Below are 113889 nucleotides of genomic sequence, written 5' to 3'. Positions count from 1 at the left end.
CTGCCGCTGGAGCGCCCCGAGCCGGTGAACGCCGCCCTGCTCGACTTCCTGAGCTGACCGCGCGGCGCGGTGCTGTGCTTCTGCGGCGCTGACCGGCGGACCGTTTGTGTCACCAGAGCGGACGGACCGCGCCGACCGGGACGCCACCGCCGAAGAGCGGCACCTCGGCGTACTCGGTAAGCACCGGGGCGTCCACGCCGAGCCGGCGCAGCGCGGAGACCAGCACCGGCATCCGGGCGCGGTCGGCGCCGTCGTCGATCTTCAGTGCGACCGCGCCGACGCCCGGCAGGGCCACCGCGATCACACCCTCGGCACCGACCTTGGCCAGCAGGCCCGGGACACCACGCATGAGCCGGGTGTCGTCGGCCTGGGTGCCGCCGACGATCTCCGGGTACCCGCGCATGGCATCGGCCACGGCGCGGGGCACCGAGCCGGGCTCGGCGTCGACCAGCCGGAGGAACGCCCCGGCCAGACCGGTGAGCGACACGGCGAGCACCGGGGCGCCGCAGCCGTCCACGCCCACCGCCGCCGCCGGCTCACCCGTGAACTCCTCGATGGCCGCCCGCAGCCGCTGCTGCAACGGGTGCTCCGGCCGCCAGTAACCATCGCGCGGCCAACCGGCGGCCGCGCAGGTGAGCAGCATCCCGCTGTGCTTGCCGGAGCAGTTCATCTGCACCCTGCTCGGCCCGCCACCGGCGCGCAGCACCGCCTCCCGGGCCGCCACGCCCGCCGGCAGGTCGGGTGGGCAGTGCAACGCTTCCGCGTCCAACCCGGCCCGCTCCAGCAGCGCACCGACCCGGGCCAGGTGGAAATCCTCACCCGCGTGGCTCGCCGACACCAGAGCCAGGTCAGCCGGATCGTCGAGCGTCAGACCGGCGCGCAGCATCCCGATCGCCTGCATCGGTTTGCTCGCCGAACGGGGAAAGACCGGCGACGTCACGTCCCCGGCGGACGCCACCGGCAGCCCGGCGGCGTCGAGCACGACCACCGAGCCCCGGTGTACGCCCTCCACGAACCCGGACCGGACCACCTCGGCGAGTGGCGCGCCACCCTCGTACGTCTTCGTCACGCGCTGGACGGTACCGACGGTCCCGGGGTGCCCGTCGGCGGGGTGACCAGGTGGTACTCCGCGCGGGTGACAGGAGCGCTGGACCCGGCCGGCCTTACAACCCGAGCAACTCGCGAGCCTCGGTGGTGGTGAGCGGCGGGCGCTGCGCGAGCTGGGCGAAACCCACGGCGCGGGCGACCAGTTGCATGTTGGACTCCACCGGGCGACCCTTCGCGTACGTCACTGTGTCTTCCATGCCGACCCGCAGGTGCCCGCCCGTCGACAGCGCGGCAAGCAGCACCGGCAGGGTGCTGCGGCCGACGCCGGTGGCCGAGAAGGTGGTGCCCTCGGGCAGGTCGCGCAGCATCCGGTGGGCGGCGACGAGCGTCTCGGTGGTGCCCGGCATGCCGCCCGGCACGCCCATCACGAAGTCGACGTGCACGTGCCCGCCGGCCGGCAGCCCGTACTTGCCGAGCAGTCGCTGCAACGCGGACAGGTGGCCGAGGTCGAAGATCTCGTACTCCGGCACGATCCCGCGCTCCTGCATCCGGGTGTGCAGGTCGACGATGAACTCCCAGCGGTTGAGGAAGACGTCGTCGCCGAAGTTGACGGTGCCCATGGTGCAGGAGGCCATGTCCGGCCGGGCGTCGAGCACGGCGAGCCGGGCCGCCTCCGGGTCGGTCACCGCGCCGCCGGAGGAGAGCTGCACGATCAGGTCCGTGCTGTCCCGCAGCGCCGCCACAGTGTCGGCCAGCCGCACCGGGTCGAGGGTCGGCCGGGCCTCGTCGTCCCGGATGTGGACGTGGATCACGGCGGCGCCGAGCGCCTCGCACTCCTTGGCCGTGAGCAGCAACTCGTCGAGGGTCACCGGCAGCGCCGGTACCTCCGCCTTGGCCGACTCCGCGCCGGTCGGAGCCACCGTGATCAACGTCCCTGTCGTCATGCCGGCGATCCTAGACGCCATGCTCAGGACGGGTCGATCGCCGCCGCGGTCTCGCCGATCATCAGCGCGGCGTCGTCCGGGACGTTTCGCTTCAGCACGGCGAGCGCCACCTGACCCAGCTCGTGGTGCAGCACGGCGGTGCCGACGAAGCCCACCGCCCGGCCGTCGAGGGTCACCGGCGTACCGGCCGTCGGCGGTTGATCGGTGGTCACCCCGTCGAGGTGCAGCAGTACGAGGCGACGCGGCGGCCGACCCATGTTGTGCACCCGGGCCACCGTCTCCTGCCCCCGGTAACAACCCTTGTCGAGATGTACCGCCGGGCCGATCAGATCCACCTCGGCCGGAATGGTCCGGTGGTCGGTGTCCACCCCGACCCGCGGTTGCCGGGCGGCCACCCGGATCGCCTCGTACGCCCACAGGCCGGCGACCGGCACGCCCGCGCCGCGCAACTCGGCCACCACCTGCTCCATCGCGGAGCGGGGCACCAGCAGGTCCACCCCGAGCGGGCCGCGCCGCGCCCAGCCACCGATCGGCAGGGGTTTGACGTCGTACCGAACACTCGCCCGCTGTGGCACGGCACCGGCGGCGAACTTCGGACCGGGCACCGCGACCAGGTCCGGTGCGGCCAGCCCGGTCACGCCGAGCGTGGCCAGCGCCTCCGTCGCGGCCGGCCCGACAAGCGACAACAACGCCCGTTCGGCGGTCGCGTCGCGCGGGTCGACCCGGCTGAAGAACCGCATCTTCTCCAGGTACCCGAGCAGGCCCTCGGTCGCCCCCGGCTCGGTGTCCAGCCAGGCCGTCTCGCCATCCTCGGCCACCAGCGCGTGCTGCTCGACGTGCCCGTGCGGGGAGAGCACCAGCAGCTCGGTGCCCTCACCCGCGGACAGCGTCGTCAGGTGCTGCGAGGTGATCGTGTGCAACCAACTGGCGCGCTCCTCCCCGGGCACCGCGATGACCCCCCGGTGCGACCTGTCGACCAGGCCGACCTCGGTGTCGAGGGTGCGCTGCTCGCGCAGCGGGTCCCCGTAGTGCGCGGCCACCCCGCGTACCCCGGCCGCGACGTGCGCCGGGTCCGGCTGGTCGCGACTCGCCTCGTCGATGCTCTCGACGGCCACCGCACCCGCGATGTCGATCACTTGTCGTCCCCGTTCTCGCAGCGTACGCAGACGCCGAAAAGTGACACGTGCCCGATGTCCACCCGGAACCCCCGCTGCGCGGCCAACTCGTCGGCGAGCGGCCGGAGCAGCCCCGGATCGATCTCGTCGATCGCCCCGCACTCCCGGCAGACCAGGTGGACGTGTTGGTGCTCACCTGCCGCGTGATAGGTAGGTGAGCCGTGCGACAGGTGTGTGTGGGTGACCAGGCCGAGCCGTTCCAACAGCTCAAGCGTGCGATAGATGGTGGTGATGTTGACGCCGGCGGCGACCTCCCGGACGGCGGTGTGCACCTGCTCCGGGCTGGCGTGCCCCAGATCGAGCACCGCCTGCAGGACGAGCTGCCGCTGGGGCGTCAGCCGCAGCCCACGGGCCCGCAGCATTTCCGCGAGGGAGGTTTCGGACACCGTCCGATCATAGTTCGGCCGCCAGGTCGGTCCGCGCACCGCGATCGACCGCCACTAGGCTCGATGGTCATGGTGATGTCGCCCGCCGGGAAGGTCGGGGCCGATCCGACCGCGCGGATCGTCGTCCTCGGGCGCGGTCCGGTGCCGGCCGGTGACCCCGTGCTCCGCGGTGACGACCTGGGCGTACTCCGGGGTGACGGCCTCTTCGAGACCATGCACCTGCGGCAGGGCCGGCCGTGGCTGCGTGACGAACACCTGGCCCGGCTGGCCGCCGCGGCCGACGCCGTCGACCTGGCAGTGCCCCCCACCCCGGTGCTCGTCGACCTGCTCGACCAGACGTGCGCGGGCTGGCCAGTGGCTGTGGAGGGGGCGCTTCGGCTGGTCTGCACCCGGGGACCGGAGACCGGCGGGCCGCCGACGGTCTACGCCACGCTGGCCGAGGTGCCGGCGACCTCCCGGGCGGCCCGGCGGGCCGGGATCAGCGTGGCAACCCTGCCGCTGGGGGTGCCCGCCGCCGCCCGCAACGGGCTGAGCTGGCTGCCGGCCGGGATCAAGTCGACGTCGTACGCGGTGAACAGCGCCGCCCGTCGCTGGGCCGACCGGGCCGGCGTGGACGACGTGCTCTGGATCTCCTCCGACGGTTACGCGCTGGAGGGTCCCTGGGCCAACGTGGTGTGGCTCACCGACGACACGCTCTGCACGGTGCCGGCCGCCACCACCGGCATCCTTGCCGGCACGACAGTGGCCTGGCTGCTCGCCCACGCCGCCCAGTTGGGGCTACGCGCGGCCGAGCGGATGGTCACAGCGGCCGAACTGCACGCGGCGGACGGCGTCTGGTTCACCTCGTCGGTGCGTGGGGCCGTCGAGGTCCACACGCTGGACGGGGTGCGTCGCGCCCGCTGCCCCCGCACCCCCGCCCTCCAGGCACTGCTGGGTTTTCCCAGCTAGTCATCCGCCGACCCGGACGAGCCGGGCGGAGAGGTGTGGGCTGAGCCCGTGCCCCATCGCGGCCATCTCCTGGGCGTAGAGCAACGCGCCCTCGACGATGCCGAAGAGCCGCTTACCGCCCGTGACCTCCTTCGCGGTCGGTGTCCGCACCACCGCGTCGGTGGCGAACTCCACCTGGGTGCCGGTGCGCTTGCCCAGGTGCAGCTCCATCACCCCGGTCGGCGTGGTCAGCAGCACCTCCAGCTCGTCGGTCGCCCGCCCGTCCACCAGCACCGGCCGCCACCAGCCGACCTCGCGGCCGGCCGGCCGGACCGGCTTGCTCTGCTCGTCCAGGATCCAGGCGCGCGACTCGTAGTGCAGGAACGGTCGGCCGTCGTGGCTGATCCGGATCTCCTGCGCGTAGTCGAAATCCTCGATGGTGGGGAAACCACCCTTGCCCCGGCCACGCCAGAGGCCGATGTAGGGCAGCAGGCCATCGAGGGCGGGGTGCAACTTCGGCCCGACCCGCAGGTCGTGGCTCTCCGCGAACGGGTACTCCTCGACCGGCGGCGCGTTCAGCCACGGCGGTTGCAGCGGGTTCTCGCTCACCAACGTCCTCTCGAAATGCGAACCGCAAGGTAGACCAGGCCACCGGCGAGCCCGCCCAGGCCAGCGACCAACAGGCTGACAAACCCGATCTCGGTAACCATCCCGGCCATCCTATGCTGGGCCACATGACCCGCACTCTCGTCGTCAAGGCCACCGCTGGGGCGGACGCCCCGGAGCGGTGCGCGCAGGCATTCACTGTAGCCGCGACGGCGGTCGCGGCCGGGGTGGACGTGTCGCTCTGGCTCACCGGCGAGTCGACCTGGTTCGCCCTACCCGGTCGTGCCCAACAGTTCGACCTGCCGCACTCCGCGCCGCTCGCCGAGTTGCTGCACGTCATCCTGACAAGTGGTCGGGTGACCGCGTGCACCCAGTGCGCGGCCCGCCGCGAGATCGGCCCGGACGACGTGCTGCCCGGGGTCCGGATCGCGGGTGCCGCCGTCTTCGTCGAGGAGGCGATGGCCGAGGGCGCGCAGGCGCTCGTCTACTGACCACCCGACCCGGTTCGTCGGTTCGAGCGGAGTGCCGATACCGACCCGACATCCCGGACGGCTGCCTACGATTCGGATGTGACCGAGGCGACGGAGAGGTTCTTCGAAGCGCTGCCGTCCCGCGCCCCCGACATCCTCGGCGGCCTGGCCGACGGGACCCTCCAGATCGACCTCGGCGACGACCACCGGACCGAGCACTGGCTGGTCCGCATGCGACCCGGGTCGGTGCAGGTCACCCGCGGACGTGGGCCGGCCGACGCCCTCTGGTACAGCAGCGCCGCCCTCTTCGACAGACTGGTCACGGGTGAGGCCCAGGGGGTCGCGGCGGTGCTGCGCAACGAGAGCACGTTCAGCGGCAACGTGGTGCTCTTCCTCGCCTTCCGCCGGTTCTTCCCGGACCCGCCCGGCACCCGCGACCCCCGGGAGACGGCGCGTAGAGCAGCCGGACGACCGGCGTGAGGCAACTCGTCAGCATCCTGGACGGCAACACCTTCCTGGTAAGTGACAGGCGGGGCGACATCGAACCGTCCTACGACTTCCCCACCGGGCTGTTCTCCTTCGACACCCGATTCCTGTCCAAGTGGGTGCTCACCCTGGACGGTGAACGGCTGCACGCCCTCTCCGTCGACGACGCCGAGTCGTACCGCACCACGTTCTTCCTCGCCCCCGGGGAACCCACGCACTATCTGGACGCGAAGGCGTCGGTGATCCGCAGCCGGGAGATCGTGGGCAGCTTCGCGGAGGAACTGACAGTGCTCAACCACCTCGGCGCGGAGGTCGAGTGCGTCCTCCGGATCGAGATCGCTGCCGACTTCGCCGACCTGTTCGAGATCAAGGATTCGCGGCGCAAGCGGGGCCAGACCACGATCTCGGTCGCCGAGAACGAGCTGCGGCTGGCCTACCGGCGGGAGGCGTTCCACCGGGAGGCGGTGGTCAGCACCAGTACGCCGGCGGAGGTCGACGCCACCGGAATGACCTTCCGGATCCGGATCGCCCGCAACAGCAGGTGGACCACCCGGCTGCACGTGTCGAGCGTCGTCTACGGGGCCCGCGGCCAGGACATCCGGGCCACCCTGCCGTACGGGGGCAGCCGCAGCGCGGACGCCATCCGGGCCGAGCAGCAGGAGCTGATCGACCGGGCACCGAAGCTCGGCTGCGACTGCGAGCCACTGGCCGGGGCGTACCGGCGCAGCCTCAACGACCTGGCCGCCCTGCGCTACGAGTCGATCACCCTGGGCGTGCGGCTGATCGCCGCGGGACTGCCCTGGTTCATGACCCTGTTCGGCAGGGACAGCATCATCACCTCACTACAGGTGCTGCCGTTCCTGCCGGAACTCGTCCCACCGACCATCCTCATGCTGGCCGGGCTCCAGGGGCACCGGGTGGACGACTTCCGGGACGAGGAACCCGGCAAGATCCTGCACGAACTGCGGTACGGGGAGACCGCCGGCTTCGAGGAGCAGCCGCATTCGCCGTACTACGGGTCGGCCGACTCGACACCACTGTTCATCATCCTGATCGACGAGTACGAGCGCTGGACGGGCGACTCCGCGCTGGTCCGGCGGCTGGAGCCGCACGTCCGCGCGGCGGTGCAGTGGATCGACACGTACGGCGACCTGCTCGGCACCGGCTACCTCTGGTACCAGACCCGCAACCCGCAGACCGGTCTGCAGAACCAGTGCTGGAAGGACTCCTGGGACGCCATCTCGTACGCCGACGGCCGGTTTCCCGGCTTTCCCCGGGCGACCTGCGAACTGCAGGGTTACGCGTACGACGCGAAGATGCGCGCCGCCCGACTGGCCCGGACGTTCTGGAACGACCCGGCGTACGCCGACCGGCTGGAGCGGGAGGCCGCCGACCTCAAACGGCGGTTCGATCGTGACTTCTGGATCGCCGACCGCGGGTACTACGCTGTCGCGTTGGACGCCGACGGCCGGCAGGTGGACGCGTTGACCTCGAACATCGGGCACCTGCTGTGGAGCGGCATCGTGGACGAGTCCCGTGCCGGCAAGGTGGTCGAGCACCTGCTCGGGCCGCGACTGTTCTCCGGGTGGGGCGTGCGCACGCTCGCCGCGGACGAGGGACGGTACAACCCGATCGGCTACCACGTCGGCACGGTCTGGCCGTTCGACAACTCGATAATCGCCTGGGGGTTGTGGCGGTACGGCTTTCGGGACGAGGCGGGCACGCTCTGCGACACCCTGCTGGCGGCGTCCCGATACTTCGGGGGGCAGCTGCCGGAGGCGTTCGCCGGCTACGACCGGGACCTCACCGACTACCCGGTGGAGTACCCGACCGCGTGCAGCCCGCAGGCCTGGTCGACCGGCACCCCCCTGCTGCTGCTCCGGGTAATGCTGGGGTTGGAGCCGCAGGGCGAGCACCTGATCATCGACCCGGCCGTGCCACCGGGGATGGGTCGGGTCGAGCTGCTGGACATCCCCGGCCGGTGGGGCCTGGTCGACGCGCTGGGCCGCAGCCGGGAGCCATCGGACCAGCCGGGCGACGGCTGACCGGGCACCGGCCCGGCTCAGCTGGGGCAGCCGACGGTGGCGGCGAGCCGGGTGTCGTCCGCGGCGAGTTCGGCGAGCACAGTGACCGGGCCGGTGCGGTACGCGTACACCGGTGGCTGGTCCAGCAGTGGAGTGGTGTCGGTGAGCGGGGCGAGGGCGTCCGTCGACGCGGCTGGGCCGGGACCGCCGGCCGACCGCACGGTGCGGGCCGACCCGCCGCCCGGACAGGGCGCGGTGACCAGTTCGGGCGCGGCGTCACCGGGCCGGCCGAGCGCCACCAGGGCGGCGGTCAGGGCGGCGGCTTCCGGACCGGCGGCGGTCGGCTGGGCCGGCCGGTAGCCGGAGCCGACCGGTCGGCATCCGGTGTCGACGAGCAGCAGCACCCGGCCGTCCACCGTCGGCCGTCCCTCGACGGCCACGAACTCACCCGCGTCGGCGCGCAGTTCCGTGCCTTCCAGCCCGGTGCCGACCCCGGCCCGCCACCTCGTCGGCAGCCGATCGGCGATGCCAGCCAACACGGCCCGCTCGGTGCCGGCGGGGGCGAGCACGCCGACCTCGCGGCGCAGCCTTGCCCCCTCCTCGAACGGGGTGACCCGGCAGCCCGCCGCGATCCGCGGCGGGCTCAGCTCCAGCAGACCGGCAGCACCGGCCGCACGGGCGAGTTCGCCGACCGCCCGGTCGACTACCGGGCCGGCCTGGTCGAGGGAACGCTGCTCGCGAACGGTAGGCGGGTCGCTGCGGACCGACATCCAGGTGAGCGCGGCCAACAGCACGGCCCAGGCCACTGTCGCGGCCAGCAGCCAGCGCCGCCACGGCCGGGCCGGCACCGGCGTGGCGGGACTCTCCGAAGGGGCCCAACCCGACTGGACAACACCGCTCACCCGGCCATGGTGTCACGCGTGCGCCGCCGGGCCAGCGGCAGATCCGCCTGAATTGTGGCGCATACCGATCGGTGCAATGAATCGATCTCACCAACAAGTGACAGCAGAGGTGCATTCAGTGATATCCGGGCGCGACCAACCGGGTCCGCAGGCCTCCCCCGACTGTCATAGAGCCGACATCAGCGCACCCGAAGAGCCGGCGCCGTCGATAAACCATGGTTGTGGACAGTGACGCGGGGATCCAGGACGCGGTCCGCGCCGTCGGAGGGAGGCACTAGAGTGACGCCAACAGCGACGTCGTCGACGGCGAGAGGACCAGCAATGGGCACCGCCATCGTCAAGACCGCCGATCAGCTACGCGAGTGGCGCACCCGGCTCCTGGAGCGCGTCCACATGGACAAGGAGACGCTGTACGAGCTGGGGCGCAACTTCGAGCTTCGTCCCGAGGAACGCAGCGTCTACGAGATGGTCCGCTCCATCGACTACCTGCTCGGCGATGACAGCTGACGGGGCACCCGTCTCTCCCGACCTGATCGCCAAAGCCAGCGCCTTCGCCGATGACATCACCAGCCGGCTGCACCGTGTGGTGCGGACAGAGAAGCGACTGTCCGCGCTCCTGATGCCCGGCAGGAACGGCGGCCGCGTCATGGTCGGCATCGTCGAGGGGGACGATTTCGGCACCTTCCCGCTGTACATCGACAACAAGCACCGTCTTGACCTGCTGATCAAGTTCAACTGCTGCCTGGATTCGAGCGGTAGACACCTGGCCGTGGAGGCTTCCTGGCTCCATGTGACAGCCAAGGGCGACAAGGCGCCCTTGTTCCGCTACGAGTACGTCCGCGAGGCACAACCTGGCGTTCCCTCCGCGCACCTGCACGTACACGGTCATCGCGACGAGTTCGCCTTCGTGATGCAGGACGGGCCGAGCGGGCGCCCCAAAGCCAGACGACGGCGACACGAGGTGCCGAGGCTGGCAAAGTTCCACTTCCCGCTCGGCGGGCACCGATTCCGTCCCTGCGTCGAGGATGTCTTGCAGGCAGTGGTTGAGGAATTCTGCGTCGACACGGTCACGGGGTGGCGGAGCGCTGTCGGCGCGGGCCGGGAAGAGTGGCGCAGATCCAGTTGCTCGCCGCGGTGCGCGACGCCCCGGGAACTGCCGCTCAGGCACTTGAGGAGCTGGACTACAAGGTGGTGCCACCCGACTCCGCTCCTGCCGAGAATCACAGCAGGTTGCAGGCATACTGACGCCAACGACCGGGGCCGATCACCCACGGCGGGTGACCGGCCCCGGTCGATCAGAGCGGTGGGTCAGGCGACGGTGACGGCGACCTCGTTGACACCCCGGCCGGCGGTGACGGCGGTGTCGCCGTTGCCGTGCCGGGACAGGGCCCGCAGCGTCCAGGAGCCCGGTGCGGCGAAGAACCGGAACTGGCCGGCGGCCGAGGTCACCACCTCGGCGGTGAACTCACCCGTCGAGTCGAGCAGCCGGACGTACGCGCCCGGCACCGGCTCGTCGGCGGCGGAGCGGACGATGCCGGTGATGACTGTTTCCTTCTCCAGGTCCAGGCTGGCCGGCAGCGGCGCGGCCTGGTCGGGTGCGGCGCAACTCGCGGCGGTGGGAAGCGTCATGATCAGGCCTCCCCGGGTTCGTCACCGAGCGCGACAGGCACGCCGACGAGGGAGCCGTACTCGGTCCAGGAGCCGTCGTAGTTCTTGACGTTGCGGTGGCCCAGCAGCTCCTGGAGCACGAACCAGGTGTGCGACGAGCGCTCACCGATCCGGCAGTAGGCGATGGTCTCCTTGCCGTCGTCGAGGCCCGCGTCGCCGTAGATCCGGCGCAGCTCGTCGTCGGAGCGGAAGGTGCCGTCCTCGTTCGCCGCCTTGGACCACGGGACGCTGATCGCGGTGGGGATGTGACCGGCCCGCTGCGCCTGCTCCTGCGGCAGGTGGGCGGGGGCGAGCAGCCGGCCGGCGAACTCGTCGGGGCTGCGCACGTCGACAAGGTTCTTGGTGCCGATCGCAGCGACGACCTCGTCGCGGAACGCCCGGATGGAGGTGTCCGGCTCCTGCGCGACGTACTGGGTCGCCGGGCGGGACACCGCGTCGGTGACCAGCGGGCGGGCGTCCAGCTCCCACTTCTTGCGACCGCCGTCGAGCAGCTTGACGTCGCGGTGGCCGTAGAGCTTGAAGTACCAGTAGGCGTACGCGGCGAACCAGTTGTTGTTACCGCCGTAGAGGATGACGGTGTCGTCGTTGCTGATGCCCCGCTCGGAGAGCAACGCCTCGAACTGGGTCTTGTTGACGAAGTCCCGGCGGACCTGGTCCTGCAGGTCGGTCTTCCAGTCAATCTTGATGGCGCCGGCGATGTGGCCGGTGTCGTAGGCCGAGGTGTCCTCGTCGACCTCGACGAAGACGACGCCCGGGGCGTCGAGGTTCTTCTCGGCCCACTCGGCCGAAACGAGTGCGGTGTCGCGACTCATCGAATCACTCCCTGGTGAGGATGGATGGTGAGCCAACGCGCGAGTATCGATGTGTGTAACTGTCGCACCGCGCGGGACCCAGCGGAAGGACGGGATCACGGGTTCGTGCGACGGCGCCGCTGCCGGGCGTTCGGTGGGATTACCGGAGGGTACGAGAACCCTGTGCCGGTGACCGCCGTCAGGCGGCCGGAGACAGCCCCGCCGTCAGATGACGGGGCGACACAGGCAGGTGGCCACGCGACACAGGTCGACCGCGCGCCGTTTGGTGAGGTGGGTCCCCATGAGCAGGCAGCCTACCAGCCGGTGACCGTGCTGCCACTGAGCCGACCACCATCCGGGAACGCCCCGGGCCGCCGTCCGGCCCGGGTCGCACCTCAGCTGGCGGAATTGATCGGTACGTTCTTCGCGTCGGCGGTGACCGCCAGGCCTTCCGGCAGCGGACGGACCTCCCGGACGGCGAGCTGGAACGGCAGGTCGGGCAGGGGCACGTCGATGGAGATGCTCTTCGCGAAGTTGTTCAGGAAGGTACGGGCCAGCGGCAGGTTCGGCAGACCCGCGGCGTCCAGGTCGTTGAAACGCAGGGAGACCGCGCCGTTGTCGGCGACGACGACGTCGGCGGTGCCGCTGATCGTGATCTTCTGACCGAGGATGTCGGCCGGGCCGTTGACGGCGAGCTTGCCGTTCTGCTCGCCGAGGGTGAGCCCCGGGCGCTTCAGCAGCGCGGTCAGACTCTCGTAGCTGATCGTGCCGGCACCGTTGACGGTCTCCGCCACGACGTCACCCTGGCCGGAGCGCAGGGTGTCGAGCGAGGCTCGCACGTTGCGGGCTGTCACATCGAGCACCGGCAGTCGAACCGCGTCACCCTCGACCTGGGCCTGCACGTCCCGCAGGTTGATGGTGATCCGCTCGTAACGACCGTTCAGGACCTGGGTGAGGAACGGGGTTCCGCCCACCTCCACGTCGGGTGCTGCCGACTGCGCGCCCTGCTTGGCGATCTCCTGACGCACCCGGTCGGCGATGGTCCGCTCGGCGATCCCGACCGCCACCCGATCGGCGACCACCACCAGCCCGGCCAGCAGCAGGAGCAGAACGGCAAGCCCGATGAGCAGCTTGCGGCCACGCCGTCGGGGTCGCGCCTCGTCCACCGGATTGTCCTGCGCCACGCCGCCTCCTGTCTCCGCCCGTCGCGCCGCGACGGATCGTTCGTACCGACGCCGCAGGGCGGCGCACCCGTAGGTACCCGACCCGCTCCGCGCTCAACCGTTCCTCAGAGGAGGAGCATGCACATGGCGTACGCGGCCGGCGCCGCGAGGGCGAAGCCGCCGAGTGGACCCTGCATGTGCCGGGCCACCCACATCGTTGGCGTCTCGCCGGCCATCAGCCGACCCGCCTCCGCGTACCCCACGGCGAGATCGGAGAGGACGGCGGTGACCGCCGCGACCAGGCCGATCACGGCGGCCCGGGTCGGCGTGAAGGGAGCCACCAGGTAGCTGCCCAGGAGCCCACTGGTGAGCGTGCCGACCATCGCGCCGGCCACCACACCGGCGGCGCCCCGGGGCACCTGCGGAGCCAGCCGGGGCCAGGGCAGCACGGCGTCGGTGAGCCGGGCGACGGTTAGCGCGACGCCACTGGCGGACAGGCAGACGGTGATCGCCTGGGTGCCGGCCGGGATCCGACTGAGCACGATCAGGGTGCCGAACGCGACCACCCCGACCACGATGAGCAGCGTGGCGCCGAGTGAGTCGGTGACCCGGACCCGGTCGACCCGACGGAAGAGCTGGCCGAGCACGGCAGCGACGAACCCGCCGACAGCCAGGTAGCCCAGCGGCGCCAAGCCGGCGACGTCGGTCTGCACGGCGGCGATGTCGACCAGCGCCGCGACCGCGGCGCTGATCCCGGCCACCACGAGCAGCGCGGGCGGTCGCATGGCCATGGTCCAGGCCAGCACGAACAGCAACTGGACGCCGAAGATGATGAACGCGAACGGCAGGCGGTGGCCGGGGCCCGACGTCTGCGCGCCGAGCACCAGACCGACACCGAGCAGCGCGGCGAAGCCGGCGATGGTCACCGCCAGTTGGCGGCGCACCTCGACCGGGGGGATCACCTCCTCCTCCGGCTCGTCGACCTCGTCCTCGGCTCGGCGGGCCGGCTCACCGGCCCGTCGGGCCCGGCGGGGCCCACCCCGGTCGCGGCGATCGCCGTCGGTGGTGGCCGGGCCGGTACGCGGCGCGGGCGGTTGGCCGCGGGTCGGTGTGGCGGCCGGGCCCGGGTGGGGCCCGGCGGGCCACGATTCGCGGCCGGCCTCGGGCGACGTGGAGGGAAACACGACCCGATCGTGCCAGACCGGCGGCCCGACACGGCGGTCACGGGTTTCAACAACGTTAAAACCTGGGCCACGATCAGGGGCAAGGTAGACAAACAGGAAATGGCCTACCGGCGCGGCCGAGGCGATCGGTTACGCTCAACCCGTTACCCCGCCCGTCAGCGACGCCGGGACCACGCAATTTCTCAGCGCGCTCCCTCGTGAGTGTGTCTGGTCGCGTGCGGCCATGCGCCGCCGGGACGGAGGTGATCGTGGAGATCCTGCTGTTGGTGACCGCGCGGGCCGGCGAACCGTCGGCCGTGCTGCCGGCGCTCGACCTGCTACCGCACTCGGTGCGCACCGCACCGCGCGACGTTCGCACCCTGGTCGCGGGCCCCAGCCCGGACGCGGTGATGGTGGACGCCCGGTCGGAGTTGAGCGAGGCCCGCGCGACCTGCCGCATGTTGCACGCCACCGGGCTCGGCGTGCCGCTTGTCGCGGTGGTGACCGAAGCCGGTCTGATCGCGTTGAACGCGGACTGGGGCGTGGACGACGTCATCCTCGCCTCGGCCGGCCCCGCCGAGGTCGAGGCACGGCTGCGGCTGGCGGTGGGCCGGCTGAGCAACGCGACGGCTGGCGCGGGCGGCTCGATCCGGGCCGGCGAGTTGACCATCGACCCGGACACGTACGCGGCCAAGCTGAAGGGTCGACCGCTCGACCTCACCTACAAGGAGTTCGAGCTGTTGAAGTTCCTGGCCCAGCACCCGGGCCGGGTCTTCACCCGGGACCAGCTCCTGCGCGAGGTCTGGGGCTACGACTACTTCGGCGGCACCCGCACCGTGGACGTGCACGTCCGGCGGTTGCGCGCCAAGCTCGGCTCGGAGTACGAGTCGATGATCGGCACCGTCCGCCAGGTCGGCTACAAGTTCGTCGTTCCGCCGTCGCGATCGCTGGCGGAGGCAGAGCACGCGCCGCTGCCGGTCTGATCCTGGGGAAGCCCTGGGCGATTTCCCATATGCCCTTTTTGCACGGCTTGGCAGTCCTATTCTGACTGCCGGGTTTGTCGGAAAAGGGGGCGGCGGTGCGGGCAGTGACGACGGGGGCAACGGGCCGGACTGACCGGCCAGCCAGGCAGACGCCGTGACGCGGGGCAACTCGACCGCCAGGGCGGCCGGGATCGTGACCGTGGTGGTGGCGGCACTGCTCGGCTCGGCGTACGCGCTGGGCCGCAGTCTCGTCCCCGACCAGGTTCCGGGGCACTCCACCGGGGCCACGACGAGTGCCGACGGGCCGCACTACGCCGACCAGCCCAGCGGCGGCGAGCCCAGCGGCACCCCGAGTGCCCGCACCGGTCCGGCCGAGACCGGTCAGGACGGGTCGACCCCTGACGCGGGCACCGACAAGCTGTTCGGCGCGCACGCCACCTCGGGCTCCGCACGACTCGCGCTCACCTTCGACGACGGCCCCGACCCGCGCTACACCCCACAGGTCCTCGCCCTGCTACGCGAGTACCACGTGCACGCCACGTTCTGTGTGGTGGGCGAGAACGCGCAGGACCACCCCGACCTGATCCAGGCGATCGTCAACGAGGGGCACACCCTGTGCAACCACTCGTGGCACCACGACGTCAGCCTGGGTACCCGCTCGACCGACGCGATCCGCGCCGACCTGCTGCGCACCAACCAGGCGATCCGGGCGGCGGTACCGAACGCACCGATCGTCTGGTACCGCCAGCCGGGCGGCGCCTGGACGTACCCCGTGGTGTCGGTGGCTCGGCAACTCGGCATGACCCCGTTGCACTGGTCGGTGGACCCGTCGGATTGGGACCTACCCGGCGCCAACAAGATCACCGCGACCGTGTTGACGCAGGCCGAACCCGGTTCGGTGGTGCTGCTGCACGACGCCGGCGGCAACCGGCAGGGCACCGTGGACGCGCTGCGCCGGATCCTGCCCGACCTGACCGGCAGGTTCGAGCTGGAGGCGCTGCCCACCGACCCGACCTGAGGCACGGCTTTACTCGGCGACGCTCCGGGCGTCCGGACAGGCAGCGGATACGGTGGCGGAATGAGCAGCGCGGAGCCGACAAGCGACCAGGTGACCCGGACCGACCGCCCGACACCGGCGGAGATCGGCGAGATTCTGGCCCTCGCCAGCGCCGCGGGCGACACCGACGGCGCGAACCCGCTGGACGAGCACGTCCTGCTCCGCCTGCGTGACCCGGACGCCCCGGCCCTGCACCTGATCGCCCGCGCCGACGACGGCACCCTCACCGGGTACGCGCACCTGGACACCACCGACCCGGTCGGCGGGATCGGGGTCGAGCTGGTGGTGCACCCCGCGTACCGGCGGCGCGGCACCGGTCGCGCGTTGGCCCGGGGCGTACTCGCCTCGGCCACCGGGCCACTGCGGGCGTGGGCTCACGGCGACCACCCGTCGGCCGCGGCGCTCGCCGTCGATCTCGGGTTCACCCGGGCGCGGGTGCTCTGGCAGCTGCGCCGGCCGTTGACCGCCCCGCTGGGCGAGCCGCGCCTGCCCGACGGGGTGGCGCTGCGCCCGTTCCGGCCGGGGGTGGACGACGCGGCCTGGCTGACGCTCAACTCGCGCGCTTTCGCCGAGCACCCCGAGCAGGGGCGGTGGACCTCGGACGACCTGCGCGTCCGCCTCGCCGAACCGTGGTTCGACCCGGCCGGTTTCCTGCTCGCCGAGGAGACCGCCACCGGTCGACTGCTCGGCTTCCACTGGACCAAGGTGCACGAACGCCCGGGATCGGCGCGGATCGGCGAGGTGTACGTGCTGGGCGTGGAGCCGACCGCGCACGGCGGCGGGCTCGGCCGGGCCCTGACCACTGCCGGGCTGGCGTACCTGCGGGACAAGCGCGGCCTGGACCGGGTGATGCTCTACGTGGACGAGTCGAACGCCGGGGCGGTAGCGCTCTACGAGCGGTTGGGTTTCGCCCGCTGGTCCGCGCACATCAACTACCACCTGGGCTGACCGCCGGCCGGCGCGCCGACCGGGTCACCGGCGGGTAACGGCCGGGCGTCGGCGGCATAACGCCGAACCGGAAATATAGCCATACTTCCGACAGGTGTATCCCGGTTCACTTACCGGACAACTCACCCTCAGCAAGCGGTCACCTCGGGGGCCGTACGTGTTCACCTCGCGTTCACTTGCGACCGGCGAACCGGCTACCTGGCACTTCTAACTTTCGTGTCAGCCGGTCAAAGCCGGTCCTCGGGCCCCGGGATCGGGGCGCCAAGTCAGACGCGAAGGGAAACCCCTCAGGTGAAGCTCCAGCGGTACGGCGCTATTGCCGGCCTCGCTCTTGCCGCGACGCTCGGTCTCAGCGCATGCGGCTCGGACAACAACGAGCCCGCCTCCGGCGCAACTGCCGCGGGCTCGGCCGCCGCGGTCGACTGCGCTACCGGCACGCTGAACGCCCAGGGCTCGTCGGCGCAGAAGAACGCCATGGCCGAGTGGATCAAGGCGTACCAGCAGAAGTGCCAGGGCACCACGATCAACTACGAGTCCTCCGGATCGGGTGCCGGCGTCCAGGCGTTCATCGCCGGGACCGCCGACTTCGCCGGCTCCGACTCCGCGCTCAAGCCGGAGGAGCAGCCGCAGGCCGACGCCAAGTGCGCCGGCGGCAAGGCCATCCACCTGCCGATGGTGATCGGCCCGGTCGCGGTCGTATACAACGCCGGCGGCGACGTGAAGGACCTCCAGTTCAAGCCGGCCACCCTGGCGAAGATCTTCGCCGGCACGGTGACCAAGTGGGACGACCCGGCGATCAAGGCCGACAACCCGGACGCCAAGCTCCCGTCCGCCACCATCCAGACCGTTCACCGCTCGGACGAGTCGGGCACCACCGACAACTTCACCAAGTACCTGTCGAAGACCGCCGAGGCGGACTGGACCTTCGGCAACGCCAAGGCGTGGAAGGCCCCGGGTGGCGTCGGTGCCGCCAAGTCCGACGGTGTCGCCAGCAAGGTCAAGAGCACCGTCGGCACCATCAGCTACGTCGAGTGGTCGTACGCCGAGAACTCCGGGCTGAACAAGGCCAAGGTGCAGAACGGCGCCGGCGAGTGGGCGGCGCTGACCGCCGAGTCCGCCGGCAAGACCATCGCCGGGGCCAAGGTCGAGGGCCAGGGCGACGACCTCAAGCTGTCGATCGACTACAACACCAAGGAGGCCGGGGCGTACCCGATCGTCCTGGCGACGTACGAGATCGTCTGCAGCAAGGGCCTCGCGGCCGACAAGCTGCCGCTGGTCAAGGGCCTGCTGACCCACGCCGCCAGCACCGAGGGCCAGAACTCGCTGACCGAGCTGGGCTACGCCCCGCTGCCGGAGACCGTCCGGACCAAGGTCGAGACCGCGGTCAAGAACCTCTCCTGACCCGAATCCACCACCTCCGCAACCGAATCGAGCGAGCAGATGGGTGAAACCCCTCACCGCTCGGCCGACGCCGGCACCGGCGGGACGCGCGTGACCCAGAGTCACGAGTGGCCCGCCGGTGCCTCGGCGCGTGTGGCCGAGGCACCAGTCAGCACCCGTTCCCCGGGCGGCGCCGGGTTCGGCGGCGGCGGCGCGCTGCCCCGAAACCGGAAGTTCGGCGCCGAGCGGGCCTTCCGTGGCCTCACCCTGGCTGCCGGAACGACGGTGTTGGTCATCATCGTGGCCATCGCGGTCTTCCTGATCGCCAAGGCGATCCCGGCCCTATGTGCCAACTCCGCGAACTTCTGGACCTTCGAGGGCTGGTTCCCGAACGACAGCCCGCCCACGTTCGGCATCGGCGCGCTCGCCTTCGGCACCGTTCTCACCGCCGCCCTGGCGCTGCTGATGGCGGTGCCGGTGGCCATGGGCATCGCGCTCTACCTGTCCCACTACGCCCCCCGCAGGCTCGGCAACAGCCTCGGCTTTCTGATCGACCTGCTGGCCGCCGTACCAAGCGTGGTGTTCGGTCTCTGGGGCCGCGACTACCTCATCGGCCCGGTGTCGGACCTCTCGGTGTGGCTCAACAAGTACTTCAGCTGGATCCCGATCTTCGGCGGCGACGGCCCCTACGGCAACTCGATCCTGCTCGGCTCCCTGGTACTGGCGATCATGATCCTGCCGATCGTCACCTCGCTCACCCGCGAGGTGTTCCTCCAGACGCCGACGGCCAACGAGGAGGCCGCCATCGCCCTGGGCGCAACCCGCTGGGAGATGCTGCGTACCGCGGTGCTGCCGTACGGCCGCCCCGGCATCATCGCCGCGGTCATGCTCGGCCTGGGTCGCGCGCTGGGTGAGACCATCGCGCTGGCGTTGACCCTCGGTTCCACCTACGCCATCTCGTTCAACCTGCTCGAATCCGGTGGCAACACCATCGCGGCCAACATCGCCAACCGGTTCGCCGAGGCGAACGAGACCGGGCGGGGCGCCCTGATCGCCTCCGGCCTGGTGCTGTTCGCGATCACCTTGATCGTCAACATCATCGCGCGGGCGATCATCTACCGCCGCCGGGAGTTCACGGAGTCCGCCGCATGAGCACAACCGTCACCTCCCACCGCAACCGGCCACCGGCCCCGCCAGCGTCACTGCGGGCCCGGCGGCTGCCCTGGTACGCCGCACCTGTCATCGCCGTGGCGGCTTTCGCGCTCTCCGCCGTGATCGTCTACGGCGCGGGCATCGGCGGCCCGGTCCTGGTGATCGTCCTGGGCGCGGTCCTCTACCTGGCCGGGCTCTTCGCCGCGGCCAACGCGGTCGAGGGGCGCCGCTCCGCCCGCAACCGCACCTGGAGCGCGCTGATCCACTCCGCGTTCGTGCTCGCGGTGCTGCCGCTCGCCTCGGTCGTCTGGACGCTCGTCAGCAAGGGCACCGAGCGCCTGGACGGCGACTTCTTCAACAGCTCGATGAACAACATCGGGGCCCGCGACCCCAACGGCGGCGCGTACCACGCGATCATCGGCACGTTGGAGCAGGTGGGCATCGCCACCCTGATCACCGTGCCGCTCGGCATCCTCTGCGCCATCTACATCGTCGAGTACGGCCGCGGCCGCTTCGCCTTCGCGATCCGGTTCTTCGTGGACGTAATGACGGGTATCCCGTCGATCGTCACAGGCCTCTTCGTGCTGGCGTTCTGGGTGCTGATCGTCTCGCCGTGGTTCAACGACGGCCGGCCGAGCTTCTCCGGCTTCGCCGCCGCGCTGGCCCTCGCCGTCCTGATGCTGCCCACCATCGTCCGGTCCACCGAGGAGATGCTCCGCCTCGTACCGGCCCCGCTGCGCGAGGGCGCCTACGCGCTCGGCGTACCCAAGTGGAAGACCATCCTGCGGGTGGTGGTGCCGACGGCACTGCCCGGCATCGTCACCGGCGTCATGCTCGCGATCGCCCGCGCGGCAGGCGAGACCGCGCCGGTGCTCCTGGTCGCCGGCGGTGGCGCGGCGATCAACTTCAACCCCTTCGAGAACAACCAGTCGTCGCTGGCCCTCTTCGTCTACCAGCAGGCCGGCGAGGCGTCCAAGTATTCGCCGGCACGGGCGTGGACCGCGGCACTCACCCTGGTCGCCCTCGTGCTCATCCTGACGATCGCGGCGAAGTTGCTGGCCCGTCGCAACAGGCTCAGCCGATGAACCCCGGAGGTACCACAATGGCCAAGCGCGTCGAAGCCTCGAACGTCACCGCGTACTACGGCGGGTTCAAGGCGATCGAGAACATCAACCTGACCATCGAGCCGAAGACCGTCACCGCCCTGATCGGGCCATCCGGTTGCGGCAAGTCGACCTTCCTGCGGTCGATCAACCGGATGCACGAGGTGCTGCCGGGCGCCCGCGTCGAGGGCAGCCTGACAATCGACGACCAGGACATCTACGACCGGGACGTGGACGTCACGGCGGTCCGGCGCACCATCGGCATGGTCTTCCAGCGGCCGAACCCGTTCCCCACCATGAGCATCTTCGAGAACGTGGTGGCCGGGCTGAAGCTCAACGGGGTCCGCAAGAAGTCGATCCTGGAGGACGCGGCCGAGAAGGCGCTGCGCGCCGCGAACCTGTGGGGCGAGGTCAAGGACCGGCTGGGCAAGCCCGGCGCGGGCCTCTCCGGCGGTCAGCAGCAGCGGCTCTGCATCGCCCGGACCATCGCAGTCGAGCCGCAGGTCGTCCTGATGGACGAGCCGTGCTCGGCCCTGGACCCGATCTCCACGCTGGCGATCGAGGACCTGATGTTCCAGCTCAAGGACAAGTTCACGATCATCATCGTGACGCACAACATGCAGCAGGCCGCCCGGGTGTCGGACCGGACCGCCTTCTTCTCGATCGAGAAGACCGGCGACCCGGGCCGACTGATCGAGTACGACAACACCCAGAAGATCTTCAGCAACCCGAGCGTGAAGAAGACCGAGGACTACATCACCGGCCGCTTCGGCTGAGCCGACAGCGACCGGTCACCGGCGCCCCGCCCTCCCGGCGTGGGCGCCGGTGCCGTTTCCCACGCCATCCCCCCGCCACCACCACCAACCACGCCCGCCCGCTGCCCCACCGCCACCGCCGCCCCGGCACCGCCGCCCGGCGCCCGGCGCCCGGCGCCCGCGCCCGCGCCCGCGCCCGCGCAAGATCGTGCTGGAACATGGAAGTAGTGGCCTCCCCCGCACGACGATGCCACTACTTCAAGGATCGAGCACGATCTTGCAGACGGGCAGCGGGCGACGCGCGACGGGGCAGCGAGCGGCTCAATCGAGGACGAAGCGGGGTTCGCCGTTCGGGGGCAGGTCCAGACGCGGGGTGACCGGGGTGGCGGCGTCCCGGTCGGCCGCCGCACGGGCCACGCCGGCCAGGTCGCCGGCCGCCGCCACCTGGGCCAGCGTGACCAGGGTCGGCGGCAGCATCGTCAGCTCGCCGGCCTCAGCCCGGGCCAGCGCGTCCGCCGGCCGGATCCACAGCGTGTGGTCGGCCTCGCCGGAGACGTCGCGGGTCCGCTGTCCCGCCGGCAGCAGGGCGACGAAGAAGTACGTGTCGAAGCGGCGCGGCTCGAACTCGGGAGTGATCCACCGGCTCCAGGGCAGCAGCAGGTCCGACCGCAGGGTGAGCTGACGGTCGGCGAGCAGCGCCGCGAAGCCCAGCCGACGCCCCTCCAGGTCCTGCCGGGCCGCCTCCCAGTCGTCGCCGCTGACGTCGCCGACCACTGTCCCCCGGTCCGGGCCGGCGAGCAGTACGCCAGCCTCCTCGAAGACCTCCCGCGCGGCGGCGCAGACCACCGCCTGGGCGGCGTCCGGGGCCACCCCGAGCCGGTCCGCCCACTCGTCCGGTGCCGGCCCCGCCCAGTCCAGATGTGCCTCGGAGTCGGAGCGGTCCACCCCGCCGCCGGGGAAGGCGTACATCCCGCCGAAGGTCATCGCGGCGACCCGGCGGATGACGTACACCTCGAAGTCGGTGTCGGTCGGACGCAGCAGCAAGACGGTTGCCGCGACCCGCGGCGTGGCCGGAGTGCCACCCTCGGCCTGGAACCGGCGGGCGTGCTCGACCAGGGCGGCGGGCGCGACGAAGCCGGCACTGTCGATCGTCATGCCGCGAGCCTAGTTCGCCGCCACACCGCACTGCCGGGGCGCCGCGAACCCATGCTCAGCCCCTTTGCTCTGCTTCAGCGGAGGCAACAGAATTGCTCTGCTTCAGCGGAGGCAACAGAAACGGCTCGTCGGTGTTGCCTGGGCTGAAGCAGAGCAAAGGGGGAACCGAGGGGTGGCCGGGCGGCGAGGGGCGGCGTTCGCCCCGCAGGCACAGGGGTTAGCGTTCCGGCATGACTCGTTGGGGCATCCTGGCCACCGGCCACATCGCCAGCCGTTTCGCCGAAGACCTCCGGTTAGTGCCGGACGCCGAACTGGTCGCGGTCGGCTCGCGCGCCGTCGAGAGCGCGCGGCGCTTCGCCGACACGTACGGCGCGAAGCGCGCGTACGGCTCCTGGGTGGAGCTGGCCGCCGACCCGGAGGTGGACGCGATCTACGTGGCGACGCCGCACTCCGCGCACCACGAGGCCGCGATGACCTGCCTGACCGCCGGTCGCGCGGTGCTGTTGGAGAAGCCGTTCACCCTCGACCTGGCCACCAGCACCGAACTGGTGGACACCGCCCGCGCCGCCGGGGTCTTCCTGATGGAGGCCATGTGGATGCGGCTGAACCCGATGATCCTGCGGGTGGTCGAGCTGATCTCGCAGGGGGCGATCGGCACGGTGACCGGTGTCCGGGCCGACTTCGGGGTGTCCGGGCCGTTCCCGCCGGAGCACCGGATGCGCAACGCGGCGCTGGGCGGCGGCGCGCTGCTCGACCTGGGTATCTACCCGATCAGCCTGGCCCACCTGTTGCTCGGGGTGCCGCAGCACATCAGGTCCTGGGCGCAGCTCGGCCCGGAGGGGACGGACGAGAACACCGGCCTGCTGTTCGGCTACGACAGCGGAGCGCTGGCAACCCTGAGCTGCGGCATTGTCGGGTTGAGCGGGCAGACCGCCTCGATCACGGGCACCGAGGGACGGATCGACCTGCCGGAGCCGTTCTTCCGGCCGGGGTCGGTGACGGTGCACCGGGCCGGCGCGGAGCCGGAGACGATCGCCGCCGACGGGGCCGGCAACGGCTACCAGTACGAGGCGATCGAGGTGCAGCGCTGCCTGGCGGCCGGGCTGACCGAGAGCCCTGTCGTGCCGCACACCACGACCCTTGAGGTGATGGCGCTGCTGGACACGGTGCGGGAGCAGATCGGCGTGCGCTACGAGTGAGACGAACGGCCCCGGTCGCGGTGACCGGGGCCGTCGTGGTGCCGGGTCCGGTCAGCCGAAGAGCGGCCGGACCAGCAGGTAGGTGACGCAGGCGATGAGTGCGGCGGCCGGGAACGTGATGATCCAGGCGAGCACGATGTTGCCTGCGACGTTCCAGCGGACCGCGGAGAGCCGCTTGGTCGCGCCCACGCCCATGATCGCCGAGGTGATGGTGTGGGTGGTGGAGATCGGTGCCTTCAACACCAGGGCGTTGAAGTAGAGCACCGCGCTGGCGACCGTCTCGGCGGCGAAGCCCTCCGGCGGCCCCAGGTCGATGATCTTACGACCGAGGGTGCGGATGATCCGCCAGCCGCCGGCGTACGTGCCAAGCGCCAGCATCGTCGCCGAGGTCCAGAACACCCAGCCCGGGATGTGCGTCTTGCTCTCCTGGAAACCACCCGTGTAGAGCGCCAGCACCACGATGCCCATGGTCTTGGCGGCGTCCTGCATGCCGTGGCCCACCGACATGGCCGCCGCGGAGACGGTCTGCGCCCAGCGGAAGCCCCGGTTGAGCTTGCCCGGCTGCCCCTTGCGGAACAGCCAGAGGATGGCCAGCATCAGCACGTAACCGAGGGTGAGGCCGACGATCGGCGAGAGCACCATCGGCAGCAGCACCTTCTCGCCGATGTTGCCCCACTGCACGATGCCCCCGGTGGACAGCAGGGTCGCGCCGACCAGGCCGCCGAAGAGCGCGTGCGAGGACGACGAGGGCAGCCCGAAGTACCAGGTGATCAGGTTCCAGGCGATCGCCCCGAGCACCCCGGCGAAGACCACGCCGAGGCTGTTCACCCCGGTCGGCAGGGTGACCAGGCCGTCGCCGACCGTCTTGGCCACGCCGGCACCGAAGTGTGCGCCGACGAAGTTGCCGACGGCGGCGAGGCCGAGGGCGATCCGGGGGGTCAACGCCCGGGTGGAGACGCTTGTCGCGATCGCGTTGGCGGCGTCGTGGAAGCCGTTGGTGTAGTCGAACGCCAGGGCTACCCCGATCACCGCCAACACGGCGATGAGTTCGGGTGTCACAGTCACCGGCTCAGGACTCCTTGACCGCGATGGTCTCGACAGTGTTGGCCACGTGCTCGAAGGCGTCGCAGGCCGCCTCCAGCTCGTCGGCGACCTCCTTCATCTTCAGCACCGTCAACGCGTCGTACTCACCGGAGAAGAGCCGGACGAGCAACTGCCGGTTGATCCGGTCGCCCTCGTTCTCCAGCCGGTTGCACTCGATCCAGTAGTCCTCAAGATCCTTCATCGACTTCAGCCGGGGCATCGCGTCGGCGGTCAGCTTGGCCTGCTGGTCGAGCACGTTGACCATCTCGTGCAGCTCGCGGGGCAGCGCCGGCAGCTCGGTCAGCCCGTACAGGTAGAGCAGGTCGCCCACCGCCTCCAGGTGGTCCATCACGTCGTCGAGCAGCGAGCCGAGCCGGTAGATGTCCTCCCTGTCGAACGGCGTGATGAAGGTTGAGTTGATCTTCTTGTACAGGTCGTGGGTGATCTGGTCGCTGTCGTGCTCGACCTCGGTCAGCCGCTCACTCACGGACTGCACATCCACGCCCGGCAGGGCCAGCTCGTTGAGCAGCGTGGTGCCCCGGACCAGGTTCTGCGCGGCCCTGGTGAAGAGCTCGTAGAAGGCGCCCTCGGTGGGGCGGAAGGAAAACTTCACAGCACAGACCTCGTCGCGTCGGTGGAAGGGTGGCGGCACCCGTCGGGCACCCGCTCGGTGAATGCTAGGAAACGACAGAACCGCGAATTCGACGGCCCACCCCTGGTCAGACGTCATTCACCGGTCGTTCATCTGCTGTTCATCTCGGCAGTCCCACCCGCACCCGCTCCCCCAGCGACCAACCGTTCGCGCTCACTGTCGACGTCGAAATCGGCAGCCGGATACCCCAGGTCGAGCGTGCCGAACGTCTCACGCAGCAGATGGGCCACCGCCCAGTCCCGGTACCACTTACGGTCCGCCGGCACCACGAACCAGGGCGCGGCGTCCGTGCCGCACCGGCTGAGGGCCTCGGCGTACGCGGCCTGGTAGTCGTCCCAGTGCGATCGGGAGTCGACGTCGGAGGGGTTGTACTTCCAGTGCTTGCGCGGGTCGGTGAGCCGTTCCAGCAGGCGCTTGCCCTGCTCGGCGTACGAGATGTGCAGCATCACCTTGAGCACTGTCAGCCGACCCTCGGTCAACTCCCGCTCGAACGAGTTGATCTCGTCGTAGCGGGCCCGCCAGGTCGCCTCCGGCACCAGCGCGGCGACCCGGGCGATCAACACGTCCTCGTAGTGCGAACGGTTGAACATCCCCACGTACCCCGGTGGCGGCAACTCCCGCCGGATCCGCCACAGGAAGTCGTGCCGCAACTCCTGGCGAGTCGGCGGCCCGAACGAGCGGATGTGCAGGCCCAGCGGATTCATCGCGCCGGCCACCCTCTTGATCGTGCCGTCCTTGCCGCCGCAGTCCATCGCCTGGAGCACCAGCAGCACCCGGCGGGCCGGCCGGTCCAAACCGGCCTTGGCCATCGCGTAGAGCATCTCCTGCTGCCGGGCCAGCTCGCCGCCGACCAGCTCCACCTGCTCCCGCGCCCAGGCCTTGCGCTGCTCGCCGCGTCCTGCCGTGTCCGGCACGCCGGGCGTGGACCGGGGGTCCACCGCGCCCAGGTCCACCGGTGCGGTGACCCGCAACAACTCCCGCACCGAACCGCCGGCCGGTGCCACGATCTGCCCTTGTCGGGGTGCGCTCATCCACGGATCATCGCCCAATCGCAGTCGATCCGCCCGCCGAGGCCCACCCACCGCCGGTCGGCGCGGTCCGCGTACGACCCCGACAGGAGGGTGGTGGTGGGCCGTGCGGTGGTGAACCGGCCGCGCGTGGCGGCGTCAGACCACCAGGGCCAACCACTTCCGGTACGCGCTGGCGAACGGCTCGGTGCCGTCGCCGAGCGCTCCGAAGAGTCGCTGGGCGGCGGCCTCGGCCTCGGCCACCACGTCGTCCGGGTAGCCGAACCGGGCCCGGTGCTCGGCGAACTCGTCCTCGTCCAGCAGTTCCACCAGGCCGGTGGCCCGCCGCCGGACGACGTCCAGGTCCAGATCGATCAGGTGGACCGTGTCGTCGGATTCCCAGCGGGCCGGGGTGGCGATGTCGCAGTAGACCTCGCTGGTGCGGGGCGGAGGGTTGAACATGGCCGTCCACCAGGCACGGTGGGGAACCAGCAGCACGAACGGAATCTTCTCCACCGACGGCCGACCGTGGTAGACCGACTCGGTGCCCTGCGGCACGCCGAGCCAGATACCGAGGTCGTCCTCCGTCAGCCGGCGGGCCGGGTAGTCGCGGTGGGCGCTGCCGTCGTACTTGCGGTAGATCACTCGGACCATGTCGCTCGGCATGATTCGCACCCTAACCGATACCGCCCACCCGTCGTAGCGCGGCGGTAACCGGGTGACGCGACAGCGACGACGGGCGGGGTCGGCAGCGCGCCACGCGGCGGAGGGGCACGGCCGGTGTCGGCGGCGACGGGTACCGTCGCACGGTGACTCCGTCCCGCACCACCACCGGTTCCGCCACCCCGTCGGCCCGCGCCAAGGGCCGGCGGCGGGGTGCCCGGCCCAGCGGCAGCGAGCTGCTGGCGGCGGCGGTCGGCGCGGTGCCCGGCGGAGCGGAACGCCCCGGCCAACAGCAGATGACCACCGCGATCGAGGAGTGCGTGGCCGGCGGCGAGCATCTGCTGGTGCAGGCGGGCACCGGCACCGGCAAGTCGCTCGCCTACCTCGCACCGGCGCTCACCGTGGACGGCCCGGTGGTGGTCTCCACCGCCACCCTGGCGTTGCAGTCGCAGCTTGTCGACCACGACCTGCCCCGGCTGGCCGACGCGGTCGAACCGCTGCTCGGCCGTCGGCCCACGTTCGCGGTGCTCAAGGGCCGCCACCACTACCTCTGCCTCGCCCGGCTCGACAACTCCACCGAGGAAGAGCCGGAGGACACGCTCTTCGACGCCCCGGCGGCCCGCCCCGGGGGCGGGACGAAGTGGCTCGGTGAGGCGGGCCGGTTGGGCAAGCAGGTCGAGCGGCTGCGCGACTGGGCCGAGCGGACCGCCACCGGCGACCGGGATGAGCTGGACCCGGGCGTCGACGATCAGGCCTGGCGGCTGGTGTCGATGCCGGCCCGGGAGTGCGTCGGGGCGGCCCGCTGCCCGTTCGGGCAGGAGTGCTTCGCCGAGGCGTCCCGGGCGCGCGCCCGGGAGGCCGACATCGTCGTGACAAACCACAGCCTGCTCGCTGTCGACATGCTCGCCGACCGGCACATCGTGCCGCCGCACAAGCTGCTCATCGTCGACGAGGCGCACGAGCTGGCCGACCGGGTCTCCTCCGCCGCCCAGGCGGAGCTGGTGCCGGAGCAGATCGACCGCACCACCCGGCGGGCCCGGACGCTGCTACGGCCGGAGACCGCCGAGGCGCTCACCGCGGCCGGCGACGCCCTCGCGGTCGGGCTGGCCGAGGCGCCGGCCGGGCGACTCACCGCCGGGCTGCCCACACCGTTGCGGGAGGCGTGCACGCTGCTCGACGCGGCGACCCGGGCCGCCCTGGACGCCATCGGCGACATCAAGTCCGACGATCCCGACCCGGTCCGCAAGCAGCAGGCCAAGGCCGCACTTGACGAACTCTCCGGCACCGCGCAGCGACTGCTGGAGGAGGCCGACCACGACGTGGCCTGGGTGGAGAAGAACGACAGCGGCAGCCGCCGAGCCCTGGTGGTCGCGCCGCTGTCGGTGGCCGGCACCCTCGCCACCCACCTGTACGACGAACGCACAGTCGTCGCCACCTCGGCGACCCTGGCGTTGGGCGGCCGGTTCGACACGGTGGCCCGCGCCCTCGGGTTGGACGCACCGCCGCCCGCCCCGCCATCCCCCGCCGCGGCCGCGCTGGCCGCCCGCACCGGCCCGGGCCGCCCGGCCGCCGAGACGCCAGTTCGTCGGCTGGCCGGCGACGCCGCCCCGAACGCCGTCGTACCGAACGCCGTAGTGCCAGCGACCGAAGGCCCCGGCTGGCGGTCCCTCGACGTCGGTTCGCCGTTCGACTACGCCCGGCAGGGCATCCTGTACGTCGCCGCGCACCTGCCCCGCCCCAGCGTCTCCGGGCTGCCCGACGCCGCCGGGGAAGAGCTGCTCGCGCTGGTCGAGGCGCTCGGTGGTCGTACCCTCGGGCTCTTCTCCTCCCGGCGGGCCGCGCAGCAGGCCGCGGAGCTGGTGCGCGCCCGCACCGACCTGCCGGTGCTGTTGCAGGGTGAGGAGGCGCTGCCACTGCTGGTCCGCCGGTTCCGGGAGGAGCGGGCGAGCTGCCTGTTCGGCGTGATGTCGCTCTGGCAGGGCGTGGACGTGCCGGGTGACGCGTGCCAGCTCGTCGTCATCGACCGGCTGCCCTTCCCGCGCCCGGACGAGCCGTTGGCGGCAGCCCGTGCCGCGGCAGTGGACGCGGGCGGTGGTTCCGGCTTCTCCGCGGTCAGCGTGCCGATCGCGGCGGTGCGGCTGGCGCAGGGCGTGGGCCGGCTGATCCGGGCGACCGGCGACCGGGGGGTGGTCGCGGTGCTCGACTCCCGGCTGGAGACGGCTCGTGGCTACGGGCCGTTCCTGCGCCGTTCGCTGCCGCCTTTCTGGTACACGACCCGCCCCGAGGTGGCCCGCGGCGCTCTGCAACGCCTCGCCAAGTCCTGACGCCGCCGGGGCCGGCCGTGCCCGGTCCCGCCCCACTCCGCCCCAGGCGCCCCGCGCACCCAGGCGCCCCGCGCACCCGCGCGCCCCGCGCGCCCCGCGCGCCCCGCGTGCCCGCCCGCCCCGCGCGCCCCGCGTGCCCGCCCGCCCCGCGCGCCCCGGCCGCCCCGCGCGGCGTTTTCCCCGGCCGGCGCCTGCGCTGCGTCGCCAGCCCGCTTGGTCACGCACGAACATGGAAAGAGTGGCCTCCCCGTTACGGGAGGCCACTCTTTCCATGTTGTTGCGCGATCTTGGGGCGCGCGGGGGCGCGCGGGGGCGCGCGGGGGCGCGCGGGGGCGCGCGGGGGCGCGCGGGGGCGCGCGGGCCGGTCAGGGTGCCTGGGAGGCGACGACCACTGCGTCGGGTGGGGTGTCCGGGACCCTGCGGGCGGCGAGCCGGCGGACCGCGGTGTTCAGCACCGCGATCAGCGGCACGGAGACCAGCGCACCGGTGATGCCGGCGAGTACCACCCCGGCGGCGATGCCGATGATCACCGCGAGCGGGTGGAGGGCGACCGCCCGGCCCATGATCAGCGGCTGGAGCACGTGCCCCTCCACCTGCTGCACCCCGATCACCACACCCAGGATGATCAACGCGGTGACCGGGCCGCTGTCGACCAGGGCCACCAGCACCGCCACGCCGCCGGAGAGCGCCGCACCGACGATCGGGATGAACGCCCCGAGGAAGACCAGCGCGGCCAGCGGGAAGGCGAACGGGATGTCGAAGATGACCAGGAAGATGCCGATGCCGACCGCGTCGATGAAGGCCACCAGGACTGTCGCGCGTACGTAGGCGACGAGCGTCTGCCAGGAGGCCCGGCCCGCGTCGTCGACCTTCCACCGGGCGGCCACCGGCAACAGCCGGACCAGGAAGCGCCAGATCCGGTTGCCGTCGCGCAGGAAGAAGAACGTCGCGAAGAGCACAAGCAGCGTGCCGGTCAGCACCTCGGCAAGCGTGGCGGCGGTGCTCAGGGCACCGCTTGTGAAGCGGGAGGTGTTGTTGTTGATCCAGCTCTGCGCCTCGTCGATGTAGCGGTCGAGCTGGGTGTCGGAGAGGTGCAGCGGCCCTGTCTTCAGCCAGTTCTGGATCTGCCGGACGCCCTCCGAGGACTTCTCGCTCAGCTCCGGCACGCCCCGGATGAACTCGTTCACCACGAGCGTCAACGTGCCGATCACCGCGACGAGACCGCCGACAAGCACCACCGCCGTCGCCAGCGACCGGGGCAGGCGAGCCCGCAACAACCAGCCCACCGCCGGCGCGAGCAACGCGGAGAGCAGCAGCGCGATGGCCAGCGGAATGATCACGATCTTGACGGTGCTGACGATCCTGAGCAGCGCCCAGGCCACCACACCGATCACGATCAGCCGCCAGCACCACGCGGCGGCGATCCGCAGCCCGTGCGGGACGTCGGCGTCGTCGCGGCTGGAGGTCGAGCTGTGCAGGTCCACCGGCGGTTCCGCGCCGTAGACCGAGGCGGTCGGCGGCGCGGTCGGCCCCGGCACGGCCGGAGACGCCACCCGGGCCTCGTCCGACACCTCACTCAACTCGTCGCTCGGGGTGCCCTCGTCGACCCACGCCGACTCCTTTCGCGACCGGTAGGCGCGACGGAGTCGGCCGCGTACCCGCTCGAAGCGGCTCAAGCGCACCTCCTGGCAGAAGAAGCCGGCCCGCCCACGGCGGCAGGTCGGACAGCATACGTCCGTTGCCGACACCGTAGGGCAGTTCCGCCACACAATGCCCTCGGCACCACCCGCCTAACCACCGACGGTCCGCCGTCGGCCACACGGTAGCGTCTGCGACGTGACCGCCGACAACGATCTCGACGCCGGCCTGCCGATCCGGCTGCTGCACGACCGTGTGCTGGTGCGCATGGAGGGCGGCGAGGGCGAGCGCCGTTCCACAGCTGGCATCGTCATCCCGGCGACCGCCCAGGTCGGCAAACGCCTCGCCTGGGCCACCGCCGTCGGGGTCGGGCCGAACGTGCGCGCCATCGTCTCCGGCGACCGGGTGCTGTTCGACCCGGACGACCGCTCCGAGGTCGAGCTGCACGGCCGCGGGTACGTGCTGCTGCGGGAGCGCGACGTGCACGCGGTGGCCGCCGAGCGGATCGAGAACGACTCCACCGGCCTCTACCTCTGACGCACCTCCCCCGGCCAACGGGCCGCACCGCGCATCGTTTGCCAGGCCGCACGACGGGAAGCCATCCGGCGACCGTGGCCCTGGGGAGGGACGATGCCGGTATTCGTGAAGAAGCTGTTGACCTGGGGCAGTGTCGCGTTCCTGATCTACTTCATGGCCTTCCGGCCGGACGGTGCGGCGCAGATCTTCAAAGCCATCGGTGGTGCGCTGATGGCGATGTTCCAGGGCTTCGGTGACTTCCTCACCTCGCTGATGACCTGAGGCCGCCGGCCGGGGCAACCCGTCAGGGGCGACCCGGCGGCCACGGCTGCGCCGAGTGCAGGCCGGGCCAGCCGGGCGGGGCGTAGCCCGCCGGCGGCGCCGGGGCCAGCACCACCGGGATCGGCACCACCGGCTCATCCGGGGCGTCCACCGGGCGCTGCGTACCGTCTGGAAAACGCAGGTGGTAGCGGGTGCCGTCCCAGACTCCCGTCGGGGCCTGCGGGTCCCGGCCGGCGAAGAACGACCGGTACCCGCATATCGCGTCAAGCAACTCCCGCTCCTCCCGCGCGGTCCGCTCCTGGTCGGCGGGCTTGCGGTCCAGGCCGCGGAGCGAGCCGTCGCGCAGCAGGGCCAGGCGGGTGGCGGCGGACTGGTAGCCGCGCATCGCCCGCACCCCGGCGTCGCCGGCCACCCGCCGCGCCCAACTGCGGGCCGCGTGCCGCCGGCCGAGGCTGCTCAACGCCGCCACCTCGGGTGGGCTCAGCCAGCCGGCCCGGACGTAGTCGGGCAGGGTCCGCTCGGTGAGCCGCCCCTCCCAGGCGCGCAGCCACACCGCGAAACCCACCATGCCGAAGAAGACAGGCACCATCAGGCCCAGGAAGCCGTACAGCATGATCAACGCCTGGCCGGTGGCCTGGGTGAGCGTGGGCAGCAGGTTCCAGGTGCCGTGCAACATCATCGCCAGCAGCAGGCCGGCGATCGGGGCGAGCACCCGGACCCGACGGTCCGCCGTCCGCGCCGCGATGCCCAACCCCACACCGGTCATCGAGGTGAAAAGCGGATGGGCGAACCCGAACAGCAGGATCCGCAGGATGAAGATCGAGATGACCTGGTTGATGCCGGTCACCGGACCGTACCGGTCGGCGCCGGCCGCGTAGCCCAACCCACCCAGGTAGAGGATGTTCTCCACCATGGCGAAGCCGACCGCGGACAGGCCGCAGTAGACCAGGCCGTCGGTGATCCCGGACCACTGACGCCGACGGAACACCAGCAGCAGGATCGGGCCCAGTGCCTTGGTCAACTCCTCGATGAACGGCGCCACCAGCACGCCGGTGAGCGCGTCGGGCAGCCCCCAGTCGGCGAACCGATTGGCGGCGAAGTCGTTTACCGTGAGCGAGGCGGCGGTGGAGACGAACGCGCCCCAGGCGAAGCAGAAGATGAGGTATTTCAGCGGCTCCGGCTCGTACCGGTCCAGCCAGAGGAAGCAGCCGACAAGCACCGGCACCGGCAGGACGGCGGCGGCAACGCCGATCAGCAGGGCCTGCGCGCCGAGCGACTGGCCGAGCGTGAAGACCATGAACACCGCGCAGGCGGCGATGAGCAGCACCACCCCGGCCAACGCCAGGAACCGCCGCCAGCCCAGCCGACGTCGCGGCATCCGGGGCGCCTCGCCGACGGACGGGGCCGCGGGTGCGGGCGACGACGGCAGGGGCGTACCGGGCGGGATGTCGGCCATGCCGTCAGCGTAGCCATCGGCCGCCGGCTGGTCCGGTCGCATCGGTTGCCGCTATGCTGCCGGCAGGTCACGAGTGCCAGCGTTCAGCCCCGGCTTGCTGGCCGGCAACCCTCGTCGAGTTCGCGGTGGGGTGCCCCGGGTGATGACCGGGCCCAGCCCGATCGGTGTGCTGGGCAAGCGCGGACCCCGTCCCGATGCCGCACCCGGGGTCCCTGACCCCGGAGGTTCCGGCATGCCCGTCACCCTCGTTCCCTCGCTGCCCGCCCTGCCCACTGTCGCGCCCGCGCCGTCAGCGCCGCTGGACGTCCTCGGCGTGCCAGGTGAGATCAACCTGGACTACGCGGCCAGCGCGCCGTGCGCGCGGGCCGCCGCCGACGCGGTGGCCGAGCTACTGCCCTGGTACGCAAGCGTGCATCGCGGCGCGGGCGCGCTGTCGCGGCGCTGCACCCTCGCCTACGAGCGGGCCCGGCAGACGGTCGGCGACTTCTTCGGCGCCCGCGCCGACGATCACGTGATCTTCACCCGCAACACCACAGACGCGCTCAACCTGCTGGCCCGGTCCCTGCCGACCGGCACCACGGTGGTCACCTTCGCCGGCGAGCACCACGCCAACCTGCTGCCCTGGCCGCGCGGCTCGGTACGGCTGCCGGTGCCCGCCGATCCCGCCGGGGCGGTACGCGCCCTCGCCGCCGCCCTCAGCGAGCTGCGCCGGGGCAGCAACCCGGCGCTGCCGGTGCTGGTGGCGGTGACCGGTGCGAGCAACGTGACAGGTGAGCGGTGGCCGGTCGCCGAGCTGGCCCGGGTGGCGCACCGGCACGGTGCCCGGATCGTGCTCGATGCCGCGCAACTCGCCCCGCACGCCCCGGTCGACCTGCTCGCGCTGGACGTCGACTACCTGGCCGTGTCCGGCCACAAGCTGTACGCGCCGTTCGGCACGGGCGTGCTGATCGGCCGGGCGGACTGGCTGGACGCCGCCCCGCCGTACCTGGCGGGTGGGGGTGCCACCAGCCACGTCGGCCCGGCCACCCACGACGTGACCTGGGCGACCGGTCCGGCCCGGCACGAGGGTGGCACCCCGAACCTGCTCGGCGCGGTCGCGCTGGCGGCGGTGTGCGCGGCGCTCGGCGCGGCAGACCGGGTCGCCCTGGCCGACCGGGAGCAGGCGCTGCTGGCACGGCTGCGGACCGGCATCGAGGCCCTGCCACACGTGGTGGAGCTGCGCACCTTCGGCTCGGACGCACCCCGGGTCGGCATCGTCTCGTTCGTGGTCGCCGGCCGGGACTCCGCAGACGTGGCCGCGCGGCTGGCCAGCGGGCACCGGATCGGCGTACGCGACGGGTTGTTCTGCGCCCACCCGCTGGCCCGGCGGCTGCTCGCCGAGGCGGCGGGGCGTACCGGCCGTCGGGACCTGCCGCCCACCGCGCTGCGCGCCAGCATCGGCCTGGGCAGCACGGCGGCGCACGTCGACCGGCTGCTCGCCGCGCTTGCCGAACTGGGCTGAGGGGTCATCCGACGGGCGGGGCGGTAGGGGGTTTCGGCGCCTCGCCCGGCTCGGCCGCCTCACCGATCGGCCGCTCCTGCTCCCCGAAGGCGGTGCGGATCCACCGGTTCGCCTCCTCCTGCTCGATCCCGGAGGCCACCAGCAGGTCGCTGGCGGTGGTCCGGATCTGGGCGACGACCACGCTGCCGGAGAAGCCGACGCCGTCGCCGTACGCCCGACCGGCCTCGCTCACCGCCCGCAGCGACAGTTCCCGGGCCTTCTCCGGCTCCTCGCCGGCGGCGAACTCGTGCTTGAGCAGCCGGACCGACTCTGCGAGGTGGCCGATCGCGGCGGGCATCGGATCCGGCACCGGCTCCTCGTCCTCGATCAGCGTGACGGACCTGCGGATCAGCGTGCCGGTGTTGCGCATCGCCCGGTCGACCGGGTCGGCCGCCTCCGCGTAGTGGATCAGCTCGCTGCGGCGGTGCCAGCGAGCCGGGGAGAGGGTGGCGGTCTCCTTCGCCCCCTCGATCGCCTCGGCCAACGTGGCCAGTTCCTCCTTGTTGTTACGCAGCCGATCCAGGGCACGCTGGACGCTGGCGCGGTCCCGACTGCGTAACCCGTCAGCTGTGGCGTCGAGCTGGGCGGCGAGCAGGTCCAGCGCCGGCCGGGCGGCCCGGTTGATCACCCGGAGCGGGTTCAGCGGCAGCAGCACTGCGGTCACCAGGAGCGCGACACCGCCACCGAGGAAGGCGTCCACGAAGCGCGGGATCTCCAGATTCTGGGTGGACGGGCTCAACGTCACGATCAGCACCGCCGTGGCCGCCGCCTGGATGACGATGGCGACGCTCGCCCCGGCGAAGATCGTGAACAGGATCGCGACAGTGACCACCAGGCCGAGCTGCCAGGCCCCGGTGCCGAGCAGGTAGATCAGGAAGTCACCGATGGCCACTCCGATCCCCACCCCGGCGATCAGCTCGACGGTCCGGCGGAACCGCTGGCCGACCGACGCGGCGAGGGTGCCGACCGCGGAGATCGGCGCGAAGACCGGCTGCGGGTTGCCGAGCACCTTGTGCGAGATCAGGTACGCCAGTCCGGCGGCCAGACCCGCCTGCACGGCCAGTCCACCGGCCATCCGCACCCGGTGCAGCCGGTCGTGCAGGGTGGCCCGGGTGCGATGGCGCAGTTGCTCGGTGGCCTCGGCGATCCGGGCGCCGTCGACGTCCACCAGCCCATCGCGCAGCGCGGCACGTCGCACCACAGGTGGTCGCTTGTCCCGGGCCACGGCCATGGGCGCGACTACCCGGGACAGGCCCGCTGAATCCTTCCGCGTCGCGCGCCGTGGCCGGGATGCGGCAGACTCGGCCGGTGGTCGATCTGCTTGAGCGGTGGCGGGCGGCAGCCCGGGGTGCTGGTGCGAAGCCGGGCACGGGGTGGAGCCGGGCCGGGGAGCGGCTGCTCGACAGGTGGCGGGAGCCGCACCGGCACTACCACACGGTGGCCCACCTGACGGCGGTGCTCGACGTGGTGGACGAGCACGCCGGGCTGGCCGACCGGGCCGATCTGGTCCGGCTGGCGGCCTGGTGGCACGACGCGGTCTACGACCCGCGGACCACGGGGGACGCCAACGAACGGGACAGCGCCGCGCTGGCCGAGAGCGTGCTCACCGGGCTCGGGGTGCCGGTGCCGACGGCGGCCGAGGTGCGCCGGCTGGTGCTGCTCACCGCCGGGCACGTCGTGGATCCGGACGACCGGGACGGCGCCCTGCTCTGCGACGCGGACCTCGCCGTGCTTGCCGCACCCCCGGCGGCGTACGACAGGTACGCGGCGGCGGTCCGACGGGAGTACGCGCACGTGCCGGAGCCGGCCTTCCGGGCGGGACGGGCGGCGGTGCTCGAAGCTCTGCTGGCCCAGCCCGCGCTGTTCCGGCTGCCGCCGTTGGCGGCCCGCTGGGCGGAGTCGGCCCGGGGCAACGTGCGCCGGGAACTGGCCGCGCTCACCGCAGCGGAGCCGCCGACGGAAGCGGGCTGACCAGGTGTTTCGGGCGGCGTAGATCGGCGGCGCGGAGCAACCGGACCAGCTCCCGGCTCGGCACCACCTGAGCGCCGAGCCAGACCGCCGCCGCGAACCGGTCGGCGGGAATGTCGTAGTGGTCCCGGTCGAAGCCGCGCCGGGGTGCGCCGAGTGCCTCGGCGAAGGCGTGCAGCTCGGCGTAGGAGACGTCGCTGATCAGGTGTGACCAGAGCCGGCCGCGCCACGGCCAGGCCGGCCGGTCCAGGTAGAGCATGACGTCCAAGCTATCCCGCGTAGTTGATCATGTTGATGATCGTCGGCCGGCGACCTAGCCTCGGCAGCATGGCCCCCACCACACTCCTGGACGACCTCCGCGCCGCGCTCGGTGCCGCCGCCGTGCTCACCGACCCGGACCTGCTGCGGATGCACCAACGGGACGAGGCCGACCTGTGCGCGGCCGGCACCCCGCTCGTGGTGACCCGCCCGCGCAGCACCGCACAGGTGGTCGCGGTGGTCCGGGCGGCAGCCCGACACGGCGTACCGGTGGTGCCGCAGGGCGCGCGGACCGGGCTGGCCGGCGCGGCGAACGCGGTGGACGGCGCTGTGGTGTTGAGCACCGTGGCGATGGACGAGATCCGGGAGATCGACCCGGTGAGCCGGATCGCGGTGGTCCAGCCGGGGGTGGTCAACGCGACGCTGGCCGGCGCGGTGGCCAAGCAGGGGCTCTGGTACCCACCGGACCCCGGCTCCTGGCAGTCGTCCACGATCGGCGGCAACGTGGCCACCAACGCCGGCGGCATGTGCTGCGTGAAGTACGGGGTGACCACCGAGTACGTGCTCGGTCTGGAGGTGGTGCTCGCCTCCGGTGAGGTGCTGCGTACCGGGCGGCGGACGGCCAAGGGGGTGGCCGGCTACGACCTGACCCGGCTGTTCGTCGGCTCGGAGGGCACCCTCGGGGTGATCACCGAGGTGACCGTGGCGCTGCGGCCCGCCCCGGCCGAGTCACTGACCATGGTGGCGGTCTTCGGATCGACAGCGGCGGCCGGCGCGGCGGTAGCCGAGATCGCGGCCCGCGGGCTCACCCCCAGCCTGTTGGAGTTGTTGGACCAGACCCACCTGCGGGCGATCGAGGCGTACCAGCCGATGGGGTTGCGGACCGACGCGCAGGCCCTGCTGCTGGCCGCCGCGGACACCGGCACCCGGGCCGCCGACGACCTGGCCAGCCTGGCCGAGGTGTGCACGGCGGCCGGTGCCGACGAGGTCTACGCGGCCACCGACGCGGTGGAGGCCGCGGCCCTGTTGCAGGCCCGCCGGCTGGCCCACCCGGCGATGGAGAAGTACGCCGCCGACGCGTACCCGGGTGGCAACGGCGGTCTGGTGATCGACGACGTGGCGGTGCCGCGCGGTTCGCTCGCCGCGCTGCTGGACGGGGTGGCCCGGATCGCCGTGGAGTGTGAGGTGCCGATCGGTGTGGTGGGGCACGCCGGGGACGGCAACATGCACCCGAACATCGTTGTCGACCGGGCCGACCCGGCGAGCGTGCGGCGCGGCCGGCGAGCCTTCGACGAGATCATGCGTCTCGGGCTGGACCTGGGCGGCACGTGCACCGGAGAGCACGGGGTGGGGCTGCTCAAGCGGGACTGGCTGGCCCGGGAGATCGGCCCGGTCGGCGTGCGGGTGCACCAGGCGATCAAGTCGGCACTGGACCCGGCCGGTCTACTCAACCCGGGCAAGGTGCTCTGAGCTGACCCGTCAGCCCTTGACCTCGGCCGGGGTGGCCTGGGTGAGCAGCAGCAGGATCTCCCCGGCGACCGGCGTGCGCTCCTCGCCGGGGCAGTCCTGTGAGGTGATCAGCCCGGTCGAGGTGAGCAGGCTGGACGTGAGCGCGTCGATGCAGGTGGTGCGGTACCGCCGGGCCTGATCGGTCTCGTTTGCCAGCGCCGGGTCGGCGAGCAGCACCTGAAGCCGTTCGGTCAGCTCCGGGGCGAGGGTGCCCCGGGAGGTGACCCCGTCACCGGCGCAGTCGGCGCACTGCCACGCGCCGTCGCGTTCGACGCTCAGGGTGCGCAGCGGGCCGTCGGCGCCGAGCCGCTGGAGCAGGCTGACCTCGCCGGCGGCGACAGTGGTGGGGATCTCCAGTTGCGCGCCGGCGCCCGCCGGCGCGGGCGCCTGGGTCGCCGGAGTGCCCCGTGGCTCCCGGTCGAACAGCGAGCACCCGGCCACCGCACCGATGAGGACGATGGCGAGGACCGGCAATAGCAGACGAGGGTGCGCGCGGCGAAGCACGCGCGGAAACCTACCTCACCGTAGGTAGCGACCGAAACCACCATCCGGGCTGGTATCGATGGTTACCCATTGGTAACGTTACAATTCATCACCTAGCGGACGGGCGTAGCTCAGCCTGATCGTCGCCGCTACCCCGATCGGCCGCGAAACCCCGGACGTCCCGGATGCCGAGCCGGGCCGCGTCCGCCGCGGCGTCGTCCGGCATCAACTGCGACTGTCGCTCCGCCTCCACCCGGGCGCGGTAGTGCTCCACCTCCCGGACCCGGGTGGCCGCGTCCCAGCCGAGCACCGCGCCCATCAACTCGGCGGCGTGCTCCGCCGACTCCAACCCCCGGTGGCTGGTCTCGAACGAGATCCGGGTCCGCCGGGTCAGCACGTCCTCCAGGTGCAACGCACCCTCGGCCCGGGCCGCGTAGGCCACCTCCGCCGCCAGGTATTCCGGCGCACCGGCCAGCGGCGACGCGAGCAACGGATCGGCGTCGATGAGCGCCAACAGGTCCAGGGTGAGGGTGCCGTACCGCTCCAGCAGATGCTCCACCACGCCCACCGGCACACCGTGCCGGCGGGCCAGATCGGCCCGGTCCCGCCACATCGCCGGGTAACCGTCCGCCCCCAGCAGCGGCAGATCGGCCGTCCGCGACGGGCGGGTGCCGCCGAGCCGGCGGGCGGCCCGGTCGACCACGTCGGAGGCCATCACCCGGTACGTCGTGTACTTGCCACCGGCCACCAGCAGCAGCCCGAGCATCGGCTCGAAGACCGCGTGCTCACGGGAGAGCTTCGAGGTCGAGTCGGCCTCGCCGGCCAGCAGCGGTCGCAGCCCGGCGTACACCCCCTCGATGTCGGCGGTGGTCAACGGCCGGTCCAGCACCGTGTTCACCTGCTCCAGCAGGTAGTCGATGTCGCGAGCCGAGGCGGCCGGGTGGGACCGGTCCAGTCGCCAGTCGGTGTCCGTCGTGCCGATGATCCAGTGCCCGCCCCACGGGATGACGAAGAGCACCGACTTCGCCGTACGCAGGATGAGCCCGGTCTCGCCGGTGATCGCCGAGCGGGGCACCACCAGGTGCACCCCCTTGGAGGCGCGCACCCGGATGCCGGGCCGCAGGCCCACGTCGTTGAGCATCCGCGACATGTCGTCGCTCCACACCCCGGTCGCGGCGATGACGGTACGGGCATGCACCTCGAACTCCGCGTCCGGTGAGCCCTCCGGCGCCTCCAGGTCGCGCACGCGCACCCCGGTCACCTCACGCGCCTGCCGGATCAGCCCGACCGCACGCGCACTGCTCACCACAGTGGCACCGAGGCTGGCCGCGGTCCGGGCCAGGGTGACGACCAGTCGGGCGTCGTCGACCTGACCGTCGTAGTAGCGGATCGCCCCAGCCAGGGCGTCGGCCCGCAGGCTCGGAAAGATCCGCCGGGCGCCCTCCCGGGTCAGGTGCCGGTGCAGCGGCATGCCCCGGCCGGGACCGAAGACGCCGGCGAAGGCGTCGTAGGCGGCCACGCCGGCGCCGTAGTACGAGCGGCGGAGGAGCCGGGCCGGCAGATCCCGCAGGCCCCGCCCGGCCGGCAGCGGCACCAGGAACGGCACCGGACGCACCAGGTGCGGCGCGAGTCGGGTGGCCAGCAGCCCTCGCTCGGTGAGCGCCTCGTGGACCAGGTGGAACTCCAACTGCTCCAGGTAGCGCAGGCCACCGTGGATCAGCTTGCTGGACCGGCTGGAGGTGCCCGCGGCGAGATCACGTGCCTCGACCAGGGCGACCTTCAGGCCTCGGGACGCCGCGTCCAGGGCGGCCCCCGCACCGGTCACCCCGCCCCCGATGACCAGTACGTCGAAGCGCTCGGCGCGCAGTCGGCGCAGGTCGGACGCGCGGCGGACCGGCGACAGTTGGCCGGCGACGGAACGGGAGACATTGGGGTCACGCACCCGTCCACGGTAACCCCGCGCCCGCCTGTCGACATTCGTCGCCGCCCCGGGCCGGCACCTACCGCGTTCGCCGCCGCCCCGGCCGGACCAGCCCAGCCACCCCCTTCGATCACCAGTTGCCGGTCCGGATCTGTCCCCCGTGGTCGTAAGGTTCTCGGATGCACAGTCAGCCTGCGCACCCCCCGGTCAGCGACGGTGGTTCCCCGTGGCCGGTGGTCGCGGCCGTGCTTGTCGGCTGCTGGACGGTGGCGGTCACGGTGGCTACCCAGGCCGGCGGCTGGGTGGCCGATCAGGTGCTGTTGGGTTTCGGACGGGACCGGGCCGGCTGGCTCTGGCCCGTGCTCGGGCTGGCCACCGTAGTGCTTGTGGGCACACCCGCGCTGCTGCTGGCCGTGCTGCCCCGGTCGGCGGCGGTCCGGGCCACCGGGCGGGTCTGGCTGCTCGGGGCCCTCGCCCTCGGGGCGCTCACCCTGCTGCGGGTCGTGCCACCTGTGCACCACGAGGCGTACCTCGCCGCGTTGGCCGGCGCGGCGTTGCTCACCGCGCTCGCCGTGCGCCTGTCGGCGCGACGCTCGGCCGCCCAGGACCAGCAGCCCCTCGGACGCCGGCGGGGCGTGCGCCGACCCCGCCCGGTGCCGCTGCTCGCGGTCGCCGCCGGGCTGGCGCTGCTGCTGCCGTGGGCCTGGCTGGGCGCGCTCGGCGGGCTCCTGGAGACCGCGCTCGCAGTGCTGGCGGCCGCGGCGCTCGGGGTGCTGGCCGCGACGCTGCTGGATGCGGCCTTCTGGTCGCGGTTCGCGGTCGGCCGGCCACCCCGGCCGGCTCGGCTGGTGCTGGTCGGTGGCCTGGTCGCCGGGGTGGTGCTGCTGCTGCTCGCGGCCGGCACCGGCCAGTCCGGCGCGCAGTTGCCCGCGCTGCTGACCCTGCCACCTGTGGGCTTCGCCCTGGCCTCGCTCTGGGCGGGGACGTGGCGACCCACCGCCGACCCGGCCGACGCCGGACCCGCCGGGCGAACGGCCACCGGCTGGCTGGTGGGCCTGGCCGCACTCGGCCCGCTGGCCTTCACCGACCCGGAAGAGATCACTCTGCTGCTTGTCGGCACCCGCGACATCCCGTTCTGGGTGGCGGCCGCCGCCGCTGCCGGGCTCGCCGTCGCCGCCCTGGTCGCCATCGGGTACGCGGTGCTGCTCGCCCGGCCGACCGCACGCACCCCGAGCCGCCGGGTCGCGGCGGTGGCAGCCGTGGTGCTGCTTGTGGCGTTCGGCGTGGTCGACCTCGGCCCCGGCCAGCCAGGTCTGTACGGCGAGCGACTGCTCGTGGTGCTGCGCGCCCAGGCCGACCTGTCCGGTCTGCCCGCCGGCCAGCCAGGTCGGGCCGGACGGGACGCCCGCGCGGCGAAGGTCTACAAGCGATTGGTGACGACCGCCGAGCGGAGCCAGGCCGACCTGCTCGCGACGCTTACCCGGTTACGCCTCGACCCGGTGTCGTACTACCTGGTGAACGCGGTCGAGGTGGACGGCGGCCCGGCGGTGCGGGCCTGGCTCGCCCGCCGACCGGAGGTGGCCCGGGTGCTGGTCAGCCAACGCCTGCGACCGCTGCCGGCCCCGGCCGGGCAGACCCGGGGCACGGTGCCCAAGCCCACCGGCCCGGAGTGGAACATCAGCCGGATCGGCGCCGACCGGGTGTGGTCGCAGCTCGGGGTGACCGGCGCCGGCATCGTGGTAGGCAGTTCGGATTCGGGCGTGGACGGCACCCATCCGGCGCTGCGCGCCGGATTCCGTGGCGGAGACGACTCCTGGTACGACCCGTGGGACGGCACCCGCAGCCCGACCGACCAGGGCGGGCACGGCACCCACACGGTGGGCAGCGCGGTCGGGCGGGACGGCATCGGGGTGGCGCCGGACGCGCAGTGGGTGGGCTGCGTCAACCTGGACCGCAACCTCGGCAGCCCCGCGCTCTACCTGGACTGTCTGCAGTTCATGCTGGCGCCCTTCCCGGTTGGTGGTGACCCGTTCACCGACGGTCGTCCGGAGCGGGCCCCGCAGGTGCTCACCAACTCGTGGGGCTGCCCGCCGATCGAAGGCTGCGACCGGGGCATACTCCGACCGGCCACCGCCGCGCTGGAAGCCGCCGGGATCTTCGTGGTCGCCGCCGCCGGTAACACCGGGCCGTGGTGCGCGTCGATCGACGACCCACCGGCGCCGTACCCGGACGTGTTGACAGTGGGCGCGGTGGACGCGCAGGGCCGGGTCGCGGAGTTCTCCTCGCGCGGCCCGGCGCCGGGTGGCCCGGGTAAGCCGGACGTGCTGGCCCCGGGCGTGGGGGTGGTCTCGGCGATGCCGGGCGGCACGTACGCGGCGCTCGACGGCACCTCGATGGCGACCCCACAGGTGGCGGGGGTGGTGGCGCTGATGTGGTCGGCGAACCCGACGCTTGTCGGCGACGTGGACCGCACCCGGCAGATCCTGCGGGACACCGCCACGGCGGCCACCCCGACCTACCGCTCCAGCAACCCGTCCGACGCCTGCGGCGCTCCGTCGAACATCACCGGCGCCGGCCAGGTCGACGCCTACGCCGCCGTTCGCGCCGCCCAGCGTTAGACAAGGGCACGTTGCTGACGCCTCGCGTACCGGAAGGACCCTTTACCGACACCACGGGCGGGAGCGCGGATCAGCAGACGGTGATCTAGGGTCGGCGACCATGGACGCCGAGATCACCGTCACTGAACTGACTCCCGACCTGGCCCCCACCGTGGCGCGACTCTGCGAACAGGCTCTCGACCTGCCCGAGGACGCCGCCGAGGCGGCCCCCATCGTGGACGTGCTCTGGCCCCGGGCTGCCGCTGCGGGCCGGCCGGCGGTGGGGCTTGGCGCGTACCGGGGTGCGGACCTGGTCGGGGTGCTGCTCTGCTCGGTGTCGTCGACCGAACCGGGGATCGGGCACGTGGACCTGGTCGCGGTCCTGCCGGCGCACCGCCGCCGGGGCGTCGGCCGGGCGCTGGTGCGGCGGGCCGAACAGGTGCTGGCCGAGCGCGGGGTGACCGAGGTGCTGCTGGTCGGCAACCCGCCGTACTACGCGTGGCCGGGCATCGACGTTCGCTACACGCCGGCGGTCTGCGCCGCCCGCAGTCTGGGCTACCAGCAGGACCGGACGGCCTGGAACATGACAGCCGACCTGTCCTACGACGGGTCGCCGGCACTGCGGTCCACCGAGGCGGCCGAGCGGCGGCTGGCCGATCAGGGCGTCACCGTACGCCGGGCGGAGCTGGCGGACCTGCCGGCGTTGACCGCGTTCGCCCGGTCCACCTTCGGTGGCACCTGGGACGGCGAGCTGGCCGGGTCGGTGGGGCGGGACACTGCCGGCTGTCACCTGGCGGAGCGGGACGGCGAGGTGCTGGGTTTCGCCGCGTACGGGTCGTCCCGGCCGAGCTGGTTCGGGCCGATGGGCACCGCCCCGGCCGCCGAGGGGTCGGGCATCGGTGGCGTCCTGTTGCGGCGCTGCCTGCGGGACCTGCAGGCGGCGGGGCTGACCCGGGCGGAGATCGGCTGGGTGGGGCCGGTGCCGTTCTACTCCGGCAGCGCGGGTGCCCGGATCGAGCGGGTCTTCTTCCTGTACCGGAAAACGCTGACGCAGGGCTAACCAGGGCAAAAAGGGCATTGATTCATTCGCCCGCGTCGGCCATCGATGCCCCCTACCGTCTTGGTAGAGGAGGCAGCCATGACCACGGATGACGACCAGACCGAGGACGGCCCGCCGATCACCTGGAAACCGGTCGGCGAACTCCCCGGCCAACTGCCGTTCGACAGGCTCGACTACGGCGACGCCGAGCAACTGGCGGAGATGACCACCGACGACGAGTCGGTGGCCGCCGAGGAGCCACGGGAGATGGTGGACGCGCCGATCCAACTGCTTCCGCCGTACAGCCGGGCGCAGAAGCGGCGCAACCAGCGACCACTGCCCACCTGACGACGAACGGGGCGGACCGCGTCAGCGGCCCGCCCCGTTCGGTGTCGGAACTGGACTCAGAAGTCCATGTCCCCGCCACCCGGGCCAGCCGGGGCAGCCGGGGTCTTCTCCGGCTTGTCCGCGACGACGGCCTCGGTGGTGAGGAACAGCGCCGCGATGGACGCGGCGTTCTGCAGCGCCGAGCGCGTCACCTTGGCCGGGTCGATGATGCCCGCAGCCAGCAGGTCGACGTACTCGCCGTTGGCGGCGTTGAGGCCGTGACCCGCTTCGAGGTTACGGACCTTCTCCACCACGACGCCGCCCTCGAGGCCGGCGTTGACGGCGATCTGCCGCAGCGGGGCGTCCAGCGCGACCTTGACGATGTTCGCACCGGTCGCCTCGTCGCCGACCAGGTCGAGCTTGTCGAAGGCGGTCTTGCCGGCCTGGACCAGCGCGACGCCACCACCCGGGACGATGCCCTCCTCGACGGCGGCCTTCGCGTTGCGAACGGCGTCCTCGATGCGGTGCTTGCGCTCCTTGAGCTCGACCTCGGTGGCCGCGCCGACCTTGATGACCGCAACGCCGCCGGCCAGCTTGGCCAACCGCTCCTGCAGCTTCTCCCGGTCGTAGTCGGAGTCGCTCTTGTCGATCTCGGCCCGGATCTGGTTGACCCGGCCCTGGATCTGCTCGGCGTCACCGGCACCGTCGACGATGGTGGTCTCGTCCTTGGTCACCACGACCTTGCGGGCGCGGCCCAGCATGTCGAGGCTGGCGGCGTCGAGCTTGAGGCCGACCTCCTCGCTGATGACCTGGCCACCGGCGAGGATGGCGATGTCGGTCAGCATGGCCTTGCGGCGGTCACCGAAGCCCGGCGCCTTGACGGCGACCGACTTGAAGGTGCCACGGACCTTGTTGACCACCAGGGTGGCGAGAGCCTCGCCCTCCAGGTCCTCGGCGATGATCAGCAGCGGCTTGCCCGACTGCATGACCTTCTCCAGGATCGGGAGCAGGTCCTTCACCGACGAGATCTTGCTGTTGGCGATCAGGATGTACGGGTCGTCGAAGACGGCCTCCATACGCTCCGGGTCGGTCATGAAGTAGGCCGAGATGTAGCCCTTGTCGAAGCGCATACCCTCGGTGAGCTCCAGCTCCAGCCCGAAGGTGTTGCTCTCCTCGACGGTGATGACGCCTTCCTTGCCGACCTTGTCCATCGCCTCGGCGATGATCTCGCCGACGGTGCTGTCGCCAGCGGAGATGGAGGCGGTGGAGGCGATCTGCTCCTTGGTCTCGACGTCCTTGGCGAGCTTGGACAGCTCCTCCGAGACGCTCGCGACAGCGGCCTCGATGCCCCGCTTCAGGGCCATCGGGTTGGCGCCGGCGGCCACGTTGCGCAGGCCCTCGCGAACCAGGGCCTGGGCCAGGACGGTCGCCGTCGTCGTGCCGTCACCGGCAACGTCGTCGGTCTTCTTGGCGACCTCCTTGACCAGCTCAGCGCCGATCTTCTCGTACGGGTCCTCGAGCTCGATCTCCTTGGCGATGCTCACACCATCGTTGGTGATGGTGGGGGCACCCCACTTCTTCTCGAGCACGACGTTGCGGCCCTTGGGGCCGAGGGTCACCTTTACGGCGTCGGCGAGCTGGTTCATGCCCCGCTCGAGGCCGCGGCGCGCCTCTTCGTCGAACGCGATCATCTTGGCCATACGGCGTTGTCCTCCTGGACACTCACGGGCCACCCGAGATGTGTGCCTCGAATGGGCCGCCTGGTGTACGCACCTTGGGACGTCGCCACCTGGCGACGACGACGTCCTTCGGCCGGGCCGGATAGCCCGCGACGACCGGCCATGTGCCGCCCCGGCGTCTCCACGCCGGTGCAACCTGGCCCCACCGTCCCGACCATTGGCACTCACGGTATGCGAGTGCCAATGACTTGTTTAGCACTCTCCCCTGCCGAGTGCAAGCACGATGGGGCCGCTCAGCCGAGTTCGGCGGCCAGTCCGGCGCTGTTCACCGGCGCCTCATGGGCGCGCTGCTCGACGTACGTCACAAGCAGACCGAGCAGCTGGGCCAGGTGGGCCGGCAGGGCCAGCGTGGCGGTGACCGCGATCACCGCCACCACCCCGATCGCGGAGCCGGGCGACGCGAAGGGTTCGTCGCCGAACGCCGCGGTGCCCACCCCCTCCAGGCCGCCGGAGATCACGTTGACGATGATGATCGCCAGGCCCACCAGGGCCACCCGACCCAACATGAGGCCGAGCCGGTCGTGGAACATCCGGAACGACCTGCCGATCGGGTCCTGGCGTTCGAAGAGATAGACCGGGCCCGCCATGCTCAGCGCGAACGTCAGGTAGATGCCCGGCAGCACGCAGCAGCAGAACCCGATGCCGACGAGCACGCTGATCAGCAGGGTCCACCCCCACAGCCCGAGGGCCCGACGCAGGCCGTAGCGCAGTGCGGAGTCCAGGCTGCCCGGCTGACCGGACGCCTGCTGCGTGATCACCCAACTGCCCGCGGCCCACCCGACCGCCTGCACCAGCCCGACAAGCAGACTGCCGCCGATCAGCGCCCCGAGAAGGCCCGCCAGATCGACTGCGAAATTGTCAGGCAGTGCGGGAGCCGACGCCGACCCGGACGGGACGGCCCAATCGGCCGGCGGTTCGAGGCCCAGGGAGATCACCGAGAGCACGGCCGCCGGTAGCACCTGGGTGAGCAGCATGATGGGCACCAACTGCCGCCAACCCCGGCGCAGCGCTCCCGCACACCTGCTGAACCAGCCCGCCAGGCCGGCGCCGGGCGGAGTGACAAGGGGATCGTTCGGGTCGAGCCCGTAACCCGGCGGATACCAGCCGACCGGCGCCGCCGGGTACCACTGCTGGGCGGCGTAGGGACCCGCCCCGGGCGGGTAGCCGCCGGTGGGCGGGAACGTCCAACCCTGCGGCGCCGGGTCCCAGCCGGGCGGCGGGCCAGTCGGTGGTACGCCCGGCTGCGACGGGGCCGGTGGCTCCCCGGCCGAGCCGGAACCGCCGAACGGGACGGTCGGATCGGACGAGCCCGGCTCCCCCGGCCCAGAGGGTGGGGTGGGCGGGGGCGGCTGGTCGGTCATGAACGCTCCTCAGCATCGGCTGGAACGGCCACGATCTTCCCGGTTGTCCGCCGATGCCGCAGCCCCGCCGCGCGGGGCCGATCGAGGAGGAGAGCTCAGGCGACGACGCGTACGTGCTCGGCCTGCGGGCCCTTCTGACCCTGGCCGATCTCAAACTCCACCCGCTGACCGTCGTCAAGCGCCTTGTAGCCGTCCATCTCGATCGCGGAGAAGTGAACGAACACGTCCTGACCGCCGTCGACGGCGATGAAGCCATAGCCCTTTTCGGAGTTGAACCACTTCACGGTGCCCTGTGCCACGGTGTACTTCCCCCACTCTGCGCGGTGTCGCCTGACCTGGCGCACGGCACTGCCGGACGCCCACCGGCCACCACCTCAGCGATCGATGACGACCATTGAAAAAGGTGACCGAAATCGCACGCTACACGAGGAGTGAGCGCCGCGCACGGCCACAAATCGGGCGCATTCCGGGGTACGCCGACCGCGCTTGTCGGTCCGGTTTTTCGACGCGCCGGATCCAGGCCGACGCGCTTCCCGGGCACCGGGCCGACCGGCCGACGGGGCCGGCGCTGCCGTAACGGCCACCGCCCCTGTGGTAGGCATGCGGGCATGACCACCGATACGGGCGCGACAGCCCTGCGGCAGGCGGAGATCCGCCGGGTCCGGCCGGAGGACGCCGCCCGAATGCGGGCCCTGCGCCTGGAGATGCTCGCCGACGCACCGTTGGCCTTCCTGGAGACCCTGGCGGACGCGGCGGCCCGGCCGCACACCGAATTCGCCGCCCGGGTCGCGTACACCTCGGCCGGCCCCGGCAACGCGCAGTTCATCGCCGACCCGGGCGGCCGGCTCGTCGGACACGCCGGTGGCACTGTCTCCCCGCACGAACCCGGGCTCACGGTGATCTACGCGGTCTACATCACGCCGGCCTGGCGGGGGCGCGGCCTGCTCGGTGAACTGATCGACGGGGTGGCCGCCTGGTCACGCGCCTGCGGCCGACCGGACCTGCTGCTTGAGGTGGTGGTCGGCAACGACCGCGCCTACCGCGCCTACAAACGGCTGGGCTTCACCGACACCGGCGTGCGCGTCCCCCACCCCACCATCCCGGCCCTGACCGAGCTGCAGATGCGCCGATCGGCCTGACCCGAGGGATCCCCGGGGCGCGACACGGGACGCGTTTCCGGGGGCAACGAGGAACGGTGCTGCCCCCGGAAATCCGCCAGAGATCAGGCGTGGCGTCGAGACTGGACGATGCGGAAGCGGTTGGCCACGTACGCCCCGTCGGTGAGCGCGGCGTTGGCCGCCGCGTTGGCGCCACTGCCGTGGAAGTCGGAGAACGCCGCCGACTGGTTCACGAAGACCCCGCCGGTGAGGTTGCCGGACAGGTGCACCCCGACCTCGACCGCCACCGCCTCGGTGGCGTCCAGCACCGCCTCGTCGGTCGAGTAGACCCCGGCGGTGAGCGCACCCTTCTCGCCGACCGTGCGGCGCAGCAACTCCAGGCTGTGCGCTGTGGAGTCGGTCGCGATGGCGAACGAGATCGGCCCGAACCACTCCCGGCCGTACGTCTCCTCGTCGTCAGCGGTCAGCTTCACGATCGTCGGGGTACGCACCACAGCGTCGGCGTACACCGGGTGGGTCACCGCCCGCGACTCCAGCACCGGCTCGCCGACCTTGGTGACCTCGGCCAGCCGCTCCAGCACCCCGTCGTTGACGATGGCGCCGGTCAGCTCGACGCCCCGGGCCGGGTCGGCGGTGAGCTTGCCGACCGCGGCGGCGATCCCGCCGGCCACCTCGTCGAAGCTCTTGTGCCCCTGGTCGGTTTCGATGCCACCGGCCGGGATGAGGATGTTCTGCGAGGTGGTGCACATCTGACCGCTGTACAGGGTGAGCGTGAAGCCGAGATTGCGGCACATGCCGGCGAAGTCGTCGGTGGAGTCGATGACGACGGTGTTCAGGCCGGCCTTCTCGGTGTAGACCGACGCCTGCCGGGCGTGCGTCTCCAGCCAGTCGCCGTACTCGGTGGAGCCGGTGAAGTCGACGATCTTCACCGAGCGGTGCAGGGCCAGGTCGCTGGCGAGCTTCTCACCGGGGGCCTCGGCCGCCAGCATGATCAGGTTCGGGTCGAAGCCAGCCTCGGCCAGCACCTCCCGGGCGTACTTCACGGTGATCGCCAGCGGGAGCACGGCTCGCGGGTGCGGCTTGACGAGCACCGGGTTGCCGGTGACCAGCGAGGCGAACAACCCCGGGTAGGAGTTCCAGGTCGGGAAGGTGTTGCAACCGATCACCAACGCCACCCCGCGCGGCACCACGTGGAACGTCTTGGTCATCCGCAGCGGGTCACCCTTGCCGGCGGCCTTCTCCCAACTGGCAGTGCCCGGATGCCGGGTCATCTCGGCGTACGCGTACGCCAACGCCTCGAGCGCCCGGTCCAGTGCGTGCGCGCCGCCGGCCTGGAAGGCCATCACGAACGCCTGCCCGCTGGTGAACTGCACAGCGTTCGCCAACTCGAAGATGTGCTTGTGCAGCCGGTCCAGAATCTCCAGGCAGACCCCCACCCTCGCCTGCGGGCCGGCGTCACGCCAGGCCGGCAGCGCGGCGGAGGCGGCGTCGACAAGCTCGCCGGGGCCGGCATGCGGGTACCGCACCGCCAGCTCCACCCCGAACGGGCTCGTCTCGGTGGCGACCCGTGCGCCGGTGCCCGGCTGGTCGAGCGGGAAATCACCACCGAGGTACGCCTCGAAGGCGGCCTTACCGTCGGCGGCGGCGGTCTCGCCGTACACCCGGGGGCTGGGAGATTCGGGATAGGCGGACCAGTAGCCCCGCTCCGTGATCGCGGTCAGCGCACGGTTGAGGGTGTCGGCGTGCCTCTCGTACAGGGGATGCGGGGTCTCCGTCATGCCCGCCATCATGCCTGAGTCACCTCGGCGAGCAGTAGCGCCGATACCCGTCAGAGGGTGAGCTGCCAGTCGGTCCAGGCGTCCACCGGGCGGAAGCCGAGCTGCTCGTTGATCGCCACCATGTAGGTGTTGCTTGCCGCGTTCCAGGTGTCGATGACGCGTACCGCCGGTTCGTGGGTGAGCAGGTGGTGCAGGTTCTCGGCCTTGGCGATGAGGCCGAGCCGGTGCCCCCGGTGAGCCGGGTCGACGATGGTGATCTGCTGGTACGCGTGCCAGTCGGCGGAGGCGCTGACGTCCAGCAGCGTCCAGGCGACGATCCGGCCGGACGCCTCGTGTCGCATCCCGAGGTGGTAGCGCCGCCGACCCCTGGCCTCCAGGGCGCGCTCGGTGCCGCGGATGCGTTCGGCGTCCACCTGCTCCGGCTCCCACTGCACGTCACCCATCGGCGCGTCCATCATCAACCGGCCGTCCAGGTAGGCGATGTCCGCGATGTACTCCTGCGGCGTGGCGCCCTGCCAGCAGACCGACCGGTAGCCCTCGGCTCGCGGCCGGGCCTCGGCGAGCGCCGTCCGCAGCGCGACCCGGTCGATGTCGGCGACCACGAGACGGCGGCGCACCTCGGCGAGTGCGGGCTGGGCTCCGGTCGTCGCGGCGAACGCGTCGCCCGCCGCGCTTCGCGCCGGACCGTCGGGCAGCGCGGAGACGGCCATCGCCACGACCCGCTTGCGTCCGTGCTCGCGGAGCAGGCGTACGCCGTACTCGTGCAGTGCCCGACCGACGCCCCGACGCCGCAGCTCCGGATGCACTGTCAGCTCGACCGTGGCGTTGTCGGTGTTGTCGAGCTGCGGCAGGTCCAGCTGGAGGAAACCGGCCGGCGCGCCGTCGAGCCGGGCCAGCGCCCAGAGCGACCGGGTGCCGGGCATCGGCGTGTGGAACAGCGCGTCGAAGCGTCGCCTGCAGAACGGCGGGAAGTCCGGCAGGTCGACCTCGTTGGCCGCCGCGCCGATCCGGTACGCCTCGTCGACCGACGTCCGGTCGGCGCCGTCGAACGACGCGATGGTGATGGTCATGCCGCTGAGCGTGCATCCGGAAAAGCGATCGGGCCAGCGAATTACTCGCTGGCCCGATCGAACGTGGTCGGGAGGGACACTCGCACAACGCCTCCGGCGTTGGGTCGCAAGAACTTCAAAAGTCTTCGGCGAAATGCCCTCCCGCACGGAGCATCTTGCGCCGTCCGGTTCCTGCCGTCAAGTCCGCAGCGGCGGGTTTTCCACACTCACAGCGAAACCTCAGTTACCCGACTGATCCACTCGACCTTTCGGACAACCCCGCCCATCCATCACGCCAACCCGCCCAGCAGACCGTCACCCCGCACGGCGCCATGCGCACCGCCCTTGATCCACTCGGGTTTCATGACAACGGGCGGTCCGGGCCGGGCGGACACCGCGGTTTCCAGGAACCCGAGTGGATCAAACGGGTCAGCCGAGGAGGCCGGCGTCGCGGGCGGCGCGCAGCGAGGGCTTGATGTGGTGGGTCGGTCCGACCTGGCCGGCCACCGCGTCAACGGTCTTCAGACCTTCACCCGTGTTGAACACGACGGTCTCCGCGGTCGGGTCGAGGCGACCTGATTCGACAAGCTTGCGGAGCACCGCCACTGTCACCCCGCCTGCGGTTTCGGCGAAGACGCCCGTGGTGCGGGCCAGATCGCGGATGCCGGCGCGGATCTCGTCGTCGTCGGCGTACTCCATCCAACCGCCGGTGCGGCGGACCGCCTCCAGCGCGTAGACGCCGGCGGCCGGGTCGCCGATGTTCAGCGACTTGGCGATGCCGGTGGGCTTGACCGGGATGATCGTGTCGGTGTCGGCGTGCAGCGCGGTGGCGATGGGGCTACAGCCGGCGGACTGGGCTCCGAAGACCTTCCAACCGCCGGCCGGCGCCTCGACCAGGCCGATCTCCACAAGCTCGGAAAACGCCTTGTCGATCTTGGTGAGCAGCTCGCCGCTGGCCATCGGGATGACCACCTGCGCCGGGATGCGCCAGCCGAGCTGCTCGGCCACCTCGTAGCCGAGGGTCTTGGAACCCTCCGCGTAGTACGGCCGGACGTTCACGTTGACGAACGCGGTGTCCTCGAATTCGTCGGTCTCCACCAGCTCGCCGCAGAGCCGGTTGACGTCGTCGTACGAGCCGTCGATGGCGACCAGCTCACCGCCGTAGACGGCGGTGGTGACGACCTTGCCCTGCTCCAGGTCACTGGGGATGAAGACGACTGAAGGTGCCCCGACACGGGCGGCGTGCGCGGCCACCGAGTTGGCCAGGTTGCCGGTCGACGCGCAGGCGAACCTCGTGAAACCGAGCGACTTCGCGGCGGTGAGCGCCACCGAGACGACCCGGTCCTTGAACGAGTGGGTCGGGTTGGCGCTGTCGTCCTTGACCCACAGCGGTGCGGTGATGCCCAGCTCGGCAGCGAGGTGCGGGGCCGCCACCAGCGGGGTCAGCCCCGGGTCGAGGGTGACCCGACTGGCCGGGTCCTGACCGGCGGGGAGCAGTGCGGCGTAGCGCCAGATGTTGTCCGGGCCGGCCTCGATCTGTTCGCGGGTGACGGCGGCCAGGGCGGTGGAGTCGTAGTCGACCTCCAGCGGGCCGAAACACTCGTAGCAGGCGTGCTGGGCGACCAGCGGGTAACGGGCCGAGCAGGCACGGCAGACCAGGGCGCGGGCGGGGCTGGCGGCGGTGGCGATGCCGGAGGCGGCGAGCGTCGACGTCATGTCGAGGTTCCTCTCATCTTTCCCCACATCGCACCGTGCGGCGGGGACGGAATTGGCACCTGCCCCGCGGGTCGCTCAGCGGTGAGCGCGCGGGGTGGTTGCCGGGGCGTCGTCGGGCCGTATCCCTCAGCCCCTCTGGATGAGGTATGCAGTTGTGTTGTCGAGTCTAGGCAACGATGGCCGCCGCCTCTACCGCGGATCCCACGCTGTGAGCCGAACGACTCAGCCAGTTACCGGCGGCGGCGCTTCCCGAGACAGATCGCCACGGCACCGAACGCGGCCAGTAGAGCTGCCATGATCCAGCCCGCGGCCAGGATGTCGTCGCCGGTGGGCCGTCCGCCCCCGGCGACCAGCCAGACCGCACCGCCCGCGAAGAGGATCCCGACCAGAGCGGACACCATGGTGACCAGGGCGCGCTGCTCGGGGTTCATCGGTCAATCTCGATCGATGTCACAACGATGTCCCTCGCTGGGCGGCCATCCGCAGGATCGATGGCGGGGTCGGTGGCAGGCGGCTCATCGTGCCACGAATCCGCTGCAACTTTCGTCCCCGCGCTGCCGGGCCCAGCGACGGCAGGCGGGTCAGCGGCGGCTGACCGCGACGGGGTCGACCACCGCGAGCTGGTCGGTGATCGCGGTGGACTGCGGCGGCGACGAGGGCCGGGGCCGCACCCTGGTGGCGAGGTTCGCCGCGACCAGCGCCCCGATCGTGATGGCGGCCCCGATCAGCTCGATCGGCTCCGGGCGGTAGCCGCGGACGATCTGCACCGCGAAGGTGGTGACCGGGACCAGGTTCATGAACAGCGCGGCGTTGGCGGCACCGAGCCGCTGCACACCGGTGTTCCAGGCCAGGACCGCGACCACCGCGCCGACGAGCACGGCGTACCCCAGTTGCGGGGTGACCGCCGCGAGGTCGGCGGCGGCCGGCGCGTGCTGCCACCCGACGGCGTCCGCGCCGATGCTCGCGGCCAGCATGGCCACCGTGCCGGCGAGCGCCGTCAGGGTGGTGAAGCGCAGCGGGGACCAGGCGCCGAACCGGCTCGCACCGTGGGTGTAGATACCCCAGCCGAGCACCGCACCGATCATCATCAGCCCACCCAGACCGAACTGGCCGAGCCCGGCCAGGCTCCCGCGGGTGATCACCAGGCCGACTCCGAGGAGCGCCACCAGGGAGAGGGCCAGCAGGAGCGGCTTCGGCCGTACGCCGTCCCGGGCCCAGCGGACCAACTGGGTGATCAGCGGGGTGGTGGCCACGAAGAGGGCGATCTGCTGCGGGGCGGCGTGTTCGAGGGCCAGGTTGGTGAGCACGTTGAAGCCGGCGAAGCCGACCACGCCGAGCAGCACGATCTCGCCGGTCCGGCCGCCGTGCCGCAGCGCGCCGGCACCTTCGCGGAGCAGCAGAATGGCGACCAGGACGACGCTTGCGAGCAGGTAACGGGCGGTGGTCAGGTTGAGTGGGTCAACCCGGGTCAGGGCACTGGCCAGGACCGGGAACATCACGCCCCAACCGAGTGCGGCGAGCAGCGGATAGGCGGCGGCGCGAGGTCGCATCGTCAGCTCCAATGTTCGAGAATCGTCGAACCAACGGAACCGACCATAGGGTGTTGTTCGAAAGTTGTCGAACAAGGGTTACACTGGTCACATGGAGCCGCACGAACCCGACCTGGCCGACGTACCGGTCACCGCAGTGCTTGCCGCCCTCGCCGACGACGTGCGGCTACAGATCGTGCGGGCGCTTGTCGATGGCGGCGAGGCAGCCTGCGGCAGCTTCGACTTCGGCGTCTCCAAGGCGACCCGCAGCCACCACCTCAAGGTGCTCCGCGAGGCCGGCCTGACCCGCACCCGGGCCGCCGGCACCAGCCGCCTGGTCCGACTGCGCCGCGACGAGTTGGACCACCGCTACCCGGGCCTCCTGGACGCGGTCCTCGGCACCGGCACGCCGGCCTGACGCCCAGCTTCGCCGGCCCGCGCGCGTCTATCGCTCGACACTCGGGCCTTGTCGCCGACGGGCGCTGCCGCGCGGTGGGTAAGACCTGCCACTCGGGCCCTGTCGCCGCCGGGCGCTGCCGCGCGGCGGGTAACACCTGCCACTCGCGCGCTTTGGAGCTGAATCGTTTGCGATATCAGCGCAAGGACTGAGTGCCGATCGCGCCCTCTCTCGCCGAGCACTGCGGGGGCGATCCCTGACCGGGCGCGTCGCCGGAGCCGCCTCGTCGAGGCCCCGGCGACGCGCGGCACGGGTGCGGTCAGACGACCATCGAGCTGCGCTCGGGCATCGGTGCCTCGGGCGTGGATGGCACGTCACGGCGACGGGAGAGCAGCGTGTCGAGCGCCCAGGAACCCGGGCCGAGGGCCGCGATCAGCAGGAAAGACCAGCAGAAGAGCGCCGACAGTTCGCCACCGTTGCGCAGTGGCAGCAGATCATCCGGCTGGTGCACGACGAAGTAGGCGTACGCCATCGAGCCGGATGCGAGTAGGGCGGCGGGTCGGGTGAAGAGCCCGGCCAGCACGAGGGTGCCGCAGACCAACTGGATCAGCGCGGCCCACCAGCCTGGCCAGGTGCCGAGCGCTATCGCCCGGCCGGTCACGGGGTTGCCGCCGAACAACCCGAAGACCGAGGCCAGGCCGTGTAGTGCGAACAGCAGGCCGATCACGATGCGGAACAGGGACAGGGTCGGCCCGCCGAGCCGAGGAACGTTCATCGGTACCTCCATCGAAGGAATCGGATCACTTCAATGTGAGGCATGAAAGTATCGAAGGTTATAAATTCCTTGCTGGTGGGAAAGTCCCCGGTCGGAATGTACCGGTGTCCGCGGCCCCACGTCGAGCATCAGCGCCGGCAAAGACCCGCGCGCACGCTTCTGAGCTGCGGTTACGCGAGAATTTAGGCCGAGCCGTCCGCCGTGGGCACGCTCCCACAGTGTGGGTACGGCCCATCGAGTTGCCCCGGGCAGCGGCAGGCCGACGAGCAGGCTCACCGGACGGCGGCGGATCGCGCCGATTTGCAGAGCCGAGATCTGGGGGCCGGGCGGTGGCGGCACGCCCACGTGGGCGAGGATCGCTTGATGATCTCCCGCAACAGCCCGGCCTGGCGACGGATCAGCGCAGTGGTCGCGGTGCCCCTCGCGCTCGGCGCCTGCGCCGCTGGCGACCATCGGGGCCAGGGCGGGGACGCTCCACCCCGGCAGCCGACCGCACCGAGCCCGTCGGCAAGTGTCGACGCGCCGCCGTCGTGCCCGGCCAGCGGCGTACGGATCCGGTCGACCGGCGGGGACGCCGCGATGGGACTGCGCGCCCTCGGCCTGGAACTGGTCAACTGCGGCGACCGCCCCTACCAGCTCAACGGGTACCCCGTGCTGCACGTGTTCGACGAGCAACACGAGCCGGTCATGTTGCGCGTCGTCAACGGCGCGAAGGAGATCACCTCGGGCTTCGACCAACCACCCCGACAGGTCACCCTCGCCGCCGGGGAGCGGGCCACCGCCGTGGTGCTCTGGCGCAACCTGGTCACCGACTCGACGGTGGTGGCCACCAACGGTGAGTTCCTGACGGTTGCGCCCGCGGCCGGCCAGCCGGGCGAAGAGGTGGACCCGGACGGCCCGATCGACCTGGGCAACACCGGCCGGATCGGGGTCAGCGCCTGGAAGAAGGCCGACCCGTCCGCGCCGGTGCCGTCGCGCCCCACCCCGCCACCGGTGCCGAGCGCGGTGCCGTCGTCGGTCAGCCCACCCGACGGTCGGCTGTGAGCCCCGACCCTAGGAGGTGATGTCCTTGCGGGTGAAGCGCCAGAAGGCCAGCCCCCAGAACAGCGTCGCGTAGCTGATCGCCGAGATGCAGCCGCGTACCACGTCGTCGGTCTGCACCGGGGTGGAGAGCAGGCCCAACCAGGCGGTGCTGAAGTGGGTGGGTAGGAAGTCCCGCAGCGCGCCCAGGGCGGTGATCTGGTCCAGGATGCTGGACAGGATCCAGAGCAGCACCGCACCGCCGACCGCGCCGAGCGCGGCGTCAGTGGTCACCGACAGCAGGAACGCCAGCCCGGCCACCACAAGCAGGACGACCGCCAAATAGCCGAGCACGGCAAGCAACCGGAGCAACCCCTCGGTGGGTTCCAGCTCGGCGGCGACAGTGCTGCGCAGCGGCGACCAGCCGTAGCGCAGGGTGCCGGCCAGCAGGGCGGTGCCGGCCAACAGCACCAGAGCCAGTCCCGAGTACGCCAGCGCGACCACCAGCTTCACCGTCAACAACCGGGCCCGGGGCACCGGGATCGCCAGCAGGTACCGCAGGCTGCCCCAGCTCGCCTCACTGGCCACCGTGTCGCCGCAGAACAGCGCGACGACCACCACGAGCAGGAACGACGCCGACACGAAGATCGAGAAGAGGGTGAAGTTGAGGCCGCCGGAGGTGGCCAGGTCCACAAGGCTGGCGAACTCGTTGTTGCCGTTGTCGTCATCGCCACCGGAATTGAACTGGAAGGCGATCAGGATGATCAGTGGCAGCAGCACCATGAACCCGAGCGCCAGCTGGGTCCGCCGCCGGGACGCCTGCCGACGGAACTCCGCCGCGAACGGCATGGTGGCCGACGGCCGGTAGCCCCGGGCCTCACCCGCGTCGACAACAGCCATCACCGGTCACCGCTTCCCCGAGAGTTGTCGCCCACCAGGGCGAGGAACGCGTCCTCCAGGCGGCGCCGCGGCACCACCCGGTCCACCCCGATGCCGGCGCGCACCAGCTCGGCCACCACCTCGCTGCGGGCCGTGCCGTTGGTGTCCACCACCAACTGGCCGTCGCTCTCCGGCAACACGCGGACCCCGTGCAGCCGGTCCAGTACGGCCCGCGCCGCCACCGGGTCGGTGACGTCGAACAGCACGCTCGGCGACTCGCCGACGATCTCCTCCACCGGCCCGGACGCCACGATCCGGCCCTTGTTGACCACCACCGCGTGGGTGCACGTCTGCTCCACCTCGGCCAACAGGTGGCTGGAGACCAGCACCGCCCGACCGTCAGTGGCGTAGCGCTGGAGCACGCGGCGCATCTCGGCGATCTGCGGCGGGTCGAGCCCGTCGGTCGGCTCGTCCAACACGAGCAGCTCGGGCAGGCCGAGCATGGCCTGGGCGATGGCGAGGCGCTGACGCATGCCGTGGCTGTAGTTCTTGATCTTCCGCTGCACGGAGTCGCCCAGCCCGGCGATCTCCAGGGCCGCGTCGAACCGGGCGTCCTCCCACGGTCGGCCGGTGGCCCGCCAGTACGCCTTCAGGTTCTCCAGCCCGGACAGGTGCGGCAGGAAGCCGGGTCCTTCGACAAGCGCGCCGATCCGGGACAGCACCGGCGAGCCGGGCACCAGCCGGCGACCGAAGACGTAGATCTCCCCGGCGGTCGGCTGGGTCAGCCCCATCAGCACGCGCAGGGTGGTGGTCTTACCGGCGCCGTTGGGTCCGAGCAGACCCACCACCTGACCGGGCTGCACCTCGAAGTCGACGTTCGACACCGCCACGAAGCCGTCCGCGTACTCCTTGCGCAGCGCGCGCACGGCCAACGGCGTGTCCGCGTACTCCGGATGCACCGAGCGGTCCTGGCGGCGGTGCCGGCGGCGCAGGACGGCGACGACCACGACGAGGCCGATCGCGATGGCGGCGAGCAGGCCGGCGAGCACCCAGCGCCAGATCGTCGCGGCGGTGGGGATCGGCTCACCGTCGACAGTGGGCAGGCTGACCGCGCCGTCGGCCGCCACCGTGTAGACGGTCGGTTCGGCGGGAGTGGTGTACGCCTGGTCGGAGGTCGCCACCACCAGGCGCAGCCGGTGGCCGGCCTCCACCCGGCGGACGATCCCGGGCAACGTCACGGTGACCGGGCGGGCGTCCTGCACCCGCTGCGGCAGGCCGGTGAGCCGGATCGGGGCGACCAGCCCGTTCGGCAGGGTCGCCGCGCCGTCCTTGTCGACGTCGTAGAGCTTGACGAAGAGCACCGCCGTGCCGGTCGGCGAAGCGGCCCGCAGGGTGACGGTGGGCGCACCGGCCACGTCCACCGCCTCGGTGAGCGGGGTCGACTCGAACCGGGCGTGTTGGCCCGGCACGTCGCCGGCCACCCCGTCCAGCAGGGAGGTGAGCCCACCGGCGAACGGGATCGAGGAGATGGCGGCCGGGTTGCCGTTCGGCGGGTTCGCGATCGGCTGGGCCGGTCCGGCGACGGTGATCTCCCGGCGGGCGTTTCCGGTGAGGCCCGGATAGTCCGCGCGGCGGAAGCCGGTGGCGACCAGACCCCTGTCGAGCGCGTCGAAGCCGGCGATCCGCGACCAGGTGAAGCCGTCGCCGGGCGCGTCGCCCTCGCCCTTGACGTAGTGGTCGAGCCACTGAACGGTCAGGAACTTCACCCGGTCGGAGTCCGAGCGGGGTCCACTGCCCCCGTCGTGACCGCCGGTGAACCAGGCGACCCGCACCGGGGTGCCGGCGGCGGCGATGCCCTTCGCGTTCGCGTCCGCCTCGCCGAGCGGGAAGAGGGTGTCCGCCTCGCCCTGCACCAGCAGGGTGGGTGCCTTGATCCGGTCCAGTACGCCGGCCGGGCTGGAGCGGCGCAGCAGGTCCACGGCCGCCTGGTCGGCCTGCCCGGCGGTGGCGATCCGCAGGTACGCGGCGCACACGTCGGCCGCGAACCGTCCGCAGGACGGGTCGGCCGCACCGGCCGGGGCACCACCGGGACCGCTGCCCGGACCGGCACCCGGCCCCGGGCTGGGCGGGCCGGCCGACGCCGGTGCGCCCTGCGGCTGGGCCGCGGTCCCGCCGGAGAGCCCCGCCGGGCCGGAACCCACGTTGCCGCCGCCGCCGAAGAAGAGACCGGCCCATCCCTTCTTGAACACACCCTCGGTCGGGGCCGCGCCGGTGCTCTCCGGCAGGAAGGCACGGGACAGGTCGTTCCAGGTGATCATGGGGACGATCGCGTCGACCCGCTGGTCCTGGGCGGCCAGCAGCAGCGCCAACCCGCCGCCGTACGAGCCGCCGACCACACCGACCTTCGGGTCACCGGCGGCGTCGGTGCGGACCTCGGGTCGGGCGGCCAGCCAGTCCAGCAACCGCTGAGCGTCGCGCACCTCGTAGTCCGGGTTGTCCAGATGGATCTCGCCGCCACTTTTGCCGAAACCCCGTGCGGTCCAGGTGAGCACCGCGTAGCCGCGCCCGGCGAACTCCTCCGCGTCGGAGCGCACCGACTCCTTCGTGCCGCCGAACCCGTGTGCCAACAGCACCGCCGGGACCTTCCGACCGGACGAGGCGTCGTCGGGCAGGTAGAAGGTGGTGTCGAGGTCGACCGGCTGGTCGCCGGACGGTCCGGAGCGGACGGTGAGCATCGCGCTCTCGGTGCGTACGCCCGGCCCCTTCGGCCACACCGCCCAGGTCACGGCGGCGGCCAGCAGCACGACGACAGCCGCGGCGGCGATCGCGCGACGGCGGGTGGGCAGGGCACGCCGGAACCACGCGGCCGGCGACGGCGATGTCATGCGGCACACGGTACGGCGCGCAGGCTGAGCATTAGCTGAGATCCGCCGTACGTCCGTCCGGTTGCCCCGATCGGTGTGCGGAGGTCAGCGAGCGCGCCGTGTCGGGCGCGGCCCAGTGAGTTGAATTCGGATCCCGTGAATTCCGATCTTTCACAGATATCAACCTGGATCCCTCCATGTCACACCCATCGACGAAACAGAGCGTGTCGGGAACGCGGGCGAATGGTGACATTGCTCGAACTGACGCGAACCTGACTCGTCCAGGAAGGCCTGACCAGCAGGGGGGTCGGTTAGTTTTCCGGTCCGGTGCACGGGACTTGTCGGGCCACCCGACGCCGCGCCGATCCGCGCCCCATGCCGGAGGAGACACAACCATGACAGTCCCCGCGCCGCGGGCCCGTCGACGTCCGTCCACCCTGGGCCGACTGCTGCCGCTGCTGCTCATCGGGGCGCTACTGGCACCGGTGGGGCTGCTCGTCACGTCCGCCTGGCGGCAGACCACCGACGACCGGGCCCTGGCCGTCCGGGAACGACTCGGCGTGCAGTACCTCACCGCGCTGGGCTCGGTCACCGACGCCCTGGTGGAGGCCCAGTCCGCCGCGGTCAGCGGTCGACCGGTGACCGGCGACGCGCTGAACCGGGCGGTCGAGGAGGCCGCCGCGGTGGACGCCCGCATCGGCGCCGAACTGCTCAGCCAGGAACGCTGGGCCGGGGTGCGAGCCAAGCTGGAGGCACTGCGCGGGCGCAGCCCCGCCGACCCGGAGTCCGCCTACACGGCGTACGGCGAGGCCTCGGACCTGCTGCTGGCCCTGCACCGCAAGGTTCGGGAGAGTTCCGGGCTGGTCCGCGACCCCGTCGCCGACTCCTTCTTCCTCCAGGACAGCGCCGGCCAGGAACTACCCGAGGCGGTGGTGGCCGCCGGCCGGCTCGCCGACCTGGGCACGCTTGTCTCCCGGCGGCCAGCCGCCGAGCAACCCCGCGGCCTGATGGAGCTGACCGGTCTGCGGGTGACCGCCCTGGCACCCGCCGGTGACCTCGTCGACAACCTGCGCTCCGCCGTGGACGGCTCGGAGAGCACCGACCTCGGTGCCAACGTGCTGACCCCACTTGACACCTATCAGCGCTCGGTGGAGGCCCTTGCCGCGTCCTCCACCCCGACCACTGGCACAACTGTGTTGGACCCCGGTCAGCTGAGAACCGCCGCACTCAACACGCACCGCGCGGCCCGTCAACTTCAGCCGGTCATCCTCGCCGAGCTGGACGCCCTGCTCGTCGAGCGCATCGACGGGTTCGACCGGGACCGCTGGCTGATCGGCGCGGCCGGGGCGCTCGCCGTGCTCCTGCTGGGCTGGCTCGCCGCGCTGCTTGTCGCCGCCCGTGGCCGGGCCCGACGCCGGGCGGCGATGGCGGCGACCCACGCGGAGAGCGGCGACATCCCGTCACCTGCCGAATCGTGGCAACCGGTGCCAGGCGACCCGCTCGGGCTGCAACCGGCCGGCGCGGCCCGCGACGCGGAGCCCGCGCAGTGGGGGGCCTTCGATGCTGCTCGGTAGGCTCCGGATCCGCGGCAAGCTCGCGCTGCTCGTGGTGATCCCACTGCTCAGCATGATCGGCCTGGCCGTGCCCGTGATGCTCGACCGGGTGAACGCGGCGCAGCGGGCCGGCGACACCGCCGAGCGGGTACGACTCGCCAGTCGGGTCGGCAGCCTGGTCCAGGACCTTCAGCAGGAGCGCATCCTCTCCGTCGGTTTCCTGCTCGGCCGGGTCGAGGGCAGTGAGCTGGTCCGTAAGTCCGCCGACGTGGACGACCGGGTGGCGGACCTTCGGGCGGAGCGCGGCGACGCGTTCACCGATCGGGTCGACCGCGCCCTCAACGCGGTGTCCAACCTCGTCGACCTGCGGACGGCAGTGCTGGCCCGGACCGCCAACCCGGGTCAGGTGATGGATGCTTTCGGCCCGGTCAACAAGGGGATCATCGAGTCGTTGCAGCTCGTCATCGGAGTGGACACCGACACGTTGGCGGGCCGGCAGGTGCTCGCCCTCGACGGGCTGCTCCGCGCCGACGAGGGCCTGGGCACCTGCGCCACCCTGAGCCTGCTGGTCAAGGCGATCGGCAACCCGGACACCACCGCCGGATATGTGGCGTGCATCGCCGCGCTGATGGTCGACAACCAACGCTACCGAAGCCTGATCACGCCCGAGCAGCTCACGGTGGCCCAGCTCAACGACGCGGCCGTGGCCGCGCGTACCAGCCCCGACTTCCTGCTCAGGAGTGCCCGGGACCCGGCCGCCGCGGTCCGCCCGGTGCCGATGGAGGCGCTCTTCCCGGCCGTCCGCACGATGATCCGACTCGGTCAGTTCGTGGAGAAGAAGCTGGTCGCCGACGTGCTCACCGAGGTCACCGCAGAGCAGCGGCGGGCGCTCACCGCCGCGTACCTGGTCGGGGCCGCCGCGGCGCTGATCCTGGCGCTTGTGGTGCTGCTCAGCGTGGCGGTGGCGCGGACGGTGGCCCGACCGCTTACCCGACTCACCCGCTCGGCCGACCGGGTCGCCCGGGTCGCCGAGGCGGAGCTGGTCCGGGTCACCGACGACGAGGGGGAGAGCCCGCAACCGGTCCGGCTGGAACCCGTCGACATCCGGGCCAACGACGAGATCGGTGACCTGGCGCGGGCCTTCGACCGGGTGCAGAACACCGCCGCCCGGCTGGTCGAACGGCAGGTCGCCGGCCGACGCAACGTGGCGCAGATGTTCGGCCACGTCGGGCGGCGAACCCAGAACCTGGTGGGCCGGCAACTCGCGCTGATCGACCGGTTGGAGCAGCAGGAGGCCGACCCGGGCCGACTGGAACACCTGTACCGGCTCGACCACATCTCCAGCCGGTTGCGGCGCAACGCCGGCAGCCTTGTGGTGCTCTCCGGTTCGGCCGGCGCCGACGCCCACACCGCGCCGGTGCCGCTTGCCGACGTGGTCCGGTTGGCGCTCGGCGAGATCGAGGACTACACCCGGGTCGAGGTGCGGGTGCCGGCGGGCATCTCGGCCGCGCCGGCGGTGGTCGGCGACCTCATCCTGGCGCTTGCCGAACTCATGGAGAACGCCACAGCCTTCTCCCCACCGCACACCCGCGTACTGGTGGCCGCCGACGCCTCCGGCCTCGGCGCCCGGATCACCGTGGTGGACCACGGCATCGGCATGGCTGAGCAACGGCTGGCCGAGGAGAACGCCCGGCTCACCCGCCGGGAACGACTCGACCTGGCACCGACCGAGGTGCTCGGTCTCTTCGTGGTGGGCCGGTTGGCCCGCCGCCACGGCTGGGAGGTGGGCCTGGCCGCCACCGGCGGCGGCGGGGTGACCGCACACCTGGAGATCCCATCGACGTCGCTGGTGCTTCGCCGCGCCGACCCGGCCGGGAGCGCAGTCGCCCGAGCCTCGGTGCCGGAGCGGGACCGGCGTACGGCAGCCGCATCCCAGCGCGCCGCGCGGGCCATCACAGCGGCCGTCGACGAAGCGGCCCGCTTCGACTCGGACCTGCTCAGCCGGGCCACCCGCAGCCTGGAGACCAGCCCGTCCTGGAACGCGTTCGGCGGCCAGCAACAGCAGACCACCCCCGTCGTCGAGGAGTCGGAACCGGCTGGCACACCGACCACGCCGCGGGTCCGGCAGCGGGTGCCGGGAGCAAGCCTGCACGCCACCGCCAACCCGACCCGGCCGGTGGACGCGACCGACGCGGACCCCGCTGCCGCCCAGGCGCTTGTCGAGGCGTTCCAGGCCGGGGTACGCCGGGCCGAATTGAACACTGTCGACCTGCCGAGCGCACCGGGGGGCGCCGGCCCTACGGTGACCGGTGGTGCCGGTCCGTCCGACACCGTCCCGGGTCGGTCCCTACTGAACCGACGGGTGCCGGGGGCGAACCTCACTGTCGTCCCGGCCTGTCAGCCACCCAGCACGCACCTCGGTGACCCGGCCGAGGTCCGCAAGCGCATCAACGAGTTCGAGGAGGGCGTTGCCCGTGCCCTCCTCGAAGTCGGCCCCGACCGCCGGAACGAAGAAGGATCATCACGGTGACCAGTCCCTTCCTGCACGACAACGTCGACCAGAGCCAGACCGGCGCCAGCGGGGACCTCAGCCCGGAGGCCCGTACGTTCAACTGGCTGCTGGACTCCTTCACCTCCGGCACGGCCGGGGTGCTGGAGGCGATCGCGGTCTCCTCGGACGGCCTGCTGATGGCCATGTCGGCGATCAAGGACCGGTCCAACGCGGAGCGGTTGGCCGCTGTGGTCTCCGGGATGACGAGTCTCGCCGGTGGGGCGGCCAGTTGGTACGCGCTCGGTGGCTTGAACCGGGTGATCGTCGACATGGCCGACGGCTACCTGCTGATCAGCGCGATCAGCAGCGGTTCCGTGCTCGGGGTGGTCGCCGACCGGTCGGCCAACCTGGGCACCGTCGCGTACGAGATGACGCTCTTCGCCGGGCGGGCCGGTGGTGCCCTGACCCCGCGGCTGATCGTCGAGTTGAAGAACGCCGTTCAGCAGTGACAGCCGACGTCGCCGGTGAGGATCCGGACCCGGAACCGAGGGCCCGGGTCCGCCCGTACCTGCACACGCCGCCCCCCACCGACGCGGGCGAGGTGGTGGTGCCGGCGTTCACGGAGCCGGAGCCGGAGGAGTGTCGGCCCGCCGGTCCCCGGCCGTTCGTGCTCACCTCCGGACGGGTGGCGGGTGCCGACCCGGCGATCGGGCTGGAGACGCAGGTGACCGCCCGGATGGACGGCGGCTGGCCGACGGGCCCGCCCGGCGCCCTGCTGGCACCGGAATCCCAGGCGATCATCGCGCTCTGCGCCGCACCGATCTCGGTCGCCGAGATCTCGGCCCGCGCCCGGCTGCACCTGGGCGTGACGCGGGTCCTGGTCGGCGACCTACGGGCGGCCGGACACCTGGACGTGCACGTCACCGACACCAACGACGCCGCCGACCCCGACCTCATCCTGCGAGTGATTGATGGACTTCGTGCGATCTCCTGAATGGCCGGTCGCCCCGCTCGGCGGGGTCGCCGCAAACAGCGCCGCCGCCCGGTACGCCGTGCCCGCTGGGCCGGCAGTCGGACGGGCCGGACTGCCGCCTCCGCCGTACCAGCCGCCGTCCGGCGCGGGGGCGTCCGTGCCGCCGGTCGGTAGGCCGGCGGCACCGCCGATCCCGGTCAAGATCCTGGTGGCCGGTGGCTTCGGGGTGGGTAAGACCACCACAGTGGGTGCGATCTCCGAGATCGCTCCCCTGACCACCGAGGCCGAGATGACAAGCGCCGGGATCGGCGTGGACGATCCGGGTATCCGTTCCAACAAGACCACCACGACTGTGGCGATGGACTTCGGCTGCGTGACCATCGACCGCAGTCTGAAGCTCTACCTGTTCGGCACGCCCGGGCAGGCCCGGTTCGGCTTCATGTGGGAGGACCTCGCCCGCGGGGCACTCGGTGCGCTGGTGGTGGTGGACAGCGCCCGACTCGACGACTGCTTCCCCGCCATCGACTTCTTCGAACGGGCCGGCCTGCCGTTCGTGGTCGGGGTCAACGCCTTCGACGGACGGTTGGCCCTGGAACTCGGTGAGATCCGCTGGGCCCTGGCCATCGGTGACCACGTGCCACTTGTGCAGTTCGACGCCCGGGACCGGCTCTCGGTACGGGACGCCCTGCTTGTCGTCCTGGACCGCGCGCTGGAACGTGCCACCCGGGACAGACAGGCCTGAGCCGACCGGCTCCGAGCGTGCGGGAAGGGGTGATCTGGTGAGGGGCGACCTGGACGAGACGCTGGCCCGACTGGCCCGGCGCGAGGAGGCGCGGCGCCGGCTGGCCAACGAGCGTGACGTCAGCGCGTCACCGCCGGGGCCGTCCGGTCCCGGTCCGGACGACGTCCGCAGCGCCGGGTCGGGGCGCCACGATCCCCGGCACGCGGGGGCGGACTCGCCGGGCGAGGTGGCCGGATGGGGGCCGGTCGAGGAGGTGGCCGAGGCGGTCCGCCAGGTCGTCGGCAGCCATCCCGGGCTGGCGGTGACAGTGCAGGTGCAGCATGAGGGGCGGACGTACCCGATGCGGGTCTGCTGGGACGGGCCGGCCGTCACGGTCGGGCCGGTGCCCCCGGCGGCGCCGGTGGAACCCCCGCCGGCCTGGCCGCTGTCCGGCCGGACGGTCCCCGAGTGGGCGCCCGGCCCGGACGCGTTGACCCCGGACCCGGCGGCCCGGTTGGCCGAGCTGATCCGGCAGGACCCGTCGTTGTTGGACGAGTTGGATCCGCGGCGCTGACCGGTGGGGCTGGCCGGCGGCGGCTACGGTCGGGCGGTGGCACAACCCGACCTGACCTTGACGGCGAGCCTACGACCGGCCGCGCTGGACGCCCGACGGGGCATCGTACGGCTGCATCCGGAGGCGCTCACCGCGCTGGGACTGCGGCCCGGCGACCCGGTCCGGCTCGCCGGCCGCCGGGAGACGGCGGGGATCGTGGCGACCGCCGCACCGGGCGCGAGCAGCGCCCTGCTGTACGCGGACGACCTGACCCTGGGAAACCTGGGCGTACGCGACGGCGCCCAGGTGCGGGTCGGCCCGGTGCCGCTGGTGCCGGCGACCCGGGTCATCCTGGCCGGGCCGGTGGAGGTGGTCGCGGCGGTGAGTCCGGAGATGCTCCGGCTGGCTCTGCTGGGCAAGGTGCTCACCGCCGGAGACGACGTGTCGCTGCTGCCCCAGGACGTGCTGCCGGACGCCTCGGTGCGCAGCCTGGTCGAGGCGGCTCGGCGCAGCCTCGCCAACACCGTCGGTGTCGCCTGGACCAGCACTCTGCTGACCGTTCGGACCGTCGAGCCGGCCGTCGGCGCGCTTGTCACGATGGACACGGTGGTCGGCTGGGAGCACGGCCCGGTCACCCACGGCGGACCTGCCCCGGTCGACGCCGGGTGGACGCGGCCGTCCCGGACGGACGACGCGGCCCCGGCGGTGGACCAGCCCGACGACCCACCGGACGTGGACGAGCTGCCCGGATTGCGGCCCCAGGCCGAGGAGTTGACCGAACTGCTCGACCTCGGCTTCCACCACCGGGAGGTGTTGGGCCGGTTGGGCACCGCCGTCTCGCTGGGGGTGCTGCTCGTCGGTCCGGCCGGCTCCGGCAAGTCGGCGCTGGTCCGGGCCGTTGCCGCTCGGGTGGGAGCCCGCGTCCACCCGCTGTGGGCACCCGAGGTGGCCGCGTCGACGAACCAGGCCGCCGCCGACCGGTTGCGGGCCGCGGCGACGGCGGCCCGAGCCGGCGGGCCGGCGGTGCTGCTGGTCAGCGACGTCGAAGCGCTCGCACCGGCGGAGCACCCCGGTCCGGTGGCGACTGTGTTCCGCCAGGTGCTCGCCGAGTGTGTCCGGGCCGGTGTCGCGGTGGTCTGCGCAACCGGCCGACCGGAGGCGGTCGACCCCGGGCTGCGCGCACCCGATCTGCTGTCGCTGCGGATCAGCATTCCGCTTCCCGACCAGGCGTTACGCCGCGAACAGCTCACAGTGCTGACCCGGCAGGTGCCGCTCGCCGAAGACGTCCGGTTGGACGAGGTGGCCGCGCGTACCCCCGGGTTCGTCGCGGCGGACCTGGCCGCGCTGGTCCGGGAGGCCGGGGTACGCGCGGCGTTGCGGCAGAAGTCCGCCGAGACGCCGACGGTGTCGATGGCGGACTTCACCGCCGCCCGGGAGGTGGTCCGGCCGACCACGATGGCGGCCTCGACCCTGGATCTGGCGTCGGTGACCCTTGACGACGTGGGTGGCCTGGACGAGGTCAAGCAGACGCTCACCGAGTCGGTGCTGTGGCCGTTGACCTACCCGGACACCTTCGCCCGGCTCGGGGTGCAGCCGCCCCGCGGTGTGCTGCTCTACGGGCCACCGGGCTGCGGCAAGACCTATCTGGTCACCGCGCTCGCCGGGTCCGGGCGGGCCAACGTGCTGTCGGTGAAGGGCGCGGAACTGCTCTCCAAGTGGGTCGGCGAGAGCGAACGGGCGGTCCGCGAACTGTTCCGTCGGGCCCGGGAGGCGGCCCCCACCCTGATCTTCCTGGACGAGGTGGACGCCCTGGCGCCGGTGCGCGGCCAGGCCACCGACGGGGGCACCACGGACCGGGTGGTCGCCGCGCTGCTCACCGAGTTGGACGGGGTGGAGACGCTGCGCAACGTGGTGGTGGTCGGTGCCACCAACCGCCCCGACCTGGTCGACCCGGCGCTGCTGCGGCCGGGCCGGTTGGAGCGGCTGGTCTACGTGCCACCGCCGGACGGACCCGCCCGCGCGGAGATCCTGCGAGCCGCGTCCCGGCAGGTGCCGCTGGCGCCGGACGTCGACCTCACGGCCCTCGGCGACGAGCTGACCGGCTTCTCCGCGGCGGACTGCGCGGCGCTGGTCCGGGAGGCGGCGCTGGCCGCGATGCGGGAGTCACTTGCCGCCGCCACTGTCACCGCCGGGCACGTGGCGACGGCACGGGCCCGGGTGCGCCCGTCGTTGGACCCGGCCCAGGTCGCCGCGCTCGCCGGGTACGCCGCCCGCCGGGGCTGAACACCGTTCCCAACCTTTTGGCGGTCTCGGAGTGTTATTAGGGCGTCACATTCCTCTGTGGAGTCCTCCACCTGGACGTCAGGCGGTGTCCGTTGCGCAAACTGCTGTCCCTCCTCCTCACCCCGCTGGTCGCGGCGGCGACACTGGCCACTGTCGGTGCGTCGGCGGCCGCCCAACCGGCGAAGCCGTTCCCGGCCCGGATCGCCCTGCCCGACGGTTTCACCCCGGAAGGGCTGACGATCGGTCGGGGGACGACCGTGTACGTCGGGTCCGTCCTGGACGGCGCGGTGTGGCGCGGTGACCTACGCACCGGGCGCGGCTCGGTGCTGATCCCCGGCACGCCCGGCACCGCCAAGGCAGGGCTCAAGATCGACCCGAGGGGCCGGCTCTGGACCGCCGACTTCACCGGCGGTGGAGCCAGCGTGTACGACCCGGGCAGCGGCGCCAGGCTGGCCCACTACCAGTTCACCACCGACCCCAACAGCCTGGTCAACGACCTGGTGATCACCGACCGGGCGGTCTACTTCACCGACTCCACCCGACCCGTGCTGTACGTGGTGCCGCTCGGCCAGGGTGGCCACCTGCCTGCCCCGGCCGCCGTCCGGGTGCTGCCCCTCACCGGTCCGGGGGCGACACCTGACGCGTTCAACAACGGAATCGCGGCGCTTCCGGACGGCGACCTGCTTGTCGCGCAGATGCTCATCGGGCAACTCGTCCGCGTCGACCCGCGCACCGGTGCCAGCCGCGTCTTCGACCTGGGCGGCTACTCGGTGGACCGGGCCGACGGGCTGGTGCTACGCGGTCGCACCCTGTACGTGATCCGGAACCTGACGAACGTCATAGCTGTGGTCCGACTCAACGCCGGTTACACCTCCGGGACGGTGCAGCGGGAGATCACCGGTCCGCAGCTGCGCTCACCGGCCACCGGCGACCTGCTCGGTTCGGCGCTGTACGTGGTGAACGGCAGGTTCGACGTGGAGTCGACGCCGAGCACCGACTACGACATCGTCCGCGTACCGGCCTAAGTCGAGAGCGGTCGGCGGTGACCCTGCGGTCGCCGCCGACCGGACCGGGGCAGACCGGGACACCTCAGAGTGTGGGCAGTGTCGAGTCGAGACAGATCTCGGCGCGCACCTTGCCGTCGGCCTCGTACAATTTCGCGCCACACTTCTGCAATACGGCGACCGCGCCGAAGTTGTCCGGCGTCGTTTCGGCGACCACCACCCGCATGCCGGCCCGAGCGGCGGCGTTCAGCAACTCCCGCAGCGCCGCCGCCCCGATCCCCTGCCCGCGCGCTGAGCGTCCGAGCCACAGGCCGGTCTCCACAGTGCCGGGCTCGTCACAGCGCGTCATCCTGACCATACCCAGCACCTCGCCGCCGACGAGGATCGCGTACATCTGCGAACGGGTCGGGCCGTCCAGCCCGCCGAAGCTGGCCCGATGGAACTCCCGAAACGCCTCTCGGCGGGCGAGCGACCAGCCGGCGGGGGCCTCGACCGGAGGCATCACATCGCTAGGCTCCGCCTCGGCAGCCGCTACGGAGAGCAACGGCTCCAGGTTCTGCTCGTCCACCGGCTCCAGCCGGACCGCACCCGCCACGTGCCGCAGTCTGCCGCGCTCATCGGCCGAAGTCCACCCTATCGGCCATCCACTGGCGGTCCGGACAGCGGTACCGGCCGGTCGGGCGGGCGGGGTGTTCCGCATCACGCTCTGTTGTCACCCGACCGGGTGTAAGAGGCTCAAACCGCCGGCCCGAACTCGCAGAACACCACAGACGCGTCGTCGGTGGGCTTGTGCCTGCGCAACCGGTCGGGGTGGTCACGCTCGGCGGCCCGGACCCGGTCGAGCAACGCGCCCGGCCCGTCCGCGCTCAGCAGGTCCAGCAGGCCGGGCCAGTCGGTCAACCCGAACTGCTCCACAGCGCTTGACGCGCCGTCGCTGAGCAGCGCCGCCCGGCGCAGCGCCGTCGCCCCGTGCCGGGGCAGGGTGCCGGTCACCGCGTGGAAGGCCGCGTCCGGATCGGCCGCCGCGACCCAGTAGCCGTGGGTACGGTTCATCCGCTCCCGCTGGACGCTCACGGCGTGCCGGAAACGGGTGACCGGGTCCACGGCCCCGCCCGGCACCATGGCGACCGTCTCCCGCAGCTCCGCGATCGAGGCGTCCAACCGGTCGTCGGTCACCACGCTGACCTGACCGCCGCAGTCCAGCACCAGCGGGCTGTCGCAGAGCACCAGGTAGTCGACCTGATCGCCGCAGTCGCGCAGGAGGCACACGGTGCTGGACGGGGTGCCGGGATGGTCGAGGTCGCACTGCTCACCGTGGTCGGCGCGGACCGCGAGGATCGCGGCGGCCAGGTTGCTGGTCAGCCGGGCCGCCGGACGGACCGCCTCCGCCACGGCGAGCCGGGCGGCGAGGTGCCGGACGTACCACTCCGGCCCGTGCACGCAGCCGGTGTCGAAACCCTCCGGCACCGTCGCACCGTCGAGGACACCGACAAGCGGCCCGATCTGGAACACCAGGTCCTCGTTGACCGGCCGACCCGGGGCCGGCGCGGACGCGGATCGCACCCGCATCACCGGCGCCGACCCCGCCGCGCCGACCGGGTCAGCGCTGCCGGAGATCATCAGCCGCCGCATGGGTTTCCCCCTGCACCTGACCGGCGGCCGAGCGGCCCTGGTCGCGTACCGCTGACACTCCCTGCTGGGCGCTTGACCGCACCGACTGTGCCGCCTGCTGCGCGGGCCCGCGCAGGTTGTCCTGCATCTGGTGGCCGACCTGGCTCGCCTGTTGGCGAAGCTGGTCGGAGTGCTCACTGACCATGCCGCGGGCCCGGCCGGCGAGTTGCCGCTCCCGCCCGCTCGGCGGGATCAGCGAGGCGGCCAGCAGACCGACACCGAACGCGACCAGACCGGCGGCCAGTGGGTTGCCCTGGGCCTGCTCGCGGGACTGTTGCCCGAGCGACCGGGTCTCGTCACGTACCGCGCCGGCCGCGTGCGACATCCGCTGGCTGGCCTCCTGCCCCATGTGACTCGAGCTGCCCATCATCTTCTCCTTCGCTCGGGTGAGCGCGCCGCGCGCCTGCCCGACGCTGTCACCGGCGATCCGACGCGGGTTGACCTTGTCGGTCAGGGCGTCGACGTCACTGCTCAACTCGTTGCGGGTGGTCTCGATCTCCCGCCGGATCCGGTCCGGATCACTGGACATGAGTTGTCTCCTCCCGACTGGTTCACCGACCCCGCAGGGCGTCCGGCAAGTCCCGGGCGGTCTGCTTCGTCCGGGGCAGTACGGCACGCGCGCGCTTCAGCTGGGTCCGCGCGTTGAGGAAGAGACCGCCGGCGACGGCCGCCCAGAGAATCGCGACGATCAGCGCCGCCCATCCCTGGTCCATCGCGTTGGACAGCCCCCACCACACCGCGTACGACACGAACAGCACGGCCAGGAACCCGGCGAGCCCCGCACCGCCGAACATGCCGCCGGCCTTGCCCGCCTGGCTGACCTCCTCGCGCAGCTCGGCCTTGGCCAGCTCGACCTCCTTGCGCACCAGCGTCGACATGTCCCGGGTCACGTCACCGAGCAGTTCGCCGACCGACGCCTGGGTGCGTTCCTTCTCCGGGGCGCTCACGGTGCCACCCCACCGGGCAGGTCCGACTCGGGACGACCGGCCGGCGAAACGTTCTGCGCCCGCGCCGTCCCGACGTACGGCTGCTCGCCGGCATCCATTGGTGCGCCCTGCGGTGCCGGCGGGGCGCCGCCCGCGCTCCCACTCGCACCGTTGCCGGATGCCGGCGCGGTCAGGCCACGGGTGAGTCGCCCGACCAGCAGCCCGGCGACAGCCGCACCCGCCAGGAACGTCCCCGGGTGTTGGCGCGCGTAGCTGCGCACCTCGTCGAGCACCTCACCGGGTTCGCGTTCGTCGAGCCACCCCGCGGCCTGCTGGGCGGCGTCGCCGGCTCGGCGTACCACCTGACCGGCCAGTCCGGAATCGCCGTCCCGGTCGGCCATCGAAGTGAGGTTCTGACCCAGATCGCGCAGACCGTCGGCCGCACGCCGCTGCTGCGTCTGCGCCTGGTCACGTAGCTGGCCGGTGGCTTGACCGGTCAACTGCTGGGCTTGTCGTCGCGCCTCGGCGGCCACCTGACCGCCCTGTTCGGCGGCGGTGTGGGCGACCTGACCGCCCGCCTGGCTGGCCTGGTGGCCCACTCGGGAGGCCTCCTGCCGGGCCTGCTGCGCACGCCCGCTCTGATTCGTTGCCGTCATGCTCCGCTCCCCTCCTGGGTGCTCGGTCGCCTGGCGACCCCGGAACATCTCCCGCCTACCCACCTGGCCAACAGCCATGCGGTGTGCCGGCTGGCCAGGCGGCCGGACCCGGCAGCCAGGGAGACACCGGGACGAACCGGCGAGGTCGGTCGCGAAGGGCACGACCGGCGCGAGCGCGTTCAGCGGCGACGGTTCCGGGCCCGCGACGAACGCAGCCGCCGAAGCCGACCGATCAGCACGGGATCGGCGGCGAGTGCGGCCGGATTGTCCAGCAGCCCGTTGAGCAGTTGGTAGTAGCGGGTCGAGGAGACCCCGAAGGTGTCCCGGACGGCCTGCTCCTTCGCGCCGGCGTGTCGCCACCACTGCTGCTCGAAGGCGAGGATGGCGCGCTCCCGCTCGGTCAACGCCGCCGCCGGGTCGACCGGCTGGACATCCACCGGTTCGACCGGCAGCGCCGAATCGTCGGCGGTTCCGATCGGCTCGACCGGCAGCGCCGGCTCGTCGGCGGTCTCGATTGACGGAGCGGGCCGGGGAGCCGGCACGGACTGGCCGACGCCGCCCGGACGAGCGTCGGTGGACGGCTCCGGGGTGGTGGCGTCGGCGGACATCTGCTCAGCCTAGCCAGCGAGGACCCCTGTCGCAGCAGCCGGCGCGGCGGTGCCCGGACACCCGAAGGCCCCCGACTCGCGCCGGGGGCCTTCGCAGCCGAACGTCAGAAGCAGCCGAACGTCGGAAGCAGCCGAACGTCAGGAGATGTCGCGGCGACGCATCGCCCAGAGCGCCGCCCCGAGGATCACCACCAACCCGACCGAGAACAGCGCCGACGACTGCTGCCAGGTGATGTCCAGCGTGGCTGGTTCACACTCCCCGTAGTAGGTCGCGTTACAGGAGTTCCAGTCCTTCAACGTCACCGTCTTCGTCATCCAGGCCAGCGCATACGTGGGCAGCAACCACGCCTCGGCGAACTTGACGTTCGCCATCGACAGCAGGATGCCGAGGCCGAACTGGCCGACCACCATGAGCGCCACGACACCGCCGAGGGCCATCGCGGTGTGCCGGCCCAGCGAGGCCAGCGCGAAGCCGATGGTGGTGATCACCAGCACCAGCGCCACGCCGCGCAAGCCGGTGAGGACGAACGACTGCCAGGCCCCTGAGGTCATCTTCTCGGTGCTACCCCGGAAGCTGGCGACCGCCCAGAAGCCGGCGAACCACAGCACCGCGGCGGGCAGCGTCACCGCCAGGATGCCGGTGAGCAGCGCGGCCAGCTTGGTGAGCAGTACGGTGAGCCGCTTCGGCCGCCAGAGCAGCAGGTTCATCATGCCGCCGGTGCTCCACTCGGCCCCGACGAAGGACGCGCCGATCACGAACCCGACAAGCGCGAGAATCGCCGCGAACGGCACCAGCGTCTCGTCGAACGTCTTCCGGAAGTCGAACGTCGACGGCAGGAACCACTCCGCCTCGATCTGGTCCCGCGGCGGTGGAGTGATCACCGAGCAGTCGTCGGGGTAGCGGCCGTCGTTCGGCGCGCCGGAAGCCTTGGCCTGCGTACAGGCGGCCCGCTCCTGCTCGCTCCAGCGCACCTGCTCCTGGTACTGCTGTTCGGCCTGGCGCTCGGCCTTGGCGAGCTGACCGGCGTCGATCTTCTGGTTGGTGAAGAACACGCCGACCACCACCGCGGCCAGCACCAGCAGGCCGAGCAGCGTCATGTAGCGGGTGAAGCGCCGCTTGGCGAGTCGGCGCAGCTCGGTACGAAAGAGGCTCACGCGCCCCACCCTCCCGCGGCGGCACCGGGCTGACCCGCCCCGCCGACCTTCATGGACTCGTCGACCTGCCGGTTCTGACCGGGGACCGGTGCGGTGGCGGTCAATTCGAGGAAGACGCTCTCCAGATCGACGGCGATCGGTGCCAACTCGCTGACGTAGAGGTTCTGCTCGGCGAGCAGCCGCGTCACCGACGCCGGCTTGTCGATGCCGGCCAGCATCAGGTGGTCGGGGTGACCGGTCACCCGGATCCCCGCCCGGGTGAGCGTCTCGGTGGCCGCCGGCAGGTCGCTGACCGCCTCCAACCGGATCCGGACCGCACCCGACGAGTGCTGCGCGAGCACCTCGTCGACCGGGCCGAACGCGACCCGTCGACCGAGCGAGATGATGGTGACCGAGTCACAGATCAGCTGGATCTCGCCGAGGATGTGGCTGGACAGCACCACTGTCATCCCCGATTCGGCGAGGTTGCGCATCAGCGTGCGCATCTCCCGGATGCCGCCCGGGTCGAGGCCGTTTGCCGGCTCGTCGAGGATGAGCAGCTTCGGTTCCTTCAGCAGGGCCGAGGCCACCGCGAGGCGTTGCTTCATGCCCAGCGAGTACGTCTTGACCCGCTCACCGGCCCGATCGCGCAAACCGACGAGTTCCAATACCTCGTCGACCCGGGTGGCCGGCACCTCGCCCGCCCCGGCCAGCAGGGACAGCGTGTCCCGTGCGGTGAAGTGCGGGAAGAACTGCGGGCTCTCCACGATCGCGCCGACCTGGCCGGCGACCGCGGGCAGCGCGTCGGGCACCTCGTGCCCGAGCAGCGCCATCCGGCCGCCGTCGGGTCGGATCAGGCCGAGCAGGGTACGCAGCGTGGTGGTCTTGCCGGACCCGTTGGGACCCAGGAAGCCGTGCACCTGCCCCGCGTCGACCCGCATGTCGAAGCCGTCGAGCGCGTTGCGGGTGCCGCGTCGACGACTCTTGTACGTCTTACGTAGACCTTCGATCTCCAGGACAGCTGGCAAGCTGCACCTCCCCCGATGGGTGGGCGTGACAGCCGACACCATACGCGGTATGCAGGCGCACACAATGCCCGGCATGCATCGACGCGCCGCAGGGGTTAATTCATTGACGTAGCGTGACCACTCAGGCGCAAATGACCTGTACGCCGGCGGCGCGGAACGACTCCACCACCTCCGGCGCGGCACCGGAATCGGTCACCAGCGTCTCGACCCGCTCGACCGGACAGATCCGCGCGAAGGCGTGAGCCCCCAGCTTGGACGAGTCCGCGATGATCACCACGCGTTTGGCGCGGGCCACCATCAGGTTGTTCATCGCGGCCTCCCCCTCGTGGTGGGCGGCGGCACCGAGCTGCGGATCGATGGCGTCCACGCCGAGCAGCGCGACGTCCAGAGTGACCTCGCGCAGCAGCGCCCCACCCAGCGGGCCGACGAGTTCGAACGACTTCGGGCGCACCACCCCGCCGGCCACCACCACCTTCATCCGCGACCGGACCAGCAGCTCGTTGGCGATGTTGAGCGCGTTTGTCACCACGGTGAGCTGGGCGCCCTCGGCGTTGGTGTTCAGGTCCGGCCGGACGGCGAGCGCCCTGGCCACCTCGGTGCTCGTGGTGCCGCCGTTGAGACCGACCACGGTGCCCGGCGCGACGAGCGCGGCGGCCGCCGCGCCGATCCGCTGCTTCTCCGCCGAGTGCTTGGCTGTCTTGTAGCGCAGCGGCAGGTCGTACGACACGCCGTTCGCAACCGCACCGCCCCGGGTCCTGGTGATCATCTGCTGCTGGGCGAGCTGGTCGAAGTCACGCCGGATGGTGGCCTGGGAGACGTCCAGCCGCTCGGCTGCCGCCTCGACGCTTACCCGGCCGTTGTCGGTGAGCATCTCGAGCAGGGCGTTCCATCTGGCGTACCGGTCCACCGCGGGGGCCCTTCCAGTGACTGCACGGACGGTGATTGATTGCGTGCACACTAGTGCGCGAAACTAGGCTGGCGCAAAAGGCTGGCCTGCGCGATCGGTAGGCCAGTTGCCACGGCCACCGGCGTTCGCGCAGAATAACGCGCGAAATGCGTGCCTAACGAGCCGTATTGCGCACCGGTCGCCCCTGCGAGGAGTTTCCCATGGCGTACGTGGACGCGGAGATAGCGAGCCAGCCCGACTGCTGGCGGGAGGCAGCCGCACTGGCCGGAGTCGTCCACGGTGACCTGCCCCGCCCCGGCGAGCGGGTGGCAGTCGTCGGTTGCGGCACGTCGTGGTTCATGGCGATGGCGTACGCGGGCCGCCGCGAGCAGGCCGGCCAGGGCGAGACCGACGCGTTCCAGGCGTCCGAGTTTCCCGCCGGCCGCCGCTACGACCGGTTGATCGCGATCACCCGCTCCGGCACCACGACAGAGGTGCTGGACCTGCTCGCCGCGCTGCGCGGGCGGACCCCCACCACAGTCATCGTCGGCGACCCGGCGGCACCGGCGGCCGAGCTGGCCACCGCCGCGGTGACCATGCCCTTCGCCGACGAGCGGTCGGTGGTGCAGACCCGCTTCGCGACGACCGCCCTGGCCCTGCTCCGGGCCCACCTCGGCGACCCGGTGACCGCGCTCGCCGCCGACGCCGAGGTCGCGGTGCGATCCCCGCTGCCGATCGACCCGGCCACCATCGGGCAGGCCACCTTCCTCGGTCGAGGGTGGACGATCGGGCTGGCCCAGGAGGCAGCGCTCAAGTGCCGCGAGGCGGCCACCTTCTGGGCCGAGGCGTACCCGGCGATGGACTACCGGCACGGCCCCATCTCGGTCTCCGCGCCCGGCAGACTGGTCTGGGCGTTCGGCGAGCTACCCGACGGGCTACCCGAGGATGTGGCCGCCACCGGGGCTGCGTTCGTGCACAGCCGCACGCACGGTTGGCGCACGGTGCTTGGCAGTTGGTCGGCCGGTCGTACCCCTGTCGACCCGATGGCCGACCTGATCCTGGCGCAACGCTTCGCGGTCGCGCTGGCGACCAGCCGTGGCCTCGACCCGGACGCACCCCGACACCTGTCACGGTCGGTGGTGTTGACGTGACAAGCGGCGACGCCGGGGCCACCGGCCAGGTCGTCGTCGCGCTGGATGTGGGCGGCACCGGCATGAAGTGCGCCCTGGTCCGACCCGACGGCGTCGCGGTGACAACCGAGCGGCACCCCACGAACGCCGCACGCGGCCCGGCGGCCGTGATCGGCACGATCCTGGACGTGGCCGCCGGGCTGGCCGACAAGGCCCGCGCCGACGGGCTCAACCCGATCGCGGTCGGCCTCGCCGTGCCCGGCGTGGTGGACGAGGCGCGTGGCGTGGCGGTCTGGTCGGCGAACGTGGGCTTCCGGGACGTACCCCTGCGGGACCTGGCGGTGACGCGGCTCGGCCTGCCCACGGCGCTCGGCCACGACGTGCGTGCCGGTGGCCTCGCGGAGGCGCGGCTCGGTGCCGGGCGCGGTGCGGGGCACGTGCTGTTCGTGGCGATCGGCACCGGCATCGCCGCCGCGCACGTGGTGGACGGCTCGGCCTCGGTGGGCGCGCACGGCGCCGCCGGGGAGATCGGCCACATCCTGGTCCGGCCCGACGGGCCGCGCTGCGGCTGCGGTCGACCCGGCTGCCTGGAGACGATCGCCTCGGCCGCCGCCATCGGCCGCCGCTACGCCGAGCTGGCTGGCACTCCGGGCACGGCGGCCGATGTCGCCGAACGGGCCGCGGCCGGGGAACCCCTCGCCGGCCAGGTCTGGCAGGAGGCGATCGAGGCGCTCGCGGATGGCCTCGCCTCCGGGCAGGCCCTGTTCGACGTGGCGACGATCGTGCTCGGCGGCGGCCTGGCCCAGGCCGGGGATCAACTGCTGACCCCGCTGCGGGCGGCGTTGCACGAACGGATGACCTTCCACCGGGAGCCGCGGCTGGTCGCGGCGGCCCTCGGCGACGAGGCCGGCTGCCTCGGCGCCGCCCTGCTCGCCCTGGACGCGGTACGCGTCCGTGACCATGACGCCAAGCGCGTCAGTGACCATCAGGAGAAGCGATGACCGTGCGGGTGGACGGCCGAGTGGTGACCCCGACCGGTGTCATCCGACAGGGCTGCGTCGAGTGGGACGGCGATCGGATCACCGCGGTCGCCGAATATCCGTCGGTCCGCGACGGCAACTGGATCCTGCCCGGCTTCGTCGACATGCACACCCACGGCGGTGGTGGGCACACCTTCACCACCGGGGACGCCGACGAGGCCCGGGCGGCGGCCGACTTCCACCTCGCACACGGCACGACCACCCTGCTGGCCAGTCTGGTAAGTGCGCCCTTCCCGCTGATGCGCGCGGCCACCGAGGCGTTCGCTCCGCTCGTCGACGAGGGCGTGCTGGCGGGAGTCCACTTCGAAGGTCCCTACCTCTCCGCGGCCCGTTGCGGGGCGCAGAACCCGGAGTACCTGCGCGACCCGTCGACCGACGAGTTGACCGAGCTGATCGAGCTGGGCCGGGGCGCGATCCGGATGGTCACCCTCGCTCCGGAACGCGACGGCGCGTTGGAGGCGATCAAGCTGCTCACCGCACACCGGGTGGTGGCTGCGGTGGGCCACACCGACGCGACCTACGAGCAGACCCGTGCCGCTGTCGCCGCCGGCGCGAGTGTCGGCACCCATCTGTTCAACGGCATGCGCCCGGTGCACCACCGCGAGCCCGGGCCGGTGGTGGCTCTGCTCGACGCGCCCACAGTCATCTGCGAGCTGGTCGCCGACGGGGTGCACCTGCACGACGGCATGCTGACCTTCGCCACCGCGACCGCCGGCCCGGACCGGGCGGCGCTGATCACCGACGCGATGGCCGCCGCCGGAATGCCCGACGGCGAGTACGAGCTGGGTGGCCAGGCCGTCGCCGTGACCGACGGGGTGGCCCGACTCGCCCGCGACGGCTCCATCGCCGGCAGCACCCTGACCATGGACGCCGCGCTGCGGCACGCGGTGAATGCCGGAATCCCGATCGCCGACGCGGCGCGGATGGTGGCCACCACCCCGGCGCGCGCCATCGGCCTGGGCAACCGGGTGGGCTCCGTCCAGGTTGGCCTGCGCGCCGACCTGGTCGTGCTCGACGACGACCTCAATGTGGTACGGGTGCTGCGCGGCGGTTCCTGGCTGGAGTGACGCACCCCCCGCTGCGCGATCGGTCGTGGCGCAATGCCACCCCGCGCCACTCCGACCCGCCTACTGCCATCCGGACGCTCTGGAGCTGAACCGTTTACGACATCGGCCGCCCAGCCTACGACTGGACGCGGCACAGTCGGCAGCATTGGCCACGACGAGCCGATTCGTTTACGACATCAGCTCCAAAGGATGCGGCCACCAATACCGCAGTCGGGCGACTACGCGGTGGCGCGACAACCCCACCAGTACCGCAGTCGGGCGACTACGCGGTGGCGCGACAACCCCACCAGTACCGCAGTGGGGCGACGGGGGCACGGACCAGCCAGGTCCGGGCATCCCGTGGGATCAGCCGGTCCGTCAGCCGAGTGCGGGGACGTCGACGCCGAGGACCGCCTGCTCGTCGGGGCGGTGCACGAGCACGTCGGCCAGGTAGGACTGCACCGCGTGGCGCATCCCGACGTCCCGGCCGGCCTGCTCGGAGAGCAGCCACTTGTGCTCGATGATCTGCGCGAACAGCTCCTGCGGCTCCAGCTTGCGGCGCAGGTGCGCGGGAACGGCCCGGACCACCGGCTCGAAGACCTCGGTGAGCCAGCGGTGCGCGGCCTGCTGCTCGTCGATCAGGTCGCTCTCGGCCCGGTAGGCGTCCAGGTCGTTGAGCAGCTTGCGCGCCTGGTTCTCCTCGGCGTCCAGGCCGGTGAGCCGCAGCAGCCGCCGGGTGTGGTAGCCGGCGTCGACGACCTTCGGCCGGACCAGATAACGCCCGTCGTCGATGGAGGACATCGCCACCTCGGCCACGTCGAAGCCCAGCTCGTTGAGGCGGCGAATCCGGCCCTCGATGTCGTGCCGGGCCTCCCGCTCGACCGCCTGCTCGTAGGTGATCTCGTACCAGAGCCGCTCGTAGCGCTGCACGACCTCCTCGCAGACCACCTCCGGATCGATGGACTCGTGCAGCAGACCGGCAGCCTGCAGGTCCAGCGCCTCGCCGAAGATGTTCACCCGGGCGATCTCCAGGTCCTCGCCGCGCTGACCGTTGGAGAGCGAGTTGTGCAACGCGCCCGTCTCCGCGTCCACCAGATAGGCGGCGAACGCGCCCGCGTCCCGCCGGAACAGCGTGTTCGACAGCGAGCAGTCACCCCAGAAGAAGCCGGTGAGGTGCATCCGCACGATCAGGGCGGCGAGCGCGTCGAGCAGCCGGCTCATCGTCTCCGGCCGCAGGGTGTGCGAGAAGAGCGCCCGGTACGGCAGGGAGAACTGCAGGTGCCGGGTGATCAGCACCGATTCGAGGGGTTCCCCGTCCTCGGTCTGCCGGTCGGCGACGACGGCCACCGCCTCGACCGACGGGAAGTCGATCCGCTCCAGGGCCCGGAGCAGGTCGTACTCCCGCTCGGCGATCCGCTCGCGGGTCTCCTTGAACGCGTAAACGTAGTCACCAAGCCGGACGAACCGGACGATGTGTCGGGAGATGCCCTGCGGCAACGCCACCAGGTGTTGGGCAGGCCACTCCTCCAGCGGTGTCGACCAGGGCAGGTCGAGCAGCGCCGGGTCCACGAGGGCAGACGTGATCCGCACGGGCACAAGCATGACGCCTCGCCCCCCGCATCCGCCTCTGATCGTGGTTGGGCCCACAGCGCCGCACACCCCGGGCTCGCGCCGGGCCGGTAGCGTGGTCGCGTGCTCAAACCCTCGGCGGTACGACGTGACCTGCGGCTACGGCCTGTCCGCCCGGCCGGCTGGTGGTTCGACGCGCTCCTGCTTGTCGGATTCGGTGCGGTGACCCTGGCCCTCGCCACAGGTGCGTTGCTCGGGCTGGATCTGGCGGTCCGGGAATGGGCGTACGCCCACCACCCGGCACCGATCTACTGGACGGCACGGGTGTTCAACCTGATCGGCCAGGGCGGCTGGCTGTTGACGCCCCTCGCCGGGGCGCTCGCCGTGCTGATCGCCTGGCGGGGCCGCACCGTCCGGCCGCTGCTGTTGGTGGCGGGGGCGTTCGTGCTGCTCTACCTGACGGTCGGGCCGCTCAAGGTGCTCACCGACCGGGCCGCGCCCAGCTCCGACCTGCCGCCGAGCCAGTCGGTCCGGATCTTCAACGACCTGCCACCCACGGAGTACGACCTGTCCTACCCGTCCGGGCACGTCGTCAATGCGATCCTCTGGTACGGGGTGATAGCCGTCCTGCTGACCGCGCTGACGGCTGGGCGACTGCACCCGAGCGTGCACCGACTGATCCGGTTCGCCCCGCCGGCCATCCTGCTTGTCACCACTACCTACCTGAACTTCCACTGGCTCACCGACGGCCTGGCGGCCCTGCTGATCGGGCTGTTCCTGGACCGGTTGCTGCACCGGGTGCCGTGGGACGATGTGCCCCTCCCCGGCCGGCTACGCGAATGGGACCGGCCGTTCACCTCGTACCCCTAGGGTTTCTGATCGTGGATCAACTGGCGCGGCGGCTGGGCGTACCCGATGCGGTGGTCATCGGGTTGGGCTCGATGCTCGGCGCGGGCGTCTTCGTGGTCTTCGGTCCGGCCGCGGCGGCGGCCGGCGGTGCCGGTCTACTGCCCGCGCTGGTGCTGGCCGGCTTCATCGCCTTCTGCAACGCGACGAGTTCGGCGCGGCTGGCGGCCCGCTACCCGGAGTCCGGCGGCACCTACGTCTACGGCCGGGAGCGCCTCGGGCCGTTCGCCGGGTTCCTGGCTGGCTGGGGCTTCGTGGTCGGCAAGACGGCGAGCTGCGCGGCGATGGCGTTGACCATCGGGGCGTACCTGTGGCCAGGGCAGGCCCGGCTGGTCGCCGTCGGCGCGGTGCTCGCGGTGACCGCTGTGAACCTTCGCGGCATCGGCAAGACGGCCACCGTGACCAGAGCACTCGTCGCGCTGGTGCTCGCGGTGCTGGCCCTGGTCGCGGTCGTCGGTCTGCTGGGCGGGCCGGTGCACCTGGATCGGCTCGGCGAGCCCGGCGGCTCCGCCCGGGGCGTGCTCACCGCCGCCGGGCTGCTGTTCTTCGCGTTCGCCGGGTACGCCCGGATCGCCACGCTCGGCGAGGAGGTCCGCGACCCGCAGCGGACCATTCCCCGGGCGGTGCCGCTGGCACTCGGGCTGGTGCTCGCGATCTACCTGGTGCTGGCGGTGATCGCACTCGGCGTGCTCGGTGCCGACCGGCTGGCCGGATCCGCCGCGCCCCTTGTCGACGTGGTGACCGCCGCCGGGCTGCCCGGCCTGGCCTGGGTGGTCCGCGCCGGAGCCACCATCGCCGTCGTCGGGGTGCTGCTCTCCCTGGTCGCCGGGGTCGGTCGGACCACCCTGGCGATGGCTCGCCGCCGCGACCTGCCCGCCGCGCTGGCCGCCGTGCACCAGGTGCACCAGGTGCCGCACCGGGCCGAGCTGGCGGTGGCCGCCGTGGTCATCGTGGTGGTGCTGCTCGGCGACGTGCGCGGCGCCATCGGCTTCTCCAGCTGCACAGTGCTTGTCTACTACGCGATCACCAACGCGGCGGCGCTGACGCTGGGCCGGGAACCGGCGCGGAAGCTGCCGGTGCGGCTGCTCGCCGGTCTGGGGCTGGTCGGCTGTCTGCTGCTCGCGGTCAACCTGCCGACCGGCAGCGTGCTCGCTGGCTTCGGGGTGCTCGCCGTCGGCGCCGCCTGGTACGCGCTGCGCCCCGTCCGCCGGTGACCTGAGCAGGCCACCGGCGGTCGGGGGTCAGCGGCTCAGCCGCCGGTACCTGCGTACCGCCAGCGGCGCGAACGTCGCGATCAGCAGCACCGGCCACGCCACCGCCAACAGCATGGCGTGCTCCGCCGGCCAGGAGTCGCCCCCCAGACCGGGGTTGCCGAACAGTTGCCGGATCGCGGCGACGGTGGCCGAGAGCGGGTTCCACTCCGAGATCGCGCCAATGACCGACGGCATCAGCTCGGGCGACACGAAGACGTTCGAGATCGCGGTGAGCGGAAACGCGGCCGGAAAGACGATCACGCCGACCGTGTCCGGGTTGCGAACCAGCAGCGCCAGGTAGATCCCGATCCAGGTGATCGCGACCCGGAGCAGCAGGAGCAGCCCGACGGCGAGCAACGCCTTGCCCACCCCGAGTCGCCACTGCCAACCGACGAGCAGGCCGCAGATCAGCAGTGTGGACATCTCCAGCAGCGCCCGGAGCAGGTCGGCGGCACCACGGCCGGTCATCAGGGCGGACCGGGCCATCGGCATCGACCGGAACCTGTCGACGACACCCCGGCTGAGGTCCAGCGCCACGCCGCTCGCGGTGGCGCCGAGGCCGTACAGCATCGTCATCACGAAGACGCCGGGCAACAGGAACTCGCGGTAGTTGCCGCCGCCGGCCACCTGCATGCCGCTGCCGAACACGTACCCGAAGACGAGCACGAACATGATCGGCAGCGTGAAGTAGAGGATCAGCTCCTCCGGTGCGCGGATCACGTGGATCATGTTCCGACGGGTCATCGTCCAACTGTCAGCCAGTGCCGCTGTCATGCCGCGTCCGCCTTTCGTCCCACGCCGACGGGCTCGCGGGCCTCGTCCGGTCGGTGCCCGGTCAGCTCCAGGAACGCCTCGTCCAACGTCGCGCGCCGCAGGCCGATGTCCTCCACCGAGACTCCGGCGTCGTCCAACGCCCGCGCCACACCGACAAGTCCGGCGACCCGGTCCGTCACCGGCACGCTGAGCCGTCGCACCTCCGGATCCTGTTCCGGCTCGGCGGCGCAGATCGACGCGACGATGTGGGCGGCACGGCTCAGGTCTGCCGCATCGCGCACCACCACCTCGATCCGGTCGCCACCGGTCATCGACTTCAGCTCGTCCGGCGACCCCTCGGCCACCACCCGACCGGCGTCGATCACCGAGATCCGGTCGGCCAACTGGTCGGCCTCCTCCAGGTACTGCGTGGTGAGCAGGACTGTGGTCCCGTCCGCGACCAGGCCACGGACCAGGTCCCACACCTGGTTGCGGCTACGCGGGTCCAGGCCGGTGGTCGGCTCGTCGAGGAAGAGCACCCGGGGGGTACGGATCAGGCTGGCGGCGAGGTCCAGCCGTCGGCGCATCCCGCCCGAGTACTCACCGGCGGACCGATTCGCCGCCTCGGTCAGCCCGAACCGTTCCAGCAGCTCGTCGGCGCGTCGGCGGGCCTCCCGTCGGCCGAGCCGGAACAGCCGACCGAACAGTTCCAGGTTCTGCCGGCCACTGAGGGTCTCGTCGACCGCCGCGTACTGCCCGGTCAACGCGATCCGAGCCCGCACCTCGTCCGGCTGACGCCGCACGTCGAACCCGGCCACACTGGCCCGACCCGCGTCGAAGCGCAGCAGCGTGGTGAGGATCCGAACGGCAGTCGTCTTACCGGCGCCGTTCGGCCCCAGCAGTCCGTACACAGTGCCGGTGGGCACTGTCAGGTCGAAGGAGTCAAGTGCTCGGGTCGGGCCGTACCGCTTGCCCAGCCCTTCGGCTAGCACGTCGAATGTGGTCATGCCGCCAGGGTGCGGTCGGGCGCTGACGGGTCACGCACCGTCCGCTGACGGCGGCGCACCGGGCCGGCTCGCGGCTCCGACTCGCGCTGCCTCAATGATCTCGTCGCGCACCGAGATGATCTCCGATCGGGTGGTCTCGCCGACGTACCACCCGGTGAGCCCACCCACCAACGCCTCCTCACAGAGCTGTCTCGCCTCCACCAGATCGCCGCGCAGCCGGGCCACCTGGGCGAGGCCGAGACGGGCGCTGGCCACGAACTCGGGTGCGCCGCTGCGCTGCGCCAGCAGCAGCGCGCCGGCGAAGTCGTCCCGTGCCGCGGCGAGGTCACCGGCCCGCAGTCGGATCTCGCCCCGGGTCCGCAGCATGTCGGCCTGGTCGACCGCCGACCCGAGCGCCTCGACAAGTCCCATGGCCTCATCCATGTGGGCGCCCGCCGCCTCCGGGTCGCCCTGCCAGGCAGCCAGCTCGCCGAGCGCACCGAGTGTGATCATGCAACCCCACCGGTCCCCGGTGCTCCGGAAGCCGTCGAGCGCGCTGGCCAGCGCGGCCCCGGCCCGGTCCCACCTGCCACTCCACATCAGCGCCGAGCCGCTTCCCATCGCGCCGAGCGCGTTGATCCAGGCGTCCGGGCCGAACAGCAACCGCAGTTCCCGCATCAGCTCTTCGACGTGCTCGGCGCCGCCGGACGGCGGTCCGGTCGAGATCCCCGACAGGTACAGCAGGAACGGCTGACGAGGGGGCCGGTCGAGGCTGCCGATCACCGACTGCTGCGTGCCGAGCGACGGCAGGTCACCGGCCCCGGCAAGCGAGGTGTTGTAGACGCAGAGCGCGAACTCCTCCGTCAGCCCCGGCGGCGCCTCGGAGCCCAGCAGGTCGAGAACATCGGCGGCCAGCCGGGCCGCTTCCCCGCGCATGCCCCGCAGCCACCAGTAGAACGACAGGGCCGCTACCAACCCGGCCGCCTCGGGCGCGTCGCCGGCCGCGGTGGCCCGGCGCAGCGAGGTGTGCAGGTTGTCCCGCTCGGCGTCGAGCCGCCGCAACCAGTGCAGCTGTTCGGCCTGCCGCAGGTGGTCGCTTGCGGTCCAGGCGAACTCCAGGAAGTACGCGGTGTGCGCACGACGGAGCTGGTCGGCCTCGCCGGCCTCGGCGAGATGCTCCGCGCAGAAGGCACGCACCGTCTCCAGCATCCGGTACCGGCCGCCGCTCAGCTCCACGAAGGACTTGTCGACCAGGCCGCTCAACGCGTCGACGAACTCCGCAGTGGGAAGGCCGGAGACCCGCCCGGCGGCCTCCAGCGTGGCGCCGCCGGCGAAGACGGTAAGCCGGCGGGCCAGTCTGCGTTCCGCGTCGTCGAGCAGGTCCCAACTCCACTCGACAACGGCCCGGAGCGTGCGGTGTCGGGGCGACGCGGCCCGGCTGCCCATTGACAGCAGCCGGAACCGGTCGTCGAGACGGGCGGCCACCTCGGCGACGGGCAACGCCCGCAGCCGCGCGGCGGCCAGCTCGATCGCCAACGGCAGGCCGTCGAGGGTACGGCAGATCCGCAGCACCACGTCGACGTTGGCCGGCGTGACGGTGAAGTCGGGTGCCACGTCGACGGCCCGTTGGACGAAGAGGCTTACCGCCGCGTAGTCGTCGGCATCCTCCGTCGACGCGCCCGGTGGCGGCAGGCTGAGCCCGGACAACTGGCACAGTGCCTCGCCGGCCAGCCCGAGCGGCTCGCGACTGGTGGCGAGGACACGCAGCGCCGGGCACGCCCCCAGCAGTCGTGCGGCGAGCTGTGCCACGTCGGCGATGACGTGCTCGCAGTTGTCGAGCACCAGCAACAGCCGCCGCTCGGCAAGCGCCTCGACAAGTCGGTCGGTGGACCGTCGGCCCGGCTCGGCCGGGGCCCGCAGCCCCGCGTCCCGCAGACCGAGCGCGCTCAGCACCGCCTGCGGTACGTCCGAACCGTCGGCCAGCCCGGCCAGCTCGACGAAGTGGACGTCGCCGTCGACCCGGCCCGCAGCCTCGATCGCCAGGCGCGTCTTGCCGGCTCCGCCCGGGCCGGTGAGGGTGACAAGCCTTCGTTCGCCGAGCAACGCGCGAACGCGGCGGAGTTCCTCCTCCCGCCCGACGAAGGTGGTGAGCTGGCCCGGCAACGCCTGCTCGGTCGTCAGACGCACAGCGGAGCTTTCCCCTCCGCGCGGCACCGCAGAGCTGTCATCGCCCCGCAGCACGGCCAGGTGGATCGCGGCGAGCGCCGCCGACGGGTCGACCCCGAGCTGCTCGGCCAGGCTGTGGCGGGCGTCCTCGAACTCGGCAAGCGCCTCGGCCGACCGGCCCTGTGCGGACAGGGCACGCATCAGTTGGCCTCGCGACCGCTCCCGCAGCGGATGCGCCACGACGATTTGCCGCAGTTCCGGGACCAGTTCGGCGTGCCCGCCCAGCGCCAACTCGGCCTCGATCCGATCTTCGGTGGCGGCCAACCGCAACTCGTCCAGCCGGGCCGCCTGCGCGGGTACGCCGGCCACGTCGATGACGTCGGCAAGGGCAGGGCCACGCCACAGCTCCAGCGCCTCGCGCAACAGTGCCGCCGCGCGCGGCCAGTCACCACCGGCGAGCGCGCGACGTCCGGCATCGGCGAGCCGCTCGAACCGGTACGCGTCGACGTCGGCGGGATCCACGGCGAGGCGGTAACCGGCCGGATGGAACTCGACAGGGGTGTGCTCGGCGGGCAGCGCCTGCCGCAGGCGCGACACGAGGGACTGAAGCGCGTTGGCGGCCCCCCGCGGTGGGTGCTCGCCGTACAGACCGTCGATCAGTCGTTCGGTGGGCACCACCCGGCCGGCGTCGAGCAGCAGCAGCGCCAGCAGCGCACGCAGCCGTGGACCGCCCACGGGAATTTCACGTCCGTCGGCAGGCAGCACCTGGGTCGGCCCCAGGATGCGGAAACGCATGCCAAGGATTGTCACGCAGTGAGTCGTTCCGGACGACCACCGGTCGCTGTGCCCGCCACCAACCGTCCCTCGCCCTGGACCCTCGGATCAAACGTGGCGTGATCCTTTCCCGTGGACCGCCACACTGCCAACCGCCGTCGGCGGAGCTACCCGATCAGCCGCTGAGCGCGCGGCGGAGATCCTTCATCAACAGCAGCAGGTGCATCGGGTCGGTGGGGCTGGCCTCGAACTTCGCCAGCCCCTGGTAGAAGTCGCGAGCGGCGTCCGTCTCGCAGTGGATGAGCACCGCGCGCACGCCGATGACCTCAGCGGCGGCCGCGATTCGCCGGAGGGCGTCGACCACCAGTGCCCGATCCAGCCCGACGCGCTGGGCACTGCGGTCGACCCCGAGCCGGGCCAGGATCACCACCGGCTGGTGGTAGCGCCCGGCCCCCTGCTGGAGGCGAGGCGAAGCATCTGCCGGGGCGACGCTACCGGCGGCCAGGGCGTAGTAGCCGACCACTCGCCGATCCGGGTGCTCGTCATCGCGCACCACGTACACCCGCGACAGGCCGGCCCGGTGGGCTTGCAGGGCATGCTCGACGAGCCACACCGACTGGGCGCGTGACCCGCAGTCGAACCCGTCCACCGCGAACCCAGCCGACAGCGGCTCGACCGCCGAGAAACGGGGCTTCACCGGGAGTCAGAATCGATCGGCGGGTCGAGCACCGTTGGGCCGGTCAGCAGCTCCCGCAGCCCGGCGACGTCCCGCGCCGGCCCTTGCAGTGCTTCGTCGAAGACCTGCCAGGCCTCCTCGTCGAGCAGGAACGCCCGCCGGTCGGCCAACACGTCAGCCGCAGCCTCGGTAGCAGCCTTCAACACGAACGTCGACACGCTGTCCCCGGCAGCTTCACTCGCCGCTTCCAACAACGCCTTCTGCTGCTCATCTATCCGCAGATGCAGCCGCTCCGCCTTCGCACTCACCGACCCATTGTACGCACAACGTACGCCAACGCCCGACGCTCCCGTCGGCAGCGGCTGGACGGTCAGCCCGATCGGGTCGCACGGGAATCAGGCTCGTCGTCCCGGGCGCGACCGCCTTCAGCCGGCTGGCCCGGCCACCCCGCGCTCTGGGCCGGCGGCACGGCCCCGACTGCTGACGAGCGGGACGGTGCCACCGGGTTGGTCGCGCCCGGGGCCGGGGCCGCGACCTCGTGATCGCCCGGGGCGGCCGACGGCATGTGCCCGGCCGGCACGGAGAGCGGCCCGGCGGATCGGGCGACGCCGGGTGCGGCCGGCACCGGACGGGGCACCGACCCGACGTGACCGGGCTGCGTCGACGTCCTGTCGGGGATCGGCGGAGCGCACTGCCGGGTCAGCCAGTCCAGGCCGCGCCGCCGGGCGACAACCGCCAACCGGTCGCCCGCGAAGATCACCTGCCGGGGGTCGAGGTCCTTCCACCAGATCGTCTTGCCACCGCCGGCCGGGGTGCGGGCGATCAGCCGGACCTGCCCGTTCCGGTTGACCACGTCCAACGGGCGACCGTCCAACTCGGAGCCGGCGGCGACCGGCACCTCGGCCACCGGCAGCGCGTGCCTGTCGACCGGGATGGTGGTGATCACCGCGCGTTCGGTGAGCGCCCCGATGAAGGCCGGGGCGGCCAGGTAGGAGACCGACCGGGACACCCCGAGGGCGAAGGTCTCCTCCACCCGTTCGGCGAAGTCACCGTCGAAGAGCCGCAGCACCACCCGCAGGCCGGGGTGCAGGTCGCGGGCGGCGAGCGCCGCCTCCAGGTTGGCCACGTCGTCGGTGGACGCCACCACGAGCGCCTGGCAGTCGGCCACCGACGCGGCGACAAGCGTCTCGGAGAGCGCGGCGTCGCCGACGATCACCGGCACCTCCAACTGGCGGGCCAGGGCACCGCCGCGCGGCGCCGGGTCCTTGTCGATCGCCACCACCTCGACGTCGTACTCCCGCAGCTGGGCCATCACCCGGGTGCCGACGTTGCCCAGGCCGATCAGCACGACGTGCCCGGCCCGCGCCGGCTGCATCCGGCCGGTGTGAAGGGCCAGCCGGGCGTTGACGATGCCGTCCACAACGACGGCGGTGATCAACGGGATCAGCGCCAACCCGGCCAGGTTGAGCACCACCTGCATGATCTGCGCGTCCGGTGGCTTGTCGGTGTCCGGATCGGCGCCGCTGAGGGTGGTGACCAGCGTCAGGTAGAGCGCCTCAAGCGGGGAGACACCCTCGGTGCGGGAGATCAGCGCCCCCAGCACCGCGATCACCGCGAGCACCAGCATCACCGCGACGCCGATCTTGCGGGTCGCGAAGCCGCGTACCGCCCCCAGCAGCACCGTGACCGGACGGCGTCGCCGACGGGCCCGGACCAGCCGACGGGCGGCGACCTCGGTGCCCGGCGGCTGCCCGGTCGCCTCGGCGAGCACCAGGTCCGCGCCGGCCTGCTCGGCCGGCAGCAGCTCCACCCCCTGCGCCTCGGGGAAGTGAGCCAGGGCGCAGACCACGTCCTGCGGGCGGACATCGGCCCGCCGCGCCACCCGTAGCGTCTTGTCCCGATGTTGGAAGGAGCTGCTGTCGACCTCGCCGAGCGCCGCGGCAACGAAGGCCGGTGCCGCCATCTCGGCGTCGGAGAGCACCTCGACCGGCGCCTTGATCAGCTTGCGTACGCCGTCGGCGAGGGTGCCGTTGAACATCCGCAGCACCTGCCGGACCTGCTGATCGACGGCCTGCGCGCAGAGCGCCGCGTGCAGGTTGCCGACGTCGTCCTGGTGCAGCAGGGCCAGCCCGGTCGCCCCGGCCAGGCCGGCGGCCTCGAAGGTGGACACGTCAAGTCGATCCGAGCGGACCACCCGGACCCCACGCAGCCCCGCCACGTCCGGGCCGTTGCTGCGGTAACGCTCCGGCACCACGACAGTCACCCGGGCACCACCGGCCGGCAACTCGGATTCGAGCAGTGCCCGAGCCACGTAGTAGGCGAGCGCGTCCTTCCCGCAGATCACGTAGTGCGGGCGCGGATCACCTACCGACAGCAGCCGCCAGTTCCACTCGACCGCCCGTCGCGCCCGGTCCCGCCACGGCTCCGCCATGCCCGGATCGTAATCAGCAGGGCCCTGCTGGGCGACCCCGTCCGGATCATCCCGTGAGCAGGCATGCCCGCCCCGGCGACGGGTAGAGCAGCGACATGCAGACGTTCCTCCCGTACCCGGACTTCCTGGCCAGCGCCCGGACGCTGGACCAGAAGCGGCTGGGGAAGCAGCGGGTGGAGGCCATCCAGGTGCTGCGCGGGCTCACCCGACCCGACTACGGCTGGCGCAACCACCCGGCGGTGAAGATGTGGGCCGGGTACGAGGAGGCGCTCACCCGCTACGGGCTGGACATGTGCGCGGTGTGGACCGAGCCGGGGCGGGCCGACACCTGCGCCACCACGATGACCGTGGACCTGGCCGCCGCCTGCGGGGCCGGCGTCGTACGGACTCAGTCCGAACTGGCCGAGGATGGTGAGCTGCCACCGTGGCTGGGCCGCGACGAGTTGCACCTCAGTCACCGCTCGTCGCTGATCCGCAAGGACCCGGCGCACTACCGGCCCCTCTTCGGTGACGACGTGCCGACGGACCTGGAGTACGTCTGGCCCGCCTCCGACCGCGAGCGCCGCTGCCTGCCATAGGGGAGACTGGGCCGACGGAGGTGTGCCATGGCGCTGTCGCAAATGGTCGGTCGGCTCATCGGCGTACGCCAGCACGTGGTGGACCCGGGCGGGGGTGGCGCGGACCGCGTGCCGCGACCGACCGCGGCGGTGGTGGTGGGTGGTGGCATCGCCGGCATGTCGGCGGCGGTGGTGCTTGCCGAGCGGGGCGTGGCGGTCACCGTGCTGGAGGCGGCACCGACGCTCGGCGGTCGACTGGGTGCCTGGTCGGAGCCGTTGGCCGAGGGCAGCCAGCAGAACGAGCACGGTTTCCACGCGTTCTTCCGGCAGTACTACAACTGGCGGTCCATCCTCCGCCGGATCGATCCTGACCTGGGTTTCCTCAAGCCCGTCGCGGGTTACCCGATCCTCAGCGAGCAGTGGCCGACCGAGGAGTTCGGCAGGCTGCCGCCGGCACCACCGGCGAACCTGCTGGCGTTGCTGTTACGCAGCCCCAGCCTGCGCCTGGGCGACCTGCGCCTGATGGACCGGGATGCCGCGCTGCCGCTGCTCAGCTACGACCCGGTACGCACCTACGCCGAGTTCGACGACACCACCGCCGACGAGCTGTTGGCCTCGCTGCGGCTGCCGGACCGGGCGCGGGCGATGCTGTTCGAGGTCTTCTCGCACTCGTTCTTCAACCACGAGGCGGAGATGTCGGCCGCCGAGATGATCGCCCAGTTCCACTTCTACCTGCTCGGCAACCCGGAGGGGCTGGCGTTCGACTGCCCGGACGAGGACTACGCCACGGCGATCTGGGAGCCGCTGACCCGGCACGTGGAGAAGCACGGTGCTCGGGTGCTCACCGGCTGCGCGGCGACCGGCGTGCACCGGGACGGCGACGGTTGGCGGGTGACCACCACCGACGGTGGCAGCCACCCGGCAGCGCACGTGGTGCTGGCCGTCGATCCGGCGGCACTCGCCGCGCTTGTCGCGGCCTCTCCCGACCTGGTCGAGCAGGCTCCGGAGCTGACCGCCCGGATGCCCGCCTTCGGCCGGCCCGGTCCGCCGTACGCGGTGGCGCGGTACTGGTGCGACGGGGACGTGGCCGCCGACCGGGCGGTGTTCAGCGGGGTGTCCCGGCAGCCCACGCTGGATTCGGTGACGCTCTACCACCGGCTTGAGGAGGAGCCTCGGCGTTGGGCGCGGCAGACCGGCGGGTCGGTCATCGAGTTGCACGCGTACGCCTGCGAGCCGGGGGTGCCGGCCGAGGAGTTGGCCGAGCGGATGCGCCGCGAACTTGTCGCGCTCTGGCCGGAGGCCGCCGACCTGCGGGTTCGCGAGCTGCGGGCCCGGGTGGAGGCGCAGGCGCCGGCGTTCACGCCGGGCAGCCACGCCTCGCGGCCAACGGTACGCACCGACGCGAGCGGCCTCTACCTGGCCGGTGACGGCATCGCCACAGACTTCCCGAGCGCGTTGATGGAACGCTCCGCGGCGACCGGCATCGTCGCCGCGAACCACATCCTGCGGGCGGAGGGCGGCGCGGCGGAGCCGGTGCGCTCGATCCGGCCCCGGGGGCTGCTGGCCGGCCGCGCCACCCCAAACCGACAAAACCCAACATAAGCACCGATACGCTGCCGTACGCTTGGTTGATCAACCGTCGATCGACCGGGCGGGAGGGCAGCGGGGATGTCACCACTGCACCGCGCCGGCGAGGAGAGCCGGCAGGCAGTCCGCGAGATCGGCCGCGACGACGCGTACCCACTGATCCGCGACGAGCGCGCCTGCATCGTCACCGCACTGCGGCTGGGCTGGTGGATGGCGGACGCCTACCACCACTGGCAGCACGCCGAACTCGGCGTCCCCGTCACGGCCCGACCAGCCGTACCGCCCGCCAAACTCTCCAACCTCACCGAGATGTCCGCCCACCGGCGAATGCGCATGTACCTCGACGGGGTGGACGTCGCGCTGGCCCAGATCGCCGACCTCACCCGGCACACCGGGCCGGCACCCGACACGACGGCCGCCCGGGCGCTGCTCCCCGAGCTGAGCCAGCCCGACCCGGCCGACCCGGTGCCGCTGCTGCTCGCCCTCGACGACCTCAACGTCGAGGTGCTGCGCTGGGCGATGGCTACCAACCACCGCGTTGGGCTGGCCTACCGGCTGGGCCGCTCGGTGGCCGACACCGTCCGGGCCGGCGACGCCGCCCAACTGCTGCGGCAGTTCGGCGGTCGACAGATCCAGATCAGCCGCTGGCTGGACGAACTGGCAAGCGTGCTGCCGCCGTACTCGGCCGCGGTGGTGCGCCGGTCGCTCGCCGCCTGGGCGACAGCAGTCGACCGGGCCGGCCACGGGGACCCGGCCGAACCGGCGCCCGCCGAGCTGAGCCGGGCCCTGCGCGGCCAGGGTGACCTCTGGCGGGACGTGCTCACCGGCGGCCTGCACCCACGCGACCTGCTCGACGAGGAGGACTACGCGGTGATCGCCCGGAACCTGATCATCCGGGATCGCCGGCTGGTGGCACAGGCGGCGCGTGGCATCTTCTGGCCCGTGCTCGTACCCCTGCTGCTTGTGCTCTTCGCGGTGGTCGGAGTGAGCGCCGCCGCGGCGGCCGGCTCACCCACCACCCGGGCCACCGTCGCCCTGGTCGGTCTCGGTGCCGGACTTGCCGCGATCTGGCGATCGGTCTCCGGGCCGGCACTTGCGGTCGCCGGCGAGGTCAACCGGCCCCTGCTGGACGGTGAACTCACCGCACGCATGGCCCTGCGGCTGAACCGGCCGCTTACCGCCGCCCGGCGCACGGCGGTCGTCGCACCCCGCACCCGCCGTCCACGCCGCCCGGAGAAGCCTGGCAGCCGATCGAAATGCGTTGCCAGTCTCTCCCGCCCCGACCTACCGTGATCGCGCAAGGTCAACCACCGCCACGGGAGCGAAGCATGACGATGTCGCACGTCACCACCGTGCCGTCGACGCTGCCCGTCGACGGTTGCCGAGCGGAAGGTCCCCGGGCGGGTCGGCCCGACTGACGCGTCCCGTACGCGTCGAGCCGCCCCGTCCACCAGCCGGACCGGGCGGCTCGTCGCTGTCCGGCACCATCGCGAAAGGAGTCCCGGTGGACGCCGTCCTCGTCATCAACGCCGACCTCGGCCCGCTGCACCGGGTCACCGTTCACCATGCCGTCCGGATGCTCTGCCGCCGGGTCGCCGAAATCCACGAGGCCGAGCCGGACCAGGTGATCGGCGTCTTCCCGATGCCCCGGGTGGTGCGGCTGGTCCGCTACGTGGTCACCAGGTGGAGGTTCAGTGCCGGGCCGGCCTGGTCCCGGGCCGGGGTGCTGCGCCGCGACGACCGCTGCTGCGCGTACTGCGGGGGGCCGGCCACCACCATCGACCACATCCTGCCCCGTTCGCGCGGCGGCCGGAACACCTGGCGGAACACCACCGCCGCCTGCTCCGGCTGCAACCAGCGCAAGGGGGACCGGACGCCGGCGGAGGCGGGCATGCCGTTGCGTCGGGAGCCGGTGCAGCCGGGCTGGGCGGCGCTCGCCGGGTGAGGTGACGGACCGGCCGACGGGAACGGGGGGCCGCGTTCCGACGCGGCACCCGTCGGCCCCCGGTCAGAGCGCGCGTTCCTGCACCTTCGGGTCCGGGCGGCCGTTGGGGCAGCGCGCCCGGATCTCGCTGCGGTGGTCGGTGGAGGTCAACACGACCCGGACCTGCGATGCCGGGCCCGGGTCGTACGCCGCTGCCCGAAAACCGTCAGCGAGCGTCACCGCGAGCACCTCGACGGACTTCCCCACGCAGCCGACGGTGACCGTCCCGCCGCGCGCCCGAACGGCTACGCCCCTGGCAAGGGTGGGCGTCGGTGCGGGCGTGGTCGAGGGCGCGGTCGAGGGCGAGGGCGCGGTCGGGTCCAGGTCGGGGGCGGTGGCGGTCGGGCCGGGGACCACCATCGGGGGGCCGGTCCGGGCAGCGGGTGCGGTGCGCCGGGGCGCTGGTGCGTCGGACACTCCGATGTCGACAGGGTCGTCCGGGTCGGTCGGCTCCTCGGTACGCGGCATCGCCACCGCCGTGGTGCCCGGACTCTTGCCGGTCGAAGGGGCGGCAAGCCCCGGCCGACGATTGGCGAAGTCGCCGAGCGACCCGGCAAGCATGATCGCGGCGAGCGCCATGCCGCCGACCACCAGGACGGCCCGACGCCAACGCCACGCGCGGCGCCAGGTGACCACTGTGCTGCCCGCCGCAACGACGGTCGGGGTGTCGGTCGTGGTGTCGGAGGGCTCGCTGACGGCAGCCACATCGGGCGTGACCGCATTCATGGCGACGAGCAGGATGCGGGCCACCTCGGCCGCCGGCGGCCGGTCGGCGGGATCGCGGGCCACGCACCAGCGGTAGAGCCGGCGAATCTCGGGCGACACGCCGTCGATCTCCGGCAGCGGGTCCGGCTCGACGTGCGTCTCCCCCCGGAGCATCCCGGCCTGCGCCCCGGCCGGCCACGGCAGCCGGCCGGTGAGCACCCGGTGCAGCAGAAGACCCAGGGCGTACACGTCGCAGGCCGGCAACACCTCGCCGGCCGCCAGTCGCTCCGGGGCGAGGTAGGCGGGCGTGCCCAGCAGCCGTCCCTCGAAGTCGATCTCGGACGCACCGGCGACGGCCGCGATGCCGAAGTCGAGCACCTTCGCGCCGGTGGGGGTGAGCATCACGTTGCTCGGTTTGATGTCGCGATGCACCAACTCCTGAGCGTGCGCGGCCGCCAGCGCGGAGGCCACCTCGGCGCAGACCCGCAGGCCGGCACGCGGCGGCAACGGCCCGGCCGCCAACCGTTGTTCGAGGGTGGCACCGCTCAGCAACTCCATCACCACGAACGGGACCGGCGAACCGTCAACCGGCGACTCGCCGTAGTCGTACACGTTTGTGACGTGCGGGTGCGACAGCCGGGCCGCCGCCTTGGCCTCGGCCCGGATCCGCTGTCGAGCGTTGGCCTCCGAGGCGACGAGCACCTTCACCGCGACGTCCCGTTCGAGCACCTCGTCATACGCCCGGTGCACCGCCGACATGCCGCCACGGCCGAGACGCTCAAGGAGCCGGTAGCGGCCCGCAAGCAACTGATCACGCTGCACAACGGACAGCCTGCCGTACCGGCCGGCAGCAGGCCACCCCGGATCGAGGTGTCGCGATGAGTGGGACCGAGCTACGGCTCAGTCGTCGGTACGCGGCCGCCAGGCGAAGCGGGGCAGCCGGCGCTCGGTGACCGCCGCCACCCCCTCCCTGGCCTCGCCGGTGGTCTGCACCTTCCGATGCCACCAGGCGATCCGGGCCGGTCCGGCCCGGTCGTCGATGATCTCCTTCGCGGCGGCGATGCTCAGCGCCGACCGGGTGGCGATCGTCGCCGTCAGCTCGTCCACCCGCGCGGCGAGCCGGTCCGACGGCAGCACCTCGTCGACCAGGCCGACCCGCAGCGCCCGCTCGGCGTCGATCAATTCGGCGGTGAACAGCAGATGCTTGGCCGCGGACGGGCCGACCAGCCGGGCCAGGCGGCGGGTCGCCGGTGCCGGATAGACCAGTCCCAGCCGGGCCGGCGGCACCCCGAAACGGGCGTCCTGCGCCGCGATCCGCAGGTCGCAGGCGACCACGAGCTGGGCGCCACCGCCGACGCAGGCACCCCGGATGGCAGCGATGGTCGGCTTGGCGAAGCGGGCCAGCCGCTCCTCGGCGGCCACCGCGATGCTGGCGTCACCGGCGTCCAGCAGCTCGCTCAGATCACCCAGGTCCGCACCAGCGCAGAAGGCGTCGCCCGCGCCGGTGAGCACCAACGCCCGTACGTCGGGGTCGGGCTCCAGCCGGTCGAGCAGTTCGGGGAGCTGACGCCACATGGCGGCGGTCATCGCGTTGCGCCGGGCCGGGTTGTGGATCACCATCGTCGCGACCGGTCCGGTCACCTCGACTGTCAACTCGGCATCCGACATACGGCGACCATAACGGCGCGGGCCCAGCGGCCACCCCGAGGGGCGGTCGCTGGGCCCGCGCTCAGGTCAGGAGACGGTCAGCGCGGTGTCGTCGACCACGAAGGACGTCTGCAACGAGGAGTCCTCGGTGCCGGTGAACTTCAGGCTGACGGTCTGGCCGGCGTACGCCGCCAGGGAGAAGGACTTCTGGCTGTAGCCGGTGGCCTTGTTCAGGTTCGAGTAGGTCGCCAGCGTGGCCAGAACGCTTCCGCTCGAGTTCAGCACCTGCACGGTGAGCTTGTCGTACGCGACGCTGGTGGTGGTCTCGGCCGAGTCGATGTGCAGCCAGAAACTGACCGTGTACGACGAGCAGCCCGTCGGGAGGGCCACCGACTGGGCGAGCGTGTCGGTGTGGCTGCTGCCGTAGCCGTTCAGCCACGCCTTGTACGACCCGGTGCGGGCGGCCTGGCCGCTGGAGCTGGTGATGACGCCGGAGCTGGCCGTCCAGCCGGTCGCGCCGGACTCGAAGCCCGGGTTGGCCAGCTTCTGCCCCGACGAGGTGCAGCCGCCCCCGGTGCCGTTCACGGTAAGCGTGTAGGTGGCACTGCGGGTGACCGACCCCGCGCCGTTCACGGTGACCGAGTAGGTGCCGGGCGGGGTGCTCGCCGAGGTGCTGATGGTGAGGGTGGACGAGCCGCCCGAGGTCACCGAGGCGGGGCTGAACGCGGCGTTCGCCCCGCTGGGCAGGCCGGACGCGGAGAACGTCACGGTCTGCGCCGTACCGCTGGTGGTGGCGGTCGACACGGTGGTGGAGGCCGCGCTGCCCGGGTTCACCGAGCCGGCGGTCGGCGACAGCGACACGGAGAAGTCGTTGCCGGTGGAGCAGGGTGTGTCGTTACCGGCCACGTTCACGGCCGTCCAGGCGGCCTGTACGGCCTTGTACTCGGTGGAGCAGCTGCCGTACAGGTCGGTGGCGGCCCGCAGGCTGTAGGCGCGGGCGGTGTTCGCCGGGTTGCTGGTGTTGACGTACGACGTGTTGGAGGTGAAGTAGACGTCCAGGGCTCGGTACCAGATCTTCTCGGCCTTGGCGCGGCCGATGCCGGTGACCGCCGGAGCGGAACCGCAGACCGGTGAGGTGCCGTACGAGGTGGCGCCGGTGCCCTCGGCGAGGTTGAAGAAGAAGTGGTTGCCGACGCCGGAGGAGTAGTGCACGTCCTTGTTCTTGGTGCTGGTGGACCAGCAACTGTCGGACGAGCCGTCCAGCGACGGGTTGTACATGTAGCGCAGCGGAGTGCCGTTGCCGTTGATGTTGATCTTCTCGCCGACCTGGTAGTCGCCCGGGTCGCTCGGCGCGGCGGCGTAGAACTCCATCATGTTGCCGAAGATGTCACTGGTGGACTCGTTGAGGCCACCGGCCTCACCGGAGTAGACCAGGCCGGACAGCGCCTCGGTGACGCCGTGGCTCATCTCGTGCCCGGCCACGTCCAGCGAGACGAGGGGGCGGGAGTTGCTGGAGCCGTCACCGTAGGTCATCTGGGCGCCGTCCCAGAACGCGTTGACGTAGTTGTTGCCGTAGTGCACGCGGCTGGGTACACCGCTGCCGTTACCGAAGATGCCGTTGCGGCCGTGCACGTTCTTGAAGTAGTCGAAAGTCTTCGCTGCGCCGAAGTGCGCGTCCACCGCTGCCGACTGCCGGTTGGAGTTGGCGCCGGTGCCCCACGCGTTGTCGGCGTCGGTGAAGGTGGTGCAGGTGGAGGTGCCGTTGTTCATGTCGCAGGTGCGGCCGTTGCCGCGCACCGGGTCGATCATCTGGTACGCGCTGCCGGAGAGCGTCGTGTCGATGCTCACCGAGCCGGTGTAGATGCCCTGGCCGCTGCCGGTGACCGACTCGATCTCGTCGAACGACCCGACTGTCGCGCCGGAGGTGGCGTCGGTGATCACGTGCAGCCGCGACGGCGTCTGCCCGTCCGGCTGCCATCCGCTGACCACCGTCTCCCAGGCCAGCCGGCCCTTGCCGGAGCTGGCGTCGACGAACAGTTCCGGAGCGCCCACGGTCTCGGCCTTGCCACTGAACCCGGCGCGGGCCGTCTTCTTCGCCGCGTCCGCGGTGATCCGGGCCGTGGTGGGGAGGGTCAGTGGCGCGGCGAGTGCTACCGAACTGCCGGCGTAGGTGCCGTTCGGCGCGGTGTGGATGACGAAGTCACCGCCGTACACCCGAAGCCCCTGGTAGGTCCTGGTATAGCGGGTGTGGGCCGCGCCGCTGGGGTCTACCTTGGTGCTGCGCACCTGGTAGGACTCGGCGCTCGAACCCTGGACGGCTCCGGGGTTCGTCCGCAGGACGGTGGCCGCTCGGGCCGCGGCGGAGGCGTCCGGCGCGGGAGAGGTGGGCGGAGCCGCGTGCGCCGCGGTGACGACGCAGGTCAGCAGGCCGCTGGTGAGCAGCACTGCGCTGACGGCGGCAAGGGGTCGTTTCACGTGCCCTCCTGGAAGGAGAAGAGTGTGGCGGGGGTAGCCACGCATGTACATATAGCGATGTCTGCACCAGAGGGGAAGACCCGATCGCCTCCCAGACATCGACAATGGCCGTTCGGATGAGGCCCTTGACAAGGGAACCAATGCTTCGAATCACGCGTCTCACGTGGATGAGACGCGCCTCGACAACCGGCGTCACCGCCGCGCTACTGGTCGGCCTGCTGGCCGGCTGCACCAGCACCGACCTGCCCGGCACCGCCGGAGATCCTCCTCCGAACACCCCCGCCCCGACGGCCACCGTCCCGACCGCCGGCACCTCAACGCCCGGCTCCACCCCCACGGCCGCGAGTGCCGCAGCCTCCCAGGTGACGCTGCGGAGTTCGGGCGGCTTCGCGGGCCGTGGCGACGTCGTGACCGTCGAGCCGGACGGTCGGTGGAGCGCTGTGGACCGGGCAGGCAGCCGGCGTACCGGTCGGCTCAGCCCCGCCGATCTGGGCAGCCTGACGGCTCTGGCCGCCGACCCCCGGCTCGCCGCCGAGGCACGGCAGACGAGCAGCCCGACCGGCTGTGCGGACGTGTTCCACTACCGGGTCACCGTCGGCGCGATCGAATCCGGCTACGTCGACTGTCCCACCGAGTCGCCCCCGCCGCCGGCCACGCAGGCCCTGGTCAAGCTGCTGCTGCGGGCAACCGGCGCCTAGACCAGGTAGTCCGGGGGCAGGCCGGTGCCCCGCAACTCCGCCGGGAGGTGGGCGACGTCGTTGACGGCGATCAGGTTCGGCGGGCCGGAGGGGCTGTAGCGGATCACGGTCAAGCCCGCGTTGTGCGAGTTCAAGCCCAGCCACCGCTGCTCCGGCGCGTCGAGGGCGTGCCGCACCAGCCAGCCGATCAGGAAGGTGTGCGTCACGACCAGCTCGCGGACCGGCTCGTCACCGGCTGTCGCCTCGGTGGCCGGACCGGCGAAGCGCCGCACGGCCGCCGCTGTCACCTGCGGCCCGTCGACCCGCTGGGCCGCCGAGAACCGGGCCAGGAATTTCGCGTACGCGGGCGGCAGATCGGTCGGGTCGGTGTCGTGTGGAAGGTGGTCTCCCGCCAGCTCCGTCTCGTACACCGGAACCTCGGGCAGCGACTTGGCGATCAGCTCGGCGGTCTGCGCGGCCCGGCGCAGCGGCCCGTGATGCACGGCGGCGAAACGGCGGCCGCGCAGGCGCTCACCGAGCAGGATGGCCTGCTGCCGGCCGCGCTCGGACAGGCCGGTGTCGGGCTCCTCGGCGGTTGAGCCGTTCAGCTCGCTCAGGTCCTGCTCGGCGTGTCGGGTCAGATACAGCAGTCGGGTCACCATGGCAGACACCTCAACACGCCGGGAGGCATGGTCGCGACCCCCTGCCTCCCGGTCCCGTACACGTCAGCTCAGTCGACCCCGCCGATCAGCGGTGCCCGGTCCCGGCCGACAGCCGCCGCCCGGACCAGGGGAATAGACACAGCCTGGGTCATCGCCCGCCCCCTACGCCCGCGGGAACATCTGGCCGATGCGGATCTTGTTGCCGAACGGGTCCCGGATGCCGAAGTCGATGCCGTACGGGCGCTCGGTCGGCTCGTCGGTGATCTCGACGCCCTTCGCCACCAACTCCTCGTGCGTCTTGTGGGCGTCGTCGGTCGTCATGAAGAGGTAGCCACCCAGGGCGCCCTTGGTGAGCAGCTCACGGACCTGCTCGGCGGTGGCCGGGTCGAGCGCCGGTGCGCCCGGCTTCTCCAGCAGGATCTCCCGCTCCGGGTCGCCGGGCAGGTTGACCGTCAGCCACCGCATGAAGCCGAGATCCTGGTCGGTGTTGACCTCCATGCCGAGCTTGTTCACGTAGAAATCGAGCGCCTCGTCCTGGTCGAGGACGTAGATCTGGGAGCGGCTGATCGCGTTCATCGTCATACCGACAACCGTAGAGGTGGACTGTGACCTGCTGCTTATCCAAAACTGCTGGGTCGGGTCCAGGCCTTGGTGAAGCACGACGGCACGTTCACCGGCGCGACGCGCTGCCGCCGGAAATCCGAGGGCGACTCGCCGACGATCTGGCGGAACGTCCGACTGAACGTACCCAGGCTGCTGAAGCCGACGGCGTAGCAGATGTCCGTCACGTCCCGCCCGGTCTCCACCAGCAGGGTCATCGCCCGCTCCACCCGACGGCGTTGCAGGTAACGGTGCGGGGTCTCCCCGAACGTGGCCCGGAAGGTGCGGATGAAGTGCGCCTCGGAGACGAGCGCGATCCGGGCCAGCGCGGGGATGTCAAGCGGCTCGGCGTACGCCCGGTCCATCGCGTCCCGGGCACGCAGCATCGCCCGGTTCGACTCCTCCACCGCGCGGCTCATCGGCCCCCGTCCCGTTCCGTTTCCGCTGCCAGGGCCCCAGGCTATCCGTCGCGCCGGCGGGCGACACGTCGCTCAGCTTCGGCCGGCTGCGCCACCGGTTCAGTTCCAGGGCTCGGCGTTCGGATCCTCGCCGAGCAGCCGCGCACTCTCCAGGCACAGGTCCTGCCCGAAAAGTTGGTTGCCGCGCGAGTCGGTGCCCCACGCGTCGTCGGCGCCCGCAGCGATGGCACGCCAGGTGTAACCTTCGGCCCGCCAATGCCTTACCTGCCGCGCGATGTCCGTGGTAAGAGTCAGCCCCCATGCATCGAGCACGCGCCGAGACTACGCGGAGTGTGTTGCGTCACCGCCGGCGCGTCCTCTGCCGCTGACCACCTTGCTTGTGGTGCAGGCTCACGCCAACCTCGACGCGAGGTGTCGGGCACTCGGCGGGAAGTCCTCGCGAGTGCCGTTGCTGTCAACGGTCGACTCGTCGCCGAGTCGGTGGAAACGCCTTGTGCAATTGGAGCCCCCGGCCGGGATCGAACCGGCGACATCTCGCTTACAAGGCGAGTGCTCTGGCCAGCTGAGCTACAGGGGCGCGTGCGTCGAGGTCAGCATAGCGAGTGACATCCGGATATCCCTCTCGCGAGGCCCCCCGAGCTTTGGAAACGTCAACAACCCGACGCGTACGGGTTGCTGACGGCGTCGATTGATGGCTGACCGTGCCCGAGTGCCCGGAATGTGTAGGCCGTGGGTCAGGTCAGGCGCTGCCTCGCCTTGGCAGCAGGAGCAAACCCGTTTACGGTTCACTGACACGGACGACAGCCGGGCGCCCTCGCGCCCGAGCCGCCGTCCGCTGACCGGCACGGATACGCGCCGGTTGCTCCTTCACTCGGATCGTCCGGCACGTTCCTGCCGGTGAAAGGAAGCGCTTCACCATGGCTACGGTCACCTACTCCAAGGCGTCCCGGGTATACCCGGGCCAGGAGCGTCCCGCCGTCAACGAGCTCAACCTCGAGATCGGCGACGGCGAGTTTCTCGTCCTGGTCGGCCCCTCCGGTTGCGGCAAGTCCACGAGCCTGCGGATGCTCGCCGGCCTGGAGGACGTGGACGCGGGCTCGATCTACATCGACCAGCGCGACGTCACCCACCTCCCCCCGAAGGCCCGCGACATCGCGATGGTCTTCCAGAACTACGCCCTCTACCCGCACATGACGGTGTACGAGAACATGGCGTTCGCCCTCAAGCTGCGTAAGACCTCCAAGTCGGAGATCGACCGGCGGGTCAAGGAAGCGGCCGGGCTGCTCCAGCTGGAGGAGTACCTCAGCCGTAAGCCGAAGGCGCTCTCCGGTGGTCAGCGTCAGCGGGTCGCGATGGGCCGGGCGATCGTCCGCGAGCCGCAGGTCTTCCTCATGGACGAGCCGCTGTCGAACCTCGACGCCAAGCTGCGGGTGCAGACCCGTACCCAGATCGCGTCGCTGCAGGCCAAGCTGGGCGTCACCACCGTCTACGTCACGCACGACCAGGTCGAGGCCATGACCATGGGTCACCGCGTGGCCGTGCTGCTCGATGGTGTCCTCCAGCAGGTGGACACCCCCCGCGCGCTCTACGACACCCCGTCGAACGTCTTCGTCGCCGGCTTCATGGGCTCCCCGGCCATGAACATCAAGACTGTCTCGCTCAACGAGCAGGGCGCCGAGTTCGCCGAGCTGAACATCCCGCTGACCCGGGAGCAGGTCGCGGCGGCCCGCGCCGAGGGTGGCAACGGCAAGGTGACTGTGGGCTTCCGCCCGGAGGACTGCGACCTGGTCAGCCCGACCGAGGGTGGCATGCCGGTCGTTGTCGAGCTGGTCGAGGACCTCGGCTCGGACGCCAACGTCTACGGCCACGCCGCGCTCGGTGGCAGCTCGGAGCGCTTCGTCGTCCGCACCGACCGGCGCAGCATGCCGAACATGGGTGACACCGTCTTCGTCAAGCCGCGTACCGGCCGCAGCCACGTCTTCCACGCCGCCACCGGCAGCCGGATCTGACGTAACGCCACAACGACAGGGGCGGTCCGCTTCGGCGGGCCGCCCCTGTCGTCGTACCGGCGGTGGCTGCTCCCCCCACGGAGCCAGCGCGGATGTGGCTCCCCGGGGTGAGTCGGCAGGGCGGGCCGCGCCCATAGCCTCGCGGCACACCCACCCGAGGAGACACAGTGGCCGCCACCGCGCACCTGACAAACCGATCCCGGTCCTACCAGCTGGCGCGGTTGGCCGGCCGCAGCCTCGCGTACTGCGCGACGCTGGTGCCGGTCGCCCTGCTCGCGCTGGCGACCGTGCCGTGGGGTGGGGCCGGTGCCGCCGCCGCGCGGTGGCGGGCTCTGCGTACCGGGCTGCTCGGCGCGCCCCCGACCGCCGCGCCCGACCGGCGACCCGGCCCGGTCGCGGTGCTCGGTCACGGTCTGCTCAGCCTGCTGCTCGGCTTCGTGGCACTGTTGCCGCTCGGCGTCGAACTGCTGATGGTGCTGCGCGGTGTGCTGTACGGCATCGTCGACAGCGGCCCGTACGACAATTCCTGGGGTGGCCCGAGCCGGGCCGGCGCGTGGCTTGCGCACTTCCTCGTCGGCCTGCCGCTGTCTGCCGCCGGGCTGGCCGCGTTGATGGGGATCGCCGCCGTGCACCAGCGGCTGACCCGCCGTCTCGACGGGGAGCGGAGCCCGCTCTGGCTGCTCCCGACCACCCTGCTGATGGCGCTGGCCGGTGCGCTGCTCTTCGTCGCCTGGACCCACCAGATCTGACGACGAGGCCCCCTCCCGCACCGGCGGGAAGGGGCCTCGTGTGACGTCGTTACAGCTCGACCGAGCGCCGGCGGGCGACCTCGGCCAGGGCGACCGCGGCGGCCACACTGGCGTTCAGCGACTCCACCTCGGAGATCATCGGAATGCTGACGGTCAGGTCGCAGGTCTCCCCGACGAGCCGGGACAGGCCACGTCCCTCGGACCCCACCACGACCACGAGGGGACCAACGGCGGCCTCCAGGTCGTACAGGTCGGTGTCACCGTCGGCGTCCAGGCCGACCACCATGAAGCCGGCGTCCCGGCACGCCTTCAGCGACCGGGTCAGGTTGGTCACCTGCGCCACGGGGACCCGCGCGGCCGCGCCGGCACTGGTCCGCCAGGCGGTCGCGGTGATTCCGGCGGCCCGCCGCTCGGGTACGAAGACACCCTGCGCGCCGAACGCGGCAGCCGACCGGATCACGGCACCCAGGTTGCGCGGGTCGGTGACACCGTCCAGCGCGACAAGCAGCGGAGCCTGCTGCTCCAGCGCTGCGGCGACCATGTCCTCGAACGGCTGGTACGCGAAGGGCGGCACCTGCAACCCGACGCCCTGGTGCAGCACACCACCGGTCATCCGGTCCAGCTCGGCCCGGCTGATCTCCAGGTTGGCGATGCCCCGGTCGGCGGCGGTCCGGATGATCTCGTTGATCCGGTCGTCCATGTCGATGCCCTGGGCGGTGTAGAGCGCCGTCGCCGGCACCTGGGCGCGCAGCGCCTCAAGCACCGGGTTGCGCCCGACCAGCAGCTCCGGCGTGTCCTTGCTCGGGTTGGACTTGCGCCCCGGCGCGACCCGCGGACCGGACCGCGTGGTGGGCTTGCCGCCCCGCCCGCCGGCAGCACCCCGGCCGCCGGTGGCAGCACCCCGACCCCCCGGTACGCCCCGACCGCCGCCCCGACCCCAGGTGGTGTCCTTGCTGCCCGGCTGACCGATCTTGGGGGCGCGCCCCTCCTCGGCCGCCGCGCGGCGCTCCTTGTCCTGCTTCCAGGCGGTGCGCTGGGGCAGCTTCTCGGTGCCCGAGTAGCCCTTGTGCCACGGCCGCTCGTCGGCGGGCAGGGTGCGCCCCCGCCCGGCCAGCGAGTCCTTGTTCTTGCCGCCGGTGCCCTTGGGGGCGCCTGCCTTCGACGTCAGTCGCCGGCCACGGCGCTGCGAGTTGCCGGCCATCAGTCCTGCTCTCCAATAGTCCAACGGGGGCCCTGGGGGGTGTCCTCGACCACCACACCGGCCAGCTTGAGCTGGTCCCGTACCGCGTCGGCGGCGGCCCAGTCCTTGCGGCCCCGGGCCTGCGCGCGCTGCTCCAGGGCCAACGCGATCAGGGAGTCCACCACGGCACGTAGATCGTCCGTGCGGCCACCGCCGGTCCAGGCCGGGCTGAGGGGGTCGACCCCGAGGATATCCAGCATCGCCCGCACCGCGGCCAGGGTGGTGCGGACGGTCACATCGTCGCCGACGCTCAGCGCGGTGTTGCCGTCCCGAATGTGCTGTTGCAACACGGCCAGCGCTGCGGACGTGTTGAGATCGTCGTTCATCGCCGCGACGAAGCCGTCGGGCAGCTCACCGGGCTGCTCGATGCCGACCCGCTCGGCCGCCCGCTGCACGAAACCCTCGATCCGGCGGTACGCGGTAGCGGCGTCGCGGAGCGAGTCCTCCGAGTAGTCGATCACCGAGCGGTAGTGCGCGGCGGCGTAGTAGTACCGCAACTCGACCGGCCGCACCCCGAGTGAGGCCACGTACGCCAGGTCGAGCGCGTTGCCGGCGGACTTGCCCATCTTGGCCCCGCCGATGCTCAGCAGCCCGTGGTGCACCCAGTAGCGGGCGAACGGCAGACCGGCGGCCCTGGACTGGGCAATCTCGTTCTCGTGGTGCGGGAACGTCAGATCGAGCCCGCCGCCGTGGATGTCGAACTCCGGGCCGAGATAACGCCAGCACATCGCCGAGCACTCGATGTGCCAACCCGGGCGGCCGAGCCCCCACGGCGACGGCCAGTAGGCGTCCGCCGGCTCGTCCGGTTTGGCGCCCTTCCAGAGCGCGAAGTCGCGCGGGTCCCGCTTGCCCCGGTCGGGGGCGTCCCCGGCCGACTGCATCGCGGCCGGCGACTGACCCGACAGCGCCCCGTACGTCGGCCACGACGCCACGTCGAAGTAGACATCGCCGGAACCGTCGGTGGCCGGGTACGCGTGCCCGTCGGCGATCAACTTGGTGATCAGCTCGTGCATCTCCGGGATGTGCCCGGTGGCCCGCGGCTCATAGGTGGGCGGCAGCACGTTCAACGCCCGGTACGACTCGGCGAGGAGCACCTCGTTGGCGTACGCGATCGACCAGAACGGCCGACCCTGCTCGCCCGCCTTGACCAGGAGCTTGTCGTCGATGTCGGTCAGATTGCGGATGAAGGTGACCTGGTAGCCGGCGGCCAACAGCCAGCGACGCAGCACGTCATAGTTGACGCCGGAGCGAAGGTGACCGATGTGCGGCGGGGCCTGGAGGGTGAGACCACACAGGTAGACCCCCACCTTGCCGGCTTCCCGCGGGACGAAGTCCCGCACCGATCGGGTGGCGGTGTCGTACAGGCGTAGCGTCACCGTACCAGGGTAGCTGTCCGTGCCTGTCCGGATCTGCCGGTGCCGGGTCGTACGCTGCCAGGCGTGGACGCGACAGCACGTTCCGGTGACACTCCGGCCCACCCCGACGCCCCCATCGTCCCCGCGCCGGGACCTACCGACGCCGCCGGACCGGCGGGCGCGGTCGGGCAGGCTGACGCGGCCGGGCTTGTCGATGCCGTCGCGGGACGTGTCGGGGAGATGTCGCAGACCCTCGACCGGGGGTTGCGGCTGCTGCACCTGGTTGCCGACGCCTCGGGCGGCCTGACCGTCACCGAGGCCGCCAACCGGCTCGGCATCGGCCGGGCCGCCGTCTACCGGCTGGTCGGTCCGCTCACCGGGCACGGCATGCTCCGCCGCGACGGCGACGGCCGGCTCCGCCTCGGTGCCGGACTGCTGCACCTGGCCCGACGCGCCCAGCCGCTGCTCGCCGAGGGTGCCCTGCCCGCGCTACGCCGTCTCGCCGAGCAGGCCGGCGCCACCGCACATCTGACCGTCGTCGAGGCTGGCGAGGGCGTCGCCCTGGCCGTGGTCGAGCCAACCTGGACGTCGTTCCACGTCGCCTACCGGGCCGGGGCACGACACCCGCTGGACCGGGGTGCGGCGGGCCGAGCCATCCTGGCCGGCCGGGCCGGGGTGGCGGCACCAGTGAGCAGCAGCGGGGAGCTGCAGGCCGGCGCGTACGGGGTGGCCGCGCCGGTGCTCGGTGTGCCCGGCCTGGAGGCCAGCGTCGGCGTGGTCGCACTCGCCCCGCTGGACGTCGACACGATCGGCACCCAGGTGCAGGCCGCCGCCACAGCCATCGCCACCGCCCTCAGTTGACCCAGGGACCAGCCCTCCTGCCCCGCTCGCCCGTCTTGATCAACTCGGGTTCACTGATATCGCGGCATCGCAGCGCCGATGATGGCCCGACTTTCAAAAGCGCGAGTGGATCGCCGTCCAGGCGCGTCCGCTGACCGGCCTCGGACGGCGGCGATGCGGGGACGGGCCATACCACGATCCACGTGCCGAATCCCGGTCGTCCACAGGGTCGTACGGGCGTGCCGGGTCGAGTTGTCCACAGGGGTTTCGGCGGTTGGTCGGCGGTCGGCAGGCTGCTTCGCATGCCGCCATGTCCGCACCGCCCTGATGCCCTGACCTGGCAGATCTTCCGCGGCTCCGACGCTGTCCGGGAAGGCCTGCTCACCGAGCACCAACTGCGCAGCGCAGCCTGGGTGCGGCTGCGCCACGACATCTACGCCGACGCACGGCTCGACCGGGACCACGCTCTGGCCTGCCGCGCAGCGCTCCTCCGACTTCCGCCCGACGTGACGGTCGGAGGTCCGTCAGCCGCGTACCTGCTCGGTGTCGAACACGCCGCCACCTTCACCGACGACGTGCACGTCCTCGTGCCCCGGTCGCTTCGAATCGGCCCGCAACGCGGCCTGCGGGTGCACGTCAACGCCATCACGCCGCTGCTCGGCACCGCACCGCCGGAACAAGCCGGAGCCTCGCCGGCCTCCCGCCGTCCACCCACCCCACGGGGTACGACAGGCCCGGGGCGTCCACCTGCCGCAGGCCGACCACCGAACGGCATGATGACCAGGCCCGGCGGCCTGGCATCGAGCCGATCGGGCGACCTGACAACCGGTTCAGGCGGCACGATGACCAGATCTGGTGACATGACGACCCTCGTCCCAGGGCTCAGCTGTGACTCTGGTGGCGCGATCCCCCGTTCGACCCCCGAGCGGGCGGCCTGGGAAACGGCCGTCTGGGTCGACCCGCTCCGCGCTGTCGCCATCGTCGACTCGCTGCTCGGTCAGGGGTTGACCGATCGCAACACGCTGGCTGCCATTGCCGATCGTAATGCCGACCGACCGGGTGGGCAGCGAGCGAAATGGCTCTTCGACCTGACCGACGGCGCAGCCCAGTCCCCGCCTGAATCACATCTGCGCCTGCGTCTCGTACTCGGCGGGCTCCCGCGCCCCATCGCCCAACATCCGGTACGCCTGCCCAACGGCGTGGTCCTGCACCCCGACCTGGCGTGGCCGCGATACCGGGTGGCGGTCGAGTACGACGGACAGTGGCACTCCGACGCAGATCAGCTGCACCGCGACCGCCGCAGGCTGAACCTGCTGGTCGGCGCGGGCTGGTTGGTGCTGCACGTGACGAGTCGACGGCTGCACGGCGAGTTTCCGGCAGTGCTCCACGAGGTACGTGCCGCGCTGGCCGGCCGAGGTTGGCGACGGTGACCACCGAGCCCGCACCGCACCGGACCGGGCCCGAGCACACGCGGCCCAAGCCCACACCGCACCGGACCTGGCCGGGATGCGGGCAGGGCCCGGTCGACAGGTGTCGACCGGGCCCTGACGGTGGTGCGTTACGGGCGGGCGTTCGGCTTGAGCGGGGTGTTCACCGCCGCGTAGGCGTCGACGATCCCGTAGCCGTAGAAGCCGTTGAAGTTGACCCCACCGGCGCAGTACGCGTCGTAGGTCTCGTCGCGGCCCTCGTTGCGGTACTGCTGCAACCGCGGCTCCGGGCAGGCGTGCTCGGCGGCCGTGCGGTACAGGTGCTGCTCGACCAGGTCCGGCGACATGCCGAAGCCGGACCGGCCCTGGGCCTTGCCGTACCGGCTGACGATCAGCGCGGCGACACCGGCGGCGTGCGGGGACGCCATCGAGGTGCCCTGGAGGTAGGTGTAGTAGCCGCACTCGCCGTTGGCCTTGCACTGCTTGAAGACCGACTCCTCGAAACCGGCGACGATGTTGCCGTCGGCGTCGACCGAGCCCTCCTCCTGAAGCATGTGCTTCGGGTACGTGGAGAGGATCATGTTGGCGTCGGTCCGGAACGTGTCGGTGCCGAAGCCGTCGCGGAACCAGCCGCCGGGGGCGGCCACCGAGATCTGCTCGGTGCCGTAGTTGGAGAAGTCCGACTTCTTGCCGGACGGCCCGACCGACGACACCGCTATGACGTTCGGGCCTTCGGTGGGCAGGTTCCAGCAGCTCTCGTTGTCGATCGGCCGGGGGTACGGGTCGGCGCCGTAGTCCGGGCTGGTGACGTCGGTGCGGGGTGCGCCCAGGTCGTCGTTCTCGTTGCCGAGCGCGGCGACGAGGGTGACGCCCTTGTTGTGGGCGAAGGTCAACGCCCGCTTCATCGCCGTGATGATGGCGCGCTGCTCCGCCTGGTCCTCGGGCGAGTCGGCGGGGTTGGCGGTGCAGTTGTAGAGCCACGGGTCGACGTAGAACGACATGTTGACCACGTCGATCCCGGACCGGCCGGCGTGCAGCAGGGCGTTGACCACCGGCTCGAGGAAGAAGTAGCCGGAGTCCTGGCCACCCTTGAGTTCGACGAGCGAGACGTTCGGGGCGACACCGGAGAGGCCGAACCCGTTGGCTGCGGCTCCGATGGTGCCGGCCACGTGGGTTCCGTGTCCGCCGTCGTCGGTGCCCACCGGGTCGAGGCAGCTGGGCACCTCGCAGGGGCCGTCCACGTCGATCAGGTCGGGTGCGAAGTTACGCGACAGCGCCCAGTTGAAGTTCGGCGCGATGTCCGGGTTGCTGGCGTCGACGCCGGTGTCGAGCACGCCGACGGTCACCCGACGGTCGCCGGGCTCGATCTTGCGGGCCTTGTCGGCCCGGAGCATCTCCAGACCCCAGAGCTTGTCGTCGAGCGGGTCGAGCTTGGCGCCCTTGCGAGCGGCCGCACCAGCAGCGCCCTTGGCTGCCGTCAGGTGCTCCTGCTCGACCCGGTCCAGCTTGGGCTTGCGGCCGATGGCCTTCTGTTCGGCGGCGCCGATCAGCGTCGGAGCGGCTGTCGCCTTGGCCGCGAAGTCGGCCCGGTCGCTGGTGACCTGGTACATGCCGACCTCGTCGGACCGGGACACGACAGTGCCGCCGGCCGCCCGGATCGCGGCTACCGCCGTGTCGGCGGCGACACCGTCCTCGGCGACGACGGTGAAGGTGCGGGAGGTGCTCGGTGCGGCGCTGGCCGGCACACCCAGCCCCGCAGCCGTCAATGCCAACACTGCCGCGCCAGCGACAGCACCGGCGGTGAAGCGCTTGCTCACCACATCGGATCCTCTCGTTGAGGGACGTGGCAGCCATCACACAACACCCGGCAGCTTTACGCCAGCTGAACGCCCGTTATGGCGGCGAATCTCTGCTTCATCCGCCCGAATCCGCGCGCGGCAGAAGATCTGCCAGCACCGATGGCAGATCCGCCACGGTGGACACCTCGGCGTCGGGTACGACTCCGCGTGGGCGGGGCAGGCCGGCCCGGTTCAGCCACACCGATCGCAGACCGGCTCGCCGGGGTGCCACCACGTCGTGCTCCCAGGAGTCACCGACGTACACGATCTGCCCGGGCGGCACCCCCGCCGCCGCGACCACCGCGGCGAAGAACTCCGGGTCGGGCTTCTTGGGCAGGCCGTTCTCGTGCGCGTACACCTCGAAGGCGAACTCGCCGGGAAGCCCGCACCGTTCGGCCCGGCTGTTGCCGTTGGTGGCGAAGCCCAGCGTGTAGCTGTCGCGAAGCACGGCGAGCGTCGGCGGCACGTCCGGAAACGGCCGGGTGAGGGCGAACCGGCGGGCGAAGAAGAGGGCCGCGAACTCGTCCAGGTGGTCGCCCAACCCGGCGCGGGCCAGCGACCGGGCCAGTGCGGCGCGCCGGATCTCCGTCACCGGGGCGGCCGCCAGCTCACCGAAGACCGCACCCCAGTCCGATTCCAGTTCGGCGAGGGTCACCTCGGCCGCCGCCGGGGTGCGTCGGCGCATCTCGTCGAGTACGGCCATCAGCCCGCCGGTCACCGCCGGGCGCAGGTCCAGCAGGGTTTCGTCGGCGTCGAACACCACGGCGGTCAGCACGACGCCAACTGTCTCACCGGCAACCGGCAGCACCACATCGGGCGCGATCATCCCGCACGCCTAGACGAGTAAGTCCTAAGTCAGGGCGGGGCTGCGGACGCAGCGAAGGGTGTTGATGATCCGTTTGTGACGACAGACATCAACACCCTTCTCA

The 113889-nt window shown here is 71.9% G+C and carries 110 protein-coding genes, 1 tRNA gene and 2 riboswitches (1 of these 113 only partly in view); of the genes, 49 read left to right on the top strand and 62 right to left on the bottom strand.

Features of this window, described 5'->3' with window-relative positions:
* Positions 1 to 57: the final stretch of an alpha/beta hydrolase gene (locus AB0B86_RS16670; protein WP_357412854.1), read on the top strand. The gene continues 741 nt to the left of window position 1, outside the view; only the last 57 of its 798 coding nucleotides appear in the window; its start codon lies off the left edge, out of view; it ends in the stop codon at positions 55 to 57.
* 52 nt (positions 58 to 109) lie between these two features.
* On the opposite strand, the gene AB0B86_RS16665 is transcribed toward AB0B86_RS16670, so the two are convergent.
* The 4 genes from AB0B86_RS16665 to AB0B86_RS16650 all read right to left on the bottom strand — a co-directional run bounded on the left by AB0B86_RS16665 (position 110) and on the right by AB0B86_RS16650 (position 3552).
* Positions 110 to 1069, bottom strand: coding sequence for an asparaginase (locus AB0B86_RS16665; RefSeq protein WP_357412852.1), 960 nt, complete (start codon positions 1067 to 1069; stop codon positions 110 to 112).
* A 94-nt stretch (positions 1070 to 1163) separates the two neighbouring features.
* Positions 1164 to 1991 (bottom strand): 3-keto-5-aminohexanoate cleavage protein, encoded by an 828-nt coding sequence (locus AB0B86_RS16660; RefSeq protein WP_357412851.1) that lies wholly within the window; start codon positions 1989 to 1991, stop codon positions 1164 to 1166.
* Between the two features lie 23 nt (positions 1992 to 2014).
* Positions 2015 to 3127 (bottom strand): folate-binding protein, encoded by a 1113-nt coding sequence (locus AB0B86_RS16655; protein ID WP_357412849.1) that lies wholly within the window; start codon positions 3125 to 3127, stop codon positions 2015 to 2017.
* Entirely contained in the window at positions 3124 to 3552 is a 429-nt protein-coding gene (locus tag AB0B86_RS16650; RefSeq protein WP_357412847.1) for a Fur family transcriptional regulator, read from the bottom strand. Before AB0B86_RS16650 ends, AB0B86_RS16655 begins: the two co-directional genes overlap by 4 nt.
* Before the next feature lie 69 nt (positions 3553 to 3621).
* Here AB0B86_RS16650 and AB0B86_RS16645 point away from each other — a divergent pair, with 69 nt between their 5' ends.
* On the top strand, positions 3622 to 4500 hold the full coding sequence (locus AB0B86_RS16645; RefSeq protein WP_357412845.1) for an aminotransferase class IV: 879 nt from the start codon (positions 3622 to 3624) through the stop codon (positions 4498 to 4500).
* Here AB0B86_RS16645 and AB0B86_RS16640 read toward each other — a convergent pair whose 3' ends face one another.
* Both AB0B86_RS16640 and mtfM read right to left on the bottom strand, forming a co-directional pair.
* Positions 4501 to 5091: an FABP family protein gene (locus AB0B86_RS16640; RefSeq protein WP_357412843.1), complete on the bottom strand. Its 591-nt coding sequence runs from the start codon at positions 5089 to 5091 to the stop codon at positions 4501 to 4503. It abuts the gene before it with no gap.
* Positions 5085 to 5189: a small membrane protein MtfM gene (gene mtfM, locus AB0B86_RS16635; protein ID WP_030327764.1), complete on the bottom strand. Its 105-nt coding sequence runs from the start codon at positions 5187 to 5189 to the stop codon at positions 5085 to 5087. The genes AB0B86_RS16640 and mtfM overlap by 7 nt, the downstream gene beginning before the upstream one ends.
* Before the next feature lie 12 nt (positions 5190 to 5201).
* On the opposite strand from mtfM, the gene AB0B86_RS16630 reads away from it, so the two are divergent.
* The 3 genes from AB0B86_RS16630 (at position 5202) to AB0B86_RS16620 (ending at position 8086) form a co-directional block, all read left to right on the top strand.
* Positions 5202 to 5576, top strand: a complete 375-nt coding sequence (locus AB0B86_RS16630; RefSeq protein ID WP_357412841.1) for a DsrE family protein — start codon at positions 5202 to 5204, stop codon at positions 5574 to 5576.
* 78 nt (positions 5577 to 5654) lie between these two features.
* Positions 5655 to 6035, top strand: a complete 381-nt coding sequence (locus AB0B86_RS16625) for an SCP2 sterol-binding domain-containing protein (protein WP_357412839.1) — start codon at positions 5655 to 5657, stop codon at positions 6033 to 6035.
* Complete coding sequence (locus AB0B86_RS16620; RefSeq protein ID WP_357412837.1) at positions 6032 to 8086, top strand: glycogen debranching N-terminal domain-containing protein; 2055 nt, start codon at positions 6032 to 6034, stop codon at positions 8084 to 8086. Before AB0B86_RS16625 ends, AB0B86_RS16620 begins: the two co-directional genes overlap by 4 nt.
* Before the next feature lie 17 nt (positions 8087 to 8103).
* Here AB0B86_RS16620 and AB0B86_RS16615 read toward each other — a convergent pair whose 3' ends face one another.
* The gene (locus AB0B86_RS16615; RefSeq protein WP_357412835.1) at positions 8104 to 8967 is read right to left on the bottom strand and encodes a hypothetical protein; all 864 of its coding nucleotides are present in this window, start codon (positions 8965 to 8967) and stop codon (positions 8104 to 8106) included.
* Positions 8968 to 9288: 321 nt separating this feature from the next.
* Here AB0B86_RS16615 and AB0B86_RS16610 point away from each other — a divergent pair, with 321 nt between their 5' ends.
* Together AB0B86_RS16610 and AB0B86_RS16605 are read left to right on the top strand one after the other, a co-directional pair.
* Positions 9289 to 9474 carry a hypothetical protein gene (locus AB0B86_RS16610; protein ID WP_357412833.1) on the top strand — a complete coding sequence of 62 codons (186 nt, stop codon included), beginning with the start codon at positions 9289 to 9291 and terminating at the stop codon, positions 9472 to 9474.
* 567 nt (positions 9475 to 10041) lie between these two features.
* Complete coding sequence (locus AB0B86_RS16605) at positions 10042 to 10212, top strand: hypothetical protein (protein WP_357412831.1); 171 nt, start codon at positions 10042 to 10044, stop codon at positions 10210 to 10212.
* Positions 10213 to 10275: 63 nt separating this feature from the next.
* On the opposite strand, the gene AB0B86_RS16600 is transcribed toward AB0B86_RS16605, so the two are convergent.
* From AB0B86_RS16600 to AB0B86_RS16580, 5 genes are all read right to left on the bottom strand, one after another.
* A complete protein-coding gene (locus AB0B86_RS16600; protein ID WP_357412829.1) occupies positions 10276 to 10596 on the bottom strand; it encodes a DUF1416 domain-containing protein in 321 nt (106 codons plus the stop codon).
* Positions 10597 to 10598: 2 nt separating this feature from the next.
* Positions 10599 to 11447, bottom strand: a complete 849-nt coding sequence (locus AB0B86_RS16595; RefSeq protein WP_030490110.1) for a sulfurtransferase — start codon at positions 11445 to 11447, stop codon at positions 10599 to 10601.
* Positions 11448 to 11651: 204 nt separating this feature from the next.
* Positions 11652 to 11729 (bottom strand): Ms5788A family Cys-rich leader peptide, encoded by a 78-nt coding sequence (locus tag AB0B86_RS16590; protein WP_310503780.1) that lies wholly within the window; start codon positions 11727 to 11729, stop codon positions 11652 to 11654.
* Between the two features lie 92 nt (positions 11730 to 11821).
* On the bottom strand, positions 11822 to 12610 hold the full coding sequence (locus AB0B86_RS16585; protein WP_357412826.1) for a DUF2993 domain-containing protein: 789 nt from the start codon (positions 12608 to 12610) through the stop codon (positions 11822 to 11824).
* 104 nt (positions 12611 to 12714) lie between these two features.
* A complete protein-coding gene (locus tag AB0B86_RS16580) occupies positions 12715 to 13773 on the bottom strand; it encodes a hypothetical protein (protein ID WP_357412824.1) in 1059 nt (352 codons plus the stop codon).
* Positions 13774 to 14015: 242 nt separating this feature from the next.
* Between AB0B86_RS16580 and AB0B86_RS16575 the strand changes: the two genes are divergently transcribed.
* From AB0B86_RS16575 to pstB, 7 genes are all read left to right on the top strand, one after another.
* Positions 14016 to 14735, top strand: a complete 720-nt coding sequence (locus AB0B86_RS16575; protein WP_184188346.1) for a response regulator transcription factor — start codon at positions 14016 to 14018, stop codon at positions 14733 to 14735.
* A gap of 154 nt (positions 14736 to 14889) precedes the next feature.
* Positions 14890 to 15753, top strand: coding sequence for a polysaccharide deacetylase family protein (locus AB0B86_RS16570; protein ID WP_357412822.1), 864 nt, complete (start codon positions 14890 to 14892; stop codon positions 15751 to 15753).
* 60 nt (positions 15754 to 15813) lie between these two features.
* Positions 15814 to 16740, top strand: coding sequence for a mycothiol synthase (mshD, locus tag AB0B86_RS16565; protein ID WP_357412820.1), 927 nt, complete (start codon positions 15814 to 15816; stop codon positions 16738 to 16740).
* Between the two features lie 291 nt (positions 16741 to 17031).
* Positions 17032 to 18141 carry a phosphate ABC transporter substrate-binding protein PstS gene (gene pstS / locus AB0B86_RS16560; RefSeq protein WP_357412818.1) on the top strand — a complete coding sequence of 370 codons (1110 nt, stop codon included), beginning with the start codon at positions 17032 to 17034 and terminating at the stop codon, positions 18139 to 18141.
* Between the two features lie 39 nt (positions 18142 to 18180).
* The gene (gene pstC, locus AB0B86_RS16555; RefSeq protein ID WP_357418480.1) at positions 18181 to 19272 is read left to right on the top strand and encodes a phosphate ABC transporter permease subunit PstC; all 1092 of its coding nucleotides are present in this window, start codon (positions 18181 to 18183) and stop codon (positions 19270 to 19272) included.
* On the top strand, positions 19269 to 20357 hold the full coding sequence (gene pstA / locus AB0B86_RS16550; protein WP_357412814.1) for a phosphate ABC transporter permease PstA: 1089 nt from the start codon (positions 19269 to 19271) through the stop codon (positions 20355 to 20357). Before pstC ends, pstA begins: the two co-directional genes overlap by 4 nt.
* A gap of 17 nt (positions 20358 to 20374) precedes the next feature.
* Positions 20375 to 21151, top strand: coding sequence for a phosphate ABC transporter ATP-binding protein PstB (gene pstB / locus AB0B86_RS16545; RefSeq protein ID WP_357412880.1), 777 nt, complete (start codon positions 20375 to 20377; stop codon positions 21149 to 21151).
* Positions 21152 to 21451: 300 nt separating this feature from the next.
* Here pstB and AB0B86_RS16540 read toward each other — a convergent pair whose 3' ends face one another.
* Positions 21452 to 22285: an NUDIX hydrolase gene (locus tag AB0B86_RS16540; RefSeq protein ID WP_357412812.1), complete on the bottom strand. Its 834-nt coding sequence runs from the start codon at positions 22283 to 22285 to the stop codon at positions 21452 to 21454.
* A 230-nt stretch (positions 22286 to 22515) separates the two neighbouring features.
* On the opposite strand from AB0B86_RS16540, the gene AB0B86_RS16535 reads away from it, so the two are divergent.
* Positions 22516 to 23484, top strand: coding sequence for a Gfo/Idh/MocA family oxidoreductase (locus AB0B86_RS16535; RefSeq protein ID WP_357418478.1), 969 nt, complete (start codon positions 22516 to 22518; stop codon positions 23482 to 23484).
* Positions 23485 to 23535: 51 nt separating this feature from the next.
* On the opposite strand, the gene AB0B86_RS16530 is transcribed toward AB0B86_RS16535, so the two are convergent.
* From AB0B86_RS16530 to AB0B86_RS16515, 4 genes are all read right to left on the bottom strand, one after another.
* Complete coding sequence (locus tag AB0B86_RS16530; RefSeq protein WP_357412878.1) at positions 23536 to 24543, bottom strand: inorganic phosphate transporter; 1008 nt, start codon at positions 24541 to 24543, stop codon at positions 23536 to 23538.
* 10 nt (positions 24544 to 24553) lie between these two features.
* Entirely contained in the window at positions 24554 to 25180 is a 627-nt protein-coding gene (locus AB0B86_RS16525; protein WP_357351199.1) for a DUF47 family protein, read from the bottom strand.
* 128 nt (positions 25181 to 25308) lie between these two features.
* Complete coding sequence (locus AB0B86_RS16520; protein WP_357412808.1) at positions 25309 to 26250, bottom strand: PPK2 family polyphosphate kinase; 942 nt, start codon at positions 26248 to 26250, stop codon at positions 25309 to 25311.
* 135 nt (positions 26251 to 26385) lie between these two features.
* The gene (locus AB0B86_RS16515) at positions 26386 to 26892 is read right to left on the bottom strand and encodes a DUF402 domain-containing protein (protein WP_357412806.1); all 507 of its coding nucleotides are present in this window, start codon (positions 26890 to 26892) and stop codon (positions 26386 to 26388) included.
* A 143-nt stretch (positions 26893 to 27035) separates the two neighbouring features.
* On the opposite strand from AB0B86_RS16515, the gene AB0B86_RS16510 reads away from it, so the two are divergent.
* Complete coding sequence (locus AB0B86_RS16510; protein WP_357418475.1) at positions 27036 to 29213, top strand: ATP-dependent DNA helicase; 2178 nt, start codon at positions 27036 to 27038, stop codon at positions 29211 to 29213.
* A 365-nt stretch (positions 29214 to 29578) separates the two neighbouring features.
* On the opposite strand, the gene AB0B86_RS16505 is transcribed toward AB0B86_RS16510, so the two are convergent.
* Entirely contained in the window at positions 29579 to 30889 is a 1311-nt protein-coding gene (locus AB0B86_RS16505) for an AI-2E family transporter (RefSeq protein WP_357408795.1), read from the bottom strand.
* Positions 30890 to 31049: 160 nt separating this feature from the next.
* On the opposite strand from AB0B86_RS16505, the gene AB0B86_RS16500 reads away from it, so the two are divergent.
* Together AB0B86_RS16500 and AB0B86_RS16495 are read left to right on the top strand one after the other, a co-directional pair.
* Positions 31050 to 31388 (top strand): co-chaperone GroES, encoded by a 339-nt coding sequence (locus AB0B86_RS16500; RefSeq protein ID WP_357408793.1) that lies wholly within the window; start codon positions 31050 to 31052, stop codon positions 31386 to 31388.
* Between the two features lie 93 nt (positions 31389 to 31481).
* Positions 31482 to 31649 carry a hypothetical protein gene (locus tag AB0B86_RS16495; protein ID WP_357253742.1) on the top strand — a complete coding sequence of 56 codons (168 nt, stop codon included), beginning with the start codon at positions 31482 to 31484 and terminating at the stop codon, positions 31647 to 31649.
* Between the two features lie 22 nt (positions 31650 to 31671).
* Here the strand turns inward: AB0B86_RS16495 and AB0B86_RS16490 are convergent, their stop codons facing one another.
* Positions 31672 to 33147, bottom strand: a complete 1476-nt coding sequence (locus tag AB0B86_RS16490; RefSeq protein ID WP_357408791.1) for a PrsW family intramembrane metalloprotease — start codon at positions 33145 to 33147, stop codon at positions 31672 to 31674.
* A gap of 23 nt (positions 33148 to 33170) precedes the next feature.
* Positions 33171 to 33291, top strand: a riboswitch (SAM riboswitch).
* 46 nt (positions 33292 to 33337) lie between these two features.
* Between AB0B86_RS16490 and AB0B86_RS16485 the strand changes: the two genes are divergently transcribed.
* Positions 33338 to 34606 carry an aminotransferase class V-fold PLP-dependent enzyme gene (locus AB0B86_RS16485; RefSeq protein ID WP_357408788.1) on the top strand — a complete coding sequence of 423 codons (1269 nt, stop codon included), beginning with the start codon at positions 33338 to 33340 and terminating at the stop codon, positions 34604 to 34606.
* Positions 34607 to 34610: 4 nt separating this feature from the next.
* On the opposite strand, the gene AB0B86_RS16480 is transcribed toward AB0B86_RS16485, so the two are convergent.
* A complete protein-coding gene (locus AB0B86_RS16480) occupies positions 34611 to 35813 on the bottom strand; it encodes an FUSC family protein (RefSeq protein ID WP_357408806.1) in 1203 nt (400 codons plus the stop codon).
* Between the two features lie 140 nt (positions 35814 to 35953).
* On the opposite strand from AB0B86_RS16480, the gene AB0B86_RS16475 reads away from it, so the two are divergent.
* Positions 35954 to 36616, top strand: coding sequence for a metal-dependent phosphohydrolase (locus AB0B86_RS16475; protein ID WP_357408786.1), 663 nt, complete (start codon positions 35954 to 35956; stop codon positions 36614 to 36616).
* Here the strand turns inward: AB0B86_RS16475 and AB0B86_RS16470 are convergent.
* Positions 36582 to 36872: a DUF4031 domain-containing protein gene (locus AB0B86_RS16470; RefSeq protein WP_357408784.1), complete on the bottom strand. Its 291-nt coding sequence runs from the start codon at positions 36870 to 36872 to the stop codon at positions 36582 to 36584. The two genes, AB0B86_RS16475 and AB0B86_RS16470, sit on opposite strands and share 35 nt — an antisense overlap.
* A gap of 68 nt (positions 36873 to 36940) precedes the next feature.
* Here AB0B86_RS16470 and AB0B86_RS16465 point away from each other — a divergent pair, with 68 nt between their 5' ends.
* A complete protein-coding gene (locus AB0B86_RS16465; RefSeq protein ID WP_357408782.1) occupies positions 36941 to 38341 on the top strand; it encodes an FAD-linked oxidase C-terminal domain-containing protein in 1401 nt (466 codons plus the stop codon).
* A 9-nt stretch (positions 38342 to 38350) separates the two neighbouring features.
* On the opposite strand, the gene AB0B86_RS16460 is transcribed toward AB0B86_RS16465, so the two are convergent.
* Both AB0B86_RS16460 and AB0B86_RS16455 read right to left on the bottom strand, forming a co-directional pair.
* Positions 38351 to 38884 carry a hypothetical protein gene (locus tag AB0B86_RS16460; protein ID WP_357418473.1) on the bottom strand — a complete coding sequence of 178 codons (534 nt, stop codon included), beginning with the start codon at positions 38882 to 38884 and terminating at the stop codon, positions 38351 to 38353.
* A gap of 88 nt (positions 38885 to 38972) precedes the next feature.
* Positions 38973 to 40805 (bottom strand): glycerol-3-phosphate dehydrogenase/oxidase, encoded by a 1833-nt coding sequence (locus tag AB0B86_RS16455; protein ID WP_357408778.1) that lies wholly within the window; start codon positions 40803 to 40805, stop codon positions 38973 to 38975.
* A 158-nt stretch (positions 40806 to 40963) separates the two neighbouring features.
* Between AB0B86_RS16455 and AB0B86_RS16450 the strand changes: the two genes are divergently transcribed.
* The 3 genes from AB0B86_RS16450 (at position 40964) to AB0B86_RS16440 (ending at position 44768) form a co-directional block, all read left to right on the top strand.
* Positions 40964 to 43402 carry a S8 family serine peptidase gene (locus AB0B86_RS16450; protein WP_357408776.1) on the top strand — a complete coding sequence of 813 codons (2439 nt, stop codon included), beginning with the start codon at positions 40964 to 40966 and terminating at the stop codon, positions 43400 to 43402.
* Positions 43403 to 43502: 100 nt separating this feature from the next.
* Positions 43503 to 44441, top strand: a complete 939-nt coding sequence (locus AB0B86_RS16445; RefSeq protein WP_357408774.1) for a GNAT family N-acetyltransferase — start codon at positions 43503 to 43505, stop codon at positions 44439 to 44441.
* A gap of 78 nt (positions 44442 to 44519) precedes the next feature.
* On the top strand, positions 44520 to 44768 hold the full coding sequence (locus AB0B86_RS16440; RefSeq protein ID WP_357408772.1) for a hypothetical protein: 249 nt from the start codon (positions 44520 to 44522) through the stop codon (positions 44766 to 44768).
* Between the two features lie 56 nt (positions 44769 to 44824).
* Here AB0B86_RS16440 and groL read toward each other — a convergent pair whose 3' ends face one another.
* The 3 genes from groL to AB0B86_RS16425 all read right to left on the bottom strand — a co-directional run bounded on the left by groL (position 44825) and on the right by AB0B86_RS16425 (position 48146).
* Positions 44825 to 46447: a chaperonin GroEL gene (gene groL / locus AB0B86_RS16435; protein ID WP_030490078.1), complete on the bottom strand. Its 1623-nt coding sequence runs from the start codon at positions 46445 to 46447 to the stop codon at positions 44825 to 44827.
* 272 nt (positions 46448 to 46719) lie between these two features.
* Positions 46720 to 47847, bottom strand: a complete 1128-nt coding sequence (locus AB0B86_RS16430; RefSeq protein ID WP_357408770.1) for a hypothetical protein — start codon at positions 47845 to 47847, stop codon at positions 46720 to 46722.
* A gap of 95 nt (positions 47848 to 47942) precedes the next feature.
* Entirely contained in the window at positions 47943 to 48146 is a 204-nt protein-coding gene (locus AB0B86_RS16425) for a cold-shock protein (RefSeq protein WP_357408768.1), read from the bottom strand.
* A gap of 309 nt (positions 48147 to 48455) precedes the next feature.
* Between AB0B86_RS16425 and AB0B86_RS16420 the strand changes: the two genes are divergently transcribed.
* Positions 48456 to 48986, top strand: a complete 531-nt coding sequence (locus tag AB0B86_RS16420; RefSeq protein WP_357408766.1) for a GNAT family N-acetyltransferase — start codon at positions 48456 to 48458, stop codon at positions 48984 to 48986.
* A gap of 83 nt (positions 48987 to 49069) precedes the next feature.
* On the opposite strand, the gene paaN is transcribed toward AB0B86_RS16420, so the two are convergent.
* From paaN to AB0B86_RS16395, 5 genes are all read right to left on the bottom strand, one after another.
* Positions 49070 to 50743 carry a phenylacetic acid degradation protein PaaN gene (paaN, locus tag AB0B86_RS16415; protein WP_357408764.1) on the bottom strand — a complete coding sequence of 558 codons (1674 nt, stop codon included), beginning with the start codon at positions 50741 to 50743 and terminating at the stop codon, positions 49070 to 49072.
* Between the two features lie 50 nt (positions 50744 to 50793).
* Entirely contained in the window at positions 50794 to 51813 is a 1020-nt protein-coding gene (locus tag AB0B86_RS16410) for a GNAT family N-acetyltransferase (RefSeq protein WP_357408762.1), read from the bottom strand.
* 408 nt (positions 51814 to 52221) lie between these two features.
* Positions 52222 to 53508 (bottom strand): threonine synthase, encoded by a 1287-nt coding sequence (thrC, locus tag AB0B86_RS16405; protein WP_357408760.1) that lies wholly within the window; start codon positions 53506 to 53508, stop codon positions 52222 to 52224.
* Between the two features lie 10 nt (positions 53509 to 53518).
* A riboswitch (SAM riboswitch) is annotated at positions 53519 to 53654 on the bottom strand.
* A gap of 84 nt (positions 53655 to 53738) precedes the next feature.
* Positions 53739 to 53939 carry a hypothetical protein gene (locus AB0B86_RS16400; protein WP_357418468.1) on the bottom strand — a complete coding sequence of 67 codons (201 nt, stop codon included), beginning with the start codon at positions 53937 to 53939 and terminating at the stop codon, positions 53739 to 53741.
* 150 nt (positions 53940 to 54089) lie between these two features.
* Complete coding sequence (locus tag AB0B86_RS16395) at positions 54090 to 55058, bottom strand: DMT family transporter (protein ID WP_357408756.1); 969 nt, start codon at positions 55056 to 55058, stop codon at positions 54090 to 54092.
* Between the two features lie 91 nt (positions 55059 to 55149).
* On the opposite strand from AB0B86_RS16395, the gene AB0B86_RS16390 reads away from it, so the two are divergent.
* Complete coding sequence (locus AB0B86_RS16390) at positions 55150 to 55455, top strand: helix-turn-helix transcriptional regulator (RefSeq protein WP_357408754.1); 306 nt, start codon at positions 55150 to 55152, stop codon at positions 55453 to 55455.
* A gap of 298 nt (positions 55456 to 55753) precedes the next feature.
* On the opposite strand, the gene AB0B86_RS16385 is transcribed toward AB0B86_RS16390, so the two are convergent.
* Positions 55754 to 56209: a DoxX family protein gene (locus tag AB0B86_RS16385; RefSeq protein ID WP_357418465.1), complete on the bottom strand. Its 456-nt coding sequence runs from the start codon at positions 56207 to 56209 to the stop codon at positions 55754 to 55756.
* 363 nt (positions 56210 to 56572) lie between these two features.
* Between AB0B86_RS16385 and AB0B86_RS16380 the strand changes: the two genes are divergently transcribed.
* Positions 56573 to 57253 carry a DUF4232 domain-containing protein gene (locus AB0B86_RS16380; protein ID WP_357418463.1) on the top strand — a complete coding sequence of 227 codons (681 nt, stop codon included), beginning with the start codon at positions 56573 to 56575 and terminating at the stop codon, positions 57251 to 57253.
* Between the two features lie 9 nt (positions 57254 to 57262).
* Here the strand turns inward: AB0B86_RS16380 and AB0B86_RS16375 are convergent, their stop codons facing one another.
* Together AB0B86_RS16375 and AB0B86_RS16370 are read right to left on the bottom strand one after the other, a co-directional pair.
* Complete coding sequence (locus AB0B86_RS16375; protein ID WP_357408748.1) at positions 57263 to 58129, bottom strand: ABC transporter permease subunit; 867 nt, start codon at positions 58127 to 58129, stop codon at positions 57263 to 57265.
* A complete protein-coding gene (locus tag AB0B86_RS16370) occupies positions 58129 to 60993 on the bottom strand; it encodes an alpha/beta fold hydrolase (protein ID WP_357418461.1) in 2865 nt (954 codons plus the stop codon). The genes AB0B86_RS16375 and AB0B86_RS16370 overlap by 1 nt, the downstream gene beginning before the upstream one ends.
* Positions 60994 to 61367: 374 nt before the next feature.
* On the opposite strand from AB0B86_RS16370, the gene AB0B86_RS16365 reads away from it, so the two are divergent.
* The 8 genes from AB0B86_RS16365 (at position 61368) to AB0B86_RS16330 (ending at position 70571) form a co-directional block, all read left to right on the top strand.
* Positions 61368 to 62546, top strand: coding sequence for a hypothetical protein (locus AB0B86_RS16365; protein WP_357408744.1), 1179 nt, complete (start codon positions 61368 to 61370; stop codon positions 62544 to 62546).
* Positions 62533 to 65055 (top strand): nitrate- and nitrite sensing domain-containing protein, encoded by a 2523-nt coding sequence (locus tag AB0B86_RS16360; protein ID WP_357408742.1) that lies wholly within the window; start codon positions 62533 to 62535, stop codon positions 65053 to 65055. Before AB0B86_RS16365 ends, AB0B86_RS16360 begins: the two co-directional genes overlap by 14 nt.
* Positions 65052 to 65525: a roadblock/LC7 domain-containing protein gene (locus AB0B86_RS16355; protein ID WP_357408740.1), complete on the top strand. Its 474-nt coding sequence runs from the start codon at positions 65052 to 65054 to the stop codon at positions 65523 to 65525. Before AB0B86_RS16360 ends, AB0B86_RS16355 begins: the two co-directional genes overlap by 4 nt.
* The gene (locus AB0B86_RS16350; RefSeq protein WP_357408738.1) at positions 65522 to 66010 is read left to right on the top strand and encodes a DUF742 domain-containing protein; all 489 of its coding nucleotides are present in this window, start codon (positions 65522 to 65524) and stop codon (positions 66008 to 66010) included. The genes AB0B86_RS16355 and AB0B86_RS16350 overlap by 4 nt, the downstream gene beginning before the upstream one ends.
* On the top strand, positions 65988 to 66731 hold the full coding sequence (locus tag AB0B86_RS16345) for an ATP/GTP-binding protein (protein WP_357408736.1): 744 nt from the start codon (positions 65988 to 65990) through the stop codon (positions 66729 to 66731). Before AB0B86_RS16350 ends, AB0B86_RS16345 begins: the two co-directional genes overlap by 23 nt.
* Before the next feature lie 37 nt (positions 66732 to 66768).
* Positions 66769 to 67284, top strand: coding sequence for a hypothetical protein (locus tag AB0B86_RS16340; RefSeq protein WP_357408734.1), 516 nt, complete (start codon positions 66769 to 66771; stop codon positions 67282 to 67284).
* 36 nt (positions 67285 to 67320) lie between these two features.
* Complete coding sequence (locus tag AB0B86_RS16335; RefSeq protein ID WP_357408732.1) at positions 67321 to 69546, top strand: AAA family ATPase; 2226 nt, start codon at positions 67321 to 67323, stop codon at positions 69544 to 69546.
* A gap of 92 nt (positions 69547 to 69638) precedes the next feature.
* Positions 69639 to 70571, top strand: a complete 933-nt coding sequence (locus AB0B86_RS16330; RefSeq protein WP_357408730.1) for a superoxide dismutase — start codon at positions 69639 to 69641, stop codon at positions 70569 to 70571.
* A 64-nt stretch (positions 70572 to 70635) separates the two neighbouring features.
* Here AB0B86_RS16330 and AB0B86_RS16325 read toward each other — a convergent pair whose 3' ends face one another.
* The 9 genes from AB0B86_RS16325 to AB0B86_RS16285 form a co-directional block, all read right to left on the bottom strand.
* Positions 70636 to 71145, bottom strand: coding sequence for a GNAT family N-acetyltransferase (locus AB0B86_RS16325; RefSeq protein WP_357408728.1), 510 nt, complete (start codon positions 71143 to 71145; stop codon positions 70636 to 70638).
* A gap of 140 nt (positions 71146 to 71285) precedes the next feature.
* A complete protein-coding gene (locus AB0B86_RS16320) occupies positions 71286 to 72182 on the bottom strand; it encodes a hypothetical protein (protein WP_357408726.1) in 897 nt (298 codons plus the stop codon).
* Positions 72151 to 72750, bottom strand: coding sequence for a DUF3618 domain-containing protein (locus AB0B86_RS16315; RefSeq protein WP_357418456.1), 600 nt, complete (start codon positions 72748 to 72750; stop codon positions 72151 to 72153). Before AB0B86_RS16315 ends, AB0B86_RS16320 begins: the two co-directional genes overlap by 32 nt.
* A 22-nt stretch (positions 72751 to 72772) precedes the next feature.
* Positions 72773 to 73168, bottom strand: a complete 396-nt coding sequence (locus AB0B86_RS16310) for a phage holin family protein (RefSeq protein WP_357418453.1) — start codon at positions 73166 to 73168, stop codon at positions 72773 to 72775.
* Positions 73165 to 73803: a hypothetical protein gene (locus AB0B86_RS16305; RefSeq protein WP_357418450.1), complete on the bottom strand. Its 639-nt coding sequence runs from the start codon at positions 73801 to 73803 to the stop codon at positions 73165 to 73167. The genes AB0B86_RS16310 and AB0B86_RS16305 overlap by 4 nt, the downstream gene beginning before the upstream one ends.
* A gap of 179 nt (positions 73804 to 73982) precedes the next feature.
* The gene (locus tag AB0B86_RS16300; protein ID WP_357408718.1) at positions 73983 to 74411 is read right to left on the bottom strand and encodes a DUF3263 domain-containing protein; all 429 of its coding nucleotides are present in this window, start codon (positions 74409 to 74411) and stop codon (positions 73983 to 73985) included.
* Positions 74412 to 74549: 138 nt separating this feature from the next.
* Entirely contained in the window at positions 74550 to 75566 is a 1017-nt protein-coding gene (locus AB0B86_RS16295) for an ABC transporter permease subunit (protein WP_357408716.1), read from the bottom strand.
* Positions 75563 to 76573, bottom strand: coding sequence for an ATP-binding cassette domain-containing protein (locus AB0B86_RS16290; protein WP_357408715.1), 1011 nt, complete (start codon positions 76571 to 76573; stop codon positions 75563 to 75565). Before AB0B86_RS16290 ends, AB0B86_RS16295 begins: the two co-directional genes overlap by 4 nt.
* Before the next feature lie 121 nt (positions 76574 to 76694).
* A complete protein-coding gene (locus AB0B86_RS16285; RefSeq protein ID WP_357408713.1) occupies positions 76695 to 77480 on the bottom strand; it encodes a DeoR/GlpR family DNA-binding transcription regulator in 786 nt (261 codons plus the stop codon).
* 200 nt (positions 77481 to 77680) lie between these two features.
* Between AB0B86_RS16285 and AB0B86_RS16280 the strand changes: the two genes are divergently transcribed.
* The 3 genes from AB0B86_RS16280 to nagA are packed head-to-tail and all read left to right on the top strand — an operon-like array spanning position 77681 to position 80696.
* On the top strand, positions 77681 to 78610 hold the full coding sequence (locus AB0B86_RS16280) for a sugar isomerase (protein ID WP_357408711.1): 930 nt from the start codon (positions 77681 to 77683) through the stop codon (positions 78608 to 78610).
* On the top strand, positions 78607 to 79590 hold the full coding sequence (locus tag AB0B86_RS16275) for an ROK family protein (RefSeq protein WP_357418447.1): 984 nt from the start codon (positions 78607 to 78609) through the stop codon (positions 79588 to 79590). The genes AB0B86_RS16280 and AB0B86_RS16275 overlap by 4 nt, the downstream gene beginning before the upstream one ends.
* The gene (nagA, locus tag AB0B86_RS16270; RefSeq protein ID WP_357408708.1) at positions 79587 to 80696 is read left to right on the top strand and encodes an N-acetylglucosamine-6-phosphate deacetylase; all 1110 of its coding nucleotides are present in this window, start codon (positions 79587 to 79589) and stop codon (positions 80694 to 80696) included. The genes AB0B86_RS16275 and nagA overlap by 4 nt, the downstream gene beginning before the upstream one ends.
* Before the next feature lie 357 nt (positions 80697 to 81053).
* On the opposite strand, the gene AB0B86_RS16265 is transcribed toward nagA, so the two are convergent.
* Positions 81054 to 82277 (bottom strand): DUF4032 domain-containing protein, encoded by a 1224-nt coding sequence (locus AB0B86_RS16265; RefSeq protein WP_357408706.1) that lies wholly within the window; start codon positions 82275 to 82277, stop codon positions 81054 to 81056.
* A gap of 90 nt (positions 82278 to 82367) precedes the next feature.
* Between AB0B86_RS16265 and AB0B86_RS16260 the strand changes: the two genes are divergently transcribed.
* Positions 82368 to 83114 (top strand): phosphatase PAP2 family protein, encoded by a 747-nt coding sequence (locus AB0B86_RS16260; RefSeq protein ID WP_357408704.1) that lies wholly within the window; start codon positions 82368 to 82370, stop codon positions 83112 to 83114.
* 11 nt (positions 83115 to 83125) lie between these two features.
* On the top strand, positions 83126 to 84364 hold the full coding sequence (locus AB0B86_RS16255; RefSeq protein ID WP_357408702.1) for an APC family permease: 1239 nt from the start codon (positions 83126 to 83128) through the stop codon (positions 84362 to 84364).
* Positions 84365 to 84391: 27 nt separating this feature from the next.
* On the opposite strand, the gene AB0B86_RS16250 is transcribed toward AB0B86_RS16255, so the two are convergent.
* From AB0B86_RS16250 to AB0B86_RS16225, 6 genes are all read right to left on the bottom strand, one after another.
* Complete coding sequence (locus AB0B86_RS16250; RefSeq protein WP_357408700.1) at positions 84392 to 85147, bottom strand: ABC transporter permease; 756 nt, start codon at positions 85145 to 85147, stop codon at positions 84392 to 84394.
* 26 nt (positions 85148 to 85173) lie between these two features.
* Complete coding sequence (locus AB0B86_RS16245; protein WP_357408698.1) at positions 85174 to 86163, bottom strand: ATP-binding cassette domain-containing protein; 990 nt, start codon at positions 86161 to 86163, stop codon at positions 85174 to 85176.
* A gap of 30 nt (positions 86164 to 86193) precedes the next feature.
* Complete coding sequence (locus AB0B86_RS16240) at positions 86194 to 89103, bottom strand: BTAD domain-containing putative transcriptional regulator (protein WP_357408696.1); 2910 nt, start codon at positions 89101 to 89103, stop codon at positions 86194 to 86196.
* 154 nt (positions 89104 to 89257) lie between these two features.
* The gene (locus AB0B86_RS16235; RefSeq protein ID WP_357408694.1) at positions 89258 to 89779 is read right to left on the bottom strand and encodes an N-acetyltransferase; all 522 of its coding nucleotides are present in this window, start codon (positions 89777 to 89779) and stop codon (positions 89258 to 89260) included.
* Positions 89776 to 90066, bottom strand: a complete 291-nt coding sequence (locus AB0B86_RS16230) for a DUF1778 domain-containing protein (RefSeq protein WP_357408692.1) — start codon at positions 90064 to 90066, stop codon at positions 89776 to 89778. Before AB0B86_RS16230 ends, AB0B86_RS16235 begins: the two co-directional genes overlap by 4 nt.
* Positions 90067 to 90128: 62 nt before the next feature.
* Complete coding sequence (locus AB0B86_RS16225; protein ID WP_357418443.1) at positions 90129 to 92189, bottom strand: NAD-binding protein; 2061 nt, start codon at positions 92187 to 92189, stop codon at positions 90129 to 90131.
* A gap of 95 nt (positions 92190 to 92284) precedes the next feature.
* On the opposite strand from AB0B86_RS16225, the gene AB0B86_RS16220 reads away from it, so the two are divergent.
* The 4 genes from AB0B86_RS16220 (at position 92285) to AB0B86_RS16205 (ending at position 96278) form a co-directional block, all read left to right on the top strand.
* Entirely contained in the window at positions 92285 to 92767 is a 483-nt protein-coding gene (locus AB0B86_RS16220; RefSeq protein WP_357408688.1) for an MSMEG_6728 family protein, read from the top strand.
* Positions 92768 to 92794: 27 nt separating this feature from the next.
* On the top strand, positions 92795 to 94348 hold the full coding sequence (locus AB0B86_RS16215; RefSeq protein WP_357418441.1) for an FAD-dependent oxidoreductase: 1554 nt from the start codon (positions 92795 to 92797) through the stop codon (positions 94346 to 94348).
* A 66-nt stretch (positions 94349 to 94414) separates the two neighbouring features.
* Positions 94415 to 95626 (top strand): hypothetical protein, encoded by a 1212-nt coding sequence (locus AB0B86_RS16210; protein WP_357408684.1) that lies wholly within the window; start codon positions 94415 to 94417, stop codon positions 95624 to 95626.
* Between the two features lie 211 nt (positions 95627 to 95837).
* On the top strand, positions 95838 to 96278 hold the full coding sequence (locus tag AB0B86_RS16205) for an HNH endonuclease (RefSeq protein WP_357408682.1): 441 nt from the start codon (positions 95838 to 95840) through the stop codon (positions 96276 to 96278).
* 63 nt (positions 96279 to 96341) lie between these two features.
* On the opposite strand, the gene AB0B86_RS16200 is transcribed toward AB0B86_RS16205, so the two are convergent.
* The 3 genes from AB0B86_RS16200 to AB0B86_RS16190 all read right to left on the bottom strand — a co-directional run bounded on the left by AB0B86_RS16200 (position 96342) and on the right by AB0B86_RS16190 (position 101144).
* Positions 96342 to 97844, bottom strand: coding sequence for a serine/threonine-protein kinase (locus tag AB0B86_RS16200; RefSeq protein WP_357418439.1), 1503 nt, complete (start codon positions 97842 to 97844; stop codon positions 96342 to 96344).
* A gap of 78 nt (positions 97845 to 97922) precedes the next feature.
* Positions 97923 to 98690 carry an enoyl-CoA hydratase/isomerase family protein gene (locus tag AB0B86_RS16195; RefSeq protein ID WP_357418437.1) on the bottom strand — a complete coding sequence of 256 codons (768 nt, stop codon included), beginning with the start codon at positions 98688 to 98690 and terminating at the stop codon, positions 97923 to 97925.
* Between the two features lie 66 nt (positions 98691 to 98756).
* On the bottom strand, positions 98757 to 101144 hold the full coding sequence (locus AB0B86_RS16190; RefSeq protein ID WP_357408676.1) for a M4 family metallopeptidase: 2388 nt from the start codon (positions 101142 to 101144) through the stop codon (positions 98757 to 98759).
* Positions 101145 to 101311: 167 nt separating this feature from the next.
* Between AB0B86_RS16190 and AB0B86_RS16185 the strand changes: the two genes are divergently transcribed.
* Complete coding sequence (locus AB0B86_RS16185; protein ID WP_357408674.1) at positions 101312 to 101842, top strand: hypothetical protein; 531 nt, start codon at positions 101312 to 101314, stop codon at positions 101840 to 101842.
* Here AB0B86_RS16185 and AB0B86_RS16180 read toward each other — a convergent pair.
* From AB0B86_RS16180 to AB0B86_RS16160, 5 genes are all read right to left on the bottom strand, one after another.
* Positions 101839 to 102483, bottom strand: a complete 645-nt coding sequence (locus AB0B86_RS16180; RefSeq protein WP_357408672.1) for a histidine phosphatase family protein — start codon at positions 102481 to 102483, stop codon at positions 101839 to 101841. The two genes, AB0B86_RS16185 and AB0B86_RS16180, sit on opposite strands and share 4 nt — an antisense overlap.
* A gap of 162 nt (positions 102484 to 102645) precedes the next feature.
* Positions 102646 to 103065, bottom strand: coding sequence for a VOC family protein (locus AB0B86_RS16175; protein ID WP_357408670.1), 420 nt, complete (start codon positions 103063 to 103065; stop codon positions 102646 to 102648).
* Between the two features lie 35 nt (positions 103066 to 103100).
* Positions 103101 to 103502: an AraC family transcriptional regulator gene (locus tag AB0B86_RS16170; protein WP_357408668.1), complete on the bottom strand. Its 402-nt coding sequence runs from the start codon at positions 103500 to 103502 to the stop codon at positions 103101 to 103103.
* A 99-nt stretch (positions 103503 to 103601) separates the two neighbouring features.
* Positions 103602 to 103814: a hypothetical protein gene (locus tag AB0B86_RS16165; RefSeq protein WP_357408666.1), complete on the bottom strand. Its 213-nt coding sequence runs from the start codon at positions 103812 to 103814 to the stop codon at positions 103602 to 103604.
* A gap of 188 nt (positions 103815 to 104002) precedes the next feature.
* A tRNA-Thr gene (locus AB0B86_RS16160) sits at positions 104003 to 104079 on the bottom strand.
* A gap of 340 nt (positions 104080 to 104419) precedes the next feature.
* Here AB0B86_RS16160 and ugpC point away from each other — a divergent pair.
* Together ugpC and AB0B86_RS16150 are read left to right on the top strand one after the other, a co-directional pair.
* A complete protein-coding gene (gene ugpC / locus AB0B86_RS16155; RefSeq protein ID WP_357418435.1) occupies positions 104420 to 105511 on the top strand; it encodes a sn-glycerol-3-phosphate ABC transporter ATP-binding protein UgpC in 1092 nt (363 codons plus the stop codon).
* A gap of 167 nt (positions 105512 to 105678) precedes the next feature.
* Positions 105679 to 106260, top strand: coding sequence for a hypothetical protein (locus tag AB0B86_RS16150; protein ID WP_357418433.1), 582 nt, complete (start codon positions 105679 to 105681; stop codon positions 106258 to 106260).
* A gap of 49 nt (positions 106261 to 106309) precedes the next feature.
* Here the strand turns inward: AB0B86_RS16150 and rlmB are convergent, their stop codons facing one another.
* Together rlmB and cysS are read right to left on the bottom strand one after the other, a co-directional pair.
* The gene (rlmB, locus tag AB0B86_RS16145; protein WP_357408661.1) at positions 106310 to 107461 is read right to left on the bottom strand and encodes a 23S rRNA (guanosine(2251)-2'-O)-methyltransferase RlmB; all 1152 of its coding nucleotides are present in this window, start codon (positions 107459 to 107461) and stop codon (positions 106310 to 106312) included.
* A complete protein-coding gene (gene cysS / locus AB0B86_RS16140) occupies positions 107461 to 108876 on the bottom strand; it encodes a cysteine--tRNA ligase (RefSeq protein WP_357408658.1) in 1416 nt (471 codons plus the stop codon). The genes rlmB and cysS overlap by 1 nt, the downstream gene beginning before the upstream one ends.
* A 219-nt stretch (positions 108877 to 109095) precedes the next feature.
* Between cysS and AB0B86_RS16135 the strand changes: the two genes are divergently transcribed.
* Complete coding sequence (locus AB0B86_RS16135; protein ID WP_357408804.1) at positions 109096 to 109716, top strand: helix-turn-helix domain-containing protein; 621 nt, start codon at positions 109096 to 109098, stop codon at positions 109714 to 109716.
* A gap of 281 nt (positions 109717 to 109997) precedes the next feature.
* Complete coding sequence (locus AB0B86_RS16130; protein ID WP_357408657.1) at positions 109998 to 111125, top strand: hypothetical protein; 1128 nt, start codon at positions 109998 to 110000, stop codon at positions 111123 to 111125.
* Positions 111126 to 111253: 128 nt separating this feature from the next.
* Here the strand turns inward: AB0B86_RS16130 and AB0B86_RS16125 are convergent, their stop codons facing one another.
* The gene (locus AB0B86_RS16125) at positions 111254 to 112939 is read right to left on the bottom strand and encodes a S8 family serine peptidase (RefSeq protein ID WP_357408655.1); all 1686 of its coding nucleotides are present in this window, start codon (positions 112937 to 112939) and stop codon (positions 111254 to 111256) included.
* A 97-nt stretch (positions 112940 to 113036) separates the two neighbouring features.
* Positions 113037 to 113735, bottom strand: coding sequence for an HAD family hydrolase (locus AB0B86_RS16120; protein WP_357408802.1), 699 nt, complete (start codon positions 113733 to 113735; stop codon positions 113037 to 113039).
* Positions 113736 to 113889: the final 154 nt, after the last annotated feature.

It is taken from the genome of Micromonospora sp. NPDC049047 (genome assembly GCF_040649135.1).
GTDB lineage: Bacteria > Actinomycetota > Actinomycetes > Mycobacteriales > Micromonosporaceae > Micromonospora.
The sequence above is the reverse complement of the archived record's forward strand: the minus strand, read 5'-3'. Positions and strand labels throughout refer to the sequence as shown.

Coding starts and splice junctions, on each gene's coding strand:
- AB0B86_RS16315 (WP_357418456.1), bottom strand. CDS start 72,750: ATGTCCAGTGATCCGGACCGGATCCGGCGGGAGATCGAGACCACCCGC.
- AB0B86_RS16305 (WP_357418450.1), bottom strand. CDS start 73,803: ATGACGGCAACGAATCAGAGCGGGCGTGCGCAGCAGGCCCGGCAGGAG.
- AB0B86_RS16485 (WP_357408788.1), top strand. CDS start 33,338: ATGCCCGTCACCCTCGTTCCCTCGCTGCCCGCCCTGCCCACTGTCGCG.
- AB0B86_RS16365 (WP_357408744.1), top strand. CDS start 61,368: ATGACAGTCCCCGCGCCGCGGGCCCGTCGACGTCCGTCCACCCTGGGC.
- AB0B86_RS16280 (WP_357408711.1), top strand. CDS start 77,681: ATGGCGTACGTGGACGCGGAGATAGCGAGCCAGCCCGACTGCTGGCGG.
- AB0B86_RS16440 (WP_357408772.1), top strand. CDS start 44,520: ATGACCACGGATGACGACCAGACCGAGGACGGCCCGCCGATCACCTGG.
- AB0B86_RS16390 (WP_357408754.1), top strand. CDS start 55,150: ATGGAGCCGCACGAACCCGACCTGGCCGACGTACCGGTCACCGCAGTG.
- AB0B86_RS16345 (WP_357408736.1), top strand. CDS start 65,988: ATGGACTTCGTGCGATCTCCTGAATGGCCGGTCGCCCCGCTCGGCGGG.
- AB0B86_RS16135 (WP_357408804.1), top strand. CDS start 109,096: ATGTCGCAGACCCTCGACCGGGGGTTGCGGCTGCTGCACCTGGTTGCC.
- pstC (WP_357418480.1), top strand. CDS start 18,181: ATGGGTGAAACCCCTCACCGCTCGGCCGACGCCGGCACCGGCGGGACG.
- pstB (WP_357412880.1), top strand. CDS start 20,375: ATGGCCAAGCGCGTCGAAGCCTCGAACGTCACCGCGTACTACGGCGGG.
- AB0B86_RS16385 (WP_357418465.1), bottom strand. CDS start 56,209: ATGAACGTTCCTCGGCTCGGCGGGCCGACCCTGTCCCTGTTCCGCATC.
- AB0B86_RS16300 (WP_357408718.1), bottom strand. CDS start 74,411: ATGTCCGCCGACGCCACCACCCCGGAGCCGTCCACCGACGCTCGTCCG.
- AB0B86_RS16645 (WP_357412845.1), top strand. CDS start 3,622: ATGGTGATGTCGCCCGCCGGGAAGGTCGGGGCCGATCCGACCGCGCGG.
- AB0B86_RS16170 (WP_357408668.1), bottom strand. CDS start 103,502: ATGAGCCGCGCGGTGGAGGAGTCGAACCGGGCGATGCTGCGTGCCCGG.
- AB0B86_RS16450 (WP_357408776.1), top strand. CDS start 40,964: ATGCACAGTCAGCCTGCGCACCCCCCGGTCAGCGACGGTGGTTCCCCG.
- AB0B86_RS16245 (WP_357408698.1), bottom strand. CDS start 86,163: ATGACCACATTCGACGTGCTAGCCGAAGGGCTGGGCAAGCGGTACGGC.
- AB0B86_RS16465 (WP_357408782.1), top strand. CDS start 36,941: ATGGCCCCCACCACACTCCTGGACGACCTCCGCGCCGCGCTCGGTGCC.
- AB0B86_RS16370 (WP_357418461.1), bottom strand. CDS start 60,993: ATGACATCGCCGTCGCCGGCCGCGTGGTTCCGGCGTGCCCTGCCCACC.
- groL (WP_030490078.1), bottom strand. CDS start 46,447: ATGGCCAAGATGATCGCGTTCGACGAAGAGGCGCGCCGCGGCCTCGAG.
- AB0B86_RS16470 (WP_357408784.1), bottom strand. CDS start 36,872: ATGCTCTACCTGGACCGGCCGGCCTGGCCGTGGCGCGGCCGGCTCTGG.
- AB0B86_RS16590 (WP_310503780.1), bottom strand. CDS start 11,729: ATGGGGACCCACCTCACCAAACGGCGCGCGGTCGACCTGTGTCGCGTG.
- AB0B86_RS16660 (WP_357412851.1), bottom strand. CDS start 1,991: ATGACGACAGGGACGTTGATCACGGTGGCTCCGACCGGCGCGGAGTCG.
- AB0B86_RS16195 (WP_357418437.1), bottom strand. CDS start 98,690: ATGTCGGATGCCGAGTTGACAGTCGAGGTGACCGGACCGGTCGCGACG.
- AB0B86_RS16515 (WP_357412806.1), bottom strand. CDS start 26,892: ATGCCGAGCGACATGGTCCGAGTGATCTACCGCAAGTACGACGGCAGC.
- ugpC (WP_357418435.1), top strand. CDS start 104,420: ATGGCTACGGTCACCTACTCCAAGGCGTCCCGGGTATACCCGGGCCAG.
- AB0B86_RS16225 (WP_357418443.1), bottom strand. CDS start 92,189: ATGGCGGAGCCGTGGCGGGACCGGGCGCGACGGGCGGTCGAGTGGAAC.
- AB0B86_RS16180 (WP_357408672.1), bottom strand. CDS start 102,483: ATGGTGACCCGACTGCTGTATCTGACCCGACACGCCGAGCAGGACCTG.
- thrC (WP_357408760.1), bottom strand. CDS start 53,508: ATGACGTCGACGCTCGCCGCCTCCGGCATCGCCACCGCCGCCAGCCCC.
- nagA (WP_357408708.1), top strand. CDS start 79,587: ATGACCGTGCGGGTGGACGGCCGAGTGGTGACCCCGACCGGTGTCATC.
- AB0B86_RS16535 (WP_357418478.1), top strand. CDS start 22,516: ATGACTCGTTGGGGCATCCTGGCCACCGGCCACATCGCCAGCCGTTTC.
- pstA (WP_357412814.1), top strand. CDS start 19,269: ATGAGCACAACCGTCACCTCCCACCGCAACCGGCCACCGGCCCCGCCA.
- AB0B86_RS16240 (WP_357408696.1), bottom strand. CDS start 89,103: ATGCGTTTCCGCATCCTGGGGCCGACCCAGGTGCTGCCTGCCGACGGA.
- AB0B86_RS16410 (WP_357408762.1), bottom strand. CDS start 51,813: ATGACCATCACCATCGCGTCGTTCGACGGCGCCGACCGGACGTCGGTC.
- AB0B86_RS16630 (WP_357412841.1), top strand. CDS start 5,202: ATGCTGGGCCACATGACCCGCACTCTCGTCGTCAAGGCCACCGCTGGG.
- AB0B86_RS16360 (WP_357408742.1), top strand. CDS start 62,533: ATGCTGCTCGGTAGGCTCCGGATCCGCGGCAAGCTCGCGCTGCTCGTG.
- AB0B86_RS16380 (WP_357418463.1), top strand. CDS start 56,573: ATGATCTCCCGCAACAGCCCGGCCTGGCGACGGATCAGCGCAGTGGTC.
- AB0B86_RS16250 (WP_357408700.1), bottom strand. CDS start 85,147: ATGACCCGTCGGAACATGATCCACGTGATCCGCGCACCGGAGGAGCTG.
- AB0B86_RS16420 (WP_357408766.1), top strand. CDS start 48,456: ATGACCACCGATACGGGCGCGACAGCCCTGCGGCAGGCGGAGATCCGC.
- AB0B86_RS16215 (WP_357418441.1), top strand. CDS start 92,795: ATGGCGCTGTCGCAAATGGTCGGTCGGCTCATCGGCGTACGCCAGCAC.
- AB0B86_RS16375 (WP_357408748.1), bottom strand. CDS start 58,129: ATGGCTGTTGTCGACGCGGGTGAGGCCCGGGGCTACCGGCCGTCGGCC.
- AB0B86_RS16600 (WP_357412829.1), bottom strand. CDS start 10,596: ATGACGCTTCCCACCGCCGCGAGTTGCGCCGCACCCGACCAGGCCGCG.
- AB0B86_RS16400 (WP_357418468.1), bottom strand. CDS start 53,939: ATGAACCCCGAGCAGCGCGCCCTGGTCACCATGGTGTCCGCTCTGGTC.
- AB0B86_RS16445 (WP_357408774.1), top strand. CDS start 43,503: ATGGACGCCGAGATCACCGTCACTGAACTGACTCCCGACCTGGCCCCC.
- rlmB (WP_357408661.1), bottom strand. CDS start 107,461: ATGGCCGGCAACTCGCAGCGCCGTGGCCGGCGACTGACGTCGAAGGCA.
- AB0B86_RS16495 (WP_357253742.1), top strand. CDS start 31,482: ATGCCGGTATTCGTGAAGAAGCTGTTGACCTGGGGCAGTGTCGCGTTC.
- mtfM (WP_030327764.1), bottom strand. CDS start 5,189: ATGGTTACCGAGATCGGGTTTGTCAGCCTGTTGGTCGCTGGCCTGGGC.
- AB0B86_RS16185 (WP_357408674.1), top strand. CDS start 101,312: ATGAGACGCGCCTCGACAACCGGCGTCACCGCCGCGCTACTGGTCGGC.
- AB0B86_RS16540 (WP_357412812.1), bottom strand. CDS start 22,285: ATGACGATCGACAGTGCCGGCTTCGTCGCGCCCGCCGCCCTGGTCGAG.
- mshD (WP_357412820.1), top strand. CDS start 15,814: ATGAGCAGCGCGGAGCCGACAAGCGACCAGGTGACCCGGACCGACCGC.
- AB0B86_RS16595 (WP_030490110.1), bottom strand. CDS start 11,447: ATGAGTCGCGACACCGCACTCGTTTCGGCCGAGTGGGCCGAGAAGAAC.
- AB0B86_RS16220 (WP_357408688.1), top strand. CDS start 92,285: ATGCAGACGTTCCTCCCGTACCCGGACTTCCTGGCCAGCGCCCGGACG.
- paaN (WP_357408764.1), bottom strand. CDS start 50,743: ATGACGGAGACCCCGCATCCCCTGTACGAGAGGCACGCCGACACCCTC.
- AB0B86_RS16395 (WP_357408756.1), bottom strand. CDS start 55,058: ATGCGACCTCGCGCCGCCGCCTATCCGCTGCTCGCCGCACTCGGTTGG.
- AB0B86_RS16610 (WP_357412833.1), top strand. CDS start 9,289: ATGGGCACCGCCATCGTCAAGACCGCCGATCAGCTACGCGAGTGGCGC.
- AB0B86_RS16130 (WP_357408657.1), top strand. CDS start 109,998: ATGCCGCCATGTCCGCACCGCCCTGATGCCCTGACCTGGCAGATCTTC.
- AB0B86_RS16265 (WP_357408706.1), bottom strand. CDS start 82,277: ATGCTTGTGCCCGTGCGGATCACGTCTGCCCTCGTGGACCCGGCGCTG.
- AB0B86_RS16430 (WP_357408770.1), bottom strand. CDS start 47,847: ATGACCGACCAGCCGCCCCCGCCCACCCCACCCTCTGGGCCGGGGGAG.
- AB0B86_RS16210 (WP_357408684.1), top strand. CDS start 94,415: ATGTCACCACTGCACCGCGCCGGCGAGGAGAGCCGGCAGGCAGTCCGC.
- AB0B86_RS16175 (WP_357408670.1), bottom strand. CDS start 103,065: ATGACGATGAACGCGATCAGCCGCTCCCAGATCTACGTCCTCGACCAG.
- AB0B86_RS16520 (WP_357412808.1), bottom strand. CDS start 26,250: ATGAGCGCACCCCGACAAGGGCAGATCGTGGCACCGGCCGGCGGTTCG.
- AB0B86_RS16490 (WP_357408791.1), bottom strand. CDS start 33,147: ATGCGACCGGACCAGCCGGCGGCCGATGGCTACGCTGACGGCATGGCC.
- AB0B86_RS16320 (WP_357408726.1), bottom strand. CDS start 72,182: ATGCGGCGGCTGATGATCTCCGGCAGCGCTGACCCGGTCGGCGCGGCG.